Annotated in this window: 116 protein-coding genes and 1 pseudogene (2 of these 117 only partly in view); 73 read left to right on the top strand and 44 right to left on the bottom strand. The window is 45.1% G+C overall.

The genetic code is table 11. The features are described 5' to 3' along the window. Positions 1-1,193: the 5' portion of a DNA repair protein RadA gene (radA, locus tag A3IE_RS0103745; RefSeq protein WP_020394250.1), read on the bottom strand. It extends 172 nt beyond the left edge of the window; only the first 1,193 of its 1,365 coding nucleotides appear in the window; it begins with the start codon at positions 1,191-1,193; its stop codon lies beyond the left edge, outside the window. Positions 1,194-1,223: 30 nt separating this feature from the next. Beyond that, positions 1,224-2,027 (bottom strand): cytochrome C assembly family protein, encoded by an 804-nt coding sequence (locus A3IE_RS0103740; RefSeq protein WP_026154765.1) that lies wholly within the window; start codon positions 2,025-2,027, stop codon positions 1,224-1,226. Positions 2,028-2,125: 98 nt separating this feature from the next. On the opposite strand from A3IE_RS0103740, the gene ffh reads away from it, so the two are divergent. The 14 genes from ffh to trxA all read left to right on the top strand — a co-directional run bounded on the left by ffh (position 2,126) and on the right by trxA (position 14,752). After that, entirely contained in the window at positions 2,126-3,508 is a 1,383-nt protein-coding gene (ffh, locus tag A3IE_RS0103735; RefSeq protein ID WP_020394248.1) for a signal recognition particle protein, read from the top strand. 368 nt (positions 3,509-3,876) lie between these two features. After that, a complete protein-coding gene (locus tag A3IE_RS19800) occupies positions 3,877-4,419 on the top strand; it encodes a hypothetical protein (RefSeq protein ID WP_157832832.1) in 543 nt (180 codons plus the stop codon). Positions 4,420-4,616: 197 nt separating this feature from the next. Then, on the top strand, positions 4,617-5,858 hold the full coding sequence (locus A3IE_RS0103720) for a hypothetical protein (protein WP_020394245.1): 1,242 nt from the start codon (positions 4,617-4,619) through the stop codon (positions 5,856-5,858). A 127-nt stretch (positions 5,859-5,985) separates the two neighbouring features. After that, positions 5,986-6,438, top strand: a complete 453-nt coding sequence (locus tag A3IE_RS0103715) for a hypothetical protein (RefSeq protein ID WP_157832831.1) — start codon at positions 5,986-5,988, stop codon at positions 6,436-6,438. 218 nt (positions 6,439-6,656) lie between these two features. Then, positions 6,657-6,995 (top strand): hypothetical protein, encoded by a 339-nt coding sequence (locus tag A3IE_RS0103710; protein WP_020394243.1) that lies wholly within the window; start codon positions 6,657-6,659, stop codon positions 6,993-6,995. 211 nt (positions 6,996-7,206) lie between these two features. After that, positions 7,207-8,193 carry a DUF1287 domain-containing protein gene (locus tag A3IE_RS19795; RefSeq protein WP_020394242.1) on the top strand — a complete coding sequence of 329 codons (987 nt, stop codon included), beginning with the start codon at positions 7,207-7,209 and terminating at the stop codon, positions 8,191-8,193. Between the two features lie 172 nt (positions 8,194-8,365). After that, entirely contained in the window at positions 8,366-8,617 is a 252-nt protein-coding gene (rpsP, locus tag A3IE_RS0103700; RefSeq protein WP_026154763.1) for a 30S ribosomal protein S16, read from the top strand. Between the two features lie 8 nt (positions 8,618-8,625). Continuing rightward, complete coding sequence (rimM, locus tag A3IE_RS0103695; protein WP_033406339.1) at positions 8,626-9,138, top strand: ribosome maturation factor RimM; 513 nt, start codon at positions 8,626-8,628, stop codon at positions 9,136-9,138. Positions 9,139-9,143: 5 nt separating this feature from the next. After that, positions 9,144-9,896, top strand: coding sequence for a tRNA (guanosine(37)-N1)-methyltransferase TrmD (trmD, locus tag A3IE_RS0103690; protein ID WP_020394239.1), 753 nt, complete (start codon positions 9,144-9,146; stop codon positions 9,894-9,896). Further along, on the top strand, positions 9,893-10,237 hold the full coding sequence (rplS, locus tag A3IE_RS0103685; RefSeq protein WP_020394238.1) for a 50S ribosomal protein L19: 345 nt from the start codon (positions 9,893-9,895) through the stop codon (positions 10,235-10,237). Before trmD ends, rplS begins: the two co-directional genes overlap by 4 nt. 187 nt (positions 10,238-10,424) lie before the next feature. Next, positions 10,425-12,320, top strand: a complete 1,896-nt coding sequence (locus tag A3IE_RS0103680; RefSeq protein WP_020394237.1) for an EAL domain-containing protein — start codon at positions 10,425-10,427, stop codon at positions 12,318-12,320. After that, positions 12,317-13,672: a UDP-N-acetylmuramate:L-alanyl-gamma-D-glutamyl-meso-diaminopimelate ligase gene (gene mpl / locus A3IE_RS0103675; protein WP_020394236.1), complete on the top strand. Its 1,356-nt coding sequence runs from the start codon at positions 12,317-12,319 to the stop codon at positions 13,670-13,672. Before A3IE_RS0103680 ends, mpl begins: the two co-directional genes overlap by 4 nt. Then, positions 13,672-14,307 (top strand): flavin prenyltransferase UbiX, encoded by a 636-nt coding sequence (locus tag A3IE_RS0103670; RefSeq protein WP_020394235.1) that lies wholly within the window; start codon positions 13,672-13,674, stop codon positions 14,305-14,307. The genes mpl and A3IE_RS0103670 overlap by 1 nt, the downstream gene beginning before the upstream one ends. A 73-nt stretch (positions 14,308-14,380) precedes the next feature. Then, positions 14,381-14,752: a thioredoxin gene (gene trxA, locus A3IE_RS0103665; protein WP_020394234.1), complete on the top strand. Its 372-nt coding sequence runs from the start codon at positions 14,381-14,383 to the stop codon at positions 14,750-14,752. A 66-nt stretch (positions 14,753-14,818) separates the two neighbouring features. Here trxA and A3IE_RS0103660 read toward each other — a convergent pair whose 3' ends face one another. From A3IE_RS0103660 to A3IE_RS0103645, 4 genes are all read right to left on the bottom strand, one after another. Beyond that, a complete protein-coding gene (locus A3IE_RS0103660) occupies positions 14,819-15,325 on the bottom strand; it encodes a hypothetical protein (protein WP_020394233.1) in 507 nt (168 codons plus the stop codon). Between the two features lie 247 nt (positions 15,326-15,572). After that, a complete protein-coding gene (locus A3IE_RS0103655; RefSeq protein WP_157832830.1) occupies positions 15,573-15,920 on the bottom strand; it encodes a peptidase associated/transthyretin-like domain-containing protein in 348 nt (115 codons plus the stop codon). Positions 15,921-16,255: 335 nt separating this feature from the next. After that, positions 16,256-17,926, bottom strand: coding sequence for a DNA repair protein RecN (gene recN / locus A3IE_RS0103650; protein WP_020394231.1), 1,671 nt, complete (start codon positions 17,924-17,926; stop codon positions 16,256-16,258). Further along, the gene (locus A3IE_RS0103645; RefSeq protein ID WP_026154762.1) at positions 17,926-18,792 is read right to left on the bottom strand and encodes an NAD(+) kinase; all 867 of its coding nucleotides are present in this window, start codon (positions 18,790-18,792) and stop codon (positions 17,926-17,928) included. The genes recN and A3IE_RS0103645 overlap by 1 nt, the downstream gene beginning before the upstream one ends. 216 nt (positions 18,793-19,008) lie before the next feature. Here A3IE_RS0103645 and hrcA point away from each other — a divergent pair, with 216 nt between their 5' ends. After that, a complete protein-coding gene (gene hrcA, locus A3IE_RS0103640; protein ID WP_020394229.1) occupies positions 19,009-20,067 on the top strand; it encodes a heat-inducible transcriptional repressor HrcA in 1,059 nt (352 codons plus the stop codon). A 13-nt stretch (positions 20,068-20,080) separates the two neighbouring features. Here hrcA and A3IE_RS0103635 read toward each other — a convergent pair whose 3' ends face one another. Further along, positions 20,081-21,955: a hypothetical protein gene (locus A3IE_RS0103635; RefSeq protein WP_020394228.1), complete on the bottom strand. Its 1,875-nt coding sequence runs from the start codon at positions 21,953-21,955 to the stop codon at positions 20,081-20,083. Between the two features lie 185 nt (positions 21,956-22,140). Here A3IE_RS0103635 and rpoH point away from each other — a divergent pair, with 185 nt between their 5' ends. Further along, positions 22,141-23,007 (top strand): RNA polymerase sigma factor RpoH, encoded by an 867-nt coding sequence (rpoH, locus tag A3IE_RS0103630; protein ID WP_020394227.1) that lies wholly within the window; start codon positions 22,141-22,143, stop codon positions 23,005-23,007. A 50-nt stretch (positions 23,008-23,057) separates the two neighbouring features. Here the strand turns inward: rpoH and A3IE_RS19790 are convergent, their stop codons facing one another. Beyond that, positions 23,058-23,531 (bottom strand): type II toxin-antitoxin system RatA family toxin, encoded by a 474-nt coding sequence (locus A3IE_RS19790; RefSeq protein WP_020394226.1) that lies wholly within the window; start codon positions 23,529-23,531, stop codon positions 23,058-23,060. 620 nt (positions 23,532-24,151) lie between these two features. Between A3IE_RS19790 and A3IE_RS0103620 the strand changes: the two genes are divergently transcribed. Both A3IE_RS0103620 and A3IE_RS0103615 read left to right on the top strand, forming a co-directional pair. Further along, positions 24,152-24,742 carry an HNH endonuclease gene (locus A3IE_RS0103620; protein WP_020394225.1) on the top strand — a complete coding sequence of 197 codons (591 nt, stop codon included), beginning with the start codon at positions 24,152-24,154 and terminating at the stop codon, positions 24,740-24,742. Between the two features lie 107 nt (positions 24,743-24,849). Next, a complete protein-coding gene (locus A3IE_RS0103615; RefSeq protein ID WP_157832829.1) occupies positions 24,850-25,395 on the top strand; it encodes a hypothetical protein in 546 nt (181 codons plus the stop codon). Here A3IE_RS0103615 and A3IE_RS0103610 read toward each other — a convergent pair whose 3' ends face one another. Together A3IE_RS0103610 and yddG are read right to left on the bottom strand one after the other, a co-directional pair. Continuing rightward, a complete protein-coding gene (locus A3IE_RS0103610; RefSeq protein WP_020394223.1) occupies positions 25,396-26,172 on the bottom strand; it encodes an SPOR domain-containing protein in 777 nt (258 codons plus the stop codon). It lies immediately after the preceding gene. A gap of 93 nt (positions 26,173-26,265) precedes the next feature. Next, on the bottom strand, positions 26,266-27,159 hold the full coding sequence (gene yddG / locus A3IE_RS19785; RefSeq protein ID WP_020394222.1) for an aromatic amino acid exporter YddG: 894 nt from the start codon (positions 27,157-27,159) through the stop codon (positions 26,266-26,268). 492 nt (positions 27,160-27,651) lie between these two features. Here yddG and A3IE_RS0103595 point away from each other — a divergent pair, with 492 nt between their 5' ends. Then, positions 27,652-27,969 carry a hypothetical protein gene (locus tag A3IE_RS0103595; RefSeq protein ID WP_020394221.1) on the top strand — a complete coding sequence of 106 codons (318 nt, stop codon included), beginning with the start codon at positions 27,652-27,654 and terminating at the stop codon, positions 27,967-27,969. Positions 27,970-28,159: 190 nt separating this feature from the next. Then, complete coding sequence (locus tag A3IE_RS0103590; RefSeq protein ID WP_020394220.1) at positions 28,160-29,131, top strand: ATP-grasp domain-containing protein; 972 nt, start codon at positions 28,160-28,162, stop codon at positions 29,129-29,131. 128 nt (positions 29,132-29,259) lie between these two features. On the opposite strand, the gene A3IE_RS0103585 is transcribed toward A3IE_RS0103590, so the two are convergent. The 5 genes from A3IE_RS0103585 to A3IE_RS0103565 are packed head-to-tail and all read right to left on the bottom strand — an operon-like array spanning position 29,260 to position 32,897. Beyond that, complete coding sequence (locus tag A3IE_RS0103585; RefSeq protein WP_020394219.1) at positions 29,260-29,622, bottom strand: roadblock/LC7 domain-containing protein; 363 nt, start codon at positions 29,620-29,622, stop codon at positions 29,260-29,262. A gap of 51 nt (positions 29,623-29,673) precedes the next feature. Further along, complete coding sequence (locus tag A3IE_RS0103580) at positions 29,674-30,321, bottom strand: hypothetical protein (RefSeq protein WP_020394218.1); 648 nt, start codon at positions 30,319-30,321, stop codon at positions 29,674-29,676. Next, positions 30,321-30,863, bottom strand: coding sequence for a GTP-binding protein (locus tag A3IE_RS0103575; RefSeq protein ID WP_020394217.1), 543 nt, complete (start codon positions 30,861-30,863; stop codon positions 30,321-30,323). Before A3IE_RS0103575 ends, A3IE_RS0103580 begins: the two co-directional genes overlap by 1 nt. A gap of 5 nt (positions 30,864-30,868) precedes the next feature. Then, complete coding sequence (locus tag A3IE_RS21850; protein WP_020394216.1) at positions 30,869-32,200, bottom strand: ANTAR domain-containing protein; 1,332 nt, start codon at positions 32,198-32,200, stop codon at positions 30,869-30,871. Between the two features lie 22 nt (positions 32,201-32,222). Continuing rightward, positions 32,223-32,897 carry a type IV pilus assembly protein FimV gene (locus A3IE_RS0103565; protein WP_169333048.1) on the bottom strand — a complete coding sequence of 225 codons (675 nt, stop codon included), beginning with the start codon at positions 32,895-32,897 and terminating at the stop codon, positions 32,223-32,225. Positions 32,898-33,126: 229 nt separating this feature from the next. On the opposite strand from A3IE_RS0103565, the gene A3IE_RS0103560 reads away from it, so the two are divergent. The 9 genes from A3IE_RS0103560 to A3IE_RS0103520 all read left to right on the top strand — a co-directional run bounded on the left by A3IE_RS0103560 (position 33,127) and on the right by A3IE_RS0103520 (position 38,711). After that, positions 33,127-33,510 carry a hypothetical protein gene (locus A3IE_RS0103560; RefSeq protein ID WP_020394214.1) on the top strand — a complete coding sequence of 128 codons (384 nt, stop codon included), beginning with the start codon at positions 33,127-33,129 and terminating at the stop codon, positions 33,508-33,510. A 71-nt stretch (positions 33,511-33,581) separates the two neighbouring features. Next, positions 33,582-33,935 carry a bactofilin family protein gene (locus A3IE_RS0103555; protein WP_020394213.1) on the top strand — a complete coding sequence of 118 codons (354 nt, stop codon included), beginning with the start codon at positions 33,582-33,584 and terminating at the stop codon, positions 33,933-33,935. Between the two features lie 208 nt (positions 33,936-34,143). Next, positions 34,144-34,335, top strand: a complete 192-nt coding sequence (locus A3IE_RS0103550) for a hypothetical protein (protein WP_020394212.1) — start codon at positions 34,144-34,146, stop codon at positions 34,333-34,335. A gap of 132 nt (positions 34,336-34,467) precedes the next feature. Further along, positions 34,468-34,797: a (2Fe-2S) ferredoxin domain-containing protein gene (locus tag A3IE_RS0103545; RefSeq protein WP_020394211.1), complete on the top strand. Its 330-nt coding sequence runs from the start codon at positions 34,468-34,470 to the stop codon at positions 34,795-34,797. Then, entirely contained in the window at positions 34,794-35,663 is an 870-nt protein-coding gene (gene ubiA, locus A3IE_RS0103540) for a 4-hydroxybenzoate octaprenyltransferase (RefSeq protein WP_020394210.1), read from the top strand. Before A3IE_RS0103545 ends, ubiA begins: the two co-directional genes overlap by 4 nt. A gap of 61 nt (positions 35,664-35,724) precedes the next feature. Further along, positions 35,725-36,240: a 3-hydroxyacyl-[acyl-carrier-protein] dehydratase FabA gene (gene fabA, locus A3IE_RS0103535; protein WP_026154760.1), complete on the top strand. Its 516-nt coding sequence runs from the start codon at positions 35,725-35,727 to the stop codon at positions 36,238-36,240. Between the two features lie 4 nt (positions 36,241-36,244). Further along, positions 36,245-36,970, top strand: coding sequence for an SIMPL domain-containing protein (locus A3IE_RS0103530; RefSeq protein ID WP_020394208.1), 726 nt, complete (start codon positions 36,245-36,247; stop codon positions 36,968-36,970). Between the two features lie 111 nt (positions 36,971-37,081). After that, positions 37,082-37,324, top strand: a complete 243-nt coding sequence (locus A3IE_RS0103525; RefSeq protein ID WP_020394207.1) for a type B 50S ribosomal protein L31 — start codon at positions 37,082-37,084, stop codon at positions 37,322-37,324. Between the two features lie 133 nt (positions 37,325-37,457). Beyond that, positions 37,458-38,711 (top strand): malic enzyme-like NAD(P)-binding protein, encoded by a 1,254-nt coding sequence (locus A3IE_RS0103520; RefSeq protein WP_020394206.1) that lies wholly within the window; start codon positions 37,458-37,460, stop codon positions 38,709-38,711. On the opposite strand, the gene A3IE_RS0103515 is transcribed toward A3IE_RS0103520, so the two are convergent. The 4 genes from A3IE_RS0103515 to hemC are packed head-to-tail and all read right to left on the bottom strand — an operon-like array spanning position 38,712 to position 42,776. After that, entirely contained in the window at positions 38,712-39,980 is a 1,269-nt protein-coding gene (locus A3IE_RS0103515; RefSeq protein WP_020394205.1) for a heme biosynthesis HemY N-terminal domain-containing protein, read from the bottom strand. Further along, the gene (locus tag A3IE_RS0103510; RefSeq protein WP_020394204.1) at positions 39,977-41,083 is read right to left on the bottom strand and encodes a uroporphyrinogen-III C-methyltransferase; all 1,107 of its coding nucleotides are present in this window, start codon (positions 41,081-41,083) and stop codon (positions 39,977-39,979) included. Before A3IE_RS0103510 ends, A3IE_RS0103515 begins: the two co-directional genes overlap by 4 nt. 3 nt (positions 41,084-41,086) lie before the next feature. After that, a complete protein-coding gene (locus tag A3IE_RS0103505; RefSeq protein ID WP_020394203.1) occupies positions 41,087-41,854 on the bottom strand; it encodes a uroporphyrinogen-III synthase in 768 nt (255 codons plus the stop codon). Further along, positions 41,847-42,776: a hydroxymethylbilane synthase gene (gene hemC / locus A3IE_RS0103500; RefSeq protein WP_020394202.1), complete on the bottom strand. Its 930-nt coding sequence runs from the start codon at positions 42,774-42,776 to the stop codon at positions 41,847-41,849. Before hemC ends, A3IE_RS0103505 begins: the two co-directional genes overlap by 8 nt. A gap of 209 nt (positions 42,777-42,985) precedes the next feature. Between hemC and folE2 the strand changes: the two genes are divergently transcribed. Then, positions 42,986-43,972: a GTP cyclohydrolase FolE2 gene (folE2, locus tag A3IE_RS0103495; RefSeq protein WP_020394201.1), complete on the top strand. Its 987-nt coding sequence runs from the start codon at positions 42,986-42,988 to the stop codon at positions 43,970-43,972. A gap of 57 nt (positions 43,973-44,029) precedes the next feature. On the opposite strand, the gene A3IE_RS0103490 is transcribed toward folE2, so the two are convergent. Beyond that, a complete protein-coding gene (locus A3IE_RS0103490) occupies positions 44,030-44,707 on the bottom strand; it encodes an SDR family oxidoreductase (protein WP_020394200.1) in 678 nt (225 codons plus the stop codon). Positions 44,708-44,935: 228 nt separating this feature from the next. Between A3IE_RS0103490 and A3IE_RS0103485 the strand changes: the two genes are divergently transcribed. Both A3IE_RS0103485 and A3IE_RS0103480 read left to right on the top strand, forming a co-directional pair. Beyond that, positions 44,936-45,115 (top strand): hypothetical protein, encoded by a 180-nt coding sequence (locus A3IE_RS0103485; RefSeq protein ID WP_020394199.1) that lies wholly within the window; start codon positions 44,936-44,938, stop codon positions 45,113-45,115. Between the two features lie 10 nt (positions 45,116-45,125). Next, a complete protein-coding gene (locus A3IE_RS0103480; RefSeq protein ID WP_020394198.1) occupies positions 45,126-45,317 on the top strand; it encodes a hypothetical protein in 192 nt (63 codons plus the stop codon). A 125-nt stretch (positions 45,318-45,442) separates the two neighbouring features. Here A3IE_RS0103480 and A3IE_RS0103475 read toward each other — a convergent pair whose 3' ends face one another. Beyond that, positions 45,443-46,930: a nucleobase:cation symporter-2 family protein gene (locus A3IE_RS0103475; RefSeq protein ID WP_020394197.1), complete on the bottom strand. Its 1,488-nt coding sequence runs from the start codon at positions 46,928-46,930 to the stop codon at positions 45,443-45,445. Between the two features lie 306 nt (positions 46,931-47,236). Here A3IE_RS0103475 and A3IE_RS0103470 point away from each other — a divergent pair, with 306 nt between their 5' ends. Genes A3IE_RS0103470 through ureC form a run of 5 tightly spaced genes read left to right on the top strand, consistent with a single transcriptional unit; the run spans position 47,237 to position 50,612 of the window. Continuing rightward, positions 47,237-47,458 (top strand): hypothetical protein, encoded by a 222-nt coding sequence (locus A3IE_RS0103470; RefSeq protein WP_020394196.1) that lies wholly within the window; start codon positions 47,237-47,239, stop codon positions 47,456-47,458. Further along, positions 47,451-48,284: an urease accessory protein UreD gene (locus A3IE_RS0103465; RefSeq protein WP_020394195.1), complete on the top strand. Its 834-nt coding sequence runs from the start codon at positions 47,451-47,453 to the stop codon at positions 48,282-48,284. The genes A3IE_RS0103470 and A3IE_RS0103465 overlap by 8 nt, the downstream gene beginning before the upstream one ends. An 8-nt stretch (positions 48,285-48,292) precedes the next feature. After that, on the top strand, positions 48,293-48,595 hold the full coding sequence (gene ureA / locus A3IE_RS0103460) for an urease subunit gamma (RefSeq protein WP_020394194.1): 303 nt from the start codon (positions 48,293-48,295) through the stop codon (positions 48,593-48,595). An 11-nt stretch (positions 48,596-48,606) separates the two neighbouring features. Next, positions 48,607-48,915: an urease subunit beta gene (locus tag A3IE_RS0103455; RefSeq protein ID WP_020394193.1), complete on the top strand. Its 309-nt coding sequence runs from the start codon at positions 48,607-48,609 to the stop codon at positions 48,913-48,915. Further along, positions 48,912-50,612 (top strand): urease subunit alpha, encoded by a 1,701-nt coding sequence (gene ureC / locus A3IE_RS0103450; protein ID WP_020394192.1) that lies wholly within the window; start codon positions 48,912-48,914, stop codon positions 50,610-50,612. Before A3IE_RS0103455 ends, ureC begins: the two co-directional genes overlap by 4 nt. Positions 50,613-50,682: 70 nt before the next feature. Here the strand turns inward: ureC and A3IE_RS21845 are convergent, their stop codons facing one another. The 3 genes and pseudogenes from A3IE_RS21845 to A3IE_RS0103435 form a co-directional block, all read right to left on the bottom strand. Beyond that, positions 50,683-51,777, bottom strand: coding sequence for an HNH endonuclease (locus tag A3IE_RS21845; RefSeq protein WP_020394191.1), 1,095 nt, complete (start codon positions 51,775-51,777; stop codon positions 50,683-50,685). After that, positions 51,770-53,335 (bottom strand): annotated as a pseudogene (locus A3IE_RS21590) (ATP-binding protein). Before A3IE_RS21590 ends, A3IE_RS21845 begins: the two are co-directional and overlap by 8 nt. 201 nt (positions 53,336-53,536) lie before the next feature. After that, on the bottom strand, positions 53,537-54,319 hold the full coding sequence (locus A3IE_RS0103435) for a nucleotidyltransferase domain-containing protein (protein WP_020394188.1): 783 nt from the start codon (positions 54,317-54,319) through the stop codon (positions 53,537-53,539). A 355-nt stretch (positions 54,320-54,674) separates the two neighbouring features. Between A3IE_RS0103435 and A3IE_RS0103430 the strand changes: the two genes are divergently transcribed. Then, entirely contained in the window at positions 54,675-55,133 is a 459-nt protein-coding gene (locus A3IE_RS0103430; protein WP_020394187.1) for a YaiI/YqxD family protein, read from the top strand. 30 nt (positions 55,134-55,163) lie between these two features. Here the strand turns inward: A3IE_RS0103430 and A3IE_RS0103425 are convergent, their stop codons facing one another. After that, positions 55,164-55,919 carry a helix-turn-helix domain-containing protein gene (locus A3IE_RS0103425; RefSeq protein ID WP_020394186.1) on the bottom strand — a complete coding sequence of 252 codons (756 nt, stop codon included), beginning with the start codon at positions 55,917-55,919 and terminating at the stop codon, positions 55,164-55,166. A 110-nt stretch (positions 55,920-56,029) separates the two neighbouring features. On the opposite strand from A3IE_RS0103425, the gene A3IE_RS0103420 reads away from it, so the two are divergent. From A3IE_RS0103420 to ureG, 6 genes are all read left to right on the top strand, one after another. Continuing rightward, entirely contained in the window at positions 56,030-56,464 is a 435-nt protein-coding gene (locus A3IE_RS0103420; RefSeq protein ID WP_020394185.1) for a hypothetical protein, read from the top strand. Between the two features lie 386 nt (positions 56,465-56,850). Next, positions 56,851-57,348 (top strand): TspO/MBR family protein, encoded by a 498-nt coding sequence (locus tag A3IE_RS0103415; protein ID WP_020394184.1) that lies wholly within the window; start codon positions 56,851-56,853, stop codon positions 57,346-57,348. 413 nt (positions 57,349-57,761) lie between these two features. Then, positions 57,762-58,514, top strand: coding sequence for a tetratricopeptide repeat protein (locus tag A3IE_RS19770; RefSeq protein ID WP_020394183.1), 753 nt, complete (start codon positions 57,762-57,764; stop codon positions 58,512-58,514). Between the two features lie 156 nt (positions 58,515-58,670). Further along, positions 58,671-59,135 carry an urease accessory protein UreE gene (gene ureE, locus A3IE_RS0103405; protein ID WP_020394182.1) on the top strand — a complete coding sequence of 155 codons (465 nt, stop codon included), beginning with the start codon at positions 58,671-58,673 and terminating at the stop codon, positions 59,133-59,135. After that, positions 59,125-59,799 carry an urease accessory protein UreF gene (locus A3IE_RS0103400; RefSeq protein ID WP_020394181.1) on the top strand — a complete coding sequence of 225 codons (675 nt, stop codon included), beginning with the start codon at positions 59,125-59,127 and terminating at the stop codon, positions 59,797-59,799. Before ureE ends, A3IE_RS0103400 begins: the two co-directional genes overlap by 11 nt. 9 nt (positions 59,800-59,808) lie before the next feature. Further along, positions 59,809-60,417 (top strand): urease accessory protein UreG, encoded by a 609-nt coding sequence (gene ureG, locus A3IE_RS0103395; protein ID WP_020394180.1) that lies wholly within the window; start codon positions 59,809-59,811, stop codon positions 60,415-60,417. A 52-nt stretch (positions 60,418-60,469) separates the two neighbouring features. Here the strand turns inward: ureG and A3IE_RS19765 are convergent, their stop codons facing one another. The 3 genes from A3IE_RS19765 to A3IE_RS0103380 form a co-directional block, all read right to left on the bottom strand. Continuing rightward, a complete protein-coding gene (locus A3IE_RS19765; RefSeq protein ID WP_020394179.1) occupies positions 60,470-62,311 on the bottom strand; it encodes a TRAP transporter large permease in 1,842 nt (613 codons plus the stop codon). Then, the gene (locus A3IE_RS0103385) at positions 62,311-62,853 is read right to left on the bottom strand and encodes a TRAP transporter small permease subunit (RefSeq protein ID WP_020394178.1); all 543 of its coding nucleotides are present in this window, start codon (positions 62,851-62,853) and stop codon (positions 62,311-62,313) included. Before A3IE_RS0103385 ends, A3IE_RS19765 begins: the two co-directional genes overlap by 1 nt. A gap of 77 nt (positions 62,854-62,930) precedes the next feature. Further along, on the bottom strand, positions 62,931-64,073 hold the full coding sequence (locus tag A3IE_RS0103380) for a TRAP transporter substrate-binding protein (RefSeq protein ID WP_020394177.1): 1,143 nt from the start codon (positions 64,071-64,073) through the stop codon (positions 62,931-62,933). Between the two features lie 97 nt (positions 64,074-64,170). Here A3IE_RS0103380 and A3IE_RS0103375 point away from each other — a divergent pair, with 97 nt between their 5' ends. From A3IE_RS0103375 to A3IE_RS0103355, 5 genes are read left to right on the top strand one after another with little or no spacing between them, the layout of a single operon-like run. After that, on the top strand, positions 64,171-65,022 hold the full coding sequence (locus tag A3IE_RS0103375; RefSeq protein ID WP_020394176.1) for an ABC transporter substrate-binding protein: 852 nt from the start codon (positions 64,171-64,173) through the stop codon (positions 65,020-65,022). Then, positions 65,022-66,011, top strand: coding sequence for a FecCD family ABC transporter permease (locus A3IE_RS0103370; RefSeq protein ID WP_020394175.1), 990 nt, complete (start codon positions 65,022-65,024; stop codon positions 66,009-66,011). The genes A3IE_RS0103375 and A3IE_RS0103370 overlap by 1 nt, the downstream gene beginning before the upstream one ends. Further along, positions 66,011-66,781, top strand: a complete 771-nt coding sequence (locus tag A3IE_RS0103365; protein ID WP_020394174.1) for a heme ABC transporter ATP-binding protein — start codon at positions 66,011-66,013, stop codon at positions 66,779-66,781. The genes A3IE_RS0103370 and A3IE_RS0103365 overlap by 1 nt, the downstream gene beginning before the upstream one ends. A 52-nt stretch (positions 66,782-66,833) precedes the next feature. Further along, positions 66,834-67,673, top strand: coding sequence for a DUF1287 domain-containing protein (locus A3IE_RS19760; protein ID WP_020394173.1), 840 nt, complete (start codon positions 66,834-66,836; stop codon positions 67,671-67,673). Between the two features lie 26 nt (positions 67,674-67,699). Next, positions 67,700-68,332: a hypothetical protein gene (locus tag A3IE_RS0103355; protein ID WP_020394172.1), complete on the top strand. Its 633-nt coding sequence runs from the start codon at positions 67,700-67,702 to the stop codon at positions 68,330-68,332. A gap of 170 nt (positions 68,333-68,502) precedes the next feature. Here the strand turns inward: A3IE_RS0103355 and A3IE_RS21840 are convergent, their stop codons facing one another. After that, positions 68,503-69,972 (bottom strand): hypothetical protein, encoded by a 1,470-nt coding sequence (locus A3IE_RS21840; protein WP_157832828.1) that lies wholly within the window; start codon positions 69,970-69,972, stop codon positions 68,503-68,505. A gap of 399 nt (positions 69,973-70,371) precedes the next feature. Here A3IE_RS21840 and A3IE_RS0103345 point away from each other — a divergent pair, with 399 nt between their 5' ends. From A3IE_RS0103345 to A3IE_RS0103330, 4 genes are all read left to right on the top strand, one after another. Further along, positions 70,372-71,961 carry a hypothetical protein gene (locus A3IE_RS0103345; RefSeq protein WP_026154755.1) on the top strand — a complete coding sequence of 530 codons (1,590 nt, stop codon included), beginning with the start codon at positions 70,372-70,374 and terminating at the stop codon, positions 71,959-71,961. A gap of 159 nt (positions 71,962-72,120) precedes the next feature. After that, positions 72,121-72,501, top strand: a complete 381-nt coding sequence (locus A3IE_RS0103340) for a CZB domain-containing protein (RefSeq protein ID WP_020394169.1) — start codon at positions 72,121-72,123, stop codon at positions 72,499-72,501. A gap of 301 nt (positions 72,502-72,802) precedes the next feature. Then, positions 72,803-73,231, top strand: a complete 429-nt coding sequence (locus A3IE_RS0103335) for a hypothetical protein (RefSeq protein WP_020394168.1) — start codon at positions 72,803-72,805, stop codon at positions 73,229-73,231. Between the two features lie 154 nt (positions 73,232-73,385). After that, on the top strand, positions 73,386-73,583 hold the full coding sequence (locus tag A3IE_RS0103330) for a hypothetical protein (RefSeq protein ID WP_083900570.1): 198 nt from the start codon (positions 73,386-73,388) through the stop codon (positions 73,581-73,583). On the opposite strand, the gene A3IE_RS0103325 is transcribed toward A3IE_RS0103330, so the two are convergent. From A3IE_RS0103325 to A3IE_RS0103290, 8 genes are all read right to left on the bottom strand, one after another. Beyond that, positions 73,562-75,664 carry a molybdopterin-containing oxidoreductase family protein gene (locus tag A3IE_RS0103325; protein WP_020394166.1) on the bottom strand — a complete coding sequence of 701 codons (2,103 nt, stop codon included), beginning with the start codon at positions 75,662-75,664 and terminating at the stop codon, positions 73,562-73,564. The two genes, A3IE_RS0103330 and A3IE_RS0103325, sit on opposite strands and share 22 nt — an antisense overlap. 347 nt (positions 75,665-76,011) lie before the next feature. Then, the gene (gene fadA, locus A3IE_RS0103320; RefSeq protein ID WP_020394165.1) at positions 76,012-77,190 is read right to left on the bottom strand and encodes an acetyl-CoA C-acyltransferase FadA; all 1,179 of its coding nucleotides are present in this window, start codon (positions 77,188-77,190) and stop codon (positions 76,012-76,014) included. Then, positions 77,187-79,349: a fatty acid oxidation complex subunit alpha FadB gene (fadB, locus tag A3IE_RS0103315; RefSeq protein WP_020394164.1), complete on the bottom strand. Its 2,163-nt coding sequence runs from the start codon at positions 79,347-79,349 to the stop codon at positions 77,187-77,189. Before fadB ends, fadA begins: the two co-directional genes overlap by 4 nt. Positions 79,350-79,373: 24 nt before the next feature. Continuing rightward, positions 79,374-79,691, bottom strand: a complete 318-nt coding sequence (locus A3IE_RS0103310; protein WP_020394163.1) for an SCP2 sterol-binding domain-containing protein — start codon at positions 79,689-79,691, stop codon at positions 79,374-79,376. 15 nt (positions 79,692-79,706) lie between these two features. Then, on the bottom strand, positions 79,707-81,506 hold the full coding sequence (locus tag A3IE_RS0103305; RefSeq protein ID WP_020394162.1) for an acyl-CoA dehydrogenase C-terminal domain-containing protein: 1,800 nt from the start codon (positions 81,504-81,506) through the stop codon (positions 79,707-79,709). A 40-nt stretch (positions 81,507-81,546) separates the two neighbouring features. Beyond that, a complete protein-coding gene (locus tag A3IE_RS0103300; protein ID WP_020394161.1) occupies positions 81,547-83,568 on the bottom strand; it encodes an oxidoreductase in 2,022 nt (673 codons plus the stop codon). After that, entirely contained in the window at positions 83,565-84,164 is a 600-nt protein-coding gene (locus A3IE_RS0103295; protein WP_020394160.1) for a MarC family protein, read from the bottom strand. The genes A3IE_RS0103300 and A3IE_RS0103295 overlap by 4 nt, the downstream gene beginning before the upstream one ends. Positions 84,165-84,166: 2 nt before the next feature. After that, entirely contained in the window at positions 84,167-85,024 is an 858-nt protein-coding gene (locus A3IE_RS0103290) for an enoyl-CoA hydratase-related protein (RefSeq protein WP_020394159.1), read from the bottom strand. Between the two features lie 87 nt (positions 85,025-85,111). On the opposite strand from A3IE_RS0103290, the gene A3IE_RS0103285 reads away from it, so the two are divergent. The 4 genes from A3IE_RS0103285 (at position 85,112) to A3IE_RS0103270 (ending at position 89,278) form a co-directional block, all read left to right on the top strand. Beyond that, complete coding sequence (locus A3IE_RS0103285) at positions 85,112-85,699, top strand: TetR/AcrR family transcriptional regulator (RefSeq protein ID WP_020394158.1); 588 nt, start codon at positions 85,112-85,114, stop codon at positions 85,697-85,699. Positions 85,700-85,841: 142 nt separating this feature from the next. Further along, on the top strand, positions 85,842-87,179 hold the full coding sequence (gene hisS, locus A3IE_RS0103280) for a histidine--tRNA ligase (protein ID WP_020394157.1): 1,338 nt from the start codon (positions 85,842-85,844) through the stop codon (positions 87,177-87,179). A 17-nt stretch (positions 87,180-87,196) separates the two neighbouring features. After that, the gene (locus A3IE_RS0103275; protein WP_020394156.1) at positions 87,197-88,387 is read left to right on the top strand and encodes a phosphoribosyltransferase HisG-related protein; all 1,191 of its coding nucleotides are present in this window, start codon (positions 87,197-87,199) and stop codon (positions 88,385-88,387) included. Positions 88,388-88,507: 120 nt separating this feature from the next. Then, positions 88,508-89,278 (top strand): autoinducer binding domain-containing protein, encoded by a 771-nt coding sequence (locus A3IE_RS0103270; RefSeq protein WP_157832827.1) that lies wholly within the window; start codon positions 88,508-88,510, stop codon positions 89,276-89,278. 109 nt (positions 89,279-89,387) lie between these two features. Here the strand turns inward: A3IE_RS0103270 and A3IE_RS0103265 are convergent, their stop codons facing one another. Beyond that, positions 89,388-89,885, bottom strand: coding sequence for a hypothetical protein (locus A3IE_RS0103265; RefSeq protein WP_020394154.1), 498 nt, complete (start codon positions 89,883-89,885; stop codon positions 89,388-89,390). A gap of 286 nt (positions 89,886-90,171) precedes the next feature. Here A3IE_RS0103265 and A3IE_RS0103260 point away from each other — a divergent pair, with 286 nt between their 5' ends. From A3IE_RS0103260 to A3IE_RS0103250, 3 genes are all read left to right on the top strand, one after another. Then, complete coding sequence (locus tag A3IE_RS0103260; protein WP_157832826.1) at positions 90,172-90,447, top strand: hypothetical protein; 276 nt, start codon at positions 90,172-90,174, stop codon at positions 90,445-90,447. A gap of 99 nt (positions 90,448-90,546) precedes the next feature. Continuing rightward, positions 90,547-91,464: an Rpn family recombination-promoting nuclease/putative transposase gene (locus tag A3IE_RS0103255; RefSeq protein ID WP_020394152.1), complete on the top strand. Its 918-nt coding sequence runs from the start codon at positions 90,547-90,549 to the stop codon at positions 91,462-91,464. A gap of 227 nt (positions 91,465-91,691) precedes the next feature. Then, positions 91,692-91,931, top strand: a complete 240-nt coding sequence (locus tag A3IE_RS0103250; RefSeq protein ID WP_083900568.1) for a helix-turn-helix domain-containing protein — start codon at positions 91,692-91,694, stop codon at positions 91,929-91,931. A gap of 4 nt (positions 91,932-91,935) precedes the next feature. On the opposite strand, the gene rsmA is transcribed toward A3IE_RS0103250, so the two are convergent. From rsmA to A3IE_RS0103235, 3 genes are read right to left on the bottom strand one after another with little or no spacing between them, the layout of a single operon-like run. Next, positions 91,936-92,733 carry a 16S rRNA (adenine(1518)-N(6)/adenine(1519)-N(6))-dimethyltransferase RsmA gene (gene rsmA / locus A3IE_RS0103245; RefSeq protein ID WP_020394150.1) on the bottom strand — a complete coding sequence of 266 codons (798 nt, stop codon included), beginning with the start codon at positions 92,731-92,733 and terminating at the stop codon, positions 91,936-91,938. Positions 92,734-92,735: 2 nt separating this feature from the next. Continuing rightward, positions 92,736-96,377: an OmpA family protein gene (locus A3IE_RS21835; RefSeq protein ID WP_020394149.1), complete on the bottom strand. Its 3,642-nt coding sequence runs from the start codon at positions 96,375-96,377 to the stop codon at positions 92,736-92,738. Between the two features lie 56 nt (positions 96,378-96,433). Continuing rightward, the gene (locus A3IE_RS0103235; RefSeq protein ID WP_020394148.1) at positions 96,434-96,844 is read right to left on the bottom strand and encodes a hypothetical protein; all 411 of its coding nucleotides are present in this window, start codon (positions 96,842-96,844) and stop codon (positions 96,434-96,436) included. Positions 96,845-97,158: 314 nt separating this feature from the next. Between A3IE_RS0103235 and A3IE_RS21830 the strand changes: the two genes are divergently transcribed. Further along, complete coding sequence (locus A3IE_RS21830) at positions 97,159-99,321, top strand: Ig-like domain-containing protein (protein WP_051062466.1); 2,163 nt, start codon at positions 97,159-97,161, stop codon at positions 99,319-99,321. 111 nt (positions 99,322-99,432) lie between these two features. After that, complete coding sequence (locus A3IE_RS0103225) at positions 99,433-100,017, top strand: redoxin domain-containing protein (protein ID WP_020394146.1); 585 nt, start codon at positions 99,433-99,435, stop codon at positions 100,015-100,017. Here the strand turns inward: A3IE_RS0103225 and A3IE_RS0103220 are convergent. Both A3IE_RS0103220 and hspQ read right to left on the bottom strand, forming a co-directional pair. Then, positions 99,956-100,669 carry a sulfite exporter TauE/SafE family protein gene (locus A3IE_RS0103220; RefSeq protein ID WP_020394145.1) on the bottom strand — a complete coding sequence of 238 codons (714 nt, stop codon included), beginning with the start codon at positions 100,667-100,669 and terminating at the stop codon, positions 99,956-99,958. The genes A3IE_RS0103225 and A3IE_RS0103220 overlap by 62 nt on opposite strands. A 5-nt stretch (positions 100,670-100,674) precedes the next feature. Further along, positions 100,675-100,992 (bottom strand): heat shock protein HspQ, encoded by a 318-nt coding sequence (gene hspQ, locus A3IE_RS0103215; RefSeq protein ID WP_020394144.1) that lies wholly within the window; start codon positions 100,990-100,992, stop codon positions 100,675-100,677. Between the two features lie 203 nt (positions 100,993-101,195). Here hspQ and ggt point away from each other — a divergent pair, with 203 nt between their 5' ends. Next, positions 101,196-102,992 (top strand): gamma-glutamyltransferase, encoded by a 1,797-nt coding sequence (gene ggt, locus A3IE_RS0103210; protein ID WP_020394143.1) that lies wholly within the window; start codon positions 101,196-101,198, stop codon positions 102,990-102,992. 9 nt (positions 102,993-103,001) lie between these two features. Here ggt and A3IE_RS0103205 read toward each other — a convergent pair whose 3' ends face one another. Next, positions 103,002-104,150 carry a tRNA nucleotidyltransferase/poly(A) polymerase-related protein gene (locus A3IE_RS0103205; protein WP_020394142.1) on the bottom strand — a complete coding sequence of 383 codons (1,149 nt, stop codon included), beginning with the start codon at positions 104,148-104,150 and terminating at the stop codon, positions 103,002-103,004. A gap of 199 nt (positions 104,151-104,349) precedes the next feature. Here A3IE_RS0103205 and A3IE_RS0103200 point away from each other — a divergent pair, with 199 nt between their 5' ends. From A3IE_RS0103200 to A3IE_RS0103155, 10 genes are all read left to right on the top strand, one after another. Next, on the top strand, positions 104,350-105,624 hold the full coding sequence (locus A3IE_RS0103200) for an NAD(P)/FAD-dependent oxidoreductase (RefSeq protein ID WP_020394141.1): 1,275 nt from the start codon (positions 104,350-104,352) through the stop codon (positions 105,622-105,624). Positions 105,625-105,722: 98 nt separating this feature from the next. Then, on the top strand, positions 105,723-106,568 hold the full coding sequence (nadC, locus tag A3IE_RS0103195) for a carboxylating nicotinate-nucleotide diphosphorylase (protein WP_020394140.1): 846 nt from the start codon (positions 105,723-105,725) through the stop codon (positions 106,566-106,568). A gap of 3 nt (positions 106,569-106,571) precedes the next feature. Continuing rightward, on the top strand, positions 106,572-106,700 hold the full coding sequence (lptM, locus tag A3IE_RS22405; protein ID WP_020394139.1) for an LPS translocon maturation chaperone LptM: 129 nt from the start codon (positions 106,572-106,574) through the stop codon (positions 106,698-106,700). Continuing rightward, positions 106,700-107,947 carry a diaminopimelate decarboxylase gene (gene lysA, locus A3IE_RS0103185; protein WP_020394138.1) on the top strand — a complete coding sequence of 416 codons (1,248 nt, stop codon included), beginning with the start codon at positions 106,700-106,702 and terminating at the stop codon, positions 107,945-107,947. Before lptM ends, lysA begins: the two co-directional genes overlap by 1 nt. A 110-nt stretch (positions 107,948-108,057) precedes the next feature. Further along, on the top strand, positions 108,058-108,366 hold the full coding sequence (locus A3IE_RS0103180; RefSeq protein ID WP_020394137.1) for a FecR family protein: 309 nt from the start codon (positions 108,058-108,060) through the stop codon (positions 108,364-108,366). A gap of 135 nt (positions 108,367-108,501) precedes the next feature. Further along, positions 108,502-109,020: a pantetheine-phosphate adenylyltransferase gene (coaD, locus tag A3IE_RS0103175; RefSeq protein WP_020394136.1), complete on the top strand. Its 519-nt coding sequence runs from the start codon at positions 108,502-108,504 to the stop codon at positions 109,018-109,020. 71 nt (positions 109,021-109,091) lie between these two features. Further along, entirely contained in the window at positions 109,092-109,343 is a 252-nt protein-coding gene (locus tag A3IE_RS0103170) for a YfhL family 4Fe-4S dicluster ferredoxin (RefSeq protein ID WP_020394135.1), read from the top strand. 61 nt (positions 109,344-109,404) lie between these two features. Then, positions 109,405-110,112 (top strand): tRNA (N6-threonylcarbamoyladenosine(37)-N6)-methyltransferase TrmO, encoded by a 708-nt coding sequence (gene tsaA / locus A3IE_RS0103165; RefSeq protein WP_020394134.1) that lies wholly within the window; start codon positions 109,405-109,407, stop codon positions 110,110-110,112. A 50-nt stretch (positions 110,113-110,162) separates the two neighbouring features. After that, on the top strand, positions 110,163-111,656 hold the full coding sequence (gene dacB, locus A3IE_RS0103160) for a D-alanyl-D-alanine carboxypeptidase/D-alanyl-D-alanine endopeptidase (protein ID WP_020394133.1): 1,494 nt from the start codon (positions 110,163-110,165) through the stop codon (positions 111,654-111,656). 12 nt (positions 111,657-111,668) lie between these two features. Next, positions 111,669-113,390: the 5' portion of an autotransporter assembly complex protein TamA gene (locus A3IE_RS0103155; RefSeq protein ID WP_020394132.1), read on the top strand. 66 nt of this gene lie beyond the right edge of the window; only the first 1,722 of its 1,788 coding nucleotides appear in the window; the start codon lies at positions 111,669-111,671; its stop codon lies off the right edge, out of view.

Genomic DNA, 113,390 nt, shown 5'->3' with positions numbered 1-113,390 from the left:
AAACCTACTTCACCAAACACCACCATATCGGATGGCAGTGGGCGATTACGGAAGCTAGATAAAGCAGCTAAGAGTAATGGTAAATCAGCAGCGGTTTCTGAAATCTTAACGCCGCCAACAATGTTGATAAAAACATCTTGATCAAACATGGGTATATCACCATGCCGATGCATAACTGCTAATAACATGGCTAAACGATTCTGCTCTAAGCCTAGCGTAACACGTCTTGCGTGCCCGCCGTGGCTTTCATCCACTAAGGCTTGTAGTTCGACTAAGAGGGGACGTGTACCCTCGCGAGTGACCATAATGACGCTACCAGCTACAGGTTCTTCATGGCGTGATAAGAAAATAGCCGAGGGATTGCTGACGCCTTTTAAACCTTGTTCGGTCATAGCGAAAACACCTAGCTCATTCACCGCTCCGAAACGATTTTTTACCGCCCGCAAAATACGATAGCGTCCACCCGGATCACCTTCAAAATACAGTACCGTATCCACCATATGTTCGAGTACGCGCGGTCCTGCGAGGGTGCCTTCTTTAGTGACATGGCCGACAATAAATAAAGTCGTTTGGGTTTGTTTCGCAAAGCGCACTAATTGCGCAGCGGATTCACGTATTTGGCTCACCGAACCGGGGGCGGACTGGAGTTGTTCCGTATATAAGGTTTGAATCGAGTCAATGACCATCAACTGCGGTTTTTCGTTTTGTACTAGGGTTAGAACGGTTTCCACGCAGGTTTCTGTCAATAAACGCAAGTGATCAATGGGCAGACCTAAACGTCGGGCACGCAAGCTAACTTGCTGCATCGACTCTTCACCAGTGACATATAAGCTTTTAATATTGGTTAAGTCGCATAAGGTTTGTAGCAAAATGGTGGATTTCCCAATACCAGGATCCCCACCAATTAAAATTACTGAGCCTGCTACTAAACCGCCACCTAGCACCCGATCCAACTCTTGGACGTTTGTTGGGGTACGTGGATCTTCTTGAATGGATATATCAGATAAAGACCGAATGCTAACCGCCTCACCGGAGTATCCGGTAAAGCGTGGATTGCTTGCCGTAGCACTGGCTGGTGTGGCTAAGCTTTCTTCTAACGTGTTCCATGCACCGCAGTCAGCACATTGACCATTCCATTTACTGTGTACACTGCCGCAGGAGGTGCAATAGTACTGAAGCTTTTTTTTAGCCATGCGTGCTACCGAATTGAGATTGAAAGTGGCTTAGGTCGAGTGGATTAAATATTCTAAAACGAATTTGCTCCCGAAAAAGGCTAGCATCAGTAGGGTAAAGCCTAGCAGTGTCCAGCGAATGGCGATTCGTCCGCGCCAGCCATAGCGCCAGTGGCCGAATAGGAGTGTACTGAAAGTAATCCACGCTAAAATTGATAAGATGGTTTTATGCGCTACTTGTTTGCCAAAAAAGCCGTCTAAATAAATAAATCCACTGATTAGACCTAAACTGAGCAAAAATAAACCTACTTGAATCAAGCCAAATAATAAGGCTTCCATATCCTGTAAGGGCGGCAGTATTTTAATTAAGCCACCAGGCTGGTGATTATGTAATTGACGATTCTGCGCGGCTAATACCAGTGCTTGCAAGGCAGCAAGCGCTAACATGCTATAGGCCAGCAATGATAAGAAAATATGGATGCCTAAGCCATTATTCAAGGGGAGGGCAGCAGCTTGGTGATGGTAGAGGCTACTGATGATAATCACGGGTAGCATTAAGGGGATGATAAATAAACCCAAAGGTTCTAATGGACGTGAAAGCTGTGCAATAAATAAAATAAAGCTACTCAGCCAAAACACAGTCGAGAGTGTATTCAGAAAACTTAAAGAAAGTGTGTGCGATTCTAACCAAGGAATTAAAATCAGTGCGCCATGTAAGGCGAGACTAATAAACCAGAGGCTATGGAGAAAACCTTTACTAATCGGCACGAGATTGGGCTTGCGCAAACGTAGATAGAGCAAGATCCAAGTGGCTAGCCAAATTAGTGTTGTTAAGAGCATTAGCGTTATGATCATGTAATTAGGCTGATACCGCTTCTTGACCGTGTTATCGATGTATTTGGTGGTATGATAGCAATTTGTGCACCCGTGGGACTAGCAAGAAGACCATTATTATGTTTGAAAATTTAAGTGAGCGCCTGTCCAAAACTGTTAAGAAGTTACGGGGTCAAGCGCGTTTAACGGATGAAAATATTCAGGAAGCTTTGCGCGATGTGCGGATGGCTTTGTTAGAGGCGGATGTTGCTTTGCCGGTGGTGCGTGATTTTATAGCCCGTGTCAAACAGCGAGCCGTGGGACAGGAGGTGTTGTCGAGCCTGACCCCAGGCCAAGCTTTGATTAAGGTCGTACATGACGAGCTGATTGAGACCATGGGCGTGGCGAATGAGGGGATCAATTTGCAAACGCAGCCGCCTGCTGTAATTTTAATGGCAGGTTTGCAAGGTGCGGGTAAAACCACAACGGTTGGCAAATTAACCAATTATCTAAAAGGCCGCGCTAAAAAATCAGTGATGGTAGCCAGTTGTGACGTTTATCGTCCTGCGGCGATTAAGCAGTTGGAAACGATCGCAAAACAGACAGAAGCCGTTTTCTTTCCTAGCACACCTGATCAAAAGCCGGTTGATATTGCACTCAATGCCTTAGCACAAGCTAAGCGCCAGTATATGGATGTGTTGATTCTGGATACCGCAGGTCGTTTGCATATCGATGCTGATATGATGGAGGAAATTAGCCAAATCCATCAAAGCGTTAAGCCGATTGAAACGTTATTTGTCGTCGACGGTATGACAGGACAGGATGCTGCCAATACCGCCAAAGCTTTTGGTGATGCACTGCCCTTAACGGGAGTGGTGTTAACGAAAACCGATGGTGATGCGCGTGGTGGGGCGGCTTTATCGGTACGACAGATTACCGGAAAACCAATTAAATTTGTCGGGGTTGGGGAGAAGTTAGACGCCCTAGAATCTTTCCATCCGGATCGAATGGCATCACGTATTTTAGGCATGGGCGATGTCTTGAGTCTTATTGAGCAGGCTCAACAACAAGTCGATCATGCCAAAGCCCAAAAGTTAGCAAAAAAACTTAATAAGGGTAAGGGTTTTGATTTTGAGGATCTACGCGATCAGATGACTCAGATGTTGAATATGGGGGGGATTAGTAGTTTATTGGATAAACTACCGGGTATGGGGCAAATTCCAGCGCATTTAAAAGACCAAGCCAATGATCGAGAAATTCGGCGCATGATCGCTATTATTAATTCGATGACTTTAGCAGAGCGGCGTGATCCTGAACTTATTAAGGCGTCACGCAAGCGCCGTATTGCAGCAGGATGTGGTTTACAAGTGCAAGATGTGAACCGTTTGCTGAAGCAACAACAACAAATGAGTCGTGCTATGAAGCAATTTTCTAAGGGCGGTATGCGTAAGTTGATGCAAACAATGAAAAGTAAACTGCCTAATGGCGGTGGATTTCCACCCATGGGCGGATTTTCGGGATAAATTTTCGGTTGTTAGCTCTAAATTCCGCGACGTATGGCTTTACGGTAGTAAAAGTGCGCTGTATGATTCTATTTGTTCGAAAGTTACAACGAAGCTTGATACTTTGTTGGCTTTACGCAACTTTTAGGGGCAGGTTGCCTTCCTAGCCTGCATGAGGTAAGGAGCGGTTTGATTGATAGGTAAGTTGATTTGGCCGTTTCCGACGTAACGGGTTTATACAGGGTTTAATCTAAACGAAACCATTAATTCTTGTGTAAACTTGTGTTCCAGTAAACAACGAATGAGATTCAAGGACTATGAAAATCAAGACTTCTCTTTTAGTAGCAGCATTAACGGCTGCAGGTTTGTTCGTTTCTGGCTGTCAGCAAATGGGTTCACAACAAGTTGCTTCTCAGCAGGTTGCTTCTGCACAACAAGTTGCTCAGGACGCAGGTGCTGGTACCACCACTGACACAACAGAAAAGACTACTACTTCAACTACAACGACTAAAACCGTTGTGGATTGCAGTAAGTGTGGCCGCCCAGGTGCTCGTACTTCTGGTGGCATCAAACGTTCAAGCGGTAAGCGTTCAGGTGGTGGTAAGCGTTCAGGTGGTGGCAGAGGTCCTGCTCGGGTAACTTCAACGGGTGGCCAGTGCCATACTCATCCAGCAATCCCTGGTTGCACAAACAGTATTCGTCATTGCCATCCAAATGGTGACAGACCGCATACTCACCACTACAGCTGCAAAGGTGGTGCTCGTCCAGCTAAAGTTCAACAAATTGTTAGACCAGTACGTCCGGTTCAACCACCGCGCGTTCACGTTCAAAAGCCTCAAAGACCTGTTATTCCAACAGTTAAGGGTAAAGGCATTTACAGAGGTCCTATTCAAGTTGAACAGGGCGTAATGCAAACGTATAAGAAAAACTAATTGACTACGCTTCATCGTAAATTGATGCGTTAATTAGTTGAAATAGCCTAGCCTCTTTAGAGGCTGGGCGTTTTTATGAAATATGGGCTTGAGCAGTAGGTTCTGTCATTCTGTAACAGGTTTAAGCGTTTTATTAATGCTTAATTTATAATTAGCCCTAAAATAATTGGCCTTACCAAACGGTAAACCTGAAGATCATGAATAAATTGCGTTTCTTATCAAAACTGCTGCTCACAGCAGCTTGTGTTCTTGCCTCTCACAGCAGTTTTGCAGCGGTTTGGACGAATGAAAATTCGTGGGATGATGTGTGGGAGTCCCGATATCATCAATGGGTAGCGGCAAATTGGAAAGATGATATATTCATGGATCCTGCCAAACCTATTTATTACAAATTCGAAAATGATTGTGCGGATGCGACTTATGCGATGCGCTTAATCTTTTCTTATGAGCATCGCTTGCCGTTTGTCGTTAATAATTTCAGTAAGCCTACGCAGCCTTACAGTAATTCCATGAAAACGTGGGATAACTTGCCTGAGCCACAACGGGTGCGCCGTTTTCTGGATTTTATTGCCGATATGACGGATACACGCTCATTGCGTAATGATACCTATCCGATTGCTTTAAATGATATTAAAGCAGGGGATATCTATGTCGCGCCAGGGGTACATTCTTATCAAATCGCCGATGTGACTGAGACGGGTATTGCTGAGGTCATGGCTTCAACTACACCAAAAGCATCGCGCTTTTTATTGCGCACGCCTTCGTTTCCTTTCTATGTGCCAGAAGATAAGACCTACGGTGATGGCTATCGCCGCTTCAAACAACCGCAAAGCATTCGTATGGCGGCTGCGCAACAGCCGGGCTATAGCGATGAACAATTCCGCTTAGCCAGTGATTTACAATATGACTATGTAGCTTTTACCGACGTTATTTCTCACAAATTAGGTAAGCGTCCTGAGAAGCCAGATGAAAAGACTACACGCTTGCTGTTAGCACTTTGTATGTATGCTAATGACCGCAGCGTCTATGTATATGATGCGCTGTGGCATTTACAGCAAATTCGTGGGCAAGGTCGTCAATGTATGAATGCTAGAGAATATGATGACTATTCGACGCCCGGACGTGACAAACGTCTAGGAATGTTTTTTAATTCTATAAAGCGACATATTGATACCATAGGTCGTTTTGATCCACGTTCTTATCCGGCTCGCTGGGCTAAAGCGGTGTTTTCAGTGGATCAGCCACCTCCTAGTGAAATGAAAGAACTCAATGAGTTCTGTATGGTTCAGCTCACGCTAGGTGAAGAGTTGTATATGAGCTTACGTGAGTTGCGTCAAAACTTAGAGGGTGGCTATCTAGTTTCTGACCCACATGCACCATTGCAATATCGCTGGGGTATTGCAAAGGCGCCTTACAAAGCCACTTGCCCGACATATTAAACGATGCTGTCTAAGTTGAGTTATGTCGTAAAACCTTTATATGGATATTTAAGTTCTTAGTATAACGAATATTTATTCGTTATACTTGACAGTGCTTTCCCTTAAACAACGAAAGAGATTAATGATTATGAAGATGAAAACCCAATTGTCATTGGCTGCTATTATAGCGGCTGCTTTATTAGCTGCGGGCTGTCAGCAAGTTAGTAGTCAGCAAGCTGCTGGCGGTCAACAAGTAGCTCAAGCTGCTCCAGAAACCACCACCACTGATACCACTACTCAAACTGAAACGACTGAAGTTAAAGAGGTTTTAGATTGCAGTCAATGTGGCCAACAAGTTCAACCACCACGCCCAGTACGTCCTCAGCCAGTACGTCCAGTACGTCCTCAGCCAGTGCGTCCAGTGCATCCACCAGTTGTAGTACGTCCTCAGCCAGTACGTCCAGTACGCCCTCAACCAGTACGCCCAGTAGTTCCACATGTGAAGCCAAAAGTTCCATCAGTTAAGGCTAAAGGTCACTACCGTGGTCCAGTACAAATCGACAGTGGTGTAATGCAACAATACCAACAACCTACTATGTAATTCATTAGTTGGTTGTTTGCTGTTAAGTAAGCGCCCAATGTCATAAGATGTTGGGCGTTTTTTTATCAATATTCACCGCCTATCTACAAAGCTTAACCGTTAACGAACCTCTAAATTCTGATTAAGCTTCCAGCGGGGTAAATCGGCGCATAGTGCTTCCAACGCTTGTTGCAATAGGGGCAGCAAGTCCTTAATAAAAATAATAATAGAGGCAAATAATGAAGATGTCTTCCCGTTCTTTAGTTGCGATTTTAATATTTGCGGGTTTTGCTGCTACTGGTTGTAGTCAACAGCAAACCGCTCCGATTGATACCGGTACTGCAGAAATTCCGGTGGCGCCTCCTTATGTAGAGGAGAAACAGCAACCCGTTGTACGTCCTATTCCAATGCCTGCACCTGCACCAGTAGTAAGACCTCATCCGCCTATGCATCGTCCAGTTGCACCTGTTATACGTCCATTACCACCCAAGCCCGTGGTACCACCGGTCAAGGCTAAGGGTAATTATCGTGGGCGTGTGCAGATTGACCCGAATTTGTCAAACCACTATCAATATTGATCAGTTAGATTGATTCCTTAAATTTCATTGATCAGACTTAAATGGTCTGATCAATGATTAGGTAAAATTTAATACATATTTTGATTAGTGACGGTATTCATAAAGCTAATTAGTGTTTTGCTGGTGTTCAGCTTGATTTTGGTATAAAACTTAGTGGCTTTTTTAGACCTAAGCAAAGCATGTGCTTGGGGTAGTTTTTTTAGGAGTGGTAATGGATAAGCCCGAGAAGCGTATGAAGCTAATAAAAAAAATCAATGCGTGCATGATGATAGGACTATTTGGGATTGCGGCTGGTTTAGCAGGTTGTTCTACAGCGCCTGTTAAAGAAGATGCAGTGGATACGGCAAGTACTCAAGAGCTAGAAACAGAAGATACAGCGACGGATACCAAGAAAATCGCTCAGGCTCAACGTCTTGTAGTCGCTCCTAAAAAAACTGGCAAAGATAAACATCATTTAGAATTTGAAGCAAAGAAACGTTGGTATCAAGATCAATGGGAGCAGCAACAACGTCAGAATGCTAGCCGCCAACGCTCCTTACCGCATTATGCCATGCGCAGTGATGATGCCAATCGTTATGCAGCTCAAAATCGTTATAATCAAGCGAATCGAAACTATGCCCAAGCTAGGGTTGATTATTCGGCTTATCTATCACGTGCTGCCTTAGACCGTTTACGCTATCGTGTGCGTTATGATGGTAGCTATATTCCGATTGGCTATCCTAATGGCGATGTGCCGCAGAACATCGGTGTTTGTACCGATACTGTAATTCGCTCTTACCGCCGTCTTGGCGTGGATTTACAGCGTTTGGTTCATCAAGACATGATACAAGCGTTTTACTCCTACCCCAATCTACCGAAATGGGGTTTGCAAGGGCCGGATACGAATATTGACCATCGTCGCGTCCATAATTTAAAAGTATTTTTCACGCGCCATGGTCAACGTTTGCCAGTTACGCGCAATGCTAGCGATTATCGTCCAGGGGATCTAGTGACTTGGAGTTTGGGGGGCGATCAAGAGCATATAGGTATTGTGGTGGATCGCCCATCGCCTGCTGATCCCAATCGCTTTATGATTGTTCACAATATTGGCGATGGTGAAAAGTTGGAGGATGTGTTGTTCAAGATGCCGATTACAGGGCATTACCGCTTCTACCCTAATGTACGCCCGCAAGCACAATTAGCGTCTGCACGCTTCTAGTATTCTTCATTTACCCCCAAGCTTATTGGGGGTAGTAATTCCAATTAGCGGTTATTTCAGCTTTATTTTAGTGAAACGCTTCACTTTTTTGAAAAAAACCGTAGAATTGCGCGTTTACTTTCGGCAGGGCTTCTGCCGTCTGCTAGTTAAATTATTTTAAGGTCTTGGATTTATGGTAAATATCCGTTTGGCAAGAGGTGGTTCTAAGAAGCACCCATTCTACCATGTTGTAGTGACTGATAAACGCAAACCCCGTGATAGTGGTTACATTGAGCGTGTGGGCTTTTTTAATCCCTTGGCACGTGGTCAAGAAATTCGTTTACATCTAGATGACGCCCGTGTGCAATATTGGTTGGCAAATGGCGCACAACCTAGCGACCGTGTTGCCAAATTATTAGAAGAAACTAAAAAGGTTGCTGCTTAATTAATGCAATGATGGAAGCCAAGAGTTCTACACTAACAGTAGGAAAAATTCTCGGCGCATTTGGTATTCAAGGTTGGGTAAAACTACAATCTTATACCGATAATCCATTAGACATTATGAAGTATCAACCTTGGCAGCTAGTTAAACATAATCAGACTTTAACTATTCACTGCCAAAAAGTGCAACAAAATACGAAAGGTATTATTGCCTTACTCGCTGGTGTTAATGATCGTGATGCAGCACAAGTTTTGTCGGGTTATGAGATTCAAATTCAACGCGAGCAATTACCAGCTTTAGCAGAAGATGAGTTTTATTGGTCAGATTTGGAAGGACTGACCGTCATAACGCTACAAGGTCAGGTGCTGGGTAAGGTCAGTCATTTGCTGGAAACCGGTGCGAATGATGTGATGGTCGTCAGTGGTGAGCGTGAGCGCTGGATTCCATGGTTAATGGATAGTGTTATTAAGCAAGTGAGTTTAGCGAACCAACAGATTCAAGTGGATTGGGATCCTGATTTTTAGTTCCTATGCACTTTGACGTAATTAGCTTATTTCCTGAGTTCGTGCGCACAGTAACAGCTTATGGTGTGGTGCGGCGTGCTAAGGAGCTGGGCGTATTAAGTTTAAGTGTGTGTAATCCACGCGATTTTACGACCGATGTCCACCGTACTGTAGATGACCGGCCTTATGGTGGTGGTCCGGGTATGGTGATGAAGCCCGATGTCTTATTAGCAACCATTCGCCAAGTGCGACGTTCTAATAAAGGTCGAGTGATTTATTTAAGTCCACAAGGCAAGCCACTCACGCAACAACGTGTCGCGGCATTAGCGCAAGAAGCGAGTTTGATTTTGTTGTGTGGGCGTTATGAAGGCATTGATGAACGCATTATCGAGTTAGAAGTCGATGAAGAGTGTTCTATCGGTGACTATGTTTTAAGCGGTGGTGAGTTGGGTGCTATGGTCATGATTGATGCCATCACGCGTTTACTGCCTACTGTATTAGGGCATGAGTCATCTGCCGAACAGGATTCGTTTACGGAGGGCTTATTAGATTGCCCCCATTATACCCGTCCTGAACTAATTGATAGCAAAGAGGTTCCCGCGATTTTAAAAAGCGGTGATCATGCAGCTATTGCGCGTTGGCGCAGAAAACAGATGTTGGGCCTTACCTGGTTGAAACGTCCAGATTTATTGCAGGCCAAAACGTTAAACCCAGTAGACCAAACGCTGCTGGATGAATATCAACAGGAATATAAGGTTTCGTCAGAGGTTATCTCATGAACATGATTATTAAACAACTTGAACAAGAGCAAATGAATAAGGAAATTCCTGCATTCGCTCCGGGCGATACTGTTGTAGTTCAAGTCCATGTTAAAGAAGGCGACAAAAGTCGTTTACAAGCATTCGAAGGCGTAGTCGTTGCTAAACGTAACCGTGGCCTAAACTCAGCATTCACTGTACGTAAAATTTCTTATGGTGAGGGTGTTGAGCGTGTATTCCAAACCTATAGTAATAGTATTGCTAGCATTACTGTGAAGCGTTCGGGTGATGTACGCCGTGCAAAACTCTACTACTTACGTGGTTTGACCGGTAAAGCGGCACGTATTAAAGAAAAAATCTAACAATCTTATTTGCCCATTTCACTTTTTATAAAAGGCCGTTGCAATTAAATTTATTGCAACGGCTTTTTTATTGATCTTGTTTGGCTAGGCTTTGTGCGTTTATCTTGTTGAAGTATACAAATCCTAAGCTGCTCCTTATGATAGTCCTATTATAAAAATGTCAAGTTAAGGTTTGGGGAATGATTAAGTGAATGAAGCTGCGACATCCTCCGCATTAATTCATTCGATTGCGTATGTCATGGTATTTTTGTTAGGTGCGGCACTTGCGGCTGGGGCCTGGTGGTTCTATCGGCGCCGTTCGCCTTTGTCTAATCGTTTAGTCCATGAGAATTTGCTGATAGACATCATGATGTCTATACCAGAATCCGCGATTTTAGCGAATAAAAATGGCTTTATTGTCTTTATCAATCCGGCTGCTGAGCGTTTGTTGCGCACACAATCGCGCAGTGCACGGGCCAAATACCACAGTGAATTATTCCACTTGCTGGATCCCATTAAACAAGTTCCTATCAATTGGCTGGATGCTAAGCAGGCAGGGCAGCAAGCACGTTTTCAACCTTGCTTACTGAATTGTACGGGTTTGCAGGATTTGGAAACCACATTCCTTGTGCGATCTTTCTCCTTAGAAGGCGGATCTGCTGATCATTTTTTACTGTTATTGCAAGACCAAGCTGAATTAGTAGCGCTTCAAGCGCATTTAGCTTATTTGCAGAAGAATGATCAGCATACCCGCTTAATGAATCGCAAAGCCTTTGAGGTGGCCTTGAAAGTTTCTCTGGACGAGGCACGCCAACAAGGTGTTAAACACGCTTTTTGCCAATTAGCGCTTGATCAGTTTAAGGCAGTGAATGATACCTTGGGACATAGTGCGGGCGATGCTTTTATCGAGCGGATTGCGGATTTACTAAAAAATGCGATTGATAAAAAGCGAGATGTCTTAGCACGTATTGGCGGTGATGAATTTGGGGTGTTGTTCCGTGAAATTGAGCCTGTAGAAGCTTTGCGCAAAAGTGAACAATTGCGCCATTTGATTATGTCACATGAGTTTATTTGGGACGGGCAAATCCACCATATAACCGCTAGCGTAGGCTTTATCCCGATCCAGTCTCAAACGGGTACCACGAATCGTGTGATGTCGATAGCGGATACAGCTTGTCGTGTGGCGAAAAGTAAGGGCGGTAATCGTTTGCATGTGTATCGCCCTGATGATCCAGAAATTTCTAAGCATCGTGGTCAAGTGGTGTGGATTGGACGCTTAAAGCAAGCCTTTGAGCAAGAGCAGTTCCAACTGTACGCGCAGCCGATTCAGCCTTTAGAGCCGAAAGAGTTTTTAAGACCTTTCCATCATTATGAGATTTTGTTGCGTTTATTCGATGATAGTGGCAAATCGATTTCACCGGATGAGTTTATTCCGGCAGCAGAATATTACTCTATGATGCCCATGCTGGATCGCTGGGTAGTCAAGAAATTGCTCCGTGCGATTGCCGGTATTGCGCGCAAACAATCTCATTTGGTGTTTGCGATTAATTTATCGGGTCAAAGTTTGGACGATCCGCAGTTTCTACCCTATGTACAAGAGGCGATTAAGCTCTCAGGTGTTCCACCGACCATGCTTTGCTTTGAAATTACTGAGCGGGTGGCGATTAACAATATTGAGCTAGCGCGCAAGTTTATTGACACCCTCAAAACCCAAGGCTGTAGTTTCTCGTTAGATGATTTTGGAACAGGGGTGAGCTCTTTCAGTTATTTGAAACAATTACCGGTTGATTATTTAAAAATTGACGGAAGTTTTATTAAAGATATTCTCACCGATGATGTAGGCCGTGCTATGGTGCAGTCGGTCAATCAAATTGGTCAATTAATGGCCGTAAAAACGATTGCAGAATATGTAGAAACACCACAAATTATTCAATTATTACGCGAAATTGGCATCGATTTTGGGCAGGGTTATGGTATTTCTAAACCAATTCCACTGCCGCAAATTATTGAGCGCCATATCGAAGAGCAAGCTGGTAAAGTTACTAAAGACGGAAAAATGATAGGCAAGGACACTAAACATACCAAGGATCGGGCGGCCGCATGAGTATTCACATCTTAGGAATTTGCGGCACTTTTATGGGCGGCATTGCGTTATTGGCGCGTGAAAAAGGTTTCATCGTTTCAGGTGCTGATGCGAATGTCTACCCGCCGATGAGCACTATGCTAAGCGAGCAAGGCATTACGATCACAGAAGGTTACGAGCCTGCTGATTTGCCCCAAGATGGCTCGATGATTGTAGTCGGTAATGTTATGAAGCGTGGCTTACCAGTGGTGGAGCATATGCTGAATCGGCAGTTAGCCTATACCTCTGGCCCGCAATGGTTGTTTGAGCATATTTTAAAAGATCGTTGGGTTTTAGCGGTAGCGGGAACGCACGGCAAAACCACCACGGCGAGTATGTTAGCTTGGATTTTAGAAGATGTAGGCTTGAAGCCGGGATTTTTAATTGGGGGGGTGCCCGAGAATTTTGGTGTGTCAGCGCGTTTGGGCGAGTCACCATTTTTTGTGGTGGAAGCTGATGAATACGATACAGCGTTTTTTGATAAGCGATCAAAATTTGTTCATTATCATCCACGTACTGTGATTCTGAATAATCTGGAATATGATCACGCGGATATATTTCCCAATATTCAGGCGATTCAAACTCAATTCCATCATCTAATGCGTATGGTACCAGGAATTGGTTTGGCGGTTACCAATGGTAAAGATGAGCAGCTGCGCCAGACTTTAGCTATGGGCTGTTGGACGCCGGTGGAAACCTTTGCGCAAGGTGATTGGCAAGCGCGTTACGTAAAGGCCGATGGCAGCCTGTTTGAAGTGAGCTATCAAGGACAAGTGCAAGGTGTAGTCGAGTGGTTCCTATTGGGCGAGCATAATGTGAATAATGCTTTGGCCGCAATTGCTGCGGCACGTCATGCAGGCGTGCAAGCCAGTGATGCTGTGCGTGCTTTAAGCCGCTTTAAAGGCGTCAAGCGCCGTATGCAATTACGCGGCGAAGCACGTGGCGTTAAAGTGTATGATGATTTTGCGCATCATCCAACGGCCATTGCTACTACCGTAGCAGGCTTACGTGCTAAGGTCGGTGCAGCGCGGATTATTGCGGTATTAGAGCCGCGTTCGAATACAATGCGTCTAGGGACGCACAAAGAAGAGCTCGCGCATTCACTCAAAGAGGCGGATCAAGTCTGGCTCTATCAACCTGCTGGTTTGAGTTGGGGCTTGGATACTGTGGTTCAGGACTTAGCTGGGCGCGGGTCTTTGGCAGATAATATTAATGATTTAGTTCACCGTGTCGCTGCTTCTGTGCAAGCAGGTGACCATATTCTGGTTATGAGTAATGGCGGTTTTGGGGGAATTCATGAAAAATTACTCCATCAATTAAGCCAAGTTAATTAATGCCAGAGAATCAAGCAAAAACGATTACCCTCATCATGACGGGAGCTTCAGGCGCACAGTATGGCTTGCGCCTGTTGCAACAGCTATTGCACTTAGGGCATCGCGTTTACCTATTGATGTCCCGCCCTGCGCAATTAGTCATTAACACCGAAACGCATTATCGTGTACCCGCACGGGCGGGTGAAATGGAAGCTTATTTCACTGAAATATTTGCGGCTCAGCCTAAACAGTTAAGAGTGTTTGAACGTGAGCAATGGATGGCACCGATTGCGAGTGGAAGTGGTGTAGCTGATGCCACTGTGGTGTGCCCTTGTACGACTGGAACCTTGTCTTCTATCGCTTGTGGCAGTAGCCGTAACTTGATTGAACGTGCGGCAGATGTCGCGTTGAAGGAGCGTAAAAAGCTCATTCTCGTGGTGCGTGAGACGCCATTTTCCGAAATTCACCTCGAAAACATGCTAAAGTTAGCGCGTATGGGCGCGGTTATTTTACCGGCTAACCCCGGTTTTTATATGCACCCACAATCGATTAATGATCTAGTCGATTTTATGGTAGCGCGTATTTTGGATCATTTAGCGATTGAACATCAGTTATTACCCCGTTGGGGTGATAGCAGCTTAAGTGCAGATGATTAACATTATGAGATCGGCTTGTTAGGCAAACTCTGCTTTCCCAGCCATAATTCTTGATTAAGAGGAAACGATTGCCATGGCAACCAAAGATATTACTGCTGCTGATTTCGACCAAGTGATTAGCACTAATGACATTGTTATTTTAGATTTTTGGGCGGAATGGTGTGGCCCTTGCAAAGCCTTTGCGCCTATTTTTCATGATGTGTCTGAAAAGCATCCTGATATTGTTTTTGCCAAAGTGGATACCGATGCAGAGCAAGAGTTAGCAGGGCATTTCCAAATCCGCTCCATCCCAACCCTCATGATCTTCCGTGAGCAGGTTATGATGTTTGCGCAACCAGGTATGTTAAGCGCACCACAATTAGAAGAACTCATTAAGAATGTGCGTGACGTGGATATGGCGAAAGTACACGAAGAAATTGCTAAACAACAGCAAGAAGAAGCCTAAACTTGTATTGCTGAGCTGCATCGTTCGTGGAAAAATGCAGCTCGCCTCAAAGTTAAGAGATTACAGTTAAGATAAAGACTTATTGATATGAATCAGGCGATATTGCTCTAGTAATAAATGAACAATGTAGCCAATGCTAGTCGCTAAGAAAATAGGTACAACCGTATTAGCACCAAGCGTCAGATAGCCAAGCACACCTACTAATAAAGGTAGAATCACAATCGCGCTCATATAGCGGGTGTAATCACGGTATAAAGAAATGCGATCTAGTAGCCACCATGCACCGTGAAAAAGTAAATAAGCTGCAAACCAGCCCAATACAATATCAGTAGGTCGATAAAAATAAACTGCAATTGGTGTTACAAAGGCCGCTACGGCTGTGCTTGCCCGTATCACTTGGTACGATTCACAGCTTGGATTTTGAATAGCGGGTAAATGCCCTCCTAAATAGCCACTAAAGATAATGGCCGCTAGTGTTAGCCAATCTAGTTCGGGTAAAAAGTAGTTACTGATAATACCAGCGGTTCCGCCCACTAAAATGGCAGCTAAGTTGTGTACTTTAAAGCTTACCATAGATGTTTCTCCGCAAATTCATAGCCTTTGCCCATTCGATAGTTCTGTTTATTAGAATACATTAGTACAGACGATTGGCTGAATATCATACAGTCTAGTTAATCGTCTGTCTTTCCTTATACGACTAACTGGAGGGTATTTAGTTCGGAAGGTGCTGATGGATAGCAAAGAGCTGCGCTACCAGTGGGGGCTAATAGCGCAGATTGATATTGAGTGATAGGTAAGGGAAAAGACTGGTTGTTTTGATTTAATCTAAAGGTATGTTGATACGGTTAGTGGTATCAGCCATGACAAAAAAGTCGCGTTTGCGCGCTGCTTGACCTTTTATTTTAGCCACGGCGGTATAACGACCTGGTGGCAAAGCGCCTATCGTGAACGAGTGGCGCGTCGAAGTATGCGGCAAGCCAGTGGGAACGCCGGCGCGATCAACGCGATAAACTTCCCAACTAACGGGCTGGAACGCTGGACTATTATTAATGGTTGCCACCAATCTCACTTCGGCTACTTTATTATTTCCAGCCCAAGCAGCACCCACTGCACCACTTAGGCCAAATAGCAAAGCCATTGATAGGCTTACATTGATGAAGTATTTCATGGGATCCTCCCTGAGAATCATCAACTACTTGAACGTCGGTTAAAAATTACTTATGACGCCGATACGCGTTGATTTTTTCCTTAAAATTAACGCTTCTAGGTTAGGTGATTAGTGCAATCAAGAGTTCAATCAAAATTCGATATTAAGTTTTTATTCATAATAAGCTGTATAAATTTTGATAGTTTGGTGAGCGCCAATCGTTGCCTTACTAAGAACTGTAACGCTTGAGTTAAATAAGCGTTGACAGCGAGCATGACATGCTAAGTGAGAGGATGGTAAAGCGCTTGGTCAGACGTTAAAAAACATCCGATGAAATGTAGGCTGATTTATGCAAATTAATTAGTACGATTGATCATTTCTTGGGCTAATGTGCGGGTTGCCGGTGTAATATCCATGCCTCCCATCATCCGTGCTAATTCTTCAACACGGGCTTCATCCGCTAGTATTTCAATCGCAGTACGAGTGGTATCTTGGGTTTTACGCTTGGTAATTTTGTAATGGTGGTGTGCTTGAGCGGCGACTTGAGCTAGGTGTGTTACACATAAAATTTGGCGTGTTTTGCCGAGCTGGCGCAGTTGTGTGCCAACCACTTCCGCAATACCCCCACCAATACCGGTATCCACCTCATCGAAAATCAAGGCAGGTAAGCTAAGTCTTTGAGCGGCAATCATTTGAATCGCTAAGCTGATCCGCGATAGCTCTCCACCCGAAGCGACTTTTACTAAGGGCTTTAAAGGTTGTCCGGGGTTAGCGCTAACTAAAAATTCAACTTGTTCTAAACCATTGGCGTGTGGCTCAGAATCAGGGTAGGGGAGTAGCGCAACCTCAAAACGGCCACCCTGCATCCCTAACTGTTGCATGGCTTGAGTGACTTGCGTTGATAAGTGATCTGCGGCTTGGTGACGTTGTTTAGAAAGTTTTTGCGCTATTTTTTGATAATGCTCACTGGCTTGGATGAGCTTGGTTTGGAGCGCGGCTAGGTCGTAATCATCGCTGTCGAGCGCCTTGAGTTCGGTTTGTAGCTGGTTTAAATGCGCAGCGAGTTGTTCAGGCTCTAAGCGATATTTACGCGCTATGGCGCGAATATCAGCAATACGTTGCTCTACCCATTGTAGTCGCTTCGGATCACTCTCCAAATGCTCCGCGTAATCACGTAGCCAATATGCTGCTTCTTTTAATTGGATTTGTGCACTAGTCATTAAATCAAGAGGCGTACTCAGCCTTTCATCATGCTGTACTTCGCGCGATAAAGCTTGAATGAGATAACTCAGTTGTGAGTAAAGGGATGGCTCATCTTCGTATAAAACATGATGACTTTGTTCAGCGCTAGCCTTGAGCTGATCCGCGTAAGACAAGCGTGTTAATTCTTCATCCAATGCGGCAACTTCAGCATCGCCAAGGGCTAATTGTTCCAATTCTTGTACTTGAAAATTTAGCAAATCAAGGCGCTCTTGGTATTGCTGGCTTTGTGAGGTGAGCGCTTGTAAGCGGTCGTTTAGCTGTTTCCAAGTGCGCCATGCGGCATGGGTTTGCGCTAAGACTAGGGTTTCACCAGCAAACTCGTCTAAGAGCTTAAGCTGCATGTCTTTTTTCATTAAGGATTGATGTTCATGCTGGCCATGAATATCGACCATTAATTCACCCAATTCGCGCAATAAGCTGAGGGTTACGGGCGAGCCATTAATCCACGCGCGTGATTTGCCTTGATTGGTAATTATGCGTCTTAAGATACAGGTATGATCTTCTGCTTCTAACGATTGTTCCGCTAGCCAAGTCTGAGCTTCGGGAACGGCCTGAATATCAACACTGAGGGTTATTTCTGCTTTCTCTGAGCCATGCCGTATGCTGGTTGTGTCTGCTTTATCACCTAATACCAAGCCAATCGCATCAAGAAGAATCGATTTGCCAGCGCCGGTTTCGCCCGTGAGTGCGGTCATGCCAGCCTGAAAATCCAACTCCAAATTATCAATAATGGCAAAGTCACGAATCTGCAGATGTGTCAGCATTACAGTTGAGTTCCCCAATGCAATTTGGTACGCAGGATATGATAGTAGTCATAGTGCTGTGGATGCAGTAAGCGCATTTTTTCGGGGTAAGCCTTAATCACCAAACGATCATCCGATTGCAAATCAATATTTTGATGTCCATCAAAAGAAACCCGTGAATCGACAGAGCGTTGGCTGCCTAATTTAATTTCAATTTGATTTTGATTTGGTACGAGTAAAGGGCGGCTACTGAGGGTATGTGGGCAAATAGGAACCAGCAGGGTGGCATCCATGGAGGGATAAATAATAGGGCCGCCACTAGACAAGGCATAGGCAGTCGATCCGGTGGGTGTCGCGATAATCATGCCATCGGCGCGTTGAGTGTTAACGAAATGCCCATTAATATAGGTGGTAAATTCAATCATGCGAATCTGATGGCGTGCATGTAGAACCACATCATTTAAGGCAATATTTTCCCCTAATTGTTCAGCACCGCGCCAAGCACTTGCTTGTAATAAGCAACGTGGTTCTTCAATAAATTCGCCGTTGAGGATTTTTTCCAACTGAATCAGCATCTCACTGGGCGAAATATCAACCAGAAAACCTACGCGCCCAAGATTAACGCCGAGAATCGGTACGCTATAGGCGGTTAATAAACGCCCAGCACTCAGCAAGGTTCCATCGCCACCTACCACAATCGCTAAGTCAATTTGTCTGGCAAGCACAAGCTCATCGGTAGCAGGAATATTTAATAAGCTGGCGGGTATCTCAGTCGCATAAACAGCATAGTGCCTAGCGCTTAAATAGTCCCACAGCAGGCGCAACGTGGCCTCTACGGTTTCACCTTCTTGTTTTGAAAACAAGCCAATAGCGTTAAATGCATTCATGTGTGGTGTTTTAGCAAACCTGATTGGAAAAGAATTGTCTAAAAGATGCTTCAGTGCCGATGCATTGTAGCGATAACGATACAAAAACGCTAAAGTGCAAGCATAGCCTTTAAAGACGCAAGGCAATATGATTTATCTGTTTATGGCTTGAAATGTGCATCTAAGGTACTTATTTTAAAAATGTTTCAACCTAAGTGATCATGAGTTAATTCCAACATGGCAGCGTTTCAACATTCTTCTGATTTAAATGATCGCGCCCAGCATTTATTAAAAGTGTTGGTGGAAGCTTATATTGCTGATGGCCAACCAGTGGGGTCGCGTACCTTAGCCAAACGTAGCGGCCTCGACCTCAGTGCCGCGACTATTCGTAATGTCATGGCTGATTTGGAAGAGATGGGCTATATCAGCTCGCCCCATACCTCCGCAGGACGCGTACCGACCTCGCAAGGGTATCGCTTATTTGTTGATTCTTTATTACAAGTTCGCCCCTTAGAATCAGAGGATGTTACGATCCTACAAGGGCGTTTAAATGCCAGTCGCGATCCCAATAGCTTAATACAATCAGCCTCTAATTTATTGTCTGGCATTACCTCTTTGACTGGTGTGGTCACTCTGCCACGGCGTAATCCTTCGGCGATTCGCCAGATTGAATTTATGCGCTTGTCAGAACGTCAAGTCTTAGTGATTTTGGTGTTTAGCCGCAATGAGGTGCAAAACCGTATTATTGAATTGGAAACTGATCTGTCGACAGCCGAATTACATCAAGCTGCTAATTTTCTCAATGAATGCTTAATCGGCAAGGATATTCATGCGGCGCGCCATGTTTTATTGGAAGAAATGCGTGAGCACCGTGCGGAAATGGATCGCCTGATGCAAGCTGCTATTACCTTGGGCGAGCGTGCCTTTGACGGGATGGAGCTGCACAGTGACCAAGATTGTATTATTGCCGGTGAAACCAATTTGATGAGTTATGAGGACTTATCTGATATTAAAAAATTGCGTGATTTATTCGGTGCATTCACCCGTAAGCGCGATATTTTGAGTTTATTGGATAAAACCATTCAGGCGGATGGCGTACAAATCTTCATTGGGCGTGAGGCGGGTTACAATGTTTTTGATGATTGCAGCTTAGTCACTGCACCCTACTCATTGGATAATGAGCATATTGGCGTATTAGGTGTGATTGGCCCGAAGCGCATGCGTTACGATCGCGTGATTGCTGTTGTTGATCTCACTGCCAAACTATTAGGCGTTGCGCTACAATCGCGCTCTTAAGCGTTTTGAAATGCTACAAGGATTGTTGCTTTAGCACGTGCAATTGCGCATCTTTTTGTCTTAAGAATTTTTCTTTAATCAACAGTTGTTGGTTCAATTGATTAATCATTTGGTCTTTTAATTGCACGATCTTATCGCGCTGCGCTAATTGATTGTCATGCTCCTTGCGATCACCTTGGAGTTGCTGTAATGCTATTTGTAATTGATGGAAATGTGTTTCATACGACGGCATTTTGGGCATGGTTGACGCTGCTGGCGTTTGGCTCACTTGCGCATGGAGTTCTTGTAAATGTTGGGTGATTTGCTGCAAGTTTTGCTGAGTGGTTTCTTGATAATGGCGTAAAGAAGTTGCCAGCCGTTTTAAAATGTTTTCTTGCTCAGGATTCGCTGCTGGCGTGGCGGTAAGGTGAGCAATCTTTTCTTGTAGCGCATCATTTTGTTGTTGAGTGGTCGCTTCAATTAATTTGCTAACCACTTTTAGCTGACGTTGTAAATCTGTGTTTAATTGTTGAATATCCTGCTTAAAGCTATTGATGAGCGTTTGTTGCTGTTGCTGCAACTGATTCAGCGCCATTTGTTCATTTTCTACTGTTTGATCTTGTAGTGCTTGTAAGCGATCTAATTGCTCTTTGATTTTTTGTTCGCGTTCTAGGCTAATTTGATCGCGTTGCGTTAATAAACCTTCGCGCTCATTCGCTTGTGTTTCTAGCTTTTTGACAATGTGCTCGCGCTCAAATAATTGCAGATCACGCTGATCCATTTGCTGCTCGCGTTGTTGCAAGGTATCGGCTATTTGTTTGAGTTGACGCTGATCGGCACCTGATGCTTCCAATTGCTCCTGCAGCTTTTTAATGTCTTCTTGTAGCGCATTAATTTGTTGGTAAAGTTGATTGATCTGAGCGTCACGCTGCGCAATATCATTATCACGTGCTTGCAATTGATGGAATTGTGAAGTGATTTGCTCATCGCGCCGACTAATTTGCTGTTCGTGTGCCGCAATTGCTTGATCTTTTTCTTGCAGTAAATTATCGCGTTGGCGGATTAATTGCTCATATTGAATCGCGTACTGTTCTTTCTCGTGTAGTAAGCGTGCTTGTTGCGCTAATTGCTCATTGCGAATGCTAATTTGATCGACTTCATTTTTTAACTGCTGATCACGTTCGCTTACTTGCTCATCACGTGTACGTATAACCTCATCGCGTTGTTGTAACTGCTGATACAGCGCCTGAATGATGTGGTCGCGCTCTTGAATATGTCGATCACGCTCTGCCAAATACACGCCATGATCGGCAAACATTTTTTCTTGATTATGGCGCTCATGCTGTTGCTCACCAATCCAAGCTTGCAACTCACGCAGATGTAACTCATATTTTTCAATGGTTTGATCGCGTTGCGCAATTTGTTTATCACGCGCCTCTAGCTCACGATCACGCTTATCTAAATGCCGATCTTTTTCTTCTAATAATTTGTCACGTTGCCGAACAAACTCATCCCGTTCCCGCAAATTTTTTTCAAAATAAAGCTGATTTTTTTCATTTTCTTGGATGCGCTTTTCGAGCGTTTGAATCCAAACCTCACGATCTTTGATAATGGCTTCGCGATCTTGGGTCGCTTTGTCGCGCTCAGAAAAATGAGTGGCAAACTGTTGCAAATGTTGCTGATAGACTAATTCTTGTGCTTGATGCTGTTGCAGTAATTGCTCTTTGCTTTGCAACAATTGTTCGCGCTGGGCGAGGGCACGCTCTAGCTCCTCAATGACGGCATCACGGTTATACAAACGTGCAGAAAGTCGGGCAATTTGTGTTTGCGCACTGTTCTGATCAGGAGAAGCCGTAGTGTGGCCGCTATCTGACGCGACCTCGGTTAAGGACGGGTGTTGTGTATTCATGCAATTATAATAATTAGTTATCGCAGCCCAGGTAGCATCACTTTATCACGTTTTGTTGAATGGCAAATTAAACTAGCGGGCTAATTTTTTAATAAATAATCGGTAGCTAACCAAACTTCTGGGGTTATTAGCACTCTAACTAAAAGAGTGCTAATATAGGCGCATTAAAGTTTAGGAGATTGATTATGGCGAGTGCATTGATGCAGCGTGGACAGAGTTTACCAGTGCCGGTTGGCAATCTGGAAAGCTATATCCATGCCATTCATTCAATCCCAGTTCTGGATGCAGAGCAAGAACACAAACTAGCGGTGAGCTTGCATCGGGATAATGACTTGGAAGCAGCACGTAAGCTGATTCTGCATAATTTACGTTTCGTGGTAAAAGTAGCCCGTGGTTACAACGGTTATGGTTTGCCCTTAAGCGATTTGGTACAAGAAGGTAATGTGGGTTTGATGAAAGCGGTGAAGCGCTTCGACCCTGAGATGAATGTGCGTTTGATCTCCTTTGCCGTGCATTGGATTCGTGCGGAAATTCATGAATTCATTCTGCGCAACTGGAAGATTGTTAAAGTGGCGACCACCAAAGCGCAGCGTAAATTATTCTTTAATTTGCGTAGTAGCAAAACGCGTTTAGGTTGGTTATCCAACGATCAAGCAGAAGAAGTGGCGCAAGATTTGGGTGTCAGTAAAGCTGATGTGCTGGAAATGGAACAGCGCATGGGCGCTCAAGATGTGTCCTTTGATTTATCACCTGATCAGGAAGACGATGAGCAAGCTTATTCACCGAGTCATTATTTAGCCGCAGAATCCGCTGATCCAGCCGAAGCATTGGAAGCAGAGGAATGGGAGACGTATACCCGTGATCGTTTTCAAAGTGCCTTAGCGAGTTTAGATGCGCGTAGCCAAGATATTTTGGCAAGCCGTTGGTTGACTGAGGATAAAGCGACCTTGCAAGATTTGGCGGACAAATATCAGGTATCAGCCGAGCGTATTCGTCAGTTAGAAAATGCGGCAGTGAAAAAATTACGTGGCGCGATGGAAGTTGTAGCATAAGCTCTTAAAGCTTCATTTTTTAAGATTAAGGTCGCATTGGCGGCCTTTTTTTATGACTGCTTGTTTAATGAAGCACTAAATATAGCTTCACAATAGCGTTTTAAGCCATCAAGGCGTGCCTGCACATGGCGGCCAAAATACCACGAGATTATTTTATTGGTGATAATTGGTAGAAACCATGTTTGTGCTTGAATGGTATATTTGAAAATTGCCTTCGTATGCCCATTAGGTAAGGGTTTGAATAACCAACTTCCTGCAAAAACCTTTAGTATTTTTGGCCCTTGTATCATTTTGATCGCGGCTATGTTCGGTGGTTTTACTTGAATAAATTGTACCACCATGCTTAAGCCCGATTTAGCTATTATCTTTACTTGCGCGCCAACCTTAACTTGTGTTGTGCCATCCAAAAATTCAATGTTTTCGGGAAATGGATCCCAGTCATAGCGCTGGGCATAGTCTTGAGAGATAGAGTAGACTTGCTCTGGCGTAGCATGGATGTGGGTGTGGAATTCGAGATTAGCCATAAGATACCTTAGCGTATAGCTTTACGCCTAGTGTGGTCTTATCCTCACAAAAATGCAAAAGGCCGCACGAGCAGCCTTTTAAACTGTGGGTGTCGTATTAACCGAACAACACCACTGAAAAAAAGATTAACCAAGCGAATGCTACCAATCCAATAACGATTGCCATGGGTAGGCCATAGTCCCAGCTCAACATTGCGATTACTCCAGATTCAAAATTATATCGATCATAATAAAAGCCTGCTTGCTTCTCAAGTTTCACTGAAGGGCTATTCTTATCGCTTGAACCCAGCAGCTAGAGCAGGTTTAGCCAAAAAACGCCTCAGAAAGCACACTAATCCAACTGAGGATAATCAGGCAGCTAAGGAACAGTGCAGCCCAAGAGCGGTCTAGTAAGGATGGCATCTGGCTATTTCCGAGTGATAAAGCGAGTCACCATAGGATAACGCAGTGTCAGGCGAGGTGCTTGATGTTCATCAATATCTGCGCGAACTACGTTTATTCAGTTAAGTAATGATTTCATAAAATAAGGGCTTGACATTTTTTATAAAAACCCTTCATGGTTTAGCCATGTTCAACCAATAGGATAAAGGCAACTTAAGCCCCAAAGAAGGAACGAGCCAATGGCTAACTTACAACAACTCATTTTGCGTACAGATATTAGCGGTATGCCGTTGGAATGGGTTCATTACCAAACGGCAGTGAGGCTTTATTACACTCATCAGGTAGCTTATACCTGTGGTACAACATTGATGCGTGTACAAGGTGGTATAAACGCCAAAACAGGACTACGCAGTCAACTCGAACTCAATTCTATTATTGCGACTTATGGCAGCAAGCAGGATTTATTTGGCGAGACTTATGTTCCGCCCTTGAGTAATCCGACTTTATTTAAGCGTGATGACCATTTGTGTTTGTATTGTGGCGAACACTTCCCGTCCGCCGAATTATCACGCGATCATGTTAAACCAATTGTCAAAGGGGGTAAGGATCGCTGGAACAATGTGGTGACAGCCTGCAAAGTATGCAATAGCCGCAAAGGTGGGCGCACACCGGAAGAGGCGGGGATGCCCTTGTTAGCGATACCGTTCCAGCCAACCTATGTTGAATACATTTATCTACAAGGTAGGAGTATTCTGGCGGATCAAATGGAGTTTCTAAGCGCCCACTTTCCGCGTGGTAGTAGCTTACGTGAACGTTGTCTGGCGAATTGATCAGTTGATCACAATTTACCAGCTTTTTTAACGTTTCTTGACTATAGTTAGAGTGCGAAATGGAACGCACCGTAAACGCTAATTTGTCATTAAGCTAAGTTATTAGTTTGACCATTCAGTTAGGACAACAATATTACACATTACCCTCATCATTGGGCGCAGGCGTATTGTTAAGTTTTTGTCTACTCGGATTGACGGGATGTGATGAGCGTGACCCCCCAGCAGCGCCACAGTCATTGCCATTACCCGAGCGTAACGAGATGAGTTTCACTACCGATATGGCCGATATAGCGGGTCAGTCGCTAGTGTTATGGCAGGATGCCGGAAAGTGTCGATTGCAGATTCGTATTAAGGGAAAGCGTCAACAGGGCGACAGATGGTTAATCCCAACTGCGCCCTGTTATTTTATTAAATCGCCTGGCACAAGCCGAGCCCAAATCTTTCAGCATGATAAAACCACGCGGGTTCTTGCTGTCCTAGGTTCTCCCAAACTAGATGCTCCCAAAACCCCTATGCATTGCGGACAACAAATTCAAGGTGTGCTGATTTCTGCTAAGGGAGCGATTGACTTAACAAAGCAGTTAGTCGATGGGAATTATTGTGTGAATCAAGGATTAGATAATGCGATTTATTCACGCTTAGCCATGCCGTGATTAATTCACCATAATCACAAAGCTTTCCGCCATGTTGGAAGGGTAGCGACGTTGGATTTGTGAGCGCACTGCAAAAGCATCACTACGATTGAGATAGTGTCCGATGCGCACTTTAAACAAGATACCTTTGCTATTTGACTCTTCTCGAATGACCGCTCTATAGCCATCGCGCCTTAAAGCACTGCGCAACTCGTAGGCAGCCTTTGAGTTGTAGCCCGAAAAGACCTGTACGGTGTAATACCCCCTTTGTAGATTGATAGGATAAGCTACCTCGTAAGGTTGGTCTTGTAGATAATCAGCAGTGGTTTTGACTCGGGGCGGGCGATATTTGGATGCAGGGCGGGTTTCGCTTGGCACGCTAGGAATAATCAATTCTTCCGCTGGTAATTCTTGAACAGTGACCGTGGTATTGTCGTTATTGGCGCGGCTATTGCCCCCAAACCAACTGCCCCAACTTGAGGTTTGAGAGGCTTGAGTAGTTTGTTGTGCCAGAGTATTTTCGGGCGTGCTATAGCTAGGACGATTGTAATAGGTGTCGTCAGTATAGCGGATTTGAGTATTGGATGGTTCTACGACACGGCTTTGGGTGGCGGGTGTTTGGCGTGTAAGACTGGAAGTGCTGGCGCGACCCAAAAGTTTTTTTATTTGTGGAAAAGGAAAGCCATCGCGTTTCCACTGTACCGCCAAGGAAACAACCACAATGACCATCAGCAAAACATGCAACAAACTCATTTTGCCAGTTTGGCGCGAAGGTTGTGCTGGTCTGTTTTTATACATGACATTCCTAAAAATAGAGTTCACCTGCCTTGTAAGGCTTTAAGAGATAGATTAGCGCAAAGTCAATGTTTCTCAAGCTAAAATTAGCGGTCTTTAAGTTGAGGACTGAGTGTCTTTTTTCCCTGCTCGACTCGCAAGAAGTGCTCCACCAACAATGGCACAAGCGGCCAGTGCTATTGTCCAGCTTGGCTCTGCACGACCTGCCACCACTAAAGCCAGTGCAGAAATTAAGGGGGCGGCATAGGATAAAACGCCAATAAGTGGTAGATTGCCGTGTTTCACCCCATAGTCCCAAGTGAAAAAGGCAATGCCCATCGGGCCAAGACCAATACCTAGAATACTTAGCCATTGCGTTGTGGTTTCTGGCCATTGGGTTTGTTCGAAAAACCAATGGCAGATGAAACCTAAGATTGCGGTGACCCCACAAAACCAACCTACGGCATCCGTAGGTACTTCTTTAACCAAACGACTGGCGACAGAATATGATGCCCATAAAATGGCACAAGCAAAAGCAATGGCATAACCCAGCATGTATTGACTATTAAACTGGCTTTTTCCTGCACCAATAAGTAGCCAGCAACCGGCTAAAGCAATTATGCCCCCAATGAGATGATAGGGGGTTAAGCGTTCGTGCGGCAGTAAAGCGGAAAAGATCACAATTAATAAAGGCCACAAATAAGCAATCAAACTGACCTCGATAGCAGGCGCTTTCGTCATGGCAAGAAAATAAAAAAAGTGATACGCAAAGAGACCATATATGCCTAAAAACCACGCCAATATGGGTTGTTTGATGTATTTCAGTCCAAAATGACCCTGTGTTATCCAGCGTCCCATCATTAATAAAAAGGCGATCGTGAACACCATGGAAAGTAATTGAAAAGGGGGAACGCGTCCATCTGTTAGGGAAGTTAATAGGGCTAAAAAACCCCAAACAATAATAGAAAATAGACCGAGCAAGGTGGCACGATGGTAGTTGGAATCCAACATGATGGTTACTCTAATGAACGCAAGGCTGCAGGGGCTATTGTAGGCGGGTTAAGTTAAGGGGGCTAGGCTTTGGCAGGGTTGCTGTTTATCTATACCGCCCATGTTAGCGGTATTTTTCTTGGATACTGATTGGCCTATTGGTTGCCCTTAAAGCATATCTAATTTATTGAAAATAAATCATAAAAAATCACAATAATTTACTTTCGCCAAATAATTATTTTTTATATTTAATTATTAAAATGTATCATAATGATTAGGCTGCAGTTATCTTAAGATTGTTGCCAGTTGTACGATCGTGTCTAGCCCCTTGTGCCAGAATTACTAAAGTAGGTAGTGATATTTAACAAGTTAGTAGACGCTTTTCGAAAATCAACTGCCTGTGCGCTGTCCTGAAATTTTAGCAGGGTTGGAATGTAATGAAGGCAGTGAGTTGACGATTGTTGAAACGGGTCTATTGAGTGTAATTTAATCCTGCCTTTGAGGAACATAGTCATGTCAGGAATCTTCAATTATCAAGTACCGGGTCGTATGCCGGTTGTTGCTGAATATATTATTATTAATCCTCAACCGAATAGCGATCCTGTAGCTAGTGTATTTAATATTTTAGGTGGCATTGAGAATATTGCTAACATGGTTGGTAGTTTCATTCAAAGTATTGGCAATCCTATCGGGAATCAGTCAATAGTAACACTGGCAACATTTGAATCACCTAGCTATAACTGGCCTCAAAATGCTGGTGCTACCCAGCAGAATACATTAGCCACCTTTGAAGCCCCGAACTTTGTATGGCCGCCAAATTGGCCTAGATAAGCTTGAGTTGCCCATCAGCTACGATGGAGTGCTTGGTAATTCAGGGCTTACAGATAAGGCTTGATAATTAGCTCAAGTGGTGGACTGAGGCATAAAAGTGCAAGTCCTATTAAGCGAAGTTTAGTTAAAGTAGAGTATGATCAGCTGAAATCCATACTCTATTTTAAAATACTATTTTCTAGCCATAATAATGAAAAAAAATATAGTAGTACTCGGTTATGAGTCTAATGCTCAAACTTTACACCAAGTTAAAACCCTTCAACAATTAGATGCTAATGTCGTTTTCATTAATCCTTATGGAAATGCGGGCATCTATTCTGCGTTTAGTTGGGAGGAGGGGAATATTATTTGGGATGGGCAGGTACTAAGTCCTGATCGTATTGATGGTATTCTAATCCAAGTCATTACCCCTGAAGTACCGGGAGAGGACGCCTTCAATACCGCTTCAGATCAAAAACTCAATTGGGAACAGTGGTTTCGGCATTTTTGCATACAACGTGATAGAAGCGATGCCTTACTTAGTTTACTGCTTCATTATGGCAATTTGGGTATCCCCATTTTTAATCCCGTCAGTCACTATCATTTGTCACGTTATAAGCCTTATCAAATTCAGCGTTTAAAAGAAGCTGGATGCCTATTGCCACCCACGCTTATTAGTAACAATCCCATAGCTGCGACGGAATTTATTCAAGCACACGGTCAATGTATTATGAAGCCTGTTGCAGGTGGAGCATTAACCCTATCGGCTAATGATTTGATTACATCAGGTCAAATACAATCATTAAGTCAAGTGCCAGCCATTATTCAAAAACGTATTCTAGGCAAAGACCTCCGTGTCACTCTGGTAGAGGATGAAATAGTTTCCTGTGTAGTAATTAATGTGCCTGAATCCAGTTTAGATTTTCGGGGGGGGCTTGATTATATTCACGGTAAAGTTCATTACGACAATTACCTATTGCCTGACGCTGTACAAGAACAGTGTCGGCGCGGTGCACAAGCAGTAGGATTACGTTATACAGGTATTGATATTCGGGTAACACCTAAGGGTGAATATTTTATGTTGGAATGTAATTCTGCACCGGTCTATTTAGGCATAGAACAGAAAATGGGGCATCCGATTACTGAAAAATTGTGTAAAGCCTTGCTCAAAGCAAAACCATAGGTCAGCAAGTATTGATAAGAGTACTACCTAATTTTTTAAGTGGCACTCTGAATGCTTAAAGAAAGGAATAATTGAAAAAGTCCCCACGTTTCAGTAAAACTGAAACGGGTTAGTAAATTGGATTTGGCTTAAATGATTTTAGCGATGTTTTCTGCTGCGCGTTTAACATCTAAAAAGATCAAGCCTAAACGTGCATTCGGTTTAGCGAGAACGGTGACTACAGCATCGTGTCCTGCATGAGTCATGAGAATATAGCCATTACCACCTTTAATTAAAACTTGTTCCAAACCACCACGCGCTAATTCTTCAGCGGTACGATCACCTAAGGATAACATTGCGGCACTCATGGCACCGACGCGGTCTTCATCCATTCCAGAAGGCAACATTGAAGCCATCATTAGCCCATCGGTGGATAAAACCGCAGAAGCTTCAATATCGGCTGAAGAGCCATTAAGATCGCTGAGAATCGAGTTCAGCATTTCAGAACGCATAGTTATTGATCTCCTAATAGATACAAACGTAGCTATCTCTACATAAAATTATTAATTACTAGAGCTAGGCTTGCCATAGCGCCGCTCTAAAGCCCAAATTAACTGTTTAAACGCGGGTTGATTCAGCTGCGGAATCCCACCCACAATCAAGGTAAAGCGATCTTGTCCGATATAAATAGGCCAGAAACCTATTTCACTATTGCCACTCGCGTCAATTAACCCCCACGCTTTCTGTCGATAACCTAAATTGCCTTGCAAGAGTTCTTTATGGCGTGTATACACAGCCGTGAGGTTAGCACTTAGCGCTGCCAGTTCTTCAGCCGCTTCATGCGGAAAGCCTGCGCTGCCTAAATATAAGCCGCGACTTTCCGCTAAGACCGCTTTGCCTTCATCCGACAAGCTACGCAAAAAACGGGGTAGTAAACGCTCTAGGGTTTCATGTGGCGCAGATTCTGGTTCATTAATGCCAACAATGAGGCCAGCTTCTTGTAGCCAATGGACGAACTCCAGTGCACGCTTTTTCTTAAGATTACTTAAGGCGCAAGCCACATCGACGGTGAATAGCGGGGTCTGCTCTTCGCATAAAAGATTATGGATAAAGGAGCGCCCCACTTCAGGGATGTTGTCTTGCACTGCATAATACACGCCCCCCGGGGTAGCGCTGATATATAAATTATCATTTAAAATGTATTCGCTCATTAGGCCTCCAATCCGGGATCGAGTGAATACAACAAAGCTTGGACTAAGGCAGTAACGTCGGCACGACTACGCGCATCTACTTCTAAAATAGGCGCTTTTAAAGAGAGTGAGTTCAGCCAGTGCCGATAGTCTTGGAGTGAGGGAGAACGTTGCATATCCATGCGCGTAATGCCGACCACTAGCTGTTGTTGTTGGATGAAGTCGCGAAACGCATTGGTATAAAACTTCATATCTTGAAAGGGGTCTTTACGCGTATTATCCAGCAATAAAATCAAACCAATACCGCCCTTGGTCAAAATATCCCACATAAAATCAAAGCGTTCCTGACCAGGAGTGCCATAGAGGTGGACGCGCTCGTTTTCACCGAGATGAATTAAACCATAATCCATGGCTACTGTAGTTTGTGGTTTGCGGCTTTTGGTCATATCTGATGCATATTCATCAGTGGTGACAATATCAATGTCACTAATGGAGGCAATCGCTGTTGTTTTGCCAGCGCCGACCGGACCCGTAAAAATAATTTTTTTGTTAACGGTAGTCATAGAGCTTAATGTTTGCCCCCTCCAAGTAAACGTTTGAGTAGCCGAGAGAATAAACCTCGGTTTTTCTTAGGTGTATCGCTTTCCTTAACCTCAGTGGTTTCCTGAGCAGCCACTAATAAATCCAGCATTGTGGTGGCATTATAAAACGCGAATATGTAGCGTTGAGGGATATTTAGCCCTTGCGCTATTTCGAATGCAGTGCCTGCTCGCTGCTGCCATGCAGCGGCTAAACGCATGGCATGGGGAATAAATTCTAAGCGAGTAAAGTTTGGCCAATATGTCAAGATCATGCGTTGATCCAGATTAGCAGATTGTGGGATACGCCCATTAGAACTTAATAAGCTTAAAGTCCAAATAAGCGCCTCTAAATCATAGCTATAATTTTTTAAATGCGCCGGCAAGCGTTCAATTTCAGTGACATCTGGGATGTACATTTGTACGCGTCCCGCTTGCAAGGTTTGCGTGCACAAATCGCTGAAGCGCTCACTATAAATATCCAAGCTAGTCAAGGCTTGCTGAGTCTGTGGCAAGAGCACAATTGAATCTTTCAGGTCAATCTTAAGTTGGACTGGCTGATTGGAACTTCGCGCTAGTTTCAAGGCCTCTTTGAGATTGTGTTGGAGTAGCTGATCTGTGTTGTATAGCAGTGCGCTAGTGCGCCATTGACTGGGGTGAATATCGGCCCGTGAACCACACAATTGTCGCCAGCGTTGTTCTAGTTGCAGGGGATCCGGTTCAGGTAGTGGTTCAGGCGTTTTTTTCCGATGTAACAGTACATTAGACTCACTCGGTTCTACTTCAGGTTCAGGCTGTGCAAATAATGACTGAGGTTTAGGGGTGGTTGGCGTTTCTTCCTCATCCTCGACCGGAATAACCAACGCCGGATATTTTTTTGTAGTATGACCTAAGCCAAAAGCTTGAGTTGATGTGACCAAGTTTTGGGGCGGTGCTTTAAACTGGGCGGTAGGCTGCTCATCATCGGCTTCTACTGAGGGTTTGCTAGCATACGAATCAGGCAATTTAACTAAAGAGCGTACCCGTTCAGCCACCTCAATCATCGATTTAAAGGTCAGGGGTTTTGCAAGCCAAATGCCGTGATCCGGTTGAATCTCACGCATCGCAAGTGCAATTAAGGGTTTATGCAAGCCTTGGCGTTGTTGCCATACTTGTTCTGAGCCGGGGAAATCAAAATCGATTAATAGCACCTCGGCTTCCGTTTCCTGAGTAAGGTGAAATAAATGTTTGCCTGCTCCGGCAAAGAAAAATTCCAAAATCGAACGATTCTGCGGGCTAATATGGAGTAGGGCAATGCGTAATGGAGGACTTGAGTTCACCATAGAGAAGGGGTGCTCTGCCACATTACCAACGTTGTGCTTCGATCTGTAGGTCTTTCCATCGACTAATCATCTCCATGCCTTGCGCTTCCATCGACATTAACAAGTTATTGAACGCCGTTTTATCACGAGTTGATTGATAAATGCTTAATAACTCATGTTGTAAAGCTTCGTCTGTACGTCCTGCGAGTAATTCTTGTTCCAATAACGTTTGAGCTTGTTCAACTTGCCCATATTCTAAACAAGCCTGTACTTCTTCCAACAGCGATGCATAATCTTGAGCATGGCTGGGACGGTTGATTTGTAATAGCGGGATGGGTTTGCTAGTCAACCCTGTGGCTAGCATAGAGCCTTCGAACCAAGTGTATTTTAAATGATCCGTATTTGCTTCTATGTTTTCGCTAAAAAACTGGTAGGAGCCTGCGGATAATTGGGGTTTGGCTAATTCCAGCATGCGTCGTTTCAATAAAGCCCCGCTATTGCCTAGCGCTAGAAATAAATCCAATAGGCTACCCTCTATAAAAGCTTCTAAGGGGCGTTCCACGACTAAGATAATGCGTTGAGCATGGGCGCGTAAATCAAGCGGATAGCGGCGTACATGGTGGGATAACAAACGCCATGTCGGAATAGTTTCATAGCCGAGCGGCAAATGTAATGCTTTTTCTTCCCCCAGACTAAAAGCCAACGGGAGATGAGGCATTGCCGCTGGGTTTGCTGTAGCAAATAAAGATTCGAGCATAAGTTGATGACAATAGAAAAAGTATGGTTAAGTTATAGCTGATTACTGGGCTGAAGGCATCGATTTTCTAATCATACCGTAGAAAATATTTAACTGAACACTTTTAGATAGCAAGTCGGGTCGTGTATTGTTGCTTGCCGCTGTTTTTATTGCACACAAGCATGGCTTTAACTGAATTGGAGTCAGTGACGTGTTTTATTTGATTGGACAAATATTTATCATTCTCCTAATAGCAACCCTATTAGGTTTGGGTTTGGGATGGTGGTCGCGTGGTTTAATGCGTGATTTGCGCGACGATTCTTTAGCTGAACTTGGTACCGCTGATCCTTTTGGTGCGCGGGCGCGTTTGGAGCAATGTCATCGGGATAATGCTAATTTGCGCCGTGAATTGCAGGAATCGCAACAACAATTAGAACAACGCCTGCATGTTGCCCAGCAAACGCAGGATAGTGACGCCTTAAGTGAACTACAGGGGGCTAATTCAATGATTAAGGCCTTATTAGAGGATTTACAAGAGCGCGATGATACAATAGCAATTTTAGAGCGTGAATTAGAACAGCATCGTACTAACTAGCGAAACGACGATAACGAGACAACCAAACTGGCAAGTTCGCTTGCTCTTACTCAATTTTTAGGAGAATTTTTATGGCAAGAAAGGGAGCAGAGGCCGCTTCATTATTTGAGGCAGATATTCAAATTATGGGCGATATCTCATTTGCCGGTGAACTTTATTTACAAGGCAAAGTAAATGGGAATATTGCCGCACCTAGCGAGTCGAATGCTTCTTTATTTGTGCAAGAGCATAGTGAAGTGAATGGCGAAATTCACTCACCTTTATTAGTGGTTTCTGGCAAAGTATCAGGCGATATCTTTTCAACGCGTCGTGTTACTTTAAGAGCAAGTGCTGAGGTGACGGGAAATATCCATTATGCTGAATTGCTGGTTGAGCAAGGGGCTAGTATTAATGGGCAACTCATATCTTTGTCCGCAAAATCTTAAGGATTTTTGACGTATATAGGGGTATTTGGTGAGACTAAGCTATTCAGCTCTTAGACAGGGTGATAAACTAAGGCTAGTCTTTCATCCTTAAAGAGTTGTGATGTTGACAGCAAGGAATGCTGAGTTGATTTAAAAATTCTGCTCTTTCCTTGCTGATTTGAACTCCTCATTAAATCATGTTCCCCTAAAATCCCTTTGGAGATCTACTATGAAATTATCTCGTGCTTTATTAGTTGCACTTTTTGCTGCTTTCGTTGTAACGGCTTGTGGTGGTAAAGAAGAAACTACAACGACTACTTCTACTACGACTACTGAGCAAAAGCCAGCAGCAGATGCAGCTCAAGGTGCTGCTACTTCCTCTACAACCACCACGACTACTGAGCAAAAACCAGCCCAGTAAATTAACCGTTTAGGTTGCTTTCATAGCAGGGTGAGTTCATCTCACCCTGTTTTTTTATGGGGCTTAGACTTTGCCAAGTTTGAGTCTTTGGGTATCCTCTAATCGAATACTAACTCTAATCAGAGGCCAGCCATGTCTTTTTATAAATACCATGTATTTTTCTGTACCAATAAACGCGAAAATGGCGAGAAAAGCTGTGAAGATTTTAATTCCGCAGCAATGCGTGATTACGCAAAACAACGTTGTAAAAGCTTAGGTTTGCATAAAGAAAATCAAGTTCGGATTAATACCGCAGGCTGTTTGAATCGCTGTGAATTAGGTCCTGTGATGGTGGTTTACCCCGAAGATACTTGGTATACATGGGTCGATGAAGCGGATATTGATGAAATTATTGATAGCCATTTGCTCAAAGGGCAACCAGTTGAGCGTTTGATGTTAGACCCTGATAACAAAGCCAAATGACGTTACGCGAACGCTTATTTCACTACAGTCGCCTGATACGCCTAGATCGGCCTATTGGATCTTATCTATTACTTTGGCCAACTTATTGGGCGATGCTGATCGCTGCCAAAGGTTGGACAGGTTGGAAAATTTGGCTGATTTTTACGGCTGGCGTATTTGTGATGCGCTCGGCGGGTTGTGCAATTAATGACTTTGCGGATCGTAAAGTAGATGGTTTAGTCGAGCGCACTAAACAGCGCCCTTTAGCCAGCGGCATCATTAGCGCGAAAGAAGCCTTAGGCGTATTCGCTGTCTTAATAGTCATTGCCTTATTGCTAGTGTTGCAGCTCAACGCCTTAACGATTGGTTTTTCTTTAGGTGCTGTTTTTTTAGCGGCAAGTTATCCCTTCCTTAAGCGCTTTACCCATCTACCACAATTCTATTTAGGCATCGCCTTTTCATGGGGTATTCCCATGGCTTTTACCGCGATTACCAACGACTGGCCGCCTTTAGTGGCTTGGGTATTGCTGCTGGCTAATTTAACGTGGACTACTGCTTACGACACGATGTACGGCATGTGTGATCGTGAGGATGATGTGCTGATTGGCGTCAAATCTACCGCGATTTTATTTGGTCAATATGATCGGCTTATGGTCGCGATTCTGCAAATTATAACCTTGCTGCTTTGGGCATGGGTTGGGGTTCTAGCGGATTTATGTCTTGGCTTTTGGTCGAGTTTAGTCATTGCCAGCGGTTTCTTTATGTATCAGCACCACTTAATTCGCCATCGTGATCGTTGGAAAAGTTTGCAAGCTTTTTTGAACAATAACTGGGTTGGATTGGTCTTATTTATAGGAATTGCGCTGGACTATGTTTGGCTATGCTAGTGTGTAGGGATTAATTTCCGCTACAATCCGGCTTTCATTTTTTAGACAACCGAGCTTTAACATGTCCAGACAATCCAGCTTTAACCGCGATGAGCTTTTGCAATGTGGCCACGGCCAAATGTTTGGCCCCGGCAATGCACAACTACCAACCCCTAATATGTTGATGATGGATCGCATTCTATTAATCAATGACACTGGTGGTGAGCATGGTAAAGGTGAAATCCATGCTGAGTTGGATATAAGACCTGATCTTTGGTTTTTTGACTGCCATTTTCCGGGTGATCCGGTCATGCCGGGCTGTTTAGGTTTGGATGCTATGTGGCAGATGGTGGGGTTTTATCTGGCTTGGTTAGGTAATCCGGGGCATGGACGTGCACTCGGCGTAGGAGAAGTAAAATTTTTCGGACAGGTATTGCCCACTGCTAAAAAAGTGACTTATCACATTCAACTAAAACGTGTGATTACACGTAGATTAGTCATGGGCATAGCCGACGGTAACCTTGAGGTCGATGGCCGTGAAATTTATACTGCTAAAGATCTGAGGGTTGGTTTATTTACCAATACATCAAGTTTTTAAATATATGAATAAAAAATTATTAAATCGCAGTTTGTTAGCGGGTGTTGTGGCACTGAGCACTCTGTTTTTATCCACCTATGCCTTAGCAGGTGATACGTTGTCCTACGACCGTGTTGCGTTTAATGTGGCCGCTGATAAAGATGTGGAAAATGACGTGTTAAGTGCCGTATTAACTGCGACACAAACGGGACAAGATACAGCCAAGTTAGCCGATGAAGTGAATAAGGCGATTACTTGGGCTATGGAGATTGCGCAGAAAGAAACAGCGGTGGAGCGCCGTACCTTGGCTTATACTACCAGTCCTGTTTATAGCGATGGTAAAGTAGATGGTTGGCAGGTTGCGCAAAGTATTGAATTAAAAAGTAAAGACAGTAAAGCGCTCAGTACACTGTTAAGCCAGTTACAGGAGCGCTTAAAGGTCGACTCGATTTCCTACAGTATTTCGACCGCAGTGCGCAAATCAACTGAAGAGCAGCTCATTACTGAAGCGATTGCCAATTTCAAAACGCGTGCTACCCAAGTGCAGCAGGCAATGCAGCGTGCCGAATATCGTGTAGTACGGATGGATATTCAGACAGGATCTGAAATGCCACAACCGATGATGATGGCAGCGAATGTATCGTCAGATGGCGGCTCTTATTCTGCTCGCAGTGCGCCACCTAGTTTAGAAGCAGGCAAGCAGAAAGTACGTGTCGTGATCATGGCGGAAATTGAGCTTTCTTTGAAATAAATCGCGAAGTCGCTTGACAAATAATAATAGTCGTTGCTACTTGGCGGCGACTTTTGTTATGATGGCGCCCTTTTTTACACCCATCCGATTACAGTTTGAGGACGTGCGGCCATGAAGCCCGATATTCATCCAAATTATAGAGAAGTTGTGTTTCAGGACATGACCAGTGGTTACACTTTCTTGACCCGCTCTACTGTCGATACTCGTGAAACGACTGAGTTTGAAGGCAAGACTTATCCTTTATTGAAAGTGGAGATTTCTAGCCAATCTCACCCTTTTTACACCGGTAAGCAATCAGTCAATACGACAGCAGGCCAAATCGACAAATTCAAGCGTCGTTTTGCACGCGGTTAAATGGTTTGATGGAATACAAACTATCTCCGATTGGAGATATAGTTTGCAAATTTCATAGAAAAAGCGCCCACAAGTGGCGCTTTTTTGTTTATGATGATTTATCAAAGATCATCTACAGGGAGGAGCGACGTTCGTGACCCAAATTACTAAAGAATTCATCCAAAAATTACGCGAGAATGCCTTGCGCTATCATGCTGAGCCTACCCCCGGCAAGATCGCTATGCAAATTACCAAGCCGACTGAAACGCAAGCTGACCTATCCTTAGCTTATACTCCTGGTGTGGCCGCCCCTGTATTAGAAATCCATAAAGATTTAGATAATGCCTATAAATATACCAGCAAAGGTAATTTAGTGGCGGTCATTACCGATGGCTCTGCGGTATTAGGCTTAGGCAATGTCGGTGCCTTGGCAGGCAAGCCGGTCATGGAAGGCAAGGGCGTTTTATTCAAGCGCTTTGCGGATATTGATGTATTTGATATTGAAATAGCCACGCAAGACACGGAAGAGTTTATTACAGTCGTTAAAAATATCGGTGCAACCTTTGGTGGCATTAATCTTGAAGATATTGCTGCGCCACGTTGTTTTGAAATTGAGCGTCGTTTGCAGGAACTATTGGATATTCCGGTATTCCACGATGACCAGCATGGTACAGCGGTTATTATTGCAGCGGGCTTATTAAATGCTTTGGAATTACAAGGTAAAACCTTAGAGACTGCCAAGATTGTTTGTTTAGGTGCTGGTGCAGCGGCGATTGCCTCGATGAATCTCTTAGGCGCTTTGGGCGCTAAAAAAGAAAATCTGTATATGATCGACCGCCAAGGTATTATTCATACCCAACGCGATGATCTGAATGATTTTAAACGGGCTTATGCCGTTGAAACTGATAAACGCACCTTAGCGGACGCTTGTGAGGGTGCTGATGTGTTTATTGGTTTATCTGGCCCGAATCTGCTAACGCCGGATATGCTCAAAACCATGGCTACAAATCCCATCGTATTTGCCTTGTCTAATCCTGATCCAGAAATTGCCCATGATGTCGCTATTCAAACGCGCTCTGATTTAGTGATGGCAACAGGCCGTAGCGATTATCCCAATCAAATTAATAATGTGCTCGGTTTCCCCTATTTATTCCGTGGTGCATTAGATGTGCGAGCTTCCCGCATTAATACTGAAATGATGATGGCAGCAGTCAAAACTTTAGCGGCCTTGGCGCGTGAGCCAGTACCACAAGCGGTATTAGATGCTTATAAGTTATCGCATTTGGAATTTGGTAAGGATTATTTCATCCCTAAACCACTCGACCCACGTTTGCGTGAGTTAGTGCCGGTTGCAGTATCGCAAGCAGCACTAGATAGCGGTGTTGCGCGTTTACCAATGCCTGCGTAATTAGAATAAAGGAACAGGGACTGGATTCGGTCCCTGTTTCTTTTTTGGGCGCTGTGAGGCTAATAATGTTAAGCGTTCGGCCTTGCCCAAAATACAATAGCGCAAACCTAAACGATAACAATATTCCGCATTTTCTTTTTCACCCATGGTTTCCAATAGCTCGGCTAGTTCCAAATAGCCTTCACGATTTGGCTCTTGATTGAGGCTAGCTTCATAATAGGATTTGGATACGCCCCATAATTTTTGCTGCTTATGTAGGCGTGCTAATAATAGTAAGTTATTAGGATTAGTGGGTTGTTGGGTTAGCCATTTCTCGGCTTGTTGAATAGCCGTATTCAAATTGGAATGATTTAAGCGCCCATAAAGCTCAGCCAACTCAGGATGCCATGTTTTTTGCTGTGTGGTTTGGATAAATTGAGCCGCCTGCTCATGAGAGCCTGCTTGATATAAGGCTTTGGCAAATAGGCTGATAGCCTCTGGTTGTTCACGAATAGACTGCGGCAGTTGTTTCCAGAGTGCTTGCAGTTTTTCCGGTTGTTTCAGGTCTGTATATTTATTAAATAGACCCTGTAACGTAGCTGTTTTTACTTTGCCCATGGTATCAGTATTTAATAAGTTTGCTTTTTGCAAGTCAGGCAATAGATTAAGTAAGGCTTCCCAGTTTTCTTGCTTATATAAAACTTTGGCGAGTAGCTTTAATACATAATTATTTTTAGGTGCTGTTTTGCGTAAACTCACCAAAGTCGCATTGGCCTGTTCTAATTGATTGGCGGCCAATTGCATTTCTGCTTGAGCCACGGCTACCGCACTATGTGCTTTGGGATCCGTTTGTAGGGCTTTCTTTAATAAGGCATCGCGGCGTGCGGGCGCTTGGCGCATATGTGCGGCACGTGCGGCGGCTAAGTAATTTAATAGTGGTGCTTCACTTTGGTTAGCGTGGCTAGTGAGCGATTTTTCAGCTTCTAACCATTGGCCTTCTGTGAGTTGAATTAAACCTTGGTTGAGGCTGCGTTTAGCTTTGTTATAGGCACGACGCGAACGAAAATGTTGCACCTTTTTGCCAATACCGGTGAGCTGTAATAGCAGCGTAAAGGCGAGATAAAACACCACGCAAGCGAGTAATACATAAAGAATCAGTGTAGCTGTCTTCATGCGTATGCTGCTTAATCCCCAAGTAATCAAGGTGATACCCGGTTGTTGCATGACTTGATTCATCAGCCACACAAAGCCTAGGCTCACTAAGACCAACACGACCACAAAGCGGCTCATGGTTGCTCTCCTTGAACGGGTGGTAGGCTGAGGGCACTTTGGAGCTGCTTAGCGCTACCAGATATGTCTGGCAGTTGAGGCGTCAAATTAATGGCGTCCAAGCTATCTAGTGCTTGTAGCCAGGGTTGAGTCAGGGCGCTGGGGTAGTAGGCGCTTAGGGTGTCACGAATGAGTGCAATTTGCGCATGATAAGCTTCATTTTGCTGTTGTAATGCCAAAAGACGCAGATTTTCAAGGCGCAATTGTAAGAGTTGGGTGATTTGCGTCTGCGTTTGCTCATCCAAGACCTGTTTAATGGGTTGATCTAAGCGGGTGACGACGACAGTATCAGTCCATAACTCATAGGCCTTGTTTTTGATACTTTGCCAAAAGGATGTTGTTGCAGGAGTCGTGGTAGCCGCCACTTCTATGTGCGGTATAGGGACGGTTTGGAATGCCTTAGCCAATTGTGAAATTTGCTGGGAAATATCACTAATAGTAGCGTGCTGAAGTTGTTCTAAGGCGCCTATTTCACGGCGAATTTGTTGACGCACGGGTAATAAGCTCACCGAACCTAATTGTTCTAAGCGTTCATCGGCTTGGCGCAATACCTGAATAGCTAAGCTAGGTTGGCGGGTAATATGCAGTTCACGATTCGCAATATTAAGCAAATAGATAACCTCTTCTAATTTCCACTCTTCGGATGACAAAGGTGGTGCATAATTTTGGAGGCGCTCTTGAAGATTGCTAATTTGGGTGGCTTGTTGCGTGACCGTTTGGGCAAATTGACGCGTTTCTTGATTAAGCTGCGTCATGGTTTTTAGATCTTGTTGAATCGTGGCTTGGGTATTATTAATCGCAGCATCCAATTCAGTACGTAAGCGATTAATACCGGCGTCGGTTTTAGTAGTAAGTTGTGCCGCCAATTCCTCAATTGCCGCACTATTCGCCTTGGCTTTATCATTCATCCGCTGCCAATGGCGATAACCTGTCGCAATCCCCGCTACCGTAAAAAATAAGGCTAAGAAGGCGATGAATAGCGCAAAACCTGCACCACGCGATTTAGGGCGTGCTGTGCTTGCAAGGTGTTTAGAAGTTGTGATGGATTCTGATTTATCAATCATTTGTTATAGTCCTTGCCAGCGCATTAAAGCAGCCACCATCGCCGCATCGCTGGGATTTTCCGCCATGATCCAATGCTTAAAACCTAATGCCTGAGCCTCCACGGCCGTGCGCTGGCTGCCAAGGAGTAGAGGAATGTGCTGCCATGCTTTGGTAGTGCTGCTCAATGCGCGATGCAATGTGTGTAAGCCCTCACTACTGGTGAGTGCAATTATATCAAGCGCTAAAGATTGGTGGAGTTGTTTCAGTCTTTCTAGCGCATCGGGGGGGCAAAAACGCTTATACACATTTGCATAAGCGACGTGTGCGCCACGCTGTTTTAATTGTTCCGCTAATAATTCGCGCCCACCTAAACCACGCACAATTAAAATCTGTTGATGACTTAAGTTTTGTACCGCAGGTAAGGCTAGGAAATCTTCGCTGGTAAAGCCTTTATCGGCTACCAATTGCACGTTTATCTGATGCTGTTGCAACGCCATGGCGGTCGCTTGGCCAATGGCGCCAATTTGAGCTTGATTTAATAAGGCTTTTGGCAAAACTGTTAAGCCTTGTTCAACCGCATTGGCGCTAATGAAAATAATAAGCTGATACGCTTTGGGGGCTTGGAGTTTTCGTACTAAATCCGCGTTGAGTGCAAGCGCTTCGATGGCGATAAGAGGAATGAGATGTGCTTGTGCGCCAGCTTGTTCAATTAGCTTCTGAAATGCACCCGCTTGATGGGCAGGGCGCGTAACCAGAATGTGTAAGCCTTGTAGGGGTTTTGCTTCAAGCATGTAAGCCCAAAGTTTTTAGAATGTCAGCGCCACCTTGTTTTAAAAGCTCTTCGGCAACCGCCTGACCCAAGGCTTCGGGATCTTGTACTGAACCGAGTTTTTCACTCCTAAAAACCGTCGAGCCATCAGGAAAACCCAATAAGCCGCGCATACGGATTTGCTCACCTTGTAATTCGGCAAAACCTGCTACTGGCACCTGACAACCACCATTTAAGCGTTGATTCATTGCCCGTTCGGTGCGAACACGTAATGCCGTTTCTGGATGATTCAGCGGCGCCAGTAATGCATTGACGCGCTCATCATTGATACGGCATTCAATGCCAATCGCCCCTTGGCCACAAGCGGGTAAGCTTTGTTCTGGCGCTAAGAATGCCGTGATGCGTGCCCCGAAATCCATGCGTAATAAACCAGCCGCAGCCAAAATAATCGCGTCATAATCGCCTTGGTATAGTTTGGCGAGACGGGTATTAATATTGCCGCGTAAGTCTTTGGTTTGAAGATGCGGATAGCGCGCTAATAATTGGGTTTGGCGGCGTAAGCTACACGTTCCGACAATAGCCCCTTGTGGTAGGGCATCCAGTGATGGATAGGTATTGGAGACAAAAGCATCACGCGGGTCTTCACGTTCCATAATCACCGCTAGATGTAAGCCCTCTGGAAACTCCATCGGTACATCTTTCATGGAATGCACCGCAATATCCGCAGCCCCTTCGAGCATTCCCACTTCTAATTCTTTAACAAATAAACCTTTGCCGCCAATTTTGGAAAGAGGACTATCTAAAATTTTATCGCCACGTGTGGTCATGCCGACCAATTCCACAGATAGGTTTGGGTGAAAAGCACGTAAAGAGCGAGCAACATATTCAGCCTGCCACATGGCAAGTGGGCTAGTACGAGTGGCGATGCGCAGGGTATTGGTCATGCGTAAAATCTATGAGTTTTCGACGAACGTGTGGCACTTTACGGTAAATAGACGGTAAGTGCTAGAGACTAACGCCAGAACTTGGAGATAAGCAGGCGATTTATCGGGCTTATACTACATCTGTCTAACGGGTAAATTGCTGGCGAGTATTGATTTTTGTTAGTTTATCCGCATTTACAGCCAAAGAATTTTGTTTCAGGAGTAATCCCATGAGTGTAAGCCAAGCCTGCCAGCAATTGCCGTGCGCCACGACTGCGCTGCCGGATATTGCCAAACAACCGCATGCAGGCCCGAAAGGCAGCTTGAATTGGGTTGGAATGAGTCAAATTGAATTGCCGATTCTGGTTCCAAACTCCACCGGTGGCAGCATTCAAACCTTAGCCAGTGTGCAAGCTTATGTGAATCTGATTGACCCCAACAGCAAGGGCATTCATATGTCACGCCTATATTTAGCGCTGGAAAATATGTTGGGCATGCATGAATTGACACCGGAAACCTTGCGTACAGTGATTAACCAATTTGTGCAATCGCATGAGGGGTTAAGCAATGCTGCGTATTTAGAATGCCGTTTTAATTATTTTGAGAAACGTAAGGCTTTATTGAGCGACAACGCCGGTTGGAAGAATTATCCGGTTCGAGTGATAGCGCAATTGCGCGAAGGGCATTTTGAAACGGAAGTACAGGTGGAAGTGCCTTATTCTTCTACGTGTCCTTGTTCTGCTGCTTTAGCACGCCAGTTAATTCAAGAAGGTTTCCGCGATGCCTTCGGTAGTGCAGGGCAGGTGAGTGCAGACAGTGTATTGGATTGGCTGGGAACCACTCAAGGTATTAGTGCCACACCGCATAGCCAACGTAGTGTGGCGCAGGTGAAAGTGAAGTTATCGGAAAAGATTCGCCAATTACCGCTCATGAGCATTATTGATCGGATTGAAAATGCACTACAAACGCCGGTGCAAACAGCCGTTAAACGTGAGGATGAGCAAGAGTTTGCGCGCTTGAATGCTGCTAATCTGATGTTCTGTGAAGATGCGGCACGCCGTTTGAAACTGGCCATGAGTGAAGATATTTCGGTACGTGATTTCTGGATTCGCGTCAATCACATGGAAAGCTTACATGCACATGACGCGGTCGCGATAGTAGTAAAAGGCGTTGAGGGTGGGTATCGTGATGATCCACGTGATTATATGCGCGCCTAGTCCCATCTTAAGCCACGTGAGTAGTGTGTTCGCTACTCACGGTCGTAATACTGGTCTTTATTTAATCGCCCAACCGCCAGCCACTGGAAATACCTGTCCGACAAAACAATTGGCCGCATCCGAACATAGATAAGCAGCAAATGTCGTGTCTTCACGTGCCGCTACTAAGCGTCCTAGAGGAACTTCGCGTTGCAAGCGTTCTTGAAAGCGTGGGTTAGTTTGGACTTCCGCTGGGAAATAAGTGGGATTATCGACAAAGTTTTGCGCGATAGCATTGACTTGAATATTGAAGGGCGCCACTTCCACGCCTAATGCTTGCACATAAGCTAATTGCGCGCCGCGTGCTGCGCTGTAAGTAGAGGCTCGTTTCATACCCCTTAATGCGGAAGCACTCCCCATCACTAAAATCTTACCTGAGCGTCGCGCTTGCATCGCGGGTAAGATAGCGCGACATAAACGAGGGAGGGGATTTACGAGGCTAGCAAAGACGGTGTCCCATTCTTCATCGCTAACTTGCTCAGCTACCGTGCTGGGGGCAGCTAAAGCAAGATTGGCGACTAAGACATCGATTCTACCCACACCCGCAATCAGTTGAGCGGGGGCAGTGGCGTCGATAAGCGAGTCTTCACTAGCGATAACATCCGCGCCATATTCAGTAAGCACTTCACACAAGGCAGGCCCCATAAAGGCATTAGCTTGGGTGACTAAAATACGTTTGCCGACTAGATTAATCATAGCAACCCTCTTGATCTTTCGATGACAACGCTTGATCGTGCTTAGTTTACTAAATTACTGGGTAGAAAGAGAGTGCTAGTGGGTGTTGAGCTAATAACTGCAGCCGTTGAAAAGAAAATGGCTCAATGGTTTAAAATAGTTGAGTTAAGTTTTGTTTGACCACAGTAGTCATTAGCCTTTAGTAGGAGTCATGTTTGTAAAAAATTATTGAATAGTGAGGTTTGATTAATGAGGTTTCTAAAAGTTTTTTTCTTCATGTTGGCTCTAGGCTTTAGTATGCAGAGTTTTGCCGATAATAAAAATAAAGTACAACAAGAGACTCAAAAAGCTCAAGCAGAGGCCGAGCGCGAAGCACAGAAATTTCAAGCGGAACAAGAGCGGGGGTCTCAAAAAATAATAGAAGAATGAGGAGCGTGAAATGCGTAAATCGAAAGAGGAACAAGAGCGCGAAACACGGAAGGCACAGGAGGAGCAGGAGCGTGAAATGCAAAAATTACAGAGGGAGCAAGAACGTGAAGCAGCTAAAAACAATAGAGAACAAGAGCGTGCAGTGAAACATAAACACCGTAAAAATCAGCCAATAAAAAAGCATAAAAATATTGAATCTTAAGCTCAATTTCTTTGGCATTAAGACTTAATGGATTTTATTTTTAATTTGGCCGACTTGAATTGATCAACATGAACTAAGGCCATAAAAGATGCGCCTTTAAAACGCATCTTTGATTAGCAAAAGCTTCAAACATGGCTATCTGTTTGGGCACTAGCTCGTATCGCGGCGCTGTTGTCTGTTTGAGTGCCATTAAAAAATAAGTTTAATAATAAGGCGCTAAATGAGGTGAGTAGAATACCAGAGTCAACCAAGGGATGAATGCCGTGTGGCATCCATTGTTTGAAATGGGGCGCGACTAAGGGAATCATGCCTATACCCATCGAAATGGCAATGATCATGGCATTATGGCGGTTAGTTTTGAAGTCAACATTCGATAAAATACGAATACCGGTGGCAGCTACCATACCAAACATCACTAAGCCTGCACCCCCCAGCACCACGGTTGGTAAAGCCTCTACTAAGGCCGCCATTTTAGGCAATAGTCCTAAAAGCACCAAAATAATTCCACCTGCAACACAAACAAAACGACTACGTACCCCTGTGACAGCCACTAGGCCGACGTTTTGTGAAAAGCTGGTATAGGGGAAGGTATTGAAAATGCCACCGATTAAAGTACCTAAACCATCGGTGCGTAGGCCACGCGCAAGACGTTGTTGATCAATAGGTGTATTGGTCATCTCACCCAGCGCTAAAAACATGCCAGTGGATTCAATCATGACCACAATCATTACTAGGGTCATGGTCAAAATCATAATCGCGTCAAATTGTGGCATACCAAATTGAAAGGGTAAAACCAAGCCCAGCCAAGGTGCAGCTGCGACTTTATCAAAATGCATCATGCCTAGGCTTGCGGTGACAAGACCGCCAATAATAATGCCTAATAAAACCGCAATATTGGCTAAAAAACCTTTGGCGAAACGTGAAATCAAGAGAATCGCTAGTAATACCAAGGATGCTATACCGAGATTAATAAGCGAAGCATATTTGGGATTAGGCATAGAGGGTGCGAGGCTTATATTGGCTGGTGCTGGTGGTATATTGCCCCCTGTGGTAGCGGCGGCTTTGGCGGCTTCTAGCCATTGCGTGTGTTCGGGATTGACCAAAGTGGGGGCGGTGGGGCCGACAGGGTTGCCAAAAATCCAATTGATCCCAATACGCATGAGTGTAATGCCGATAACGGTGATAATAGTGCCAGTCACTATTGGTGGAAAGAAGCGTAATAGGCGGCTTACCAGCGGTGCAATGAGCATCGAGATAATACCTGCGCCAATAATCGAACCGAAGATTAACTGTGCACCTTGTGTGCCACTGTGCACTTTAGCGATGCTTAACATAGGGGCAACAGCAGCAAAGGTGACGCCCATCATGACCGGTAATTGGATGCCGAACCATTGGGTCATGCCGAACGATTGGATCAAGGTCACGATGCCGCATACGAATAAATCAGCGGAAATCAATAAGGAAATTTGTTCGGGCGATAACTGTAAAGCGCGACCAATAATTAAGGGTACGGCGACTGCGCCTGCATACATGATTAGTACATGCTGCAATCCTAAGGTCGCTAATTTGGCAGTCGGTAAGCGTTCATCAACAGGAGAGATAGCGTTACTCATTAAGACACTCCTAAGCAATTACGAAGTAGGAGAAAAGGTCGGGAATGCAAGATTATCCGCGAACGCTTTAGGCACAAGCCTCGTGCGGCGCTAGCATAGTCTGACCATTTGAAGCCAAGGACTTTGGGGAATCAATGACTTAATTCAGCATAGTTCAATTGAATAAACTTATGCAAAACCTTTGCCAGTGCGCACTTTGGCAAACCTATGCCTCTTCATAAACGCATTGTCAGAAAATTGGCACAAAATCTGCTTCGATAAGCCTTAACAGCCATGATTAAGCTTGTTGCTTAAGGAGTTTATCGAATGTTCAAAAGCTTTCTTTGGGTTCTCACTAGCGTGCTATTAAGCATCGCACCTCGTGTTTATGCGCATACCGGCTTATGGGCACATTCTGAAACCAGCCATGAGCTAAGTCATTGGGTGATGCATGGACTCATGGTGGTGCCGGTCATTATTGGTGCATGGATGCTCGCCACTTGGATTAGTAAGGTTTTAGAGCGGCGGGCTGAGCAGCGCCGTGATTAAAGCCTTACCTTCAGGCGAATCTGGCTGGCAAGCCGAACTAAGACTTGAGTTCACGCAGCGCTCCAATAAAACAGTCTTAGCTAAACGTCACCAACGTGGCCCTTTAGCCATCCAGCGCCCTTTTTATCCTGAAGCGGGGGTTTGCCATGCTTATGTGTTGCATCCACCAGGGGGCGTAGTGGGTGGGGATGCGTTGCATCTGCATTTTAAGGTTGAGCCGCATGCTCATGCTTTATTAACGACGCCGGGGGCTAGCAAATTTTATCGCTCGGCTGGTTTGCAAGCCGCGCAGCATCAGCAGTTTCATGTCAACGACGCTTGTTTGGAGTGGTTACCACAAGAAACGATTTTTTTCCCCAATGCACAAGCCGTATTAACGAGCACGATCCATTTGCAAGGTTCAGCACAGTACATCGGTTGGGAAGTGTATTGCTTGGGACGTCCCGTTATTGGGGAGACATTCCAACCAGGGAAAGTTGTGTTTAAAACCGCTTTGTACCGTGATGCTAAGCCTTTGTTATTGGATCGCTTGGTAGTGAATGGCGAGCGCGATTTATTCAGTGCAGCGGGTTTGCGTGGGCAGCCTGTGTTTGCAACTTTGTTAGCGACGCCCGTTTCTCCGGAGCTACTGGAAACGGTGCAACCTTTTTGTGAAGGAGTCGCACTTGGCACCGCTGGGGTCACGCTATTGAATGGTGTATTAATCGTGCGTTATTTGGGCAATAGCACAGCGCAAGCACATCGTTTATTCCGCACGATTTGGCAAGCAATTCGACCCGCGGTCAACGGTCACGTAGCCACGGCACCGCGCATCTGGAATACCTAGGAGGCTATATGGAACTCACCCCTCGCGAGAAAGATAAATTACTCCTTTTTACTGCTGGCTTATTGGCAGAACGGCGCAAAGCCCGTGGGCTAAAACTGAATTATCCTGAAGCAATTGCCTATATTAGTTGCGCAATTATGGAAGGCGCACGCGATGGCAAGTCCGTGGCGGAAATGATGGATTACGGGCGTAGCTTACTGACGCGTGATGATGTGATGGAGGGGATTCCTGAGATGATTCACGAAGTACAGATTGAAGCGACATTTCCTGATGGTACCAAACTCGTCACGGTACACGATCCCATTGTGTAAGGAGTAAAGCCATGATCCCCGGACAATTATTCCCCGCTGAGGGCGAGATCGAACTTAATGTAGGGCGCGATACGGTGACCTTGAAGGTTGCGAATACCGGTGACCGCCCGATTCAGGTTGGCTCGCATTACCATTTTTTTGAAACCAATAACGCTTTGCAGTTTGAGCGCGCCAAAGCATGTGGCTTCCGCCTCAATATTCCCGCCGGAACTGCCGTCAGGTTCGAGCCGGGGCAAACTCGCGAAGTGGAATTGGTAGCCTTTGCTGGCACACGCGAAGTCTACGGTTTCCAAGGCAAAATCATGGGGAAATTAGCATGAAAATCAGCCGACAAGCCTATGCCGAAATGTACGGCGTAACCACTGGCGACCGTGTGCGTTTGGGCGATACCGCACTCATTATCCAAGTCGAATACGATCACACCGTTTATGGCGATGAGGTCAAGTTCGGCGGCGGCAAAGTGATTCGTGACGGCATGGGGCAATGCCAGCGTAATGATGCGGAAGTGGTCGACGTGGTGATTACTAATGCGTTGATTTTGGATCATTGGGGGATTGTTAAAGCCGATATTGGTATTAAACACGGGCGTATTGTCGGCATTGGAAAAGCGGGCAATCCTGATACACAAGCGGGTGTGACGATTTTAGTGGGCGCGGGTACAGAAGCGATTGCAGGCGAAGGGCATATTATCACCGCAGGCGGGATTGATTCGCATATTCACTTTATTTGCCCGCAGCAAATCGAAGAGGCTTTAATGTCGGGTGTTACCACCATGATCGGCGGGGGGACGGGGCCAGCGACAGGCACAAATGCCACCACTTGCACCCCTGGCATTTGGAATATGCACCGTATGTTGGAAGCAGCCGATAGCTTCCCCATGAATCTAGGTTTCTTAGGCAAGGGTAATGCTAGTTTGCCTGAGCCTTTGCGTGAACAAGTGCGTGCAGGTGCGATCGGTTTAAAGCTACACGAGGACTGGGGAACGACTCCTGCGGCGATTGATAATTGTTTAAGCGTGGCGGATGAGCTGGATGTACAGGTTGCCATTCATACCGATACCTTGAATGAATCGGGCTTTGTGGAAGATACGCTTGCCGCCATCAAAGGGCGTGTGATTCACACTTATCATACTGAAGGCGCAGGCGGTGGGCATGCCCCTGATATTATTAAAGCAGCAGGCTTGCCGAATATTTTACCGTCTTCAACCAATCCTACTCGCCCTTATACCATTAATACCGTGGATGAGCATTTGGATATGCTCATGGTCTGCCATCATTTATCATCCTCGATACCCGAAGATGTTGCCTTCGCGGAAAGTCGTATCCGCCGTGAAACCATTGCCGCCGAAGATATTTTGCACGATCTTGGCGCATTTTCGATGATTTCATCGGATTCGCAAGCGATGGGGCGTGTGGGTGAAGTCATTATCCGTACGTGGCAAACCGCGCATAAAATGAAAGTGCAGCGCGGTAGTTTGGCCTCCGATCCTGCCAGTCACGATAATTTCCGCGCCAAACGCTATGTGGCGAAATACACCATTAACCCCGCGATTACCCACGGCATCGCGCACGAAATCGGCTCGGTCGAAGTAGGCAAACTCGCGGATTTGGTCTTGTGGAAACCTGCTTTTTTCGGGGCAAAACCTAGTCTTATCCTTAAAGGTGGGATGATTATCGCCGCGCCTATGGGCGATCCAAATGCGTCGATTCCCACCACACAACCGGTGCATTACCGCAAAATGTTCGGCGCATTCGGCAAAGCTTGTCACGCCACCACCATGACTTTCCTTTCCCAAGCCGCGTTTAGCGCAGGTGTGCATCAGCAATTGGGGCTGCAAAGCCAAATCGGTGTGGTGAAAAATTGCCGCACGATTAGCAAGGCCAGCATGATTCACAACGATTATCAGCCGGTGATTGAAGTCGATTCACAGACTTATCAGGTGAGGGCCGATGGGGAGTTGTTGGTATGTGAGCCAGCAACAGAATTACCATTAGCGCAGCGGTATTTTTTGTTTTAAGGTTTAGCGTTATTGAGTTAAATGCAGATCATGTTTTATAGACAGCTAATGTCTTCTTTTCGACAGTTTGTTAGTCTAGATTACGAAGGTCTGTGGTATCTCTATTACTTTTGCCAATATTGCAAATATTACAAAGGGTTTGGAGGTTTTCGAGCTTATCAGAGCCACCGTGCGAACGAGGAATAATGTGATCAACATGAAGTATTGCTCCATCGTGAGAGCGCCGACCACAAGCCACACATTTCCAGTGATCACGTTGAAATATCTGCCAACGTAATGCGGGCATGACACGAGCCTTGGATTCAGCCGATTTAACCGCATCGAAGATAGTTGTACTTTGTTCCGTTGAATTGCTTATTGCCTCCATGCCATCTAAATGCTGTTGCAGCCAATGAGATAACTTGACAATCAACTCATCAAGCCGATCAGCTGAGCCTTGGGATATTTGCAGGTAAGAATCATATACTGGGAAGAAACAGACAAAATTATGGACTACTTCTACCAAGCTCGATCCTAAAACAGGCAGAGGATAATCAAACCCAACGAAGTGGTTGTCATAAAGTTGATGCTGGATACGAAATTCATATTGATCAAATAGGGAAGCCATCAGCGGCAAAGTATCTGAGCAGATTACACTAGGTCTCATACGAGCCTCAAAACATAAAGGATTGATTTTATGTTCGTTCTCAATATGGAAACGAAGTAATTTTTCCGAGGTTGGGACATCCAATCCTTTTAGCCAACCATTTTCTAAAAATGTGCAAATGCCTTTATGATGAAGCATAAAAGCAAAACGAAATGGTAGGATTTGAACAGGTTTGCCATCCTTACGCGCTAGGCCAAACCATTTTTTCTTGCGCTGTCCACCTATGCCAACAAATGCATTTTCATACTTGATCTGAAGCTCGTGCTCGCGTTTCTGCCGAAAATTTGGATAGGCACTAATGATGGAGTCATCAAGCACCTCTACATTGTAAATCTTGCGGATAAGAGAAATCGCGACATTCATCACTATACGCAAACGTGGTAAAATAGAGTGTTTGAGCGCATCCGCTCGTAAATGGGCATCCTCAACAAGGAACAGATTTGCATCTTGCTGATCGAAAGCAATACCTGAAAGGGTTTGAATGTGTTTTGGCCAAGTCCAACCTGACACTTTAAACACTGCTTTGCTCCACCACAAACCCCACAATATTCCGACTGTCCTTACTAAACTCTACGCCAATCAAATGAATCGGCTGTTTGAGTGTCGCATATTTTTCCGCATAGCCTTTAGCTTTAATCTGCAGCAAAGCCTTGCCTTCAGGTACTAACTCCACCACTTTAAATTCAAATAAATACACTTGCTGGTTAAATAGCAAAGTCATATCAATCCGACCTAAATTAGTACAGTCTTCCACCGTGACATTTAAGCCCAGTGAGGCAAAGTAGGAATAAAACACACTGGCGTAATAACCTTCATACTGTTGAATCTCATTATTGGAATACCAGTGAAAGGGAATGCTAGCGAAGAAGCTGTGAAATAATTGTTTTAAGCCATCAAAATCATTCACTTCCAATAAATGATATAACTGAACCGTTTGCAAAGTCTGTTTAGCCTTATCTTACACTAAGGCAGAGAGCAAACGAGTATTTAAGCTTTGGGCAATTTCACGATTGGGATAGCCCAGTGTATAAAAGAATTGTCCACCAATATTCTCTTGCTTTTTAATCGTGAGATAACCTGTTTGGAATAATAAGGCTTCGGTATCAATATGCTCCACATCAAAGCTGGATAACATATCACTGCTGCTGAACATATTCTCTAAACGTAAACTAGGAATTTGTCGCTTAAATAGCAGATCAATCAGAAAAATTGGCGTGCCTGTTTCAAACCAGTAGTTATCAAATAAGCGCGTATCAAACAGCAATAATACATCAAAAGGATTATAAACCCCTTCGCCTAACCAATGATACCCATTATACCAAGCGCGAATTTCATCCCGATCTAAGCCCGTCAGTTCAGGCACAAACACCGTATCAATGTCCTGATCGGTATAACCGCAAATCGTGGCATAACGCGCATCAAGGGTAATATCTTTTAAATTATTCAAACCTGAAAATAGACTCACTTTGGAGAACTTACTCACACCTGTTAAAAAGCTAAATTTAATGTGGGCGTCATAGTCCTTAATCGTGCCGTAAAAGCCACGCAAGAAATCACGATTGGCTTTGGCAACTTCGGGGTTGAGTAGAGCATCTAAAATGGGCTTGTCGTATTCATCGATCAGAACGACTACTGTTTTCTTGAATTGCTGTTCAAGATGTAAGATCAAACTTTTAAAGCGACCTGCGCAAGTTGTGCCATCAGCAGTAAAATGGTACTGCTTTTCCAATGCTGTCAGTTGCTCTTTTAAATCTGCTTCTAAATAACCCTGTTGGCTGTAATTATTTCCACCAAAACTAAAACGCAATACAGGGTATTTGACCGACCAGTCCCATTGCGTCTTAGCCGCCAAGCCTTTGAATAAAGACTCATTGCCTTCAAACAGTTCTTTCAAAGTATCCAAAAACAGACTTTTACCAAAGCGGCGCGGACGAGAAAGAAAGTAATGTTTACCCTCTTTCGATAACTTGACCGCTAAAGCAGTCTTATCCACATAGTAGTAATTCCCTTCACGTATTTGGCTAAGGGTTTGTATACCAATCGGAAGTTTTTTACGGTCTGCTGAAGCTTGAATCATTGTGCTGGCGTGTTGTTTGGCGATGCATTGAGTGTAGCATGGATTGGTGAGGCACATGGCAAGCACTAGCCTCTTAAGAAAGTAGTGTCGCCTTGCTTTCTTATCAAAGTTTCTCAGCCGAAAGTTTGATGTAATGGTTTCCAGTGCTGATACAAAAAAGCCTTATATGGCTCAGTGGCTACGTTTGCCTAGAATATGGTTCTACTGTTGCCTCAATACCTCATGAAACAAGCTATTAAGCAGTGGCATCTTGTTTACACTCGAACTTGGGTGTTCACCATACTTTTCCACCTGCGCCAGTTCGCTTTCTATAAACGCGTTTATCTCGCTAACCGGTGCAGAAAACTCTTTTTCTAAGCTTTGCTTCTTTCTTTCCAGTAAATGCTCTATCTGAGCATTCAGCGTTTGATTATCAGCGAGGAGTGTACGCAATTTAGCAAATTCAATCGGTGCGGGTGCTTGGTATTGCTCAAGCCACCTAATAGAGAGCAGGGGTCTCAGTGCATAAAAATACTTTTTCAAATGAACCTGATCAGCTTTTAAATGCGTGCGATAAGTTGTTTTAGCCATGCTGCGATAATGATAAATGCCCTTCTCAATCGAATAGATTGCAGGCATTAGCTTCCTTGCTTGCTGAGCAAAACTTCCATTTTCTACATAGACAATAGGAGATTGTAACCATTCTATAAAAGCTGGATTCGACTTGTTAAAAAGCCGCAATGCCTTTCTCACATCCCAACCATTAATATCAATATCGTCCACGATGTCATATTCGATAACATCTCTTTTTTCTTCTAAATCGACGGCTACATACCAATCTTTGGGGTGAGCATAAATGAACCTGACATCATAATCGCTATTAGGCGATGCAAATCCCCATGCACGACTACCTGATTCAATAGCATACAATACCTTAACGCCATGTTCTGTTTCCGCTGCCTGAAGTCTTCTTAGAATTTCAGTTTTAATGTTTTCGTCAATCAACGTTATGCTCCTGTTTCCATCACAAAGTCCACCCTATTGTGACTTTACTTACGCAATGACACGCCAGTCAGATGAAATGCTTGCTGGAATGACGCAGTTTAAATTGTATAAATCAATAGTCATGTAGTCAGGGATTTCCAGCACAAAGCATAATGGTTCTAAGATGAACCATGTCCTAATAGCACAGCAATCCTTGCGATGATTTGCACGAACCCTGATAAGCAAAATAATGGTTCAAGCATTGGCGGGTTCTTAGCGTATGCTTGGGTACAGTGGCGGTTCTTATTTGAAAATTTTATAAAACGGATAGTCTAGTAGTGATTGGTAGCAATTTTTACAAGCGTGGGAGTAGGTTATGCACATTTGGGTCGATGCGGATGCGTGTCCGGTGGTGATCAAAGAGATATTGTTTCGCAGTGCTGAGCGCACCGGTCTAGCACTGACCTTGGTCGCTAATCAAGCTATACGTGTTCCGAAGCTCGCCAATATTCGTACCCTGCAAGTAGGCTCTGGTTTTGATGTCGCAGACGATGAGATTGTTAAACGGGCTCAAGCTGGCGATTTGGTGATTACCGCTGATATTCCACTAGCATCCGAAGTGTTGGCTAAAGGTGCTATGGCTTTAAATCCGCGTGGTGAGCTGTATTCGCTAGACACCATAAAAGCGCGTTTAACCATGCGTGACTTTATGGAAACGCTACGCAGTAGTGGTATTCACTCCGGTGGCCCTGATCCTTTAAGCCAACAAGATCGTAAACTCTTCGCTCAACAATTAGATACACTCGTTACGCGTTATTTACGCCAGCAAAAGTAATATCTGACTGCACTGTCAACGCGATAAGCGTTAGGGCTTATACCACAACGTGGTATTTTGATCGGCCGGAAACATTAACTCGATCATATACTCACTCACGGTCAAATCTTGCACTGAGCTTAATTGAGCTAAAATTGAAAAGAAGGACAAGGTGTGATGATCAACTTGCAATTGGGTACTTAAAATAATGGGGTTGTCGCTGTGTGTGGGATGGTGGAAATGTTTTGTTATGCACGCGGCTAATTGTTTTTCTAACTGAGCCAGTTTTTCCGAAATGCCATGAGACATGGTTTTTTGGTGAATGCGTTGTAGGATATGTTTGGCTGTCTCTAACCAATTGATAATGTGCTTGTTTCTTAAATGGTCTTCTATTAAAAATTCAATAAAATTAGTGGTCTGATAATTAAATTTTCCAAGCAAGGCTTGCGCAGCACTATTGGCATTGACTATATCCCAATCTGGGTTAAAGACTAAAGCAGGATAGGGTAAATGCTTGGCAAGCATTAACTCAATAGCATCTAACGCAGGCTGTAAATCAGATGTGCTGTGCTGATCGAAATAAATGGGTGCATAACCCGCAGCCAATAATGCTTGATTAAGTTCAGTTTTAGGCACTAGCAAAAATAGTGCGATTTTCAGGATCATCTCACGACTAGGTTGAGAACGGCCAGTTTCTAAAAAGCTCAAGTGGCGACTGGAAATATCTAATTCAGTAGCCAATTGTAATTGGCTATAGCGTTTAGTTTGTCGCCATTGGCGTAATAAACTGGCAAAAGATTTTTTCATGAACTGGATTATGCCAGCTTTGAGTTAAGCAAAACACTTACCTATGAGGTAATTGTTTGAACGCATTCTGTTTTCTACACTCCTACAATCACTGCATTAGGAGTCAGATCATGAGTTTAGAAAAACGCGCCCAGTTCATGCAGATAGTAGCCATGATTTTGGGCGGCTATGCTTTGTTATGGGGCTTAGCGCCTTTTGAGTTATTAAATTGGCCAGCCCGTTTTATTTTGAGCTTGTCCGCCGGTGAGCTAAACCAGATAGCTCAACCCCTAACACCACAGGTTCAGTGGCTATCAGCGATTGGTTCAGGTCTGTTAATGGCAGTAGCAATCATTAGTTACGGTATTATTGCGCCCGCACTACATGCGGAAGATATAAAGATTATTAAAGCCTTTAAGTTAGCCATGATCGTTTGGTATGTGATGGATAGTGTTGGCTCTTTGGTCTCTGGTTTTGCCATCAATATTCTATTCAATACGATTTTTATAATAGCAATTATCGCCCCTTTATGGCGGGTGGAAAACCAAATTTCAGGAAAAGGCTAATGAGGGGGCTATGTTTGCCTTGTTGTTAGGCTACATGCGTTAAATAGACCGCTTGCGAAAGGCTTCGAAGTCTCATAGGAACGGCCTGAGTTATGCCGAAGTAAGCCGATTATCAGTGACCGACTTTAAACGTTTAATCGGTGTTTCACCTAAACTATTTGAAGAGTTGTTATAAGTGGTAACCTAGACGATGCTCCGTCATTGAGTTTTTTTGATACAAAGCCTTGTTAGCACTAAGTCGCAGAATCTACCGATTGGGTCACGTAAAACTAGACATAAATTTCACGCTTATAACTTGTTGATTTTCTCTAAATCTAATGAGCCAAAGCAGTATTTGGAGGTAGTTGACCTATACTGTTTGTTTCAGCCATACCGGAGTAAATCACATGAATGGAATGCCCTTTGCGAAACAACTGATCGGTTTATTGGTGTGGATTGTCATTACATCCGTGGCTTCGGCCATCGGTGCTTGGGGTTCCATGAATGCCCCGAGCTTTTATCAAAGTCTAGTACAACCGTTTTTTGCACCACCCGCCAGCGTTTTTGGTCCTGTTTGGAGCATCCTTTATTTATTAATGGCTATTGCTGCGTGGCTGGTCTGGCGTGAACGTGGTGGCTTCGACGCTGCGCGTACCGCTTTGGGGCTATATCTCGTGCAATTAGGCGTGAATGCCCTATGGTCTTGGGCTTTTTTCAAGTGGAATAGTGGCTTCGCTTCTATGGTCATTATTATCGTGTTATGGGTACTAATTGTTCTAACCCTCATGCAATTTTGGCGTATTAAAGCGTTAGCGGGCGCATTGTTATTGCCTTATCTTGCATGGGTGAGTTTTGCCACCGCGTTAACCTTCAGTGTATGGCGTTTGAATCCAACACTTTTATAAAACCCTTTCAGGACGTTAGAATCCGCTCGTAAATTGAATCTTATTTGGTAATGCAGCGCTTGCAATCAGTGCTTGGGGCGGCGCTCAGCATGTACGGTATTAAAATTATATGCCAATTGTCCAACCGATAATCCAGGCTGTACATGGTCATGCTAAACCGTCACAGCTTAACTAAAGGTAATAGCTGAATGTATGACGCTGTCATGCATTGAGTTGCAATAACCGTTAATATGAATGTCCATGCTGACAATAATTGCTTTAGCATTCTGCACCCATTACGCTATAAATCAGGCCAGCTACCGTTACGCACGCGCTTAACGAGCGTTTGTCATGCCTGCATTTTATTGTGCTAAGTTTTGACTTAAGGTAGCAATCCCATATCTTTGATCCTGAAATACCTTATAGGTTTCGCTATGTTGAAACGCCTCATTTGTTTAGTGCTGTTATGTACACCCATCAGTTTGTTCAATAGTAGTTATGCGGCGGAAACGGAAGAACCAGCAACCGTCGAAGGTGCTAATGCATTACTGGAAGAGGGTGACGAAGCTGGAGCAACGGAATTATTGCGCCAGATTGCCATGACCGATACGCCTGAAGGACATTATGCAACTTGCCGTTTAAATGCTGAAGGTTTGGGCATGGCGCCAGATTTGGCTTTGGCACTGAAAGAATGTCAAATCGCAGCGAATAAGGATTATGCCGAAGCGCAATACCTGCTCGGCGACATGTATGAGAATGGCTTGGGTACGCCGGTACTAGAGTCTGCGGCTGTCTATTGGTATGGCCGAGCCGCTTTGCAGGGTCATGCTGCGGCCGAGTTGAATTTAGCCAATATGTATTTTGATGGGCGTGGCATTGCCAAAGATGATAAAAAAGCGCTGGCACTCTTAAAGCATTCGGTCGCAAGCGGTTATGGTTTGGCGCAAAATAGTTTAGCGGTCGCTTATGCCTTTGGTGAAGGCGTGAAGCAGGATTACGCTATGGCGAATCAGTATTGGAAGTTAGCCGCAGAACAGGATATTCCAGAAGCACAAACCTCCTATGGCGTTTCTTTATGTGAAGGCCGTGGTGTTGCTAAGGATGTTGAGACGGGCAAGCAATGGATTCAAAGTGCAATTGATCTAGGCTTTGAGGCGGCGGAAGAAGCCTTAGCTAAATGCGAATAATGCCGTCATTGCACTTATAAAGTGCGTGCTGCGCGTTGATCGTGTGCGCTTTGCTGGGTTTTAGTGCTACTTAAGCCCAGCGTTTCGTGTTTTACAGCTTGGCATGAAACCTGCTGAATACTGGGTTAAACCCGTGTTTTCAGCCAAGGTTGTTTCATGCTCAAACTCATTGCCATTTTACCTACTACGCAAGCCCTTAGCGCCGCACAAACCCTTACTTTGCCTTATGAGCGTCGTATCATCAGTCGTCAGCGCGTCACTTTAGACAATGGCAATGACGCAGGGCTATTTCTGCCACGTGGCAGCCAGTTGACGCATGGGACGTATATTAAGGCTGACAGTGGTGAAATTGTTAAAATTGAAGCGGCCAGCGAAACGGTATCCACTGTATATTGTGGCGATCCACTGTTAATGGCGCGTGCTTGTTATCACTTGGGTAATCGTCACGTACCTGTGCAGATCGAATCAGGCCGTATTCGCTATCTACATGATCATGTTTTAGATGACATGCTACGGGGTTGGGGGCTTCCCGTTATCGTTGAACAAGCTCCGTTTGAGCCAGAAGCGGGGGCTTATTCAGCCAGCCACGCTCATTCATACGCCCATTCTCATGATCACTAATCTTGCCTTAGTGCGTTTATTGCATTTGGTGAGTCCGTCCCTACCCATTGGATCCTTTACGTATTCACAGGGCATTGAATGGGCAGTGGAAGCCGCTTGGATTAAAAATCCTCACGATTTAAGGGCTTGGCTCGAAAGTCAATTGCATAGCGGCATGATTTATTTGGATGTACCCATTTTGCAGCGTCTTTATCACAGCTTGGGTGCAGACGATATTATAGTAGCCGGAGCGTGGATTACAGTATTGCTTGCGAGTCGCGAAACCTATGAATTACAGCTTGAAGAAAAAAATCGCGGGCGCGCCTTAAGTGATCTATTAATTGCTTTAGATATTCCGAGGGCGGCTACGTGGAAACCCTTAATAGCGCAAAGTCAGGCGGCTGGTTTTGCCTTGGCTGCTTTGCATTGGAATATTCCTGTAGAGCAAGCGGCATATGGTTATGTTTGGAGTTGGCTGGAAAACTTAGTGCTGTCGGCTGTGAAAATAATACCGTTAGGGCAAACCCAAGGGCAAAAATTATTAGAGCAATTAAGTCCTTTAGTAGCTGAGGTGGTGGAGCAGGGTTTACAAGTGGCGGATGAAGACATTGGTGCGGCCTCCTTTGCCTTAGCCATCGCCAGTAGCCGTCATGAGTCTCAATATACTCGCTTATTTCGATCTTGAGGAAATCTTATGCCTAGTCCCTTACGTGTTGGAATTGGTGGTCCGGTTGGTTCGGGCAAAACCGCGTTATTGGATGCACTTTGCAAAGCGATGCGCGACGAGTTCGACATTGCCGTGGTCACCAACGACATCTATACCAAAGAAGATGCGCAGTTTTTAATGCGAAGTGAGGCACTGCCAGTAGAGCGTATTGTTGGTGTGGAAACTGGGGGTTGCCCGCATACTGCCATTCGTGAAGATGCCTCGATGAATCTAGCCGCTGTGGAAGATTTACAAGAGCGCTTTCCTAATTTGGATGTGATTTTTATTGAAAGTGGTGGCGATAATCTTTCTGCAACGTTTAGTCCTGAACTCGCGGATTTAATGATTTATGTGATTGATGTGGCAGAAGGCGAGAAAATTCCGCGTAAAGGCGGGCCTGGTATTACGCGTTCCGATTTGTTAGTGATTAATAAAATCGATTTAGCGCCTTATGTCGGGGCATCACTGGAGGTGATGGAAGCAGATAGCAAACGAATGCGTGGCGAACGCCCGTTTGTGTTTTCAAATCTGAAAACCAAACAAGGTTTGCAGGCGATTATTGAGTTTATTGTACAGCGAGGAATGTTGGTGCATTGAGCTAATACAGCTAAAAAGGGCAGTGCGAAAAGCACTACCCTCCTATCAGGACTTACTGACCAGCCGGTTTGTCTAATTGGAAATTAAACTCATTGGCGGGTGCTTCTTTGGGAGCCTCAGTCGGTTTTTCCTCCGGTTTCGCGGTTTGTCCATCGAGACTAAAGTTCATCGAATTATCCGGCGCTGCTGATTTAGGTGCTTCGCTGGGCTTCGTGTTCTGACCATCAAGGCTGAAGTTCATCGTGTTATTATTAGAGTTTGGCTTTGCAGCATTAGCCTCCACACTAAAATCGAATTCCCCACCCTGCTTAATCATGTCATGGCCTTTATCGAGAAAAGCAGTGGTCATTTTCGGATTGAACATGACGACAAATACCATAATGAGCTGGATGACAACCCATGGGATTGCACCCCAATAGATGTCATTACTTTTCACCTCTTTCGGAGCAACTCCCCTCAAGTAAAATAGCGCAAAACCAAAGGGGGGATGCATAAAGGAGGTTTGAATATTCACCCCAAGGGTAATCCCAAACCATACTAATGCCCCTAAAGCAGCAGCATTTTCATTACCACCAAATTCGGGCAATAACACGGGCGTTAGGATTTTCTGAGCAACCGGCGCAAGTAAAGGAACGAGAATAAAAGCAATCTCGAAGAAATCTAAGAAGAAGGCGAGGAAGAATACCGACAAATTCACAATGACTAGGAAGCCAATCCATCCGCCAGGCAAGCTTGAAAAAAGATGTTCAACCCAACGTCCACCGTCGACACCTTGGAACACGACTGAAAATACCGTAGAGCCGATCAAAATAAATACTACCATCGACGTGATGCGCATCGTGGTATGATAGGCTTGGGTAATGAGATTGCGTAGAGTCGTAATTTGTACAGCACGGAATAAGATATAGACTAAGGCAATGTATAAGACCGTCATGCCTAATTTAATGGCATAACCCATCACCCCCGTTTTGGTGAATAAGATAGCCAAAATTAAGGTAACACCGGCAGCAGTTAAACCCGTACGTGCCACCATTTTGTCTTTACCACGAAACTCAGGGTTACGTAATACCGCTAAGACCACGGCTCCGACTGCACCCATAGCACCAGATTCCGTCGGTGTGGCAATACCCAGCATAATCGTGCCTAAGACTAAGAAAATCAGTATGCCTGTCGGTAAAATCCCTTTCATGGCTTTAAGCCATAGCGCTTTGCCTTTGAGTTTAATTTCTTCGGCCGGAATACCTGGTAACCAATCAGGCTTGATGCGGGTTAGTAAGAAGGTGTAAAGCATAAATAATGAGGTTTGCATCAAGGCAGGAATCCAAGCACCCAAATACATACTGCCCACATCAGCACTGGCAGTTGGGGTTTTTAATTGGTCTGCCATAATGATTAACACTAAGGAGGGCGGAACAATTTGTGTAATAGTTCCAGAGGCTGCTAAGACACCGGTCGCATAACGCATATTATAGCGATAACGCATCATGACAGGCAGCGCGATCATCGCCATGGCAATGACTTGCGCGGCTACTGTGCCTGTGATTGCCCCTAGAATAAAGCCGACGAAGATAACTGAATAACCTAAGCCACCTTTAACACGTCCGAATAACTGTCCCATCGAGTCCAGCATGTCTTCGGCAAGCCCGCATTTCTCCAAGATTGCACCCATAAAGGTAAAAAACGGGATTGCGAGTAATAATTCATTAGCAATAACGCTACCGAATACACGCTGTGGAATGGCTTGCAAAAAGGCTGTACCAAAAAAACCTTGCTCAATGGCAATCAAACCAAAGAATAAACCCACCGCCATGAGCGAAAAGGCTACCGGAAAGCCAAGCACCATGAAAAGCATTAGGCCACCAAACATCAGCGGTGGCATGATTTCAATCGACATTATTGTGTCTCCTTCTCATAGTGCATATTGAGTTGGATTTTGCCCTGCAACATGGCAAAGCGTTTAATGAGTTCGGATAGACCTTGCAGGATTAATAAGAAAAAGCCAAATGGAACGATGAGTTTGATTGGATAACGAGGCAGACCCCCCGAGTTGCTAGATTGTTCTAGGATAGACCAAGAAGGTAAAAATAGTGTTTTCCACGATAGCCAAGCAATCAGGGTACAAGCGGGTAAAAGGAAGAAAATTAGGCCAAAAATGTCAATAAATAAGCGCTTACGTTCGGAAACATTGCCGTAAAGTAGGTCGACGCGTACGTGCCCATTTTCACGCAGTGTATAAGCAGCGCCTAGCATGACTGCTGTTCCAAACAAATACCACTGTAGTTCTAACGGCCAGTTGTTGCTCAAGTCAAACCCATAGCGCATGAGTGCATTGGTTGCACTCACCACACAGGCTAATAGAATACATACATTAGCGAAACGCCCAAAATAGCCATTCAAGGCATCAATCATTTGGGAAAATTTTAGTAAGGCAGACATGAATATGTCCTCCTGTGGCGACAGAACAAGACAGACAGCCTCTAGATTCCTAGAGGCTATCGTGTTACTGAACGACGTTATAACTTACGACTGAAACTGGCTTTGGCAAAGGATTGTTCAGCCACATTAAACCACTGCGCTTGGTTATTGCGGAATACTTTCCAATCGTCATAGATTTTTTTGAATTTCGCGTTTTTGGCTGACTCTTCTTCGTAGGTCGCTTTCGCGGCATTAAAGCTAGCTTCGATAATTTCATCACTAAATGAACGCAGCTTTACATCCCCGCTCAACAAGTTAGCTAACGCTTGTGGATTACGGGCATCATATTTGGCTTGCATATCATCGTGTGCTACATGCGAAGCAGCTTCCCATGCGGCCTGATATTGCGGTGGCAGTTTTTCCCATTGTTCTTTATTCACATAGAAAGATAATTGTGGCCCTGCTTCCCACCAACCTGGGGTGTAATAGTTTTTAGCTACCTTACCGAAGCCTAATTTCTCATCGTCATAAGGGCCAACCCATTCTGCTGCATCAATAGTGCCTTTTTCTAGAGCGGGATAGATTTCGCCACCCGGAATTTGTTGGGGCACAACACCAAGCTTACTTAGCACACGGCCTGCAAAGCCCCCGACACGGAATTTTAAGCCTTCTAAATCTTTCACCGTATTGATTTCTTTCCGGAACCAGCCACCCATTTGTGTGCCAGTATTGCCACCGAGGAAATTCACGACATTATACTCGGCGAATAACTCACGCATGAGCTTCATGCCATTGCCGTACATCATCCATGCAGTTTGTTGACGGGAGGTCAAACCGAAGGGTACGGCGCAGTCAAACGCGAAGGAAGGATCTTTACCGAAATAATAATAAGAGGCCGTGTGTCCTGCCTCGACAGTGCCATTTTGTACCGCATCTAAGACTTGTAAGCCGGGAACGATTTCGCCCGCCGCAAATACACGTACTTTAAATTTGCCACCAGTTAGTTTTTCCAAGGTAGAAGCAAAAATTTCCGCAGCACCATAAATGGTATCGAGCGATTTAGGGAAACTGGAAGTTAAACGCCAATTCAACTCTGGTAAGGTTGCAATAGCAGTTGGACTAGAAGCAGTCGCTTCGGCAGGTTTATCAGTACTAGGCTTATCTTCAGCGAATAAAGTGGGTGCAGCCGCTAGCGCCGCAGCGCCCAAAGCGGTTTGTTTCAAAAAGGAACGTCGCTCCATTAATTCTCTCCTCAAGTTGATTTAAGCGTAAAGCTTTGACTCGCCATAAAGGCACGCTATCATCCTACTTCACCACCCCCACATTGACAAATGCTAAATGGTTTTTCGTTTCAGCTTATGGCTAAGCTTATTTTTAATGCTCTTTTCAGGCGGGTCAGGTGCTGAAAATGCACCACCACAGCGTATTGTTTCGATGAATCTCTGCGTTGATCAGCTATTAATCTTATTAGCTGAGCCGCAACAAATTGCCGCCTTAACGCAGTTGGCTCACGATCCGGATGCCTCTTATTATTATCAAAAAGCCTTGGCTTATCCGACGAATAAAGGTTTGGCCGAAGAGGTGTTACCCTTCAAGCCGGATTTAGTGATTGCAGGCGAATACGCGCATGTAGCAACGGTGCAATTACTTAAAAAACTCGGCATTCCGGTGGAAACCTTGCCAATTCCGAATAGTCTTAATGAGGTATTTAATAATATTCGCCGTATCGGGGAGTTAGTAGGACAACCAGAGCGCGCTACCACTATTATTCAACAAATGCAGCAACGTTTGGCTCAAGCGTCAGCGCCTGTTTCCAATGCTCCTTTAGTGGTGGTGTATGAAGCGAATGGTTATACCGTGGGCGATGCTTCTTTACGGGGTGAAATATTGCATCAGGCGGGATGGCAAAATGCTGCCACACAACTTGGGATTAACAGTTATGGGCAAATCGCCTTGGAAGATTTAATTCGTTTAAAGCCACTGGCTTTAATAGACTCGCCTTATCGCGCAGGCACTTATTCACGTGCACAAGCCTTGTTAGCGCATCGTGCTTTAAAAAGTAGCGCTTTTTCACCGCACATTATTCAAATACCGAGCAAGCTCACCATTTGTGAAGGGCCTTGGTTAATCGATGTGATTGAACAGTTGCAAGCGGAACGCCTAAAACTCACTGTAGGTACAACGCCCTAATGCGCTATTCACTCTTAGTAGCTTTATTAAGCGCTTTAGTCCTCACCTTATTTATAAGCTCGCTGATGATAGGACGAAATCCCTTACCAATTTGGCAGGCTGCTCAAGCGAGCCTACACGACACTTCCTCTATAGTCGCTATTATTCTCACTGAAATTCGTTTGCCACGTGCTTTGATTGGCTTAAGTGTTGGCGCGACGTTAGGGCTGTGTGGTGCGGCCATGCAAGGCCTATTACGTAATCCTTTGGCCAGTCCTGATTTAATCGGTAGTGCGAGTGGGGCGGCCTTGGGAGCGATTATTGTATTGTATTATGGCTGGCAGGCGAATTTTAGTTATTTATTACCTTTAGCGAGTATGGTGGGCGCTTTATTGACCACCCTATTAATTTTTGTGCTGACAGGGCGTTCGGCTGGTATCACAACGCTGATTTTGGCGGGTGTGGCTATTAATGCGTTGATGGGCGCGATGATGTCCTTATTGCTTAATTTAGCACCGAGTCCTTATGCCATGCGCGAATTAGTGCTATGGACGTTAGGCGACTTGACTGACCGCAGTATGGATGATTTTTGGTTGATGTTGCCCTTTACTGTACTGGGCTGGTTACTATTATTGGGTATAGGACATGGCCTCAGAGCCTTAAGTCTTGGGGAACAAACAGCGAGCACCTTAGGTGTCCAAACCTTGTGGTTACGTTGGCGTATATTATTAGCGATTGCTTTTGCCCTAGGGGCTGCGGTCGCAACCACCGGTATGATTGGCTTTGTGGGTTTAGTGGTGCCGCATTTGCTTCGTCCGCTCGTACAATATGATCCTGCACGTTTATTGCCCGTTTCAGCTTTAGGGGGGGCAGCATTAGTCTTGGCTGCTGATATTGGTGTGCGTTTGATTCCGAGTGAGTCAACGTTGCAAGTGGGGGTTTTGACGGCTTTAGTGGGTGCGCCGTTTTTCCTGCATCTGATTTTGCGTAGTCGCTACGAGCAAATCTAATGCTAATCCACGCCCATAATCTAAGCTTCAGCTACGCTCAACAGACCGTGTTAGACGACATTAGCCTCAGTTTACAAGCAGGGCAGTTGATTGGCTTAATCGGCCCAAATGGTGCCAGTAAATCGACTTTATTAAAATTATTAGCAGGTTTATATAAGCCACAGCAAGGTGATATTCAATTGCTCGGTAAGCCTTTAAGCGCTTGGCCTGCTAGGGAGCGTGGCCGTGTGTTAGCGTGGCTGGAGCAACAAGGCGCCATTCATTGGCCTTTGTCGGTTGAGCGTTTGGTGGCTTTGGGGCGCTTGCCCCATTTGACACCTTGGCAAACTATCAGTGCAGTGGATGAGGCCGCGATAGAGCACACTTTAGAGGCCACAAATGTGCTGCATTTGCGCAAGCGTAGTGCCCAAACCTTATCAGGGGGAGAACGTAGTCGGGTATTACTGGCGCGTGCACTAGCAGGACAGCCGCGAGTCTTATTGGCGGATGAGCCAATCGCGATGCTGGATTTGGCACATCAATTACAGATTATGCAGTTATTGCGTGATATTGCGCAGGGTGAAGCGGGTGTGATAGTGGTATTACATGATCTATCCTTGGCAGCACGTTATTGTGACCAGCTTTATTTGTTACAACAAGGTCGCGTTGTAGCACAAGGCACACCACCACAAGTATTAACCGAAGCACTGTTGCGCAAAGTGTACGGCGTGGAATGTGCTATACAGTGGGGACATATTCCCTCCATTACGGCGCTTTATCCTGTGCCGTAAGCAGGTATCGATCCGATCTTGAGCTAGATAAATAATAACGAGCGTAGGTACTATGAAAACGCGATATTGGTGGTTAGGTTTTGATTTTGCTGTGATTGGTTTAGCAGCCGCTCTCTTATGGTGGGTGTGGCAGTATTGGCAATCACAAGCGCTAAACATTCCACCTCAGGTGAGTATTGAACCTAGTCCGCCTATCTCTGCCTACCCACCTGTTGCAAACGTTGAACCTGAACTATCGGCACCCCCTTATTTACTGATTCCACGTTTGCCTTGGCCTTGGTGGGACAGAGAGGCTAAGCCTTCGACTACGATTCGCCCGCCTAAATTAAAGCCCGCTTTGCCAGAGCATATTGCCAAGCTGGTCAAGTCGGTGCATGAGCAAACTAAAGTTACGCGCTCTTATGATCCAACTTATGTCAAGCTGGCTTATCCAGGGGGGGATGTAGAGCCAGAGACAGGTGTCTGCACTGATGTTGTGATTCGAGCCTTTCGTGCGCAAGGTGTCGATTTGCAGAAAATGGTGCATGAAGATATGCGCAAAGCCTTTAGCGAATACCCTAAAACGTGGGGTAAAAGGTCGCCTGATCCTAATATTGACCATCGTCGTGTCTTAAATCTTAAGACATTTTTTGAGCGTAAAAATAAAGCCCTACCAATAAGTGATAACCCCGATCAGTATCAGGCGGGTGATTTGGTCATTTGGCAGCTCAATGAAAAACAATTTCATATTGGTGTGGTTTTGAAAGAGCGTAGTGAGGATGGTCAGCGGCCTTTAATTGGGCATAATATTAATGAAGGGGCCAATATTGAGGATGTCTTGTTCGCATGGCCAATAGTAGGGCATTATCGCTATTTTGAGCCAATCTTGGCTAATGCTAAGCTCAGCAAATAATCCTAGCTTAAAGACGGGAGGAGAGAATGTTAGATCAGACTTATGGGGTGATCTTAATCAGTAGTATGTGCCTAGTGGCTTGTAGTGTTTCTCCCCAAAAGGCTCGGCTTAATGCAGCACAAGCCGAGCAGCTTCAACAAGCGCGCTTGGTATTGAGACAACAAGATACCTCCGCATTTTCTTATAGCTCACAATCAGAGCAAATGGCGGCACGTGCTCTGGGAGCGGTTTCTCCGGTATCGAGTGTTGTTTCGGTGGCGGCGGGGATTAGGGCCGCCACCCGTGGCTCAGAAATTCAAAAACGTTTTCAACTCATTGACCCTGCAAAAAGTATTGAACTTGCTCTAGCACAACAATTAAAGCAGCAGTATGGATTAAGCGGTGAAGGTGATAGCGTACTAAACGTCGCCTTGGATGTACGCACAACGCAATGGCGGCCGGTCTATCAACTAGGCAAACAAACTTACGCCTTGGATTATCAAGCGGATTTAAGTCTGATGCGTGATGAAGAAACTTTAACCACAGGACGTTGTGTTTATAAAACCCCGCCTGAACGCCAAGCCAGTTTATTTACGGGTATTTTGGCGGATAATGCTAAGTGGTTGAAGCAAGAGACCGAGCAGGCAATTGAGCATTGTCGTTTAACGTTTATCCAGTAAACACCTTGTTTGAAAAACGTTACATGGCCTGTTGATGAATACTCAGTAGCGATGCCGTTTGAATCTCACTTGTATTGTATAAGGTTCGCCATTTTTGATAAAAAACGAGTGATTTTATAAAACTAAAGTTTTAAAGTTGACACTTTTAGTCAAGTAACAATAAGCATGTGTTACTTTACTTGGATGAGTTTTTTAGCGAGCGCTACATTTTCTTTAGCAGTCCACAGTAGACTATCTGATTTGTTAGTTTCTGTAGAAGCATTCGGTAAAAAGTCTACGGCGTGGCTTAGCTCGCGTAAACAACCCTGACAATGACCACTTTGGCAATGTTTAACCAATTTGCCAAATTGATTCCAACCCCCTAAATCATTAAAGCTGTTTTCTTGTACGGCCAGTTGTGAGTAATGGCTGCGACGAAAATAGTAAAGGCAGGGCACAGTGCGTAAAGGATCAGGGTAAGAGGAGTTATATCCAAAAATTGTTTTGAGTAGCGCAAAACTGCTTTCCCATGAGCCTAAAGCGCATAAACCCACTGCCATGAAACGACCACAATAAATATCTAAAGGATTAGCATTGCGTGCAGTTTGAATTTCTACATTGCACAGCTCTACTTCGCCACGTGCATAGCAATTTAAAGCAAAAGCTGCATGAGCTAACGCATTCCCCGGATTCAATTCTAAGGAGCTTAGGGCTTGGCGTTGCCATAAATCCTCTAAGTCCATACGCGTCATACCCATGTCGACTTTGAGCATATAGGCATAGAAACAGGCCATCGCATAGTGTAAATGCGCTAGAGAATCATCGTTATAATGACGGGTGCGTTTTTCACAGGCGATCCAAAAATCGCGAAAATGCACTTCACTAAAGCTTTCTTGGATAAAACGAATATGCTCGACCAAGATTTGATAATGGCTGGGAATTTGACCACGTTTATGCCAATAGCGACTCCAGAAGGTCATTGCTGCCCCTTGGTGTAAGCTAAATACTTCGGTCATAAGCCATTGATACATAGGGTCTAAGGTTGGGGTTTGGGCATCATGACGGGGTTGTAGCGCAATGTCACCAGACCAAACTACTTCACGCGATAAGGTGTGAATTAGCACATAGCGGACATTAAAATTTTTACCCGAGAGACTAGCTTCTGATTGGAGTAAAAACTCTGCTTGGTGATGTTGCCATGCGTACTCTAGGGCATTGCTGGCGTGGCGGGTATAGTGCCCGGGATCAGTTAGTGCAATCTGAATCGTGCGTAATTTACCTAGCATGACCGGTAGGGTAGAGCGCAGGTCATAGACCAAGCTACGTAGCCCATCATGTCGAATGGAGATAGGATTTTGTGAGGCTATATAAATTTTAGGCCCTGTCGACTGGACTCGTTTTGCCCCTAAACGTCGCCAAGGTAGCTGTGATGTATCAGCTTGTTTAAAATTGGGTGTATATCCCCCAGTAGGCAATTCAATGCGATAACTACTGGAAGAACCTTCGGTGGCGTAGTATTCATCTAATAATTTACGCACACGCCCTGCTTCAACGCGTACCGCTGGGCTTTCAGTCGGGTTATAGTCAGCGGATTTACCAAGTGCCTCAATAGCAATGCCATATTGAGTGATGCGGTCACCGCGTTCTTGTAGCGTTTCCATAACAATATACTGTAAGAACTTACTAGCCTGTTTTTTTCCATTAAAAAGGCTGCTCGCAAGTATCCGCTCCAATTCCTGTTGGATGCTCTCTTTGCTTACCATAACACTCTGACTTAATTAGTAAATTGCGACACATATCGAATTTAAGACGATTTAATTGTTTATTTTTCTTAACCGCTTAGCTTAACCAAAGATGAGTATTGTGTTCAAAACCATCCACAGAGTCACGTAACAAATCGCAGGAAAGAGGGCAATTTCTCGATATTTTTTAACTTAGAGTTGAGAAAATGCAGAAGTTGTTACCGTTACACTTTAATTCTTACTTTCATCTACCGTTTGTCGGCATAAGATGCAAGCAATATAAACCGAACATGAATAAGTTAACTTGAGGGCAATGGGATGATGAAAACCAGTATGGGCTATCAAATACTGGAAGGGCGTTATGCTTTGCTAGATTGCTTAGCGGTGTCCAGTATTGGGGAGGTTTACCGTGCGCGAGATTTAGAACGTGCACAGACACATGGCGCTCATTCCTTAGTAACGATTCATATACTTCCGAAAGTATTATCCGAAACTATGCCGATTGCGGCACTGTTTCAGCAAGTAGCAGCTACGGCAAAGCAACTGCATAAACCTTGGATACTGACACCACTGCGCTTTGGTCTGGATAGTCACAAGACCTATCTTGTTTTAGATTATCCCAATACCAGCGGTAGCCTCCAAAGTGTAACCGCTATTGGTGGGCAGAATACGGTCATGCAACGTCGCGCCAGCAGTCAGCTAGGTTATTTAGTGGGGCAACATTACCTCAAGGCTCGTACTGAGGCGGCTTTTTTATTAGTAGGTAAAGATCCTGCAATGTATGTGCTTGCCACCGCTTTTGCTCCCGCTCTACAAGCCTTGCAAAATCCGCAAACTAGCTTAACGCTGGTTCAAGCGAAGCCATGGTTTAAGGTGGGCTTGGGGGTGCTTGCTATGATGATTGCTTTGGGTACAGTCACAGCGGCCGTTTTGCATGAACAATTGACTGCAGAAAAAGCCTTAAAGCTTGCCGCTGCGAATGCAGTAGAGGTGATTAGAACGCCAGTTATAACAACGCCAGAAAGTATTGATGTATTACCGACCCTGCAAGATTACTTAGGCGATAGTCGGGTGTTAATCACGCCAGTGCTAGAAGAACCACGTTTAAACAACGATCAAGTAAACGACACTCAAGTCGTCCCTAGTTTGGCCATGCAAGCTGTAAAAGACGAGTTAGTCGCCGCATTACCACAAAAAGGCTTGACTGATATGGCTCAGAAAAAAGCAGTTTCTGAATCTAATCAGGTCGTCATGGCCTCCAGTAAGTCTGGAAAGTCAGCTAAAGAAAGTACTAATAAATCGGCGGCTAGTAAAAAGCTGGAAACAAAAGTGGTCATGAAGCGCGAGCTCTCTAAGCGCGCTCCAAGCCAAACCGAAACACCTAAGCTAGAACCGCTAGTGGTGCTGTCAGCGCCTGTGCTTGAAGAAAAAAATACAGAGGTAAGCGCTAAAGGAGTAGTACAAGCTGATGTTGTCAAGTCGCCACCAGCTCAAGCTACCTTAGCACCTGAACATTCTATACAAGTCATGCGTAGTGCTATAGCGGCGCAGAAAGTTATGCCTAAAGCGGCTGTGCCTGCGCCTCAGCCAGCACTAAGCCTTGATGAGCTTTTGCAAAGAGCGGATGAAGCTTTAGCAAAAGGGCTGTTTTCTTCGGCACAACAAGGGGTGTTGTACTATGTGCGTGCGATTCGTGATATTGCCCCCTTCCATCCGGCTGTCGATCGTTTAAGCCGTGAAGTAGTTTTATATCAACATGAAAAAATTCGTGATTTGTTGTTAGAGGAAGACTTTAATCAAGCTCAGCATTTATTAAATAGTAGTGCTAACTTGATTCGGGAGTTTAACCTAAAACCGCTCAATGCAGCGCAACAAATCCTAGAGCATAAAGCTAGCCAACTGGGGTAGGCTAGGTTTTAGGTAGGCGGTGGGGGCGTGAATTTTTCGCAATCTTCGTTTTGCGTTAAGTATTGTTTTTGTCGTTAAGTTAAATTTGATACAACTATAAAACATTCACGATTAACTTCATCAATTCAATGGGCTAGTTATAAAATTTGAGTTGAAAAAATGATACAAAAGCATATATTTTTTTTGCACCGTATGAATGATCATGTGCAATATTTAGATAAGATTAAATCAACACTAGCAGGAAAAGGGAGTTTTAAAGGAACCGATTGCCGTTGTTGCGCGCTCGGCAAATGGATTTATAGTGACGGTGTTGCCTATGCGGCTCAATTTAACGCTACGGCGCGCCAATTATTTAATGACATGGTGGAGGCGCACGAGCGTTTTCATGAGGCCAGTGCTAGAACCTTGGAATGTCAGGAAATAGGTGATGAATTAGGGCAATATCGCGCTTTAACTGAAATGTATCAGTTATCTAACCAATTAGTACAAATGTTATTAAGACTTGATCAAATGGCGAATCAAGAAAGCTTGATCGCTTAACTGTCCCCCTAGGTCGGATTTGTTATATTGCATAGAACTTTTACAAAAAAGCTTTATTAGTATAACAAACTCCGACCGCTTTTATATTTAACCCCATTTTAATTGCTATACGGTGCTAAATAGCAGACGTGTGTCATTGCCCCTAAGCTATTAAGTCATCCACAATCTAGTTAGTGCACAAACCTAATTTATCATCATTAAGTAATACCCGATTCACTCAAGGATGAAATAACCCGAATTGCTGAATAACGGAGCCTTACAGGGATGATGACAATCTTCTAGCTTGTTGGAGATTATAAGTATGGCGAAATTAGCTAAACCATTGGTCGTTGCTGTTGTAGCGTTAGCACTTAGTTATCAGGCGCAAGCCGGTTTCTATCCTAATCAAGGGCCTGGCCAAAGTTATCAAGACCAAGATCCTTATCCTTCTTATCCTACTCAACCTGATCCATGGCAGTATCAACAGTATCCTATGCAGCCTGATCCTTGGCAGCAATATCCGGTACAACCTGAACCGCCAAGCTATCAACCACCACCGGTGTCACAACCACCGGCGGCAAGACCGCCTGTACAACGTCCTAATCCAGCGCGACCCGCCCAACAGCAACGTCCACAGCAACAAGGTCAAGCGACTCAGGTCAGACAGCCACAATATCCATCTAATTTTAGAGCAGTGCGCCCCTGTCATATTGACCCGCGCCCGCCTTGCTTTAATAAGTATCAACAGTAAAGCGTTTAAACTGCCACACATCCATCATTGCCCCTGTTGCAAGGGGAGTGATGGGTGAATAGACGCTTATCTGCTGAATACAGCAGGTATGTGGTTTTTGCTTTATGCTAATTCAATTACCATTAAGGTAATTGTTTTGCGTGGAGTGTCCGCCATGAAACCGATAACAGAAATAATTCGCGAAAACCTCACACCTACCCAAGTGCTTGCTATCTGCCAAGCAGAGCGCGCCAAAGGTCGATTTGTGAATGTAAATCGCTTGCACAGTCAATTAGTGGAGATTGAAATCATTCATCCCAACCGTGTAATTGATGTGACGCCGAGTCCTCGTTATTCACTCGAAACACGTTGAACCTGACACAGTAAAGATTTAAAGGGTGGGAAACCACTAATAGGATCGAGGCTTTGATCGTCGGTTAGTTCATTAATATTCGCGCTATTCCAGCCGTGGAAAGCGTGTACAACCCCTTGTTTCATTTTGTCTGTCACATCCGCACGGAAAATGACTTTGCCGCGACGCGAGCTAATGGCTACAGTATCGCCATGTTGAATTTGGCGCTGCGCTGCATCAGCGGGGTGAATCTGAACGCGCGGGTAAGGATCGAGCTTGAGCATGGGCGCAACATTATGTTGTTGTGAATGCGTGAAGTATTTCTGTCGCCCACCTGATGTCAACACCAGCGGATAGTCAGGCAATAATTCTGGCGTAGACAGGGGGCTTTCAGCAGGCTCGCGATAAATGGGTAAACCATCATAGCCTTTTTGCTGCAATTCCACTGAGTCGAATTCAATTTTGCCGGTCGCGGTTTTAAAGCCATTAATACGCCATTGACGATCAGCATCCAAAAATCCACGCTCCACTAATTCTTCAATCACAGGACTATAAACGATTACGCCTTCAGGCTTGGCATAAGCCTCTTCACGGACTTTTTCCGGTAAACCTTGCGCCATTTCCGCCCAAGAGGCTTCTAAATCACCATGCCAGAATTGTTCTGCCATCCCTAAGCGTACACCAATTTCCAGAAATATCTGGCCATCCGCTTTCGCTTCACCACGTACTGGCAAAGCTTGGTGGCGATATTTCACCTCACCTTGGTAGGCACAGCCTGGGTAAGCGATTAAAGCGGGGCGCTCTAAGCTGGTGGCAGCAGGTAAGACAATATCGGCTTGCAAGGTAGCAGGGTTGTGGAAAAAATCAGAAACGGCAAAGAAATCCAGTGTGCTCAAGGCATGTTCCATACGCTTGGAATTGGCCCACATCGCCGTATTAATACCCATCGCTAAGAGTGCGCGCATTGGCTGTGGTTTGCCCTCCAGAATACAATCCGGCATCAACATACTTTGTCCCGCAGGCCAATACTTCGTCCAAATCGGAAAAACTTCATCGCCAATCCGTGGCGGTAATTCCTTCACACATACATCGAATAACTCAATCGGTTTGGGTAGCACTTTGTCATTGAAAAAACGATTGCCCCCTTCGCGATCAATCATTCCAAGCACAGCAGAGAGTAGAATCATTGCACGATGATTTTGAAAGCCATTGCTATGTTGCACGGTGGAAGTCGGGGACATGGCAATCTGTGAGGGTAGGGTAGTCGCAAATATTTCCACTGCAGCGCGCAAATCAGCTTCTGGGATGCCGCAAATGTTGGCAACACGGCTTGGTGTAAATGCGCGAATATACTCGCGGAAAGCATCCAAACCATTTGCCCATTCATCCAAAAATGCCTGATCTTGCCAGCCATTCTCAAAAATCAAATGATGAAAACCGAGCGCTAATGCGCCATCAGTGCCAGGGCGGATTTGTAGATGAATATCCGCCAGTTCAGCAGTTTCTGTGCGGCGCGGATCAACCACGATCATTTTGCGATTTTTTTTCTTCTTGGCGAGATGATGATGCTCAAACGGTGGAATCGAGCCAGAGGCATTCGTCGACCAGACTAATACACATTTGGTTTTGGGCGATTCGACGGTGGAAGTGGTTTTCAGTTTATAACCATAAGTGAGCTTTTCCGCCACCATCGTTGCTGAGAAACAGCAACCGGACTCGGTGAGATAATTCGGGCTACCAAAGGCATGGGCTAAACGCTGTAATTGTGGGCGTGCTTCTTTGGTATAGCCTGCAAAGAATCCAACCGCAGGTGCGCCATATTTGGCTTTGGCTTTATTCAATTCCGCAACAATCGTATCCAGCGCTTCATCCCAGCTAATCCTTTCAAATTGCCCCGACCCTTTGGCGCCAACACGTTTTAGGGGATAGAGCAAACGCTCAGGATGATATTGCCGCTCCAACTGCATTTGCCCACGCGGACAATTCGGCAAACCTTCTACGGCGATAGCTTCTTGCTGCGCATTGAGCGTTACGGTGAAAGCACAGTTGGCATCACATTCGTAGCAGGTCGTGTGTTTGATGGTATTGGCGCTAACTGTCATGGTCGACATCTCATTATCGGAGTGTTGGGTATCATAACGGATATTGAAGACAATGCATTTTTCATTAAAACCGTGGTGTTTTAAGGTTAAGCTAGCTTAGCTTCTAGGACTAACACTCTGTGTTCTGTGAATAACTCTATCATTGAGTGCTGCACACTACTTTGCTAGTAAACGAGCACTTATTAAAGAAGGAATTCAGTCAACAGGAGTGGTTAAAAGAGGGACGCGGGATTGTGTGAGCGTTTGAAGGTTTAATGGTGCATAACGTATGTCACGTATGCGAGAGCTTCAATGCCCCACTGAGAAACAGGGCTAGTATCTAACCCTGTTTGAGATAGAAAGGCGCTTTAGTTGACGCGCTCAATAATCGTAGTAATGCCCATGCCCATGCCGATGCACATGCTGGCTAGGCCGAGTGTAGCGTCCTTAGTTTCGAGCACATTCATCAAGGCATTGATGATACGCGCACCGGAACATCCCAACGGATGACCCAAGGCAATGGCGCCACCATTGATATTGATCTGATCCATTTTTTCGAGGATTTTTAAACCTTTCATCACGGATAAAGCTTGTGCTGCGAAGGCTTCATTTAACTCGAAATAATCAATATCATTGATGCTCAAACCTGCACGTTTCAGCGCTTTCTGCGATGCGGGCACTGGGCCGTAACCCATAATCGCAGGATCACAGCCAGCGACTGCCATACTCTTTATCCGTGCACGCGGTTTCAAACCAAGCGCTTGTGCTTTTACCGCCGACATCACTAATAAACCCGCTGCACCATCGGAAAGCGCAGAAGAAGAACCCGCAGTTACCGTTCCGACTTTAGGTACAAACACAGGTTTCAATTCAGCTAAGGTTTCAACCGTCGTTTCAGGGCGAATCACTTCGTCTGTCTTGACCAAGGTTTTGAAACCATTGTCATCATGACCTTCAACGGGCAAGATCTCGCGTGCAAAACGCCCTTCAACCGTTGCTGCATGAGCCAAACGATGCGAACGTGCCGCAAATTCGTCTTGCATTTTGCGGTCAATGCCATTCATTTTGCCGAGCATTTCTGCAGTCACGCCCATCAGCATATCGGCTTTAGCGACATATTTGGACATTTCGGGATTAATATCCACGCCATGATCCATTTTTACGTGACCCATGTGCTCGACGCCACCTGCGATGAAAATATCGCCATAGGCTTCAGTCATAATCGACTGTGCCGCGATATGCAACGCGGACATGGACGAGCCACACAAACGATTTACGGTTTGCGCTGCGACCGCATGAGGTAAGCCAGCTAATAAAGCAGCATTGCGGCCAATATTGAAACCCTGTTCCAAGGTTTGGTTCACGCAGCCCCAAATCACGTCCTCAATCATGTCACCTTGTAGTGCTGGATTGCGTTTCAATAAGCCACTAATGACTAAGGCTGATAATTTTTCAGCGCGAACATGGCGAAAGACGCCGTCTTTGGAACGTCCCATCGGGGTGCGAATGCCGTCGACAATCACGACATCAGATAATGATAAACTCATGATTGACCTCCTTGCGGAAAATAGCGTTCGCCTGTGGCAGCCATCGCTTTCATTTTTTCAGTGGGGTGATAAAGGGGGCCTAAACTTGCATATTTCTCGGCCATATCGCAGAAGTTCTTTAAGCCAATCTGATCTAAATAATGGAAAGCACCCCCCCTAAACGGTGGGAAACCAATGCCATAAATTAGCGCCATATCGGCCTCTGCAGGGCTTGCGACAATACCTTGCTCCAAGCAACGCGCTGCCTCAATGCACAAAGGAATCATCATGCGCTCAATAATTTCTTGATCGGTGAATTCATGTGCCGCACCCACAACCCCTTGTAGCAACTGATCGATTTCTGGATCTTGCAGCTTTTGTGGTTTGCCCTTGCGATCGACCTCATAGCGATAGAAGCCCAGATTATTTTTCTGGCCGAGGCGCTTTAGGGCATAGAGTTTATCAATCGCTGTTTCATAATCACTCTTCATGCGATCAGGAAAACCGTCTGCCATCACTGAATTCGCATGGTGCGCCGTGTCCATGCCCACCACATCTAGCAAATAAGCGGGACCCATCGGCCAGCCAAAGCCTTCCATGACTTTATCCACACGACGGAAATCCGCACCATCGCGCAATAAAGCCGTAAAGCCACCGAAGTAGGGGAACAAAATACGATTCACTAAGAAACCAGGGCCGTCATTGACCACAATCGCGGTTTTGCCCATGGCGCGTGCATAAGCTACGGTGCGTGCTAAGGCAGTCGGGCTGGTTTTCTCGCCGCGAATCACTTCAACGAGGGGCATCCGATGCACCGGATTGAAGAAGTGCATACCGCAGAAATTTTCGGGACGTTTGAGTGCGGTAGCTAATTCATTAATGGAAATAGTAGACGTATTTGACGTGAGTATCGCATCTTCTTTTAGGAGTGCTTCGACTTCAGCCAAGACTTTCTTTTTAATGCCAACATTTTCAACAACAGCCTCAACCACTAAATCCGTTGTGCCAAAATCACCATAACTCAAGGTTGGCGTAATTTGGCTAATGGTTTTCGCCATTGCCGCCGCGCTTAATTTGCCGCGTTTTAATTGACCATCTAATAACTTAGTGGCCTCATCCATGCCTAACTGCAGGGCTTGCGGACTAATGTCCTTCATTAAAATAGGTATGCCACGCGAAGCCGATTGATAGGCGACACCGCCACCCATAATACCAGCGCCTAAGACGGCTGCTTGTTTAACGGGCTGTGCTTGTTTTTCGTATTGTTTGGCGACTTTTTTGACGTATTGATCTTTTAAGAAAATGCCAACCAAAGCAGCAGTAACGTCATTGACGGCTAATTGGGCAAAGCTCTTAATTTCAGTCGCTAATGCACCTTCACGGTTTTGGGTCACGCCTTTTTGCATGACTTTCAACACTTGCAACGGCGCGGGGTAGTGCGGGCCCGCTTGGGCACCAATCACACCGCGTGCGGATTCAAACGCCATCATCTGCTCAATTGAGTTGAGTAAAATCGGCGTGGTTTTTTCGTGACGGCGCGCCTTGTAGTCAAAATCGCCTGCGATGACCTTTTTCAATAAATCTAGCGAGGCTTCGCGTAATTGAGCCGCCGGCACGACGGCATCGACAGCACCATCTTTGAAAGCGGCTGCCGCTGTTTTTTCCGACCCGCCACAAATCCATTCATTGGCATTGTCCACACCAATTAAACGTGGCAAGCGTACTGAACCGCCCCAACCCGGATGAATCCCTAGTTTTACTTCCGGTAAACCCACTTTAGCGCTATCAGCGGCTACACGGTAATCGCAGCTTAGGCATAATTCAAAGCCCCCACCTAAGGCTACACCATTAATGGCAACAACCGTGGGAACTGCTAAATCTTCAATCGAATTAAATAAGCCATTGATATCGTGAAGAAACGTTTCAATCGCTTCTGCACCTAAGGCAAAAATTTTGGTGAACTCGGTAATATCCGCGCCAACAACAAACACATCCTTGGCGCTCGTGAATAGCACGCCTTTCAAATCTGCTTGTGCTTGAACGGTTTTTACAGCAGTCGCGAGTTCTTCCAGTGTCGTTTGATTAAATTTATTAACAGACTCGTTTTGGAGATCGAAGGTGATCTCCACGATGCCCGCTTCAATCGCTGCGACACGGATCGCTTGACCTTGCATCAACATGATGGGGTACTCCGTTGTCTAGGGTTAGGCTTGCGGAAATAAATCATTGAGGCGCATTGCCAGCATGATATTACCAGAGGCTTTTATTTTGCCGCTCATGAACGCTTGCATGCCGTCCACTTCGCCCGTTAATACACCGTGTAAAGTGTCTGGGTCGGTCATTAATGTCACTGAAGCATCGTCTGGTGTGCCTTGCGTTAGGGTACTTTTTCCATCAGCCACTTTGACTTGCCAAGAACCAACCCCTTCGATGTCATACTGAAACACTTCGTCCATTCCGGTGGCGGCTTTGGGGTTAAAGCGTGCTTGCATCCCTTCTAGTAAAGCGTGAATCTCACTCATTAATATTCCTCCTCCTTAAAAACTAAAGTGCGCTGAGTCTAAGGCCATTAAGCTAGCAGAGCCTGCTGAGATAATGGCGACTAGACTGCGTGTGCGTGGCAGAATGCGCTGGTAATAGAAGTTAGCAGTGGCTAATTTAGCGCGATAAAAGTCCGCTTCTGATGTGCCAGCTGCTAATTGTTGTTGTGCGACCGCTGCCATTCTTGCCCATAAATACGCCAATGTCACATACCCAGAGTACATTAAATACTCAACCGATGCAGCGCCTACTTCATCACGATTTTGCATCGACTTCATGCCGATCTGCATGGTCAAGTCGCCCCATTCTTTATTCAACTCCATTAAAGGTTTGATATAGGCTTGAAGCTCGGGATGGTCGGCGTGCTCTTTGCAAAATAAGTGAATAATTTTGGTAAAACGTTTGAGTGATTCACCTTGAGTCATTAGCACCTTGCGGCCTAATAAATCCAGTGCTTGAACTTGGGTAGTACCTTCATACAGCATGGAAATACGGCTATCACGCACGTTTTGCTCCATGCCCCACTCTTGAATATAGCCATGTCCACCAAACACTTGTAAGCCATGATTCGCCGCTTCAAAACCGCATTCAGTCAGGAAGGCTTTCGCAATAGGGGTGAGGAAGGCGAGCAAATTATCGGCGTATTCTTTGTCTTCCGCCTGAGCCGAACGACTGACTTTGTCCGCTTGCTGAGCAGCAAAATACACTAAAGCACGTCCACCTTCGGCAAAAGCTTTTTGGGTGAGTAACATGGTGCGCACGGCCGGATGGACAATAATCGGATCGGCTGGTTTATCAGGGAATGCGGGTGCATTCAACGCACGCATTTGTAAGCGGTCTTTGGCATACGTTAGGGAATTTTGGAAGGCCCATTCAGCATGCGCCAACCCTTGAATCGCTGTACCCAGACGCGCTGTGTTCATGAATACGAACATCGCTTGCAAGCCTTTATTCGGCTCAGCAATCAAAAAGCCTTTCGCGCCATCAAAATTCAATACTGCCGTTGCATTGCCATGAATGCCCATTTTGTGTTCGATGGAGCCGCATTGCACCGCATTACGTTCCCCAATGTCACCCTCAGCGTTGGGTAAAAACTTCGGTACGATGAATAACGAAATACCTTTTGTGCCAGCAGGGGCATCCGGTAAACGAGCCAACACAATGTGAACGATATTTTCGGCCATATCGTGTTCACCAGCGGAAATGAAAATTTTGGTACCAGTGATTTTATAACTGCCATCAGCTTGTGGCTCGGCCTTAGTGCGCAACAAGCCTAAATCCGTACCACAATGGGATTCGGTCAGACACATAGTGCCTGTCCATTGACCACTCACCAGCTTGGTTAAATAGGTTTGCTTTTGCTCTTCGGTGCCATGAATTTCTAAGGTGTTCATCGCGCCATGGCTCAAACCCGGGTACATAGACCAAGCCCAGTTGGCTGTACCGATCAGCTCATTCATGATAATGCCAAGCGAATCGGGCAAACCTTGTCCACCGTATTCAGGGCGATGTGATAATGCAGGCCATCCTCCCTCAACATATTGCTGATACGCTTCTTTAAAGCCATCCGGTGTGGTGACCACGCCCTGATTGAATTGACAACCTTGGCGATCACCTACCCCATTCAAAGGACCTAATACGCGCTCGGCAAATTTACTACCTTCTTCCAGAATAGCATCGACCGTATCGGCGTCTAGGTCTTCACTACCCGGCAGTGTTTGGTAGTGCGTGGTCATGTCGAGCACTTCGTGCAACAAGAAGCGCATATCACGTAGGGGTGCTTTATAATCAGGCATAAGTTTCCTCCAACTTATTCGCTATAATGTTTTTAATTTTTTAGATAGTTAATGCTAACTGGGTTGCTTGCAGAATCGCGCGTTTCGCATCCAATTCCGCCGCCACATCCGCGCCACCAATCAAGTGTACAGGACAGCGCGTAATCTGCGTTTGCAAGTCGCGGCGCGGCTCTTGTCCGGCACAGATAATCACATGATCCACCGGTAAAATTTTTGCTTCACCAGCAATCGTTAAATGTAAGCCGTCATCATCGATTTTTTGATAATCGCACTGGGAGAACATGTGTACACCCCGACGCTTTAAATCCGTGCGGTGAATCCAGCCAGTGGTTTTACCTAAACCGTCACCAACTTTGCTTTTTTTACGTTGCAATAAGTAAACGGTGCGACTAGCGAGAGTATCTTTTGCGCCGTCTTGTGCCAAGCCACCGCGCTGCGTCAAGCTCATATCCACGCCCCATTTGGCCATGAAGTGTGGAATGTTCATACTGCTATCATCGTGATCGTGGGTAATGAATTCTGCTACATCAAAACCAATGCCGCCCGCTCCAATAATCGCTACGGATTTACCCAGTGTTGCACCTTTCAAGACATCCAAATAGCCCAACACTTTGGGATGATCGATGCCTTCGATAATAGGTTTGCGTGGTGTGATTCCAGTCGCTAACACGATTTCGTCGGCAGTCGTGTTATTGAGAAATTCCGCACTAACGCTAGTATTCAGTTTTAGTACAACCCCTGTTTTTTCGAGTTGAACGCGGAAATAACGCAAGGTCTCATTAAACTCTTCTTTACCCGGAATACGTTTGGCGATGTTGAATTGGCCGCCAATCTCAGGACCGGCATCATACAAGGTCACTTGATGACCACGTTTCGCGGCATTGACCGCAAAGGCTAAGCCCGCAGGACCGGCACCCACTACATGAATGTTCTTGATGGTTTTTGTCGGTGTTAAGGTGAAATTTTCCTCATCACACGCGCTAGGATTAACTAAGCAACTGGTGACTTTACCGACAAAAATATGATCTAAACAGGCTTGATTACACGCAATACAGGTATTGATTTCAGCACTGCGGTTTTGCTCTGCTTTGCGAACAAACTCTGGATCGGCCAAGAACGGACGCGCCATAGACACCATATCCGCATCACCGCGTGCTAAAATTGCTTCAGCGACTTCGGGGGTGTTGATGCGGTTTGAGGTAATCACCGGAATCGACAAGGCTTTGCGTACTGCGCTAGTGACCCAAGTGAATGCGCCGCGCGGAACTTTGGTAGCAATCGTTGGAATGCGCGCTTCATGCCAGCCAATGCCAGTATTAATAATCGTTGCACCAGCTTGTTCGATGGCTTGACCCAGTTGCACGACTTCATCGTAGGTGCTGCCTTGTTCTACTAAATCGAGCATGGATAAGCGGAAAATAATAATAAATTCGCGTCCTACCGCAGCGCGTACTTGGCGCATCACTTCTAGTGGTAAGCGAATCCGATTTTCGTAGCTACCACCCCAAGCATCATCGCGCTGATTGGTGCGTGCCGCAATGAACTGATTAAGAAAATAGCCTTCCGACGCCATGATTTCCACACCATCGTAGCCAGCTTGTTGTGCCAGTGTGGCACAGTTGACGAAATCAATGATCTGCTTTTGGATGCCTGCTTCATCTAAGGCTTTCGGTTTGAAAGGAGTAATTGGCGCTTGGATGGCAGAAGGCGCGACTAAGTCTGGATTATAGGCATAACGACCGGTATGTAAGATTTGTAGGCAGATTTTGCCGCCCTCGGCATGGACTGCCTCGGTGATCAATCGGTGCGGAGCTAATTTAGATTCATGGTCTAAAGCCGCCGCATGTTGATAAATGGCACTTTCAGCATTAGGTGCAATACCACCCGTCACAATCAGAGCCACACCACCCTTGGCACGTTCGGCATAAAAGCGAGCCATGCGCTCAAATCCATTCGGCAATTCTTCTAGCCCTAAGTGCATCGAACCCATCAAAATACGATTTTTTAATTGGGTGAAGCCTAAGTCTAGCGGCTGAAACAAATGTGGATAGGCTTGACTCATGTGACACTTCCTATGTTGGTAACACCATCGTAGATAAATTGAATTGCTAAGGCAGCGAGTATGACGCCCAAAAAGCGCCGCAAAATTTCATCCCCCGTTTTGCCAATCACTTTTTGAATATAGTGCGCGTACAATAAAAGCAGCAAAGTAATGAGCAACACGCTAATAATCGCCAAGGTAACGGAGATTTGCTGGGTAAAGTTATTGGCATTAGAAAATAAAAGAATACATAAGGTCAGCGCGCCGGGGCCCGCTAAAATCGGAATCGACATAGGGTAGACAGAAACATCATCTAAGGTAGTTTCTGAGACTTCTTCGTGGCCGGTAATCATGCCAAAGGCACTGTAAAAAAGCAGTAATCCGCCAGCGATGCGTAGCGCATTAATATCAATACCGAGTTTATGTAGTAAAGGCTCACCATAAAGACCAAACGCGACCATTAAAATACAGCTGATCGCCACCGCTTTCACCGCCATCACGCGCCGGTGTTGTAGCGCTTCCGTCGGTAAAATGGCATGGAAAAAAATAGCAGCGCCAATCGGGTCGATGATAACCATGAGTCCGGTGAAGGCATTTAAAAAAGTACTTAACTCCATGCTTATTCTTTGTTAAATGGCTTGCGGGTCATAATAGGTTCAAGCGTGTGTAGCGGCTGATAATGCGGGGCGCGTTTCTGTGTTTTTGCGACAAAACTCTCGCTCATATCAGTGGGCTGGAACATGCCACTTTGCCATGCCGCCGTATAAGCCAAACTATCCGCTGTCGAATGATCGCGCGCATAATTTAATAAATGCTTGCTGCCATAAACGGCCAAAGGCGAATTTCTAACTATTTGCTGAGCAATCTCGTGTATAGCTTTTAGCATAGCGTCTTGGGATTCAAATACCTGATTCACTAAGCCACTACGCAAGGCTTCATCCGCATTGACGGTACGAGCGGTATAGACCCATTCGCGTGCTAAACCCGGATTCACAAGGGTAGGTAAGCGTTGCAAGGTGCCTAAATCAGCGACAATCCCGAGCTGCGTTTCCTTGACACAAAAACTTGCGTCGGTGGTGCAATAACGGCTATCGCAAGCGCACACCAGATCTAATGCCCCGCCAATACAGCCGCCTTGAATCGCGGCCAGTACGGGAATACGTAGGTTTTCTAGGCTAGAAAAGCAATGTTGAAGCTCTAAGACAAGGCGGTGCATAAACTCAGCGCGTCGTCCGGCTTCACCACTGAATAAACGTGGGTCAGGCTGATTGAAAACCGCTAAATCCATACCTGCACTAAAGTGTTTGCCGGTCGATGAGATGATGAGAACGCGAGCCGTGCTTTCCGCCACTTGTTTTAACGCACTGGGAAATTCATGCCAAAAAGCGGCATCGAGGGTGTTATAAGCTTGAGCGCGAATCAAGGTTAAATGCGCAATATCATCGTTTATTACTAACTGCACACTAGTTCCCGTCATGATCTCACTCCTTGAATTATTATCTTAGCGTTGTCAAGATTAGGGCTTAATCTTGACGGTGTCAAGTTATATTGATAATGTAAGTCTATGAAGGCATTAAAGTCACACTATCATCACGGCGATTTGCGCGCCACCTTAGTCGAAGCCGCTGTGCGCTTATTAGAAACCGAGGGGATTGATGCACTCTCGATTCGGCGTTTGGCAGAATTAACCGGTGTATCCCGCGCTGCCCCTTATCACCATTTTCAGGACAAACGTGAATTACTGTGTGCCATTGCTGAAGCGGGTTTTGTACAGCAAGAAGCCACCTTAACCGCTTTAGAAGATTTGCAAGGTCGGGAGCGCATTGAGCAGTTTGTACATACTTATGTGAGCTTTGCCACTCAGCATCGCGAGCAATACGACCTTATGTATGGGCGTGAGATTTGGAAAAATTCTGGAGCAACCACCAGCCTTGAGGTAGTCGCCAAACAATGCTTTAAGCGCTGGTTGAGCGAGGTCACGGCATTACAAGCGCAGTCTATCTTAAACAATAACTTGCCAGCGGTGCGCGTTGCACAAGTGAGCTGGGCAGCTTTACACGGTCTGTGTCGCCTGATCAATGATGGGATTTATGCCGATGATGCAGACATTGAAGCGATGGAAGCATCATTAGTCGCGATGCTTGTTAGCTGACAGATTAGCCATAAACTGCTATCCTCGCGCGGCAAAAGGTAGTCTGAAATACATGCAAACACACTACCACTCACATTCAATAAACACGGATAGTGGTCGGCTCTCGTAGCCTCCCGTCTGAGGCTAATGGTGCAAATAAGCTATGAGTAAAAAGGCCGACTCCATTTCTGGATTTCCCGAATTTTTACCCGAAGAACAGATCGTTTTTAATCGTGCGATTGCAATTATCCGCAAGAATTACGAGTTGGCGGGTGCTGTACCCATTGAAACGCCAGCCGTAGAGCGTACCTCCACCTTGTTAGCCAAAGGGGGAAATGACAAGGAGATTTATGGTTTGCGTCGCCTTAAAGCGGATGCTGGTGAGGATGCCAAAGAACTAGCCTTGCATTTCGATTTGACCGTGCCTTTGGCGCGCTATGTCGCTCAACACCAAAGCCAGCTCATTTTCCCCTTCCGTCGTTATCAAATTCAACCTGTTTGGCGTGGTGAACGTGCGCAATCAGGCCGCTATCGTCAGTTTTATCAATGTGATATTGATGTCATTGGTGAAAATGAATTAGCACTGTTGAATGATGCAGAAATGCCCTATGTGATTTATCGCATCTTCAAAGAGCTGGAAATCGGTGAGTTCCTCATCCGTATTAATAATCGCAAAATCTTACAAGGTTTTTTAGCGAGTTTAGGCTTAAGTGAAACCTTAATTAAAGATGCTATTAGTATTATCGATGGTTTAGAAAAAATTGGTGAGGCTAAAACACGTCAGCAATTAGTGGATTTGGGCGTGGCGTCTGAAGCGATTAATGAACTCATTAGCTTTTTCATGGCGCAGGGTAATACTGAAGAAATGCTGGCGTTCTTGGCGCAAAAAGATTTGAACGACACTTATAAAGCGGGCGTTGAGGAGTTGCGTATTGTAACCGATGCAATGATCAGCCTTGGGATTCCCAAGCAAAATTTTGCGATTGATTTAAAAATTGCGCGTGGCTTGGATTATTACACTGGCACGGTTTATGAAACACGCCTATTGAGTCACCCTGAATTGGGCAGTATTTGTAGCGGTGGTCGCTATGATGAGCTAACGGGCCTCTTTACCACACGCAAATACCCAGGGGTTGGGATTTCAATTGGATTGACGCGTCTTTTACCCTTATTGATGGAAGCGGGTGTGATTCCTGTGCCACCACCAACTGTCGCTCCTGTGCTGGTTTCGGTGATGCAAGCGGATCAAATTGCCAAGTATTTAGGTTATGCTGCTAATTTGCGTGCTGCTGGCATTAATACTGAAGTGTATTTGGAAAATCGCAAATTTAATGCACAGATGAAGTTTGCTGATCGTAAAGGTTTTAAATTAGTCGTGGTTGCAGGTGAAAATGAATTCGCTCGTTCTGTTGCCCTCATTAAGGAAATGAAAACTGGTGTGCAACATGAGGTGGCTGAGACAGATTTAGTGAATGCTGTGAATCAGTTATTAAATAATTAATAAAACGGCAGATAGGCATGTCCTTAATTGATGTTTCTTGTGCGATTCCTCGTAGCGGGCGCACGTTTGAAAATTTTCTCGCCAAGCTAACTCTGTTAGGTGTTAGCAATGCAGAGCATTTAGCTAAGCTCGTACAAGTCATCAAGCAGGGCAAAGATAAGAAAACCGAATCCTTAGAAGATGCGCTGCAAGTATACCAAGAGGCGATGCAGCAAGCGCCGAATGTTGGGATTTTTGTGGATCGTAAGCGCTACAATCGTCCCTATCGCCTTGGTTTTTTGGGAATGGATTGTCAGTTCGGTGACATTACTGTACGTTTTGAAGGTGACGAACCACATAATTGCTCCTCGCTGGTGTCTTTAGGAGAGGCGGATTTAGCATTAGCTGGCTTAGATGAATTATTAACCGTTACCCAGCATTCTTTAATTCACCCCGAGCAGGTGAAAAAGTGGGGTATGTATAATTATCATCTGCCTAAAGAAAAGAAAGTGCGCATTGCTGGTTCGGCGATGTTGACGCGTTGGAACTCTGTGGTTGGGCGACCTATTCAAGATATCGTTGGATTTTTCCTGATTGCGCGTCAAAAACCCTCACACGGCGAGCAATATCATCAAGCCACTGATCACTTAAAGCATCTTGAGCAGTATAAAGACAAGGTTTATGTGAAAGGGCGTTATGCGGATATGATTCGCTCGGCCTATCCAAATCTAAATATTGAAGCGGTTCACGACGTGGAAGATGCGGTAGTCGAATCTAGCACAGGCGGAGTTGGTCTAGAAATTGTTCAAACCGGCAGTACTTTACGACGCAAAGGCTTGGTTTTACTGGGTGGGCCATTATTCTTATCTGAAACCCTCTATGTGGTCGATTATTATAAATATTTGCATAAAGACAATGAGAAATTACGCGAGTTTGTTGAGCAGTTGAAACCGGTGGGCTATTTTGAAGAAGAGCGCTTGTATCAAGTGGCCAATTGGTTTTATGCGCTTGAGGAAAATTTGGGCGATAATTGGGTGAATAAGCCTAGTGTGGGTGATTTATTCTGTGAGCCACATGAGGCGGCCATGGGCTTGCGCCCAACCCGTTTACAAACACGGTATTGGATGCCAGCAGATCATTATAAATTAAAAGAAGCTTTGGAAGCAGTAGAGCAGGCCAGTGCGCAATTAGAGTCCTTTTACTTAGCTATTAAGAACGGTCAGTCTTAATTTAGAGTAATTAATAAGCATCTTCTAGTTTTGGTTTGCGATTTATTAAGTGCTCTACTACTATCATTAAGACCCCTTTTTCTGGCTAAAGTAAGTCTTATGTCGTCTTTCAATCACACGTTGATTGGTCAATTTGTAGAAGAGTTATATAGCGCCAACTCACTTTGGGAGCGCTTTTATATTTACCAACAGTATGTCAATCGTCTAGGATTTCACTCAGCTAGCTATACTTTTATTCCTTCTATTCAGCTTGATCAATCGCTCCCACCTATTTTTCTATATACCAATGAATTTCCAAAAGGTTTTTTGCAGCAATATACTGAGCAAAATTTGGCAAGACATGATTTCACGCTGCGTTTGGCGCGTGATTATAAAGTGGCGCCATCCTTAAATTGGCGTGAGCCTTTAGACTGGCGTGAACACGAAGTTTCCGGGGCCTTATTGCCTCAAGAAGTTGCGGTGATTGAGCTGGCGCGTGTCGATTACGGCATTATAAATGCAGTCAGTATTCCGACTATGATGAGTGAGGCTGGCGTTGCCGGTATGAGTATCATTAGTCATGAAAATGATTGTCTTTTTGAAAAATTAAAAGCGAAGAGTTTACCTACATTATTATCTTGTTCTCAGATTTTTCATGATATGAATTATGCTAGCTCTGATTTGAACTATACGTTCTTAATGCCATTTATTCAAAATTTGAGGCCAAAAGAAATTCAAATTTTACGTTATCTGGCTTCGGGCAAGAATCTGAAAGCTATTGAGGATAGTACAGGAATTTCTTATGGCTATGCTTCGAATCTTTTAAACGAGTTACGCGCAAGATTAGGGGGTATTAGTCGGGATAAGTTGATGTATTTGATTGGTGCTGTAAAATTGTTTAATCTAAATTAAATTTTAAGTATCACAAAACATAAGAGCCTTATTCAAATCCTAGCTCTATAAAAATCCCCCAAATAGCCTAAACTATTTGGGGGCTGTGTATTTATCCGCTGATAACTAATTAGATAATAGTACTGGGGTTGGTGGTACCAATAGCTAGACCGGCAGCAGCTGGAGCCAAGTCCATTGCGTCATTCATATATTCTCTACTTCTAGTAGCACCATAAATTGACCCGATAATGCCACCGGCAATGGCTAATACTGGAGTACCAATTAAAGCAGTTAATCCACCTGGTTTATAACCCAGCATACCCCCTAGGGTAAAGCCAGTTAATGCCCCTGATAGTAAGCCACCTAGGCCACCTGGGGTTTCTTCACGTGGCTGAGCTTTTGGAACCGTATAAGGAACAGGATAGGGGACAGGATAAGAAATAGTATAGCCAGAAGAGCCGTAGGGGTTACTTGCCCCAAACATGCTAGGGGAGCTAGCGCCCTGCATCGTAGGAGCAGTCGCTCCAGTCATGCTAGGAGTTGCAGCACCATAGGGGCTAGGAAAGGCTGCCCCGTAAGGCGATTGCGTAGGAGTTGCATAAGCTTGGCTTGGATATGAGGGTTGCATGTGATGACCTTCTCTACATAGATTAAATAATTTATACAGTTTTCCTATAAGCTGTATAGGATGTTTTTATGGTCTTGAAAAAGATGAATTAATGCGACTATTAAAAATATAGATGGTTTTCTTTAATGGACAATTGGCTAAACTTGAACTCAATGCTTGGTAGATGAGGTTTTGCGTGTTGTTTTAAAAGTTTTATTAGGTTTCCAGGGTCTTATCGGTCTAATTTTTTCAAATAGTTAAGCATAAAAAATACTCATTATGCTTAGTGAGAAGCGGTGCCAATTGCTTGCTCATTAAAAATGGCGACCACGCCTCCACCCTCAAGTCATTTCAGGATTCCCCTGCCATTCGCAAAAAACTCGCCGACATCGACCCCAATATAGTCGAATGGCAAACCGATTTAGTAGTGAGTTACTGGAAAATTGCTCAAGTCCAACCTGAGCAACAACACGCCTTACTCAGTGATGCGCTAGCCATTTTGAAAAAATTAGACCAAGACAATAAATTGGATGCGGAAAAAAAGGAGTGGATTGCTATCTTGAAAAAAGAGCTGAAAAAATAGTTGGTGTTTGCAAAGCAATCGCAGCTTTACACGTTTTGCGAGAAGCCTAGCATTTCATGCTAAACTTGCTCTATGACGAATTGCGTAAGGACAGCAATTATGCAAGCCATTTACCTCAATCCCCTAACCGATTTTGGTTTCAAAAAACTGTTTGGCGAAGAACCCCATAAAGACTTGCTGATTAGCTTTCTCAATACCCTATTGCCTGAACGCCATCAAATTGCCGACTTGCAATACACCAAGAATGAATACCAAGGCATTACCCAAACCGACCGTAAAGCGATCTTCGATCTCAATTGTATCAGCCACACGGGTGAACGCTTCATTGTGGAACTGCAAAAAGTCAAACAGATGTTCTTTAAGGATCGTAGTATTTATTACTCAAGCTTTGCGATCCAAGAACAGGCGCAGCGTGGCGATTGGGATTACAAACTAAAAGCGGTGTATACCATTGGTATTCTGGATTTCATCATGGACGATGAACAATCAGAAGTGCTGTATCACGCACAATTGAAAGACCAACTGAATCGTGTGTTTTATGACAAGCTGAATTTCATCTACTTGGTGTTACCACGTTTTCAAAAAAGCGTGGAACAGCTAGAAACACTACAAGACAAATGGTTGTATGTATTCAAGCATCTGCCTGAACTAGACAGCGTTCCACAGGTATTACACGAGGAAATCTTTCACCGCACCTTTACCATCGCCCAACTCGCGCAATTTAGTCCCGATGAGCGCAAAGCTTACGAAGATAGCATTAAATATTATCGTGATTTGAAAAACTCCTATGATACGGCACACCAAGAAGGTTGGGTGGAAGGTTTAGAGGCGGGTGAGCAATTAGGTTTGGTTAAAGGCCGAGAAGAAGGTGAGCAAATCGGTATTGCCAAAGGCGAGCAACAAGCTTTGCTCAAATTGCTACAAGGGATGCAAGCGCAGGGTTTGAGTGTGGCAGTGATGGCTTCAGTGAGCGGTTTATCCGAAGCCGCCGTAGTAGATTTATTGGCTTCAGCTTAGCTACGCTCCTAAGGGTTCTCTAAAACCTGACTCGCCATTTCCCTATACTATTCGTTTACAAAACCTAGCCTAATCAGGCTCACCAGTTTTTCACGGACACGTGAAGAAACCTCATCAACTGAAATGCACTTTTTTAATGCGTAACGAGTGTGAAATTACAGATTGCAGCCTAGAGCACGTTGCTTAAGACTAGCGGATGCCACAGGCTAGAGGGAGTGCTTGAGTTTATGTCGGTTCTAGATTTTGCAGAATATGTTAACCAACGGATGGAGAGGATGAATTTGTCGGTAGCGAGTGCTGCGGCGCGTTCAGGTGTATCACGTCAGACATGGCACAAATTAAAGCGTGCTGATATTAAAGAGGCCAAAGTTTCAACCATCATCAAAGTGGCTCATACCTTGGAAACGACGCCACCCGAATTGCTAAACATGTATTTCTTTTCTGATTCGCAGCGGCCTTTCAAATAAGTAGCTAGTTTGAGGTTGGAGATAAATTCGCTAAATTTACAAAATCCGCCACACTTAAAGTTTCAGCACGTCGACTAGGATCAATGCCCAGTTGTTTAAACTGCGTCTCTTGGATCATACCTTTCAAGGTGTTGCGTAGGGTTTTTCGGCGTTGTGAGAAGGCTTTTGCGACGAGCTGAGCAAAATGTTCTGGATGATCTGCCGCATGAGGGAGCTTTTGCCATGGGCGTAAATAAACCACGGCAGAATCCACTTTTGGGGGTGGATTGAAAGCCCCTGGACCGACATCCATCACATGATTAGTATCACAATAATATTGGATCATGACTGATAAGCGTCCGTAATCCTTAGTATCTGGTTCGGCGATAATCCGATCCACTACCTCTTTTTGCAGCATGAACAGCATGTCGCGTATCGTTTCTGCTTGGCTAAGTAAGTGGAAAAGAATCGGGGTCGAAATATTATACGGTAAATTACCCACGATCCTTAAAGCTTGGTGTGTCTCGTCTTGTAGTGTGCTTAAGTCGAGCTTTAGGGCGTCGTAGGCGTGAATATGTAAGCGTCCAGCCAGTGTCGTTTGTGAGCGCCACCAAGCAATGACATCACGATCAATTTCCACTACGTGTAATTCGGGCAGAATTTGTAATAAGGGGAGGGTTAAAGCGCCCGAGCCGGGGCCAATTTCCACGACTCGGTCAGTTTTTTGCAAAGCCAAGCTGTCTAACATGCGGGTTATAACGCCTCGATCATGAAGAAAGTGTTGACCGAAGCGTTTTTTAGTACGCTGTGCGTAGGCTTCCAAGATTACTCCTGAATTTTTAGCTCGACGCGACGGTTTTGCGCACGACCATCCGCCGTTGCATTATCAGCAATAGGATTTTCTGGTCCATAACCATTAGCGGTCAGTGTTGATTTAACACCTTTGCTAATTAAATAGTCGCGTACCGCATCCGCACGGCTTTGAGATAAGGCTTTATTCTTATCTGCATTACCGACATTATCCGTATAACCACTGACTTCAATCTTTAGCTCGGGATGACGTTCCAAGGTTTTGGCGGCCTCATCCAAAATAGGCAGGGATTGTTCAGTCAAACGATTCGAACCGGTTTCAAAGGTAACACCCTTCAAACTAATATTCTCTGCTTTGGCGCAGCCCACCGTATTCACTTCGGTATTTGCGGCTGAATTCGGGCACAAATCATCGGCATTTGGCACACCATCTAGGTCTTTATCATTGTTCGCGTTTTCAATACGATTCGCTAACTTATCCTTTTCTTGTTGCAAGGTTGTGTAATTTTGAGTGAGCTCTTCTAGCTTACGATTCATTTCTGGAATAGCAGCCACTTGTTCATCCAAGGTTTTCACTTGGCCTTGTAGCTTTTCCAAATCCGCTTGACGGGTAGCCAATTGCGTATTCAATTCACCTTCTTTGGCCTGACTGTCAGCTAATTGTTTTGCCAACTCATCTTGCTTGGCTTTGCTCGCATCCAAATCACTTTGCAAGGTAGAGCAGGAAGTTTGTAAGGTGCCTAACTCCGTAGTGAGTGCGTTTTTCTGGGTACTCGCTTCTTCAACCTGCTTATTAAGATCCGTCTCTCTCATTTGAGCATCTTTTAACTCCTTAATCAGCTGTAACATGCTATTTTGCATAGCAGGATGCTGTTCTTTTAAGGTACTCAATTCCGTGGTCAAAGTGTTCTTTTGACTATCTAGTTCAGCTAATTGTGTATTTAACTGCTTTTGCTGAGCCTCTGCCTCTGCCAATTGCTTAGCTGCTGCATCGCGTGCAGCTTGTTGCTCTGCCAATTGTTTGCTAAGAGCCTCTTGTTCTGCTTGGTTAGCTGCAATTTGTGCCGCCAAATCATCACGTGCTTTAGTGGCTTCGCCCAATTGCGTTTGTAAGCTAGCCACTTCAGCTTTAGCTTTTTCCAAGTTTTGCGCCAGCGCTGTGTTTTCTGCTTTGCTTGCTTCAAGCTGTTGATTGAGTTCAGTCTGTTGCTTTTTACTGTTCTCTAATTCGACAGCTAGACCCGTAATCTTGCTTTCCACCTCAGGCTGCATTTGCGGGGCTTCGAGCAGGGTTTGGGGTGCTTGGGGCGCTAATTCAGGCACTTTGTTTTCTAGCTGTGCCACTTTGGTTTGTGCTTCTTGTAAGCTTTTATTTAAAGCTTCACGTTGCGATTCACTAGCTTTCAACTGCGCGTTTAACTGATCTTGCTGAGCTTGGCTGGCCGTAATTTGCTCTTGCAATTTAGCTTGTTCGCCTTTGCTTGCTTCCAGTTCAGCTTGCAGTTTTGACTGTGCAGTTTTACCGGCTTCCAATTCAGACTGAAGCTTAGCCTGTTCGCCTTTACCGGTTTCTAGCTCCGTTTGTAATTGAGCCTGTGCGGTTTTGCCTGCTTCTAAATCAGCCTGCAACTTTGCCTGCGCTTCTTTACCCGAAGCTAATTGAGCTTCCAATTCGCTTTGCTGCGTTTTTTGCGCTGCTAGCTGTTGTTGCAGCTCCGTTTGTTTGGCGGCACTGGTTTGTAATTCGAGTTGCAAGTTGCTGATGCGGCTTTCAACTGCTGGATTAATCGCTTCAAAGCTATTCAGCTTGATACCCAACGCTTGCTGCTGTTTATTGCTTTCGAGTAACTGATTGGCTAACGCTTCTTGGCTGGCTTTGCGCTCTGCAATCTGTTTTTGCAGCGCAGCATTTTCACTATCCAGTTGCGCTAATTGCGCTTGTAATGTACTGCTTTGATCACGTGCACCCTTAAGATCAGTCGCTAAACTCAGGAATTTGCTTTCCAGCTCCGGCTGCATTTCTTTGGCGCTGAAAACGCGTGCTTCTAACACTTGAGTCGTTTGTGCTTTTTCCGCAAGCTGAGCATTTAAGCTATTAACCTGAGATTCCAGAGCCGGAAGACGACTATTCGCTTGCGCTAATTGATTTTGCAATTCAGCAATCGTCTTATCCTTGAGCGCTAAGGTTTCGTCAGCCAAATTAGGCTCTGGAGCTTGTGGTACTTGTAATAAGGTATTGGCTTGTGCAGCCGCTTCACTATTCGCTTGTTTGGCGTTGGCTAAATCAGTTTCTAACGCTTTGAGCCTATTTTGCTCTTCGTTTAAACGAGTAGTTGCTTGCGCTAATTGCGTTTGTAACTCGGCAATGGTCTTTTCTTTGAGCGCTAAGGTTTCATTGGCTACGGTAGTGTCAGCGGGTGCCATGGGCACGGTTAAGTCGGGCTTATTCGCCAAAGCATTTAGCTTAGCTTCCAAGGCCGGTAAACTACTGCTCGTTTGCGCTAATTGTGCTTGTAACTCAGCAATCGTTTTATCCTTAAGCGCTAAGGTTTCATTGGTTACAGGATTAGTAGTGTCGGTGGGTGCTAGAGGAACGCTTAAGTCGGGTTTATCCATTAAGGTATTTAGCTTAGCTTCCAAGACCGGTAAGCTATTGCTCGTTTGTGCCAATTGCGCTTGTAACTCAGCAATCGTTTTGTCCTTAAGCGCTAAAGCCTCCTTCATGGCTGTATTATCAGGTGGTGCTAAGGGAACGGTTAAGTCAGGCTTATTGGCAAGGGCATTAAGCTTGGCTTCTAAAGCGGGTAAACTGCTGGTGGTTTGGGCTAATTGATGTTGTAACTCAGCAATGGTTCTATCTTTTAAGGCTAAAGTTTCAGGTTCACAGATAGGTGCTGCAGATGCTTGTGGAACGCTTAGCAATGCCTGAGGTGCTTGAGGCACTTGCTGGGCTTCAGGGGTAGGCATAGGGGCCATCGGCGGCATAGCCTGTTGCATCGCCATGGGTGGCATCATTGGCTGTTGTGGCATAGCAGGCTGCATCGCCATGGGCGGCATCATCGGTGTAGCGCCCCAGAGCGGTGCAGGTGCAGCTGGCATTGGGGTGGCTACGATAACACCACCCGGTGGATAACCTAAACTTTCTGGCGTAGCGCCCGAGTGAGGATCAATCGGATACATGAAAGCACGCATTCCGCCAGCGCGATTGGAGGAAGGTTCGTCTGCTCCCATCGCATACTCTTCATCAGCGTCATGACGCCCAAAACGATTGCCACGGTCGCGCCCATCTTGATCATTATCACGTGGCTCAGCGCTTTCTTCCGCTGACTCATCATTCATTAAAGCATTATCCGCTTCTTCAGTAGGAGCGCTAGCAATAGCATCAGGTGTTGTGGGTACTATTTCAGTATTTTCTAGTCCAGGGCCGGGCGGAGCAGGTGGTAAGTCATTGTTACCTTCACTTGCAGCAACCATTCCCATCTCACTAGGGCCAGGTGGCGGCGGTGGTAAAGCATCTGCTTGATCGACCCCCGCTTCGAAGCCCGGCGGAGGCGGAGGAGGAGGTAAGTTGGCTGTGCTCTCTTGCCAATGTGTTTGAGCTAGGACGGACACTGATACAAAGGTAATGAGTATCAGGCTTTTAGAAAATAGCTGCATACCGTTGTCCTCATAATTTAAAAGTAGTAGTTAATAGCGTCAAACATGGTGCGGTATTATTTTCCGCCTAGCGATAAATCGCGCCGTGCTGCTGAGATGGTAATTGTAAAACCAGCAATTACGTCTAAAAAGGACATAGCTGATAAAATCAGGAATACTGAGTTTCCTCCCCATGGATAGATCAGCCAGATCACTAAATAGCCGATTAATACGCAAGTTGATAGTAAGTGGTCAATGATAGTCACTTCTGACGTGCGTGTCGCTTTAAAAACTTCAATATATAGAACTAATACGCCTGTCAAGACCCAAATATCACCCCAAGTAGGTTTCCAGCTTGCCTTGGATGGTAGATGAATGGTGAAGAGCACATCGTTCAAATGTGCTGGAAAATAATTCATTTGGGCAAAAAACCAATAGATGAATAGCAAAATTCCAAATAAAGGAATGAGTTGTAATGATTTTATCATGGCTATAACTCGCCTTAGTTAGCTAACACGCTCCATCCTTGCGTGTTTGGGGCATGATTGTAAGTCTAAAGTGTCGTTCGTCAGGTAAAATTCGATCACTTGCCATACATCTCGTAAGATTCCTGCTGGTAGCATTATAAATGCAAATCTTTGAAATCAGGAGCTTGGAGTCATCCTGACTCAGGTAGTTTGTCGTTTAGCTGCAACATTCACAGGATTCTGTGGCCTGAATACTGCACAGTATACAGCATAAAAGTTTAAAAGGTTTGTCGGTCGGGCTACATAACAATAACGATAAGTTGAGATTAGGGGCTATGAACAAGAATAAGGGCAAATCCTTAGGGTGGATTTTTCTGCCCATCCTATTTTCTTCCGCCACAGTACTAGCAGGTCAGCCATCCGCTAAGGCTCCCGTGACGCATCAACAGGATATGAATGCTGCTGAGCAAGCGAGCGCTTTGAGTCAAAGCGAATCTGGGTTTTGGGATGAAGCACAAGAAACGAATAGCCTCAATTTAAACTATGTCGGTGGCGACACGCGTATTGGCGTGGGTTTCGATACAGAATATAAAGGCCGTGCCGATGTGAAGCATACTTTCTCGTCGAGTGAAAGTTCTAATACCAGCGGGGAGGCTTGGATTGGTTTAAATCCGACCGCTGAGAGTGGTGAGGATAAGCTCACTGGCATGGGCGCAAAAATCAATCATAACTGGGTACAGAGCGATGAGCGTGGGCAGCCCAGTTATGTGCATAAAGTGTTCGGGGCTTATGATCAAAATGCTGCCAAAGACGGCAAAATTAGCGTGGGCTACGGGCAAGAGCGCGAAGATATGTTTTGGTCAGCTAATGTCAGCAAAGGTCTGTCGGATATGCGTTTAGTAGGCGAGACTTCGGATACTAAACAATTGGTGTATGAAAAAGCGTATGACTATGGAGTAGGGGGACGAGTTGGTAAATTTTTTGCTGATCCTCTATTACGTGTTCAAGGCGGTTTTGATTATGAATGGGGATCTGATTATGCCAGCTCGGAAGATAAGCCTGCGCAGATGACCGTAACCGGTAATGTTGAAAAGTTCTTCATTGATTCGCCGCATAGTGTGGGGGCGAATGTTGAAATTACTAAAGCCCAAGGCGGTTTAGTGGGTGAGGAAAAGGGCACGGATGTGCGTGGGAATGTGAATTATCGCTATGAGTTTGGTGGTGAAGGTGTTTATCAGCCTGCTGAACGTTATCGGCGTGTGCGGGTAGAAATTCCGGGCAAGACGGAAAAGATTGTTAAGAAAACTGCGCCCAAAATTGAGCGTAAGTTAGTCAAGCATACGATGGAGCTAGAAGCTGATACCTTCTTCGAAAAAGGCAAAGCGGTTCTGAGTCCTTCCGCCCAGCAGCGTCTAACCGGCGTCATTGCGCGAATTCGCGATACGGGCTATGAAGGTAATATTCGCATTACGGGTAACACCTGCGATTTAGGCACTACTGAGGCCAATCAAGTGCTTTCAGAAAAACGCGCAGCTGCGGTTCGGGCGTTTATGGCTGGACAAGGTTTTCAACAAGATACCTTATTGGCACTCGGATTGGGTGAGACACAGCCAAAGTATCCCAATACAGATGAATCACGCTACAGAAATCGCCGTGTTGATATTGAATACGTGACTTACGAAAATCAGTATACCGATAAAGTGGTGGAGGCTGGCGGTGAAGAGGTTAGGGTGATTAGCCAGCCTCAAGTAGTTTGGCGCAAAGAGCTTATTCCTTCACCACCTGCTTGGGTCGGTCAAGCGTTGCATAATAATATTCAATATAAGCAATCTATTGATACTTATCGCACCTTAGGGACAGGCGCCGGTTCTTTTATTAAAGATCCGAGCAATAAGCCTGTTGCAGTAGTAGATGATAAAATTGAGGTAGAACAGGGTAAGTCGGTCACGGTTGATGTATTAGCGAATGACTATGATGCTAAAAAAGAGCAGATTGTCATTGTGGATTACGAAAAAGTCAGTGTTAAAGGTGGCGCGGTTGCTCTAGTCAATGGCAAGTTGGTTTATACACCTGTAGCAGATTTCGTAGGAACCGATAGCTTTAAATATTGGATTAGTAATCAATCGGGCAATACGGCCGAAGGTACTGTTTCTGTGCAGGTTGCAGCGCCCTTTACTCCAACCCCATTGGCTGCTTTCGATGATGGCAAAAATGGCGAAGCTGGTTACAAGTTTTACCTGCCTGATAGTTTATATGTGACGAAAGAGTTTACCTTGCCTGTGTTGAGTAATGATGTGGGGGATGGCTTGAAGTTAGTATCGGTTGATATGCCTCCGGCTTACGGCTCTACGCGCTTTAGTGATGATAGACAAAAAATTATTTACTCAGCACGTAGTGGTTACTGTGAAGATCATACCTTTACCTATACAGTAGAGGACAAATATGGCAATAAAGCCACAGCTAAAGTTTATATCGATGTAGTCGAAACGCTAGATTGAAATACGCAATAGGGCTTACATAAACTATGCTAAGGGCGGCAGCTTACAGGCTTGCTGCCCTTTGGCTTGATAGGGCTTTTCCCAATTATTAATCAGGAAGATAAATCGACAATGGGGCAAGTAGAGGGAACTAGGAAAAAACGTCGTTGGGTATGGATCGTGGAGCTGGCCATTGTAGTAGGGGTAATCTGGGGGATTCGCGCTTGGCAACAACAAAACCTAGTCGACGGGGTAGCTCCCGATTTCAGTCAAAAAACGCTAGATAATAAAATTATTAGTCTAGCCAATTATCGCGATAAACCGGTGATGCTGCATTTTTGGGCTACTTGGTGCGCTATCTGCGAAATGGAGCAAGGCGGTATCAGTAAGGTAGTGGAGCACTGGCCGGTAATTACGATTGCTTATGATGATGCCAGTGAAGCGGATGTCAGCAAGTACATGGAAAAACAAGGTATTAAGCAGTGGACAACCGTGCATGATCCTAAAGGGGAGTTGGCACGTTCCTATGGGGTATCAGTGTTGCCAACGACTTATATTTTAGATGGACAAGGGCGGATTCGTTTTCACGAAGTGGGTTTTAGCTCGAGTTGGGGCTTACGCTTACGTTTATGGTTGGCCGACAATTGGTTAAGTACTAAGGCGGAGGCGCCAGTGCCTGCCAAACCCGCCACAGCATCAACCAGCCAAACCCAATAACGACTAGCCCAGCTGCACGTTTGACCCAGAGCTTGCGTGTCCAACGTGTAACTTGTTGAGCCAATGCGCCCATAATTAGAAGATTGGGCAAAGTGCCCAAGCCAAAAGCCAGCATGAGTAAAGCACCTTCTAAAGCGCTTCCTGCGGATAAGCCCCAAATCAAAATACTGTAGACTAGGCCACACGGTAGCCAACCCCAAACCATGCCGAATGGCAAAGCTTGGCTTATAGTCTGAACCGGCATAAAGCGGCGGCCCAAGGGTTCAATTTTTTTCCAAAACCCTATGCCCGCTTTTTCCACATAGCCAATCCCATGCCAAAAGCCACCAAGGTATAAGCCTAAGGCGATCATGAATAAAGCAGCAATAGTTTGCAGTAGCACTTGGGCTTGCTGTAGGTTGGCGAGTGATAAGGTTGCTGCCCCTAAACCACCAGCCAGTGCACCTGCGACCACATAACTAAGAATACGCCCAAGGTTATAAGATAATTGCAAAGAGAACTGCTGAGCGCTGGTCTGCTTTGGGTGTTGTTTTTGGCTAAAACCTAGGGCGCTCACAATACCGCCGCACATGCCTAAGCAATGAACACCGCCTAATAAACCAACTAAAAACGCTGCTAAATAACGCGATGACTCAAGGGCAGCTAAATCCATTAGGATTAATTAATACTGTGACGGGATTGATAATGACCATCTTGATAGCCGACGAAAAAGTTATCTAAGAGAGGATGGTCGACAGGATCGTCGGAATTGTCAGACTCTAAATTGCGCTGTGCAACATAGGCCACGCGCCCATCTTCATCAATGAGTACGTGATACCAAGGTTCATCACGTGGTAGAGCGCCTGTCTTAGTATGTTTTTCATACCACTCTTCACTGCCCTTAAATTCAGCATCTACATCGAAAATCACACCGCGATAGTCAAATAAGCGATGGTGAATAACTTGTCCAATGGAGAAGATTGCTTGCTTGTTCATCGTATTCCATTCATATCAACTTGCCCATGTTCACAATATGCGGGCTTTATGCACACTTATCAAGAGGTGACTTTTACCTATAAGTAATAGAACCTGTTTAGTATTAACTGAAAGCGCTTTGGTGATTTTTAATGCGTTATGCTCTAACCTGAGTAAGCCAAACTGCAATTCAGCATTGGCTCAGTTTTCAGAGGAGAGTCTTTATGTCCAAACAACACCGGTTGAAGCGTCCTTCGCTTAAGCTGCCTCGCTTAAGTCGTTTGTCTTTGGGTCTATGTTGTGCTTTATGGGGTGTAGTGCCCACTGCTTTTGCTTTACAAACTAGCGATGTGATTGCGCCCCAAGTGGCTGACACTAATCAGCAAAAATCACTGGTCAAAGCTTCCAAATTCATGTTGGCAACGGCTAATCCCTATGCCACACAAGCTGGTTTTGAAGTCTTACAAGCGGGTGGTAATGCGGTAGATGCTGCAATTGCAGTGCAATTAGTCTTAGGTTTAGTCGAACCACAGTCCTCGGGCTTAGGCGGCGGTGCGATTGCTATGGTTTGGGATAATAAACAAAAAAAATTATATGCCCTAGATGGGCGTGAAACAGCGCCGATGGGGGCAACGCCCACGATGTTCTTGGATGATAAAGGCGAACCTTTAAAATTTTTGGATGCGGTGATTGGTGGTAAATCCGTGGGCACACCGGGGACACCAGCTTTATTGGGTGCCATGCACAGTACGTTTGGTAGCAAGCCTTGGCCTTCTTTATTTCAATCCGCGATTGTTTTGGCGGAAAATGGTTTTACTGTTACTGATCATATGGCTCAGCAAGTTGCCGAAAATGCTGAGGGTTTAAAGCAGTTTGCGGGCACAAGGGATTATTTCTTTACTAAAGAGGGAGCACCATTACCGGCTGGCTTTAAGCGCGATAATCCAGAATATGCCAAAACTTTGAAATTATTCGCTGAAAAAGGTGTACAAGCTTTTTATGGCGGTGAGTTAGGACAAGCGATTGTTGATACCGTTACCCAGTCGCCAGTGAGTCCGGGCACTTTATCCATGGCTGATTTCAAGCGTTATCGGGTAGCCATGCGTGAAACGGTGTGTGTGCCTTATCGTGCACATGATGTTTGTGGTATGGGGCCACCCACTTCTGGCGGTATTACGGTAGGGCAGATTTTGGGTTTACTCCGCCCCTTTGATTTAAAAGGACTCGGCCCGAATAATCCAGAAAGTTGGCGACTGATTGGTGATGCCTCACGTTTAGCCTTTGCGGATCGCGGCCGTTATATTGCAGATAGTGATTTTGTACCCGTACCGACCCAAGCATTGATCAATGAAGCGTATTTAGCAGAGCGTGCAAAATTGCTCCAAGACGGTAAGCGTTTGGAAAAAACCGAACCTGGTAATCCAACGCCGAATGCGGCAGCGGCATGGGCAGATGATGAACCTTTGGAACTACCATCCACGAGTCACTTTGTGGTGGCCGATGCCCAAGGTAATATCGTTTCTATGACAACCACCATTGAAAATGGCTTTGGCTCACGTTTATGGACACGCGGCTTTTTATTGAACAACGAGCTAACGGATTTCTCTTTCAAGCCCGAAGAAAATGGAGCGCCCGTTGCCAATCGTATCGAACCGGGCAAACGTCCACGTTCTTCTATGTCACCCACTATTATCTTTAAAAATGGCAATCCCTATATGGCGATTGGTTCTCCCGGGGGAAGTCGCATTATTAACTACACCGCCCAAGCGATTATTGCGCATCTGGATTGGGGCATGGATGTACAGCAAGCCATAGCGATGCCGCATTTAGCCAATCGTTTTGGTGATTATGATGTGGAAGAGAAGACTTCGGCCGTTGATATGAAAGCGGGCTTAGAAGCGCTAGGCTATAAGGTTAATGTGACCAATATGAATTCTGGCCTGCATGGTATTGTTTATACCGCAGAAGGGATTCAAGGCGGCGCTGATCCACGCCGTGATGGCACTGTGCTGGGTGAATAAACGTAGTTGTTAGTGATAATTGCCTGCCGCCAGCAAAGCTAAACGTTGGCGGCGGATTTCCTGTTTAATAGCCTCGCCTTTAAAGCCTTGTTGTAAAATATTTTGTATATCAATTTGTTGGCATAAATCCAATTGCTTTAAAATATGCGCTGCGCTTGGCCAAGTTTGATTGATTACAAGGCTCAAGTCGCTAGCGTGTGCCACTTTTAGCAAATCTTTTAGGCGATCAGGTTTACGAAAAGCGTCGGTTTGTTCCAATAAGGCTAATTGTTGTTCAGGAGTTTGGCTTAAGTGAGAGTGAAGCTGTGGCGTAAATTGTGCCGCCAATAAGGCCAATTCACGAAAGCTATTTGGACTACGATAACGCCCACTAAGCGCCTCAATGGCATTTACACTCAAGCACTGCACTAAAGCTGCCCAACGAATTTCGGGTTTTATACTAAGTTGTACTGCCCGTTGTAAGGCTTCTAAGGCGGTTTGTCGTTGCGTTGTGGTGAGAGCGGCCAACTCAGGAAATAAAACAGCCAGTGCATAACACGCTTCTAAGGTTTGGAAAAAAGCTTCAGGCTGGGGTTCCTGCAGTGCTTTAACTAATTCCTGCCAGACGCGCTCTGCGACTAAACTATCCACCTCGCCAGTGGTTACTAACTCGCGCATTAGGTCTAGGGTTTCGGGTGCGATCTGAAAACCTTGTCCTCGATAACGTGCCATAAAGCGCGCCACACGCAAGATACGCACAGGGTCTTCGGCAAACGCAGGCGAAACATGACGCAGGATACGATGTTTTAAATCATTCAAACCGCCATAATAATCAATCACTTGCCCATTTTGGTCTTCAGCAAGCGCATTAATCGTTAAATCACGCCGCTGTAAATCGTCTTTTAGGGTTACAGTGGCATCACTACAGGTTTCAAAGCCATGATAACCCCGTGCGACTTTGCGCTCGGTTCTAGCAAGGGCATATTCCTCGTGTGTGACGGGATGTAGGAACACGGGAAAATCTTTGCCCACCGCTTGATAGCCTAGTTGTAGCATGATGTCGGGTGTCGCGCCTGTGACCACCCAATCGCGATCTTTGGCCGTAATGCCCATGAGGCGGTCGCGCACCGCACCGCCAACCAGATAGAACTGAAGAGGTAGAGATGCCTCAGTATTCATAGTCCAATTTGAGTATTGTCAAAATGCTTGAACATAACACGCTAAATCAACAACGGGTATAGGGTTTTAAGGGATAGTGCGGTTGACGGTCAATTTTATTTATGCTGTCATCCGAGCTTAATAAAAAAGCTGAGACGGATGGTTGGAGAAGGAGCCTACGCGCGTTTGCGTGTAATTCTTGGATTACGAGGAGTTAAAGATGGCACATATTGTAGTATTAGGCGCTGGCACGGGCGGTATGCCCGCTGCTTATGAGTTTCGGGATGCGTTGGATAGCCAGCACACCATTACTGTTATCAATGAACGGGATTATTTTCAGTTTGTTCCTTCCAACCCTTGGGTGGCTGTCGGCTGGCGCAATCGAGCCGATATTACTTTCCCCATTGAGCCTTATCTAAATCGCAAAAATATCAATTTTATTACAGCACGCTGCACCAAACTTGATCCAGAAAACAATCAATTAGAGCTGGATAATGGTAAAACCGTGCAATATGACTATTTGATGATTACCACAGGTCCAAAGTTATTTTTTGAAGAAGTCGAGGGTGCAGGGCCACATGGTGGTCATACACATTCGGTTTGTTCTGTGGATCATGCCGAAAAATTATGGGCGGATTATCAAAAGTTACTGGAAAAAGGCAGTGGTCATATCGTTGTTGGGGCGATGCCCTTTGCCAGTTGCTTTGGTCCAGCTTATGAGTTTGCCTTTATTGTTGATGCGGACTTGCGTAAACGCAAAATGCGTCATAAATATAAAATGACTTATGTGTCTTCAGAGCCTTATGTGGGCCATTTAGGCTTAGGTGGTGTGGGTGACTCCAAAGGGATGTTGGAAAGTGAGCTACGCAACCATCATATCGATTGGATTATTAATGCTAAGACTACCAAAGTTGAAGCGGGCAAAATGTTTGTCGATGAGTACAACGCTGAAGGTGGTACAGTTAAGAAAAGTCACGAGATCAGCTTTGACTTGGCGATGATGTTGCCTTCCTTTAAAGGGGTTGATGCAGTAGCGGCGGTCGAAGGACTTTGTAATCCACGTGGTTTCGTGATTGTCGACGAATTACACCGTAGTCCTAAATTCAAAAATATTTATTCTGCTGGCGTTTGTATTGCGATTCCACCCGTCGAAACAACGCCCGTCCCCACAGGCGCACCGAAAACCGGTTATATGATTGAGTCTATGGTCACTTCTGCGGTACATAATATAGCAGACGAGTTAGCCGGTAAGCAGCCACATACTACAGGTACTTGGAACACGATCTGTTTGGCTGATTTTGGTGATACTGGCGCTGCTTTCGTAGCCCTACCTCAATTACCGCCACGCAATGTTGCTTGGTTTAAGAAAGGTAAATGGGTACACATGGCGAAGGTTGCGTTTGAAAAGTATTTCATTCGTAAGATGAAGAAAGGAAGTTCCGAGCCATTTTACGAAAAGTCGATCTTAAAAATGCTAGGTATTACACGCATTTAGGATCGATAAGTCGAATCCAGATGATCAGGAGTCTGGGCTTTTGTGACGGGAGATGCTAAATAAGCATTTCCCGTTTTTTATTGTAGGTCGTGCGCTCTATGCTGCTCTCTATTAGTCCTGAACAAATTGCTGCGTCCGCAGCCAATGCCTTAGCAGAAGATGTCGGTACGGGTGATGTTACCGCAAGCCTAATTGCTGCTGAAACCCAAGCCCATGCTTATGTATTGTGCCGTGAAGCTGCAGTTTTATGTGGGGTTGCTTGGTTTAATGCTGTGTGCCAGCAAGTGGATGGGCGCATCAGTGTAAAGTGGCATTTTAAAGATGGTGATGCCATTGCCGCGAACGCTGTTATTTGCGAGTTACAAGGTTCAGCACGCTCGTTGTTAACGGCTGAGCGTAGTGCACTAAATTTTGTCCAAACCTTATCCGGTACTGCTAGCAGTACGCGCCGCTATGTAGATTTAATCGCTCATACCCCTTGTAAGATTCTAGACACCCGCAAAACCTTACCCGGTCTACGTCTGGCACAGAAATATGCCGTACTCTGTGGCGGTGGTGTTAATCATCGTATTGGTTTATATGATCGTGTCTTAATTAAAGAAAATCATATTGTTTCAGCAGGCTCGATTACAGCAGCAGTACAACAAGCGCGCAGCCTTTATCCGCATTTATTGGTGGAAGTGGAAACCGAAAATTTAGACGAATTTGCTGAGGCTAGCGCTGCACGCGCCGATATTATTATGTTGGATGACTATAGTTTGGATTTGATGCGCCAAGCGGTGCAGCTTAATCAAGGCAAAATCCCTTTGGAGGCTTCTGGCGGTGTGAATTTAACCACTGTGAAAGCTATTGCTGAAACAGGTGTGAATTTTATTTCAGTGGGGCAAATCACCAAACATGTACAAGCTATTGATTTATCAATGCGCTTCGATTTTAAGAGCTGAGTGATGCGAGGCTTCATCGAAAAGCTTGGCCTTGTTATGATACTCAGCCTAGTGGTAACGGCTTGTGGTAGTAAAGGGCCTTTGTATTTGCCGAAACCGGATTCTCCACCCAAACAAGAGCGCAAACCTTAATGGATTATTTTAATTATCGTGATGGCGAATTATACGCCGAATCTGTTCCCCTGACGGCAGTCGCTCGTGAATTTGGTACGCCTTGTTATGTGTATTCACGCGCCACCTTGGAACGCCATTGGCATGCTTTTAATTCGGTCTTTGGTTCACATCCCCATTTAGTATGTTATGCCGTCAAGGCCAATTCAAACTTAGCGTTATTAAATTTATTTGCGCGTCTTGGTTCTGGTTTTGACATTGTGTCACGTGGTGAATTAGAACGTGTATTAAAAGCAGGTGGTGATCCTAAGAAAATTGTATTTTCGGGCGTAGGGAAAACAAGCGATGAAATTAGCCACGCTCTCACCATCGGCATTCGTTGTTTTAATGTCGAATCAGAAGCAGAATTGGAGCGTATTCAAGAAATTGCTCAGGCTCTAGGCAAAATAGCGCCGATTTCATTGCGGGTAAATCCTGATGTGGATGCCCAAACGCATCCTTATATTTCCACCGGCTTAAAAGAAAATAAATTTGGTATTGCCATTGAACAAGCGGAGCAGGTTTATTTACGGGCGGCGGCTTTACCGAATATTGCTGTGCATGGCATTGATTGTCATATTGGTTCACAACTATTGAATCTGGAACCCTTCATGGATACTTTGGAACGCCTATTACAGTTATCTGATCGCTTGGCTGAACGAGGGATTGATATTCAGCATTTGGATTTAGGCGGTGGTTTGGGAGTGCGCTATAATGAAGAATCACCACCAGAACCTGCCGATTATCTACAAAAAGTTTTAGCCAATCCGCGCTTGAAGAAATATGAAATTTTAGTAGAGCCGGGGCGTGCAATTGCGGCAAATGGTGGTATTTTATTAACGAAAGTCGAGTATTTAAAACCGAGTGAACACAAAAACTTTGCGATTGTCGATGCGGCAATGAATGACCTTATTCGTCCTTCTTTGTATTCCGCGTGGCAACAAATTATTCCGGTCATACCCCATGATAATCTGGGTTTAGCCACTTACGATGTAGTGGGGCCTATTTGTGAAACGGGAGATTTTCTCGGTAAAGATCGCCATTTAGCCATTCAATCCGGTGATTTATTGGCAGTCCGTTCGGCGGGAGCCTATGGGTTTAGTATGGCCTCTAATTATAATTCACGCCCCCGCGTGGCTGAGATCATGGTGGATGGTGAGCAAATGTATTTAGTGCGCCAGCGTGAGACCCTTGAAGATTTATGGCGCGGTGAGGCTCTATTGCCTTAATTCAGTAGGAACTTAGATTTTCCTAAGCAGATGCGTAGAAACCGTAAGCAGATGAACTGCTTTGTTCTATGCTTAGTAACGAATGGACCATTAACAAAAGGAGTTGGTTTATGGGACAACAAAAAACGGAAGCGATTCAAATCGGCGCTGTGCTATCTAAACGTGGCAAAGTAACCGCCATGCGTAGTGGCGATGAAATGCGAATTTTAAAACGCGGCGATGCGATTTATAGCGATGACACCGTGAGCACGGTCAGAGGCGCCACTTTGCAGCTCAGGATGAAGGATCGCAATATTGTCATGCTGCGAGGTGGCAGTTCATTTCGCGTCAATCAATACCAGATGGAAACGCCTTCAGCCGAGGTAAAGCGTTACGATTATGCGGGAGGCGAATTAAGACCCAGCCGCAAAGGTCTATAAGCATTCTTTCTTCGTGAATGCAGAAATTAGACTTTGTCGCCCATTCTTGTGCAATGCACAAGAATGGGCTAGAACCTTTAAAAAGAGCATGTTACAGTCTTAACCCAAATTCTTTAACGTGATTGGCGGTGTGGGATGGGATTAATCGCAGTATATCCGGGAACTTTTGACCCTTTAACCAATGGTCATCTGGACTTGATCAAACGTTCACAACACCTGTGTGATAAAGTGATTGTAGGTGTCGCTGCTAATCCCAAAAAACGCCCTTTTTTTACATTAGAAGAGCGAGTCGCTTTGATTCAACACGAAATTATGAATCATAATTTGACTGAGCGTGTTGAAGTTATTGGTTTTGAGAGTTTATTGGTTGAGTTTGCACGCAAATGTAATGCACAAATCCTGATTCGTGGAATGCGCGCCGTTGCTGATTTTGAATTTGAATTTCAATTGGCTAGCATGAATCGTACCTTAGCCCCTGAGGTGGAGTCGGTGTTTTTAATGCCCGGTGAAAAATTCTCTTTTGTGTCCTCAACCTTAGTCAAGGAAGTCGCCAAACTGAATGGGGATATTTCACGTTTCGTGACGCCGAATGTACTCAAAGCACTACAAGAGCGGCTCAAGTTAATTAACGAAGGCGTTGATGTGCCGGATTGATTCTGGTTAATGTTATTTGTCGAGAAGCCTTGCTAGAATCGCTGCACTTTAATTACTAGGAGCCTTATTCTATGGCGTTGATGATAACTGACGAATGCATTAACTGCGATGTCTGTGAACCAGAATGCCCCAATAATGCGATTTCTCCGGGGGATGAAATTTATGTCATCGACCCTAAGCGTTGTACCGAATGTGTGGGGCATTACGATGAGCCGCAATGTGTTTCAGTATGTCCAGTGGATTGTATCCCCAAAGACCCTGAGCATGTTGAAAACAAAGACCAATTAATGCTCAAATATAAAGATTTAATGGCCAGCAAGTGAGTTGCGCTCTCAATAAACGTTTTATAAAACGCTCGCTCAGCCGAGCGTTTTTTATTTTGTCATGGAAGTAACCCTTAAACCGATTGGTTGTATCCAATCCTGCTACCGCGAAAAATTTGGTATTCCGCGTCAGCCAAACTTAGTGACAGAAGCTCGAGCTAGCTTATGGCTGGAGCCGCCCTTTACCCTTGATGCGGTAAGAGGTTTGGAAGCCTTTAGTCATGTCTGGTTAATTTTCTTATTTCATACTACCGAAGCTCAAGGGTGGCATATGACCGTGCGTCCCCCGCGTTTGGGTGGCAACAAACGTGTGGGGGTGTTTGCGACGCGTTCTACGTTTCGCCCAAATGCCTTGGGATTATCGGTAGTGAAATTAGAGCAGATTCAGCTAGTAGGCGCACAAGTAGTGTTAGGCTTGTCGGGGATGGATTTGCTGGATGGAACGCCAGTATTGGATATTAAGCCTTATATACCTTATGCTGATGCGATTCCTGCAGCTCTGGCTGGTTTTGCGCAACAGGCGCCACCCGAGTATCCGGTAGTTTTTTCGGAGCAGGCGCGCATGGACTGCACACAAAAAAGTGCGCAGTGGAATTGTGATATAAACTTACTGATTCGCCAAATATTAGCGCAAGACCCGCGCCCAGCTTATCGTGCACACGACGGGCTAGATACACGACGCTATGCAATGAAGTTATACGATTTTGATGTGCATTGGCAGTATACAACCCATGGGATTGAAGTATTGAGACTAAATGATCTCTCCTAAGCATATCCTATGGGTTTTTAGTTGGCTTGTTGGAATTTATTTTAAAAACAATGTTTAAGACACTTTATACGCTGCTGTTACTCGGTGGAATCCTCTCATGGTCTTCGCACAGCGATGCTAATTTATTAATTACGGCAGGTGTGGTGCAGCCTTCCTTGCCGCCCGCAGAACAACCCGTCATTCGCCAACAGCAAACGCAGGATTTGCCCGCGAGCATTGCGGACTATCTGAAGCAAAAAAATGTCCCTGCGGATGCCTTAAGGGTTTTTGTGCAAGACGTAAATGCCGATGCACCGTTGTTGTTACATAATGCGGATCTAGTTTCTAGTCCCGCCTCCGTAATGAAGTTGCTCACGACTTGGAGTGCGATTAAAACTTTGGGTCCTGCTTGGACTTGGAGTACTGAGGCTTGGGCAAGGGGTGAGATTCACGATGGTGTGCTAAATGGTGATTTAATCATTAAAGGTTATGGCGATCCTTTTTTAGTGTATGAGTCTTTTTGGCAGTTTGTGCATGATTTGCGCCTAAAAGGCTTAAGGGAAATTCGCGGTGATATTATTATTGATAATAGTTTCTTCGATATTCCAGCAATTGATCCCGCCGCTTTCGATGGTCAGCCTGAGCGCGTTTATAATGCACCACCTTCAGCGGCTATGTTCAATTTCCAAGCTAGCCGTATTGTTTATAACGCCAACCCAGCGGCAGGCAAAGTTGATCTAGCCATCTTCCCTGCGCCACGCGGTGTTACGGTGGATAATCAATTGAAATTAGTGGAAGGTGATTGTTCACGCGGCAATGCACGTCCTATTGTATCGCGAACCTCTAGTGGAACCATTATCGCGCGCGGTAATTATGCGATTTCATGCGCCTCACAAAGTACAACCATGGTGTTGTCGACTCCGGAAGAGTTGGTGTATCAAGCCTTTGCTGATTTTTGGACGCAATTGGGCGGTACTTTAACGGGCTCTTATAAATTAGATGCTGTAAAAAGTGGTGATAGGCGTCTGCATGTGCATGTGTCTTCGCCTTTAGCAGAGCAAGTGCGCCTTATTAATAAGTGGAGTAATAATGTCATGACCCGACAATTATTACTCACGATGGGGGCAAAATTATTTGGTGGAAAAGCGACTTTGGATAAAGGTCGTGCGGCGGTGCTGTATGTTTTAAAGCAGCAAGGTATTTCCACCGATGGCATTATTATTGATAATGGTTCAGGCTTGTCACGGGCGGAGCGCGTTACAGCGCGCCAATTAGGGCAATTATTACAGGTTATCTGGCGCGACCCTTATATGCCTGAGTTATTGAATTCTTTACCCCTTTTAGGGCAGGATGGTACTTTAGCAGGACGTTTTCGACACAGTGAGTTACAAGGGCGTGGTCGATTTAAAACGGGAACTATCGATGGTGTTTCTGGGCTTGCTGGATATTTACTCACCCGCAGCGGTAAACGTATGCAGATAGTAATTATCTTTAATGGCAGTCAATCGGGCGCGTATGGACAAGCTGTGCAGAACATGTTGCTGGAATGGGTGTTCGAGCAATAAAAGGGTGTCTCCATGGAGCTTAAGCGCGCGGTTTGGTGTTGTTTGGGTGGCTTGTTAAGTTTAAGTGTTTCTTCGAATGCAGCGGCGGCCTTTTTCTCGAAGAAAAAAGAGAATCAACAAGAAGCGGAGTCGCCCATCAAGGTCAATGTACAGGGCGCTTCAGACGAGCTTGCTGAAAACATTAAAGCCTATTTACCCTCGATGCGCGGCTTAAGTTGCAATTCGAGTGCTGATCGGATGCAACGTTTTGTTGATGCCTCGCAAGGTAAAATGGTCAAGGGTGTCGAGGCTATGGGCTATTTTTCAGCGAAGCTAGACATGCAGCCCGCTCAACAGTCAGGGTGTTGGGTATTGAATGTACAAGTTGATTCTGGCTTACCGGTGCTAGTCAAAGAGTCAAATATCAAATTGACGGGGGAAGGCAGCAAATTACCCTTATTCAGTAAGCTTGTGGCGGAAAATCCTTATGAGCCTAATGAAGTGTTGGTCTCACAGAAATACGAGGACTTAAAAACTAACTTATCACGTACTGCCAGTCGTTTAGGTTTTTTTGATGCGAACTTCGTGCAGCGTGAAATTAGGGTTGATCCCGATACGCGTGAAGCTGTCATTAATTTGCATTTTGAGACGGGTCAGCGTTATCAAGTTGGCGAAGTGAAGGTTACGCAAGATATTTTAGATGAGGAAAACCTAGCGCATTATCTGCGTGTGCACCAAGGTGAGCCTTATGATTCTGATGTACTACTCACCCAACAGCGTTTGCTAGAAAATAGCGGTTATTATAGTGACGTGCGTATTAATACGAATTACCGTGATGCAAAAGGTAATCAAGTTCCCCTAGAAATCAATGCGATTCGCAATAAACGTTATTCCTATACCGCGACCTTTGGTTATGCGACTGGCTCAGGCGCACGTTTAGAGGGTACGATGGAAACGCGCTGGTTGAATAGCAAAGGCCATAAGCTGGATACCGGTTTTCGTTTTTCGCAGAATGATAAAAATGTGCGGGCAACGTATAAAGTTCCGCTTTGGAAGCCGGAGCATGAATATGCTAGTGTCTCGGGTGGCTGGGCTACCAGTGACAATAAGGATATTCAAAGCGATAAGTTCAATTTAGAATTGAGCTATAACCGTCGTAATAAAGCCAACTGGCAACAAACAGCTTATGTTAATCTGCTGAATGAACGTACTAAGGTGGAGGGTGAGCCGGCCATTTCTTCCTTATTAACCTTGTTTGGTGCCCGTGTCAGTAAAACTGAATCGAACGATTCTTTATTCCCTACACAAGGGTGGCGTGCTCAGGCAGAAATTAAAGGCTCACATGATGCTTTGTTGAGTGATCTGACCATTTTGCAAGGGACAGCCAATCTTCGTTATTTAACGACTTTTGATAATGGTTCTAAGGTGATCGCTCAAGGTGGCATAGGAGCAAGTAAGGTTGATGACATCACGAATGTGCCTAAATCATTGCGCTTTTTCGCCGGTGGGCAAAATTCCGTGCGTGGCTATGATTTTGAGACCATTGGCACAACTGATGATAAAGGTTTAGTAGTTGGTGGCAGAAATACCTTAACCACCAGTTTAGAATATGAGTACCCTGTAGCGGAAAAGATAAGCGTGGCTGCCTTTGTGGATGCAGGCGATGCTTTTGATAGCTGGGGTAATGTTAATATGAAAGTGGGTGCTGGAGTAGGCGCTCGTTATAAATCCCCGATTGGGCCGATTCGGGTTGAT

The sequence above is a fragment of the Thiolinea disciformis DSM 14473 genome (assembly GCF_000371925.1).
In the GTDB taxonomy this organism is placed as follows: Bacteria; Pseudomonadota; Gammaproteobacteria; order Thiotrichales; family Thiotrichaceae; genus Thiolinea; species Thiolinea disciformis.
This window is presented reverse-complemented; position numbering and strand designations above follow the sequence as displayed.

What these genes read in the sequence shown, in the direction of transcription:
- A3IE_RS0103740 (WP_026154765.1), bottom strand. Translation starts at nt 2,027, where the DNA reads ATGATCATAACGCTAATGCTCTTAACAACACTAATTTGGCTAGCCACT.
- ffh (WP_020394248.1), top strand. Translation starts at nt 2,126, where the DNA reads ATGTTTGAAAATTTAAGTGAGCGCCTGTCCAAAACTGTTAAGAAGTTA.
- A3IE_RS19800 (WP_157832832.1), top strand. Translation starts at nt 3,877, where the DNA reads ATGGGTTCACAACAAGTTGCTTCTCAGCAGGTTGCTTCTGCACAACAA.
- A3IE_RS0103720 (WP_020394245.1), top strand. Translation starts at nt 4,617, where the DNA reads ATGAATAAATTGCGTTTCTTATCAAAACTGCTGCTCACAGCAGCTTGT.
- A3IE_RS0103715 (WP_157832831.1), top strand. Translation starts at nt 5,986, where the DNA reads ATGAAGATGAAAACCCAATTGTCATTGGCTGCTATTATAGCGGCTGCT.
- A3IE_RS0103710 (WP_020394243.1), top strand. Translation starts at nt 6,657, where the DNA reads ATGAAGATGTCTTCCCGTTCTTTAGTTGCGATTTTAATATTTGCGGGT.
- A3IE_RS19795 (WP_020394242.1), top strand. Translation starts at nt 7,207, where the DNA reads ATGGATAAGCCCGAGAAGCGTATGAAGCTAATAAAAAAAATCAATGCG.
- rpsP (WP_026154763.1), top strand. Translation starts at nt 8,366, where the DNA reads ATGGTAAATATCCGTTTGGCAAGAGGTGGTTCTAAGAAGCACCCATTC.
- rimM (WP_033406339.1), top strand. Translation starts at nt 8,626, where the DNA reads ATGATGGAAGCCAAGAGTTCTACACTAACAGTAGGAAAAATTCTCGGC.
- trmD (WP_020394239.1), top strand. Translation starts at nt 9,144, where the DNA reads ATGCACTTTGACGTAATTAGCTTATTTCCTGAGTTCGTGCGCACAGTA.
- rplS (WP_020394238.1), top strand. Translation starts at nt 9,893, where the DNA reads ATGAACATGATTATTAAACAACTTGAACAAGAGCAAATGAATAAGGAA.
- mpl (WP_020394236.1), top strand. Translation starts at nt 12,317, where the DNA reads ATGAGTATTCACATCTTAGGAATTTGCGGCACTTTTATGGGCGGCATT.
- A3IE_RS0103670 (WP_020394235.1), top strand. Translation starts at nt 13,672, where the DNA reads ATGCCAGAGAATCAAGCAAAAACGATTACCCTCATCATGACGGGAGCT.
- trxA (WP_020394234.1), top strand. Translation starts at nt 14,381, where the DNA reads ATGGCAACCAAAGATATTACTGCTGCTGATTTCGACCAAGTGATTAGC.
- A3IE_RS0103660 (WP_020394233.1), bottom strand. Translation starts at nt 15,325, where the DNA reads ATGGTAAGCTTTAAAGTACACAACTTAGCTGCCATTTTAGTGGGCGGA.
- A3IE_RS0103655 (WP_157832830.1), bottom strand. Translation starts at nt 15,920, where the DNA reads ATGAAATACTTCATCAATGTAAGCCTATCAATGGCTTTGCTATTTGGC.
- recN (WP_020394231.1), bottom strand. Translation starts at nt 17,926, where the DNA reads ATGCTGACACATCTGCAGATTCGTGACTTTGCCATTATTGATAATTTG.
- A3IE_RS0103645 (WP_026154762.1), bottom strand. Translation starts at nt 18,792, where the DNA reads ATGAATGCATTTAACGCTATTGGCTTGTTTTCAAAACAAGAAGGTGAA.
- hrcA (WP_020394229.1), top strand. Translation starts at nt 19,009, where the DNA reads ATGGCAGCGTTTCAACATTCTTCTGATTTAAATGATCGCGCCCAGCAT.
- A3IE_RS0103635 (WP_020394228.1), bottom strand. Translation starts at nt 21,955, where the DNA reads ATGAATACACAACACCCGTCCTTAACCGAGGTCGCGTCAGATAGCGGC.
- rpoH (WP_020394227.1), top strand. Translation starts at nt 22,141, where the DNA reads ATGGCGAGTGCATTGATGCAGCGTGGACAGAGTTTACCAGTGCCGGTT.
- A3IE_RS19790 (WP_020394226.1), bottom strand. Translation starts at nt 23,531, where the DNA reads ATGGCTAATCTCGAATTCCACACCCACATCCATGCTACGCCAGAGCAA.
- A3IE_RS0103620 (WP_020394225.1), top strand. Translation starts at nt 24,152, where the DNA reads ATGGCTAACTTACAACAACTCATTTTGCGTACAGATATTAGCGGTATG.
- A3IE_RS0103610 (WP_020394223.1), bottom strand. Translation starts at nt 26,172, where the DNA reads ATGTATAAAAACAGACCAGCACAACCTTCGCGCCAAACTGGCAAAATG.
- yddG (WP_020394222.1), bottom strand. Translation starts at nt 27,159, where the DNA reads ATGTTGGATTCCAACTACCATCGTGCCACCTTGCTCGGTCTATTTTCT.
- A3IE_RS0103595 (WP_020394221.1), top strand. Translation starts at nt 27,652, where the DNA reads ATGTCAGGAATCTTCAATTATCAAGTACCGGGTCGTATGCCGGTTGTT.
- A3IE_RS0103590 (WP_020394220.1), top strand. Translation starts at nt 28,160, where the DNA reads ATGAAAAAAAATATAGTAGTACTCGGTTATGAGTCTAATGCTCAAACT.
- A3IE_RS0103585 (WP_020394219.1), bottom strand. Translation starts at nt 29,622, where the DNA reads ATGCGTTCTGAAATGCTGAACTCGATTCTCAGCGATCTTAATGGCTCT.
- A3IE_RS0103580 (WP_020394218.1), bottom strand. Translation starts at nt 30,321, where the DNA reads ATGAGCGAATACATTTTAAATGATAATTTATATATCAGCGCTACCCCG.
- A3IE_RS0103575 (WP_020394217.1), bottom strand. Translation starts at nt 30,863, where the DNA reads ATGACTACCGTTAACAAAAAAATTATTTTTACGGGTCCGGTCGGCGCT.
- A3IE_RS21850 (WP_020394216.1), bottom strand. Translation starts at nt 32,200, where the DNA reads ATGGTGAACTCAAGTCCTCCATTACGCATTGCCCTACTCCATATTAGC.
- A3IE_RS0103565 (WP_169333048.1), bottom strand. Translation starts at nt 32,897, where the DNA reads ATGCCTCATCTCCCGTTGGCTTTTAGTCTGGGGGAAGAAAAAGCATTA.
- A3IE_RS0103555 (WP_020394213.1), top strand. Translation starts at nt 33,582, where the DNA reads ATGGCAAGAAAGGGAGCAGAGGCCGCTTCATTATTTGAGGCAGATATT.
- A3IE_RS0103550 (WP_020394212.1), top strand. Translation starts at nt 34,144, where the DNA reads ATGAAATTATCTCGTGCTTTATTAGTTGCACTTTTTGCTGCTTTCGTT.
- A3IE_RS0103545 (WP_020394211.1), top strand. Translation starts at nt 34,468, where the DNA reads ATGTCTTTTTATAAATACCATGTATTTTTCTGTACCAATAAACGCGAA.
- ubiA (WP_020394210.1), top strand. Translation starts at nt 34,794, where the DNA reads ATGACGTTACGCGAACGCTTATTTCACTACAGTCGCCTGATACGCCTA.
- fabA (WP_026154760.1), top strand. Translation starts at nt 35,725, where the DNA reads ATGTCCAGACAATCCAGCTTTAACCGCGATGAGCTTTTGCAATGTGGC.
- A3IE_RS0103530 (WP_020394208.1), top strand. Translation starts at nt 36,245, where the DNA reads ATGAATAAAAAATTATTAAATCGCAGTTTGTTAGCGGGTGTTGTGGCA.
- A3IE_RS0103525 (WP_020394207.1), top strand. Translation starts at nt 37,082, where the DNA reads ATGAAGCCCGATATTCATCCAAATTATAGAGAAGTTGTGTTTCAGGAC.
- A3IE_RS0103515 (WP_020394205.1), bottom strand. Translation starts at nt 39,980, where the DNA reads ATGAGCCGCTTTGTGGTCGTGTTGGTCTTAGTGAGCCTAGGCTTTGTG.
- A3IE_RS0103510 (WP_020394204.1), bottom strand. Translation starts at nt 41,083, where the DNA reads ATGATTGATAAATCAGAATCCATCACAACTTCTAAACACCTTGCAAGC.
- A3IE_RS0103505 (WP_020394203.1), bottom strand. Translation starts at nt 41,854, where the DNA reads ATGCTTGAAGCAAAACCCCTACAAGGCTTACACATTCTGGTTACGCGC.
- hemC (WP_020394202.1), bottom strand. Translation starts at nt 42,776, where the DNA reads ATGACCAATACCCTGCGCATCGCCACTCGTACTAGCCCACTTGCCATG.
- folE2 (WP_020394201.1), top strand. Translation starts at nt 42,986, where the DNA reads ATGAGTGTAAGCCAAGCCTGCCAGCAATTGCCGTGCGCCACGACTGCG.
- A3IE_RS0103490 (WP_020394200.1), bottom strand. Translation starts at nt 44,707, where the DNA reads ATGATTAATCTAGTCGGCAAACGTATTTTAGTCACCCAAGCTAATGCC.
- A3IE_RS0103485 (WP_020394199.1), top strand. Translation starts at nt 44,936, where the DNA reads ATGAGGTTTCTAAAAGTTTTTTTCTTCATGTTGGCTCTAGGCTTTAGT.
- A3IE_RS0103480 (WP_020394198.1), top strand. Translation starts at nt 45,126, where the DNA reads ATGCGTAAATCGAAAGAGGAACAAGAGCGCGAAACACGGAAGGCACAG.
- A3IE_RS0103475 (WP_020394197.1), bottom strand. Translation starts at nt 46,930, where the DNA reads ATGAGTAACGCTATCTCTCCTGTTGATGAACGCTTACCGACTGCCAAA.
- A3IE_RS0103470 (WP_020394196.1), top strand. Translation starts at nt 47,237, where the DNA reads ATGTTCAAAAGCTTTCTTTGGGTTCTCACTAGCGTGCTATTAAGCATC.
- ureA (WP_020394194.1), top strand. Translation starts at nt 48,293, where the DNA reads ATGGAACTCACCCCTCGCGAGAAAGATAAATTACTCCTTTTTACTGCT.
- A3IE_RS0103455 (WP_020394193.1), top strand. Translation starts at nt 48,607, where the DNA reads ATGATCCCCGGACAATTATTCCCCGCTGAGGGCGAGATCGAACTTAAT.
- ureC (WP_020394192.1), top strand. Translation starts at nt 48,912, where the DNA reads ATGAAAATCAGCCGACAAGCCTATGCCGAAATGTACGGCGTAACCACT.
- A3IE_RS0103430 (WP_020394187.1), top strand. Translation starts at nt 54,675, where the DNA reads ATGCACATTTGGGTCGATGCGGATGCGTGTCCGGTGGTGATCAAAGAG.
- A3IE_RS0103425 (WP_020394186.1), bottom strand. Translation starts at nt 55,919, where the DNA reads ATGAAAAAATCTTTTGCCAGTTTATTACGCCAATGGCGACAAACTAAA.
- A3IE_RS0103420 (WP_020394185.1), top strand. Translation starts at nt 56,030, where the DNA reads ATGAGTTTAGAAAAACGCGCCCAGTTCATGCAGATAGTAGCCATGATT.
- A3IE_RS0103415 (WP_020394184.1), top strand. Translation starts at nt 56,851, where the DNA reads ATGAATGGAATGCCCTTTGCGAAACAACTGATCGGTTTATTGGTGTGG.
- A3IE_RS19770 (WP_020394183.1), top strand. Translation starts at nt 57,762, where the DNA reads ATGTTGAAACGCCTCATTTGTTTAGTGCTGTTATGTACACCCATCAGT.
- ureE (WP_020394182.1), top strand. Translation starts at nt 58,671, where the DNA reads ATGCTCAAACTCATTGCCATTTTACCTACTACGCAAGCCCTTAGCGCC.
- A3IE_RS0103400 (WP_020394181.1), top strand. Translation starts at nt 59,125, where the DNA reads ATGATCACTAATCTTGCCTTAGTGCGTTTATTGCATTTGGTGAGTCCG.
- ureG (WP_020394180.1), top strand. Translation starts at nt 59,809, where the DNA reads ATGCCTAGTCCCTTACGTGTTGGAATTGGTGGTCCGGTTGGTTCGGGC.
- A3IE_RS19765 (WP_020394179.1), bottom strand. Translation starts at nt 62,311, where the DNA reads ATGTCGATTGAAATCATGCCACCGCTGATGTTTGGTGGCCTAATGCTT.
- A3IE_RS0103385 (WP_020394178.1), bottom strand. Translation starts at nt 62,853, where the DNA reads ATGTCTGCCTTACTAAAATTTTCCCAAATGATTGATGCCTTGAATGGC.
- A3IE_RS0103380 (WP_020394177.1), bottom strand. Translation starts at nt 64,073, where the DNA reads ATGGAGCGACGTTCCTTTTTGAAACAAACCGCTTTGGGCGCTGCGGCG.
- A3IE_RS0103375 (WP_020394176.1), top strand. Translation starts at nt 64,171, where the DNA reads ATGGTTTTTCGTTTCAGCTTATGGCTAAGCTTATTTTTAATGCTCTTT.
- A3IE_RS0103370 (WP_020394175.1), top strand. Translation starts at nt 65,022, where the DNA reads ATGCGCTATTCACTCTTAGTAGCTTTATTAAGCGCTTTAGTCCTCACC.
- A3IE_RS0103365 (WP_020394174.1), top strand. Translation starts at nt 66,011, where the DNA reads ATGCTAATCCACGCCCATAATCTAAGCTTCAGCTACGCTCAACAGACC.
- A3IE_RS19760 (WP_020394173.1), top strand. Translation starts at nt 66,834, where the DNA reads ATGAAAACGCGATATTGGTGGTTAGGTTTTGATTTTGCTGTGATTGGT.
- A3IE_RS0103355 (WP_020394172.1), top strand. Translation starts at nt 67,700, where the DNA reads ATGTTAGATCAGACTTATGGGGTGATCTTAATCAGTAGTATGTGCCTA.
- A3IE_RS21840 (WP_157832828.1), bottom strand. Translation starts at nt 69,972, where the DNA reads ATGGAAACGCTACAAGAACGCGGTGACCGCATCACTCAATATGGCATT.
- A3IE_RS0103345 (WP_026154755.1), top strand. Translation starts at nt 70,372, where the DNA reads ATGATGAAAACCAGTATGGGCTATCAAATACTGGAAGGGCGTTATGCT.
- A3IE_RS0103340 (WP_020394169.1), top strand. Translation starts at nt 72,121, where the DNA reads ATGATACAAAAGCATATATTTTTTTTGCACCGTATGAATGATCATGTG.
- A3IE_RS0103335 (WP_020394168.1), top strand. Translation starts at nt 72,803, where the DNA reads ATGGCGAAATTAGCTAAACCATTGGTCGTTGCTGTTGTAGCGTTAGCA.
- A3IE_RS0103330 (WP_083900570.1), top strand. Translation starts at nt 73,386, where the DNA reads ATGAAACCGATAACAGAAATAATTCGCGAAAACCTCACACCTACCCAA.
- A3IE_RS0103325 (WP_020394166.1), bottom strand. Translation starts at nt 75,664, where the DNA reads ATGACAGTTAGCGCCAATACCATCAAACACACGACCTGCTACGAATGT.
- fadA (WP_020394165.1), bottom strand. Translation starts at nt 77,190, where the DNA reads ATGAGTTTATCATTATCTGATGTCGTGATTGTCGACGGCATTCGCACC.
- fadB (WP_020394164.1), bottom strand. Translation starts at nt 79,349, where the DNA reads ATGTTGATGCAAGGTCAAGCGATCCGTGTCGCAGCGATTGAAGCGGGC.
- A3IE_RS0103310 (WP_020394163.1), bottom strand. Translation starts at nt 79,691, where the DNA reads ATGAGTGAGATTCACGCTTTACTAGAAGGGATGCAAGCACGCTTTAAC.
- A3IE_RS0103305 (WP_020394162.1), bottom strand. Translation starts at nt 81,506, where the DNA reads ATGCCTGATTATAAAGCACCCCTACGTGATATGCGCTTCTTGTTGCAC.
- A3IE_RS0103300 (WP_020394161.1), bottom strand. Translation starts at nt 83,568, where the DNA reads ATGAGTCAAGCCTATCCACATTTGTTTCAGCCGCTAGACTTAGGCTTC.
- A3IE_RS0103295 (WP_020394160.1), bottom strand. Translation starts at nt 84,164, where the DNA reads ATGGAGTTAAGTACTTTTTTAAATGCCTTCACCGGACTCATGGTTATC.
- A3IE_RS0103290 (WP_020394159.1), bottom strand. Translation starts at nt 85,024, where the DNA reads ATGACGGGAACTAGTGTGCAGTTAGTAATAAACGATGATATTGCGCAT.
- A3IE_RS0103285 (WP_020394158.1), top strand. Translation starts at nt 85,112, where the DNA reads ATGAAGGCATTAAAGTCACACTATCATCACGGCGATTTGCGCGCCACC.
- hisS (WP_020394157.1), top strand. Translation starts at nt 85,842, where the DNA reads ATGAGTAAAAAGGCCGACTCCATTTCTGGATTTCCCGAATTTTTACCC.
- A3IE_RS0103275 (WP_020394156.1), top strand. Translation starts at nt 87,197, where the DNA reads ATGTCCTTAATTGATGTTTCTTGTGCGATTCCTCGTAGCGGGCGCACG.
- A3IE_RS0103265 (WP_020394154.1), bottom strand. Translation starts at nt 89,885, where the DNA reads ATGCAACCCTCATATCCAAGCCAAGCTTATGCAACTCCTACGCAATCG.
- A3IE_RS0103255 (WP_020394152.1), top strand. Translation starts at nt 90,547, where the DNA reads ATGCAAGCCATTTACCTCAATCCCCTAACCGATTTTGGTTTCAAAAAA.
- A3IE_RS0103250 (WP_083900568.1), top strand. Translation starts at nt 91,692, where the DNA reads ATGTCGGTTCTAGATTTTGCAGAATATGTTAACCAACGGATGGAGAGG.
- A3IE_RS21835 (WP_020394149.1), bottom strand. Translation starts at nt 96,377, where the DNA reads ATGCAGCTATTTTCTAAAAGCCTGATACTCATTACCTTTGTATCAGTG.
- A3IE_RS0103235 (WP_020394148.1), bottom strand. Translation starts at nt 96,844, where the DNA reads ATGATAAAATCATTACAACTCATTCCTTTATTTGGAATTTTGCTATTC.
- A3IE_RS21830 (WP_051062466.1), top strand. Translation starts at nt 97,159, where the DNA reads ATGAACAAGAATAAGGGCAAATCCTTAGGGTGGATTTTTCTGCCCATC.
- A3IE_RS0103225 (WP_020394146.1), top strand. Translation starts at nt 99,433, where the DNA reads ATGGGGCAAGTAGAGGGAACTAGGAAAAAACGTCGTTGGGTATGGATC.
- A3IE_RS0103220 (WP_020394145.1), bottom strand. Translation starts at nt 100,669, where the DNA reads ATGGATTTAGCTGCCCTTGAGTCATCGCGTTATTTAGCAGCGTTTTTA.
- hspQ (WP_020394144.1), bottom strand. Translation starts at nt 100,992, where the DNA reads ATGAACAAGCAAGCAATCTTCTCCATTGGACAAGTTATTCACCATCGC.
- ggt (WP_020394143.1), top strand. Translation starts at nt 101,196, where the DNA reads ATGTCCAAACAACACCGGTTGAAGCGTCCTTCGCTTAAGCTGCCTCGC.
- A3IE_RS0103205 (WP_020394142.1), bottom strand. Translation starts at nt 104,150, where the DNA reads ATGAATACTGAGGCATCTCTACCTCTTCAGTTCTATCTGGTTGGCGGT.
- A3IE_RS0103200 (WP_020394141.1), top strand. Translation starts at nt 104,350, where the DNA reads ATGGCACATATTGTAGTATTAGGCGCTGGCACGGGCGGTATGCCCGCT.
- nadC (WP_020394140.1), top strand. Translation starts at nt 105,723, where the DNA reads ATGCTGCTCTCTATTAGTCCTGAACAAATTGCTGCGTCCGCAGCCAAT.
- lptM (WP_020394139.1), top strand. Translation starts at nt 106,572, where the DNA reads ATGCGAGGCTTCATCGAAAAGCTTGGCCTTGTTATGATACTCAGCCTA.
- lysA (WP_020394138.1), top strand. Translation starts at nt 106,700, where the DNA reads ATGGATTATTTTAATTATCGTGATGGCGAATTATACGCCGAATCTGTT.
- A3IE_RS0103180 (WP_020394137.1), top strand. Translation starts at nt 108,058, where the DNA reads ATGGGACAACAAAAAACGGAAGCGATTCAAATCGGCGCTGTGCTATCT.
- coaD (WP_020394136.1), top strand. Translation starts at nt 108,502, where the DNA reads ATGGGATTAATCGCAGTATATCCGGGAACTTTTGACCCTTTAACCAAT.
- A3IE_RS0103170 (WP_020394135.1), top strand. Translation starts at nt 109,092, where the DNA reads ATGGCGTTGATGATAACTGACGAATGCATTAACTGCGATGTCTGTGAA.
- tsaA (WP_020394134.1), top strand. Translation starts at nt 109,405, where the DNA reads ATGGAAGTAACCCTTAAACCGATTGGTTGTATCCAATCCTGCTACCGC.
- dacB (WP_020394133.1), top strand. Translation starts at nt 110,163, where the DNA reads ATGTTTAAGACACTTTATACGCTGCTGTTACTCGGTGGAATCCTCTCA.